71 protein-coding genes, 2 tRNA genes and 11 pseudogenes are annotated in these 88,346 nt (G+C 65.2%); 44 read left to right on the forward strand and 40 right to left on the reverse strand.

Going from position 1 to position 88,346, the window contains the following annotated elements; translation table 11 throughout:
* The 5 genes from OR16_RS24445 to OR16_RS24465 form a co-directional block, all read right to left on the reverse strand.
* The coding region (locus OR16_RS24445) for a hypothetical protein (RefSeq protein WP_006160800.1) at window positions 1-496 on the reverse strand (496 nt) is incomplete at its 3' end.
* Window positions 493-1,131 carry an SCO family protein gene (locus OR16_RS24450; RefSeq protein WP_043420911.1) on the reverse strand — a complete coding sequence of 213 codons (639 nt, stop codon included), beginning with the start codon at window positions 1,129-1,131 and terminating at the stop codon, window positions 493-495. The genes OR16_RS24445 and OR16_RS24450, both read right to left, overlap by 4 nt.
* A gap of 1 nt (window position 1,132) precedes the next feature.
* A complete protein-coding gene (locus tag OR16_RS24455; RefSeq protein WP_006160802.1) occupies window positions 1,133-1,738 on the reverse strand; it encodes a c-type cytochrome in 606 nt (201 codons plus the stop codon).
* Window positions 1,739-1,754: 16 nt separating this feature from the next.
* Window positions 1,755-2,357, reverse strand: coding sequence for a cbb3-type cytochrome c oxidase subunit II (locus tag OR16_RS24460; protein ID WP_006160804.1), 603 nt, complete (start codon window positions 2,355-2,357; stop codon window positions 1,755-1,757).
* 3 nt (window positions 2,358-2,360) lie between these two features.
* Complete coding sequence (locus tag OR16_RS24465; RefSeq protein ID WP_043420928.1) at window positions 2,361-3,962, reverse strand: cbb3-type cytochrome c oxidase subunit I; 1,602 nt, start codon at window positions 3,960-3,962, stop codon at window positions 2,361-2,363.
* 564 nt (window positions 3,963-4,526) lie between these two features.
* On the opposite strand from OR16_RS24465, the gene OR16_RS24470 reads away from it, so the two are divergent.
* Complete coding sequence (locus OR16_RS24470; RefSeq protein ID WP_006160808.1) at window positions 4,527-5,729, forward strand: NnrS family protein; 1,203 nt, start codon at window positions 4,527-4,529, stop codon at window positions 5,727-5,729.
* A gap of 224 nt (window positions 5,730-5,953) precedes the next feature.
* Window positions 5,954-7,384 carry a PLP-dependent aminotransferase family protein gene (locus OR16_RS24475; RefSeq protein WP_006160809.1) on the forward strand — a complete coding sequence of 477 codons (1,431 nt, stop codon included), beginning with the start codon at window positions 5,954-5,956 and terminating at the stop codon, window positions 7,382-7,384.
* 171 nt (window positions 7,385-7,555) lie between these two features.
* Here the strand turns inward: OR16_RS24475 and OR16_RS24480 are convergent, their stop codons facing one another.
* Window positions 7,556-8,080 (reverse strand): RrF2 family transcriptional regulator, encoded by a 525-nt coding sequence (locus tag OR16_RS24480; RefSeq protein ID WP_006160810.1) that lies wholly within the window; start codon window positions 8,078-8,080, stop codon window positions 7,556-7,558.
* 331 nt (window positions 8,081-8,411) lie between these two features.
* On the opposite strand from OR16_RS24480, the gene OR16_RS24485 reads away from it, so the two are divergent.
* Window positions 8,412-9,623, forward strand: a complete 1,212-nt coding sequence (locus OR16_RS24485; RefSeq protein ID WP_006160812.1) for a globin domain-containing protein — start codon at window positions 8,412-8,414, stop codon at window positions 9,621-9,623.
* Window positions 9,624-9,694: 71 nt separating this feature from the next.
* Here the strand turns inward: OR16_RS24485 and OR16_RS24490 are convergent, their stop codons facing one another.
* Together OR16_RS24490 and OR16_RS24495 are read right to left on the reverse strand one after the other, a co-directional pair.
* Window positions 9,695-11,119 carry a heavy metal sensor histidine kinase gene (locus tag OR16_RS24490; protein ID WP_006160813.1) on the reverse strand — a complete coding sequence of 475 codons (1,425 nt, stop codon included), beginning with the start codon at window positions 11,117-11,119 and terminating at the stop codon, window positions 9,695-9,697.
* Window positions 11,116-11,787, reverse strand: a complete 672-nt coding sequence (locus OR16_RS24495; RefSeq protein WP_006160815.1) for a heavy metal response regulator transcription factor — start codon at window positions 11,785-11,787, stop codon at window positions 11,116-11,118. The genes OR16_RS24490 and OR16_RS24495 overlap by 4 nt, the downstream gene beginning before the upstream one ends.
* Window positions 11,788-11,934: 147 nt before the next feature.
* On the opposite strand from OR16_RS24495, the gene OR16_RS24500 reads away from it, so the two are divergent.
* The 4 genes from OR16_RS24500 (at window position 11,935) to OR16_RS24515 (ending at window position 14,642) form a co-directional block, all read left to right on the forward strand.
* Window positions 11,935-12,576 (forward strand): hypothetical protein, encoded by a 642-nt coding sequence (locus tag OR16_RS24500; protein ID WP_006160817.1) that lies wholly within the window; start codon window positions 11,935-11,937, stop codon window positions 12,574-12,576.
* A gap of 63 nt (window positions 12,577-12,639) precedes the next feature.
* Complete coding sequence (locus OR16_RS24505; RefSeq protein WP_006160819.1) at window positions 12,640-13,287, forward strand: cytochrome b/b6 domain-containing protein; 648 nt, start codon at window positions 12,640-12,642, stop codon at window positions 13,285-13,287.
* Window positions 13,288-13,316: 29 nt separating this feature from the next.
* Window positions 13,317-14,069 (forward strand): molybdopterin-dependent oxidoreductase, encoded by a 753-nt coding sequence (locus OR16_RS24510; RefSeq protein ID WP_085961312.1) that lies wholly within the window; start codon window positions 13,317-13,319, stop codon window positions 14,067-14,069.
* 288 nt (window positions 14,070-14,357) lie between these two features.
* Window positions 14,358-14,642, forward strand: coding sequence for a hypothetical protein (locus OR16_RS24515; protein ID WP_006160821.1), 285 nt, complete (start codon window positions 14,358-14,360; stop codon window positions 14,640-14,642).
* A 64-nt stretch (window positions 14,643-14,706) separates the two neighbouring features.
* On the opposite strand, the pseudogene purL reads toward OR16_RS24515, so the two are convergent.
* The 10 genes and pseudogenes from purL to OR16_RS24560 form a co-directional block, all read right to left on the reverse strand.
* A pseudogene (gene purL / locus OR16_RS24520) lies at window positions 14,707-18,733 on the reverse strand (phosphoribosylformylglycinamidine synthase).
* Window positions 18,734-18,978: 245 nt separating this feature from the next.
* The gene (locus OR16_RS24525; RefSeq protein WP_006160826.1) at window positions 18,979-20,898 is read right to left on the reverse strand and encodes an alkyl/aryl-sulfatase; all 1,920 of its coding nucleotides are present in this window, start codon (window positions 20,896-20,898) and stop codon (window positions 18,979-18,981) included.
* Window positions 20,899-21,246: 348 nt separating this feature from the next.
* Window positions 21,247-21,705: a (2Fe-2S)-binding protein gene (locus OR16_RS24530; protein ID WP_006160828.1), complete on the reverse strand. Its 459-nt coding sequence runs from the start codon at window positions 21,703-21,705 to the stop codon at window positions 21,247-21,249.
* A gap of 15 nt (window positions 21,706-21,720) precedes the next feature.
* Window positions 21,721-23,951 (reverse strand): annotated as a pseudogene (locus OR16_RS24535) (molybdopterin cofactor-binding domain-containing protein).
* Entirely contained in the window at window positions 23,948-24,379 is a 432-nt protein-coding gene (locus tag OR16_RS24540; protein ID WP_006160829.1) for a hypothetical protein, read from the reverse strand. Before OR16_RS24540 ends, OR16_RS24535 begins: the two are co-directional and overlap by 4 nt.
* Before the next feature lie 35 nt (window positions 24,380-24,414).
* Window positions 24,415-26,304, reverse strand: a complete 1,890-nt coding sequence (locus OR16_RS24545) for a GMC family oxidoreductase (protein ID WP_043420914.1) — start codon at window positions 26,302-26,304, stop codon at window positions 24,415-24,417.
* Window positions 26,305-26,325: 21 nt separating this feature from the next.
* On the reverse strand, window positions 26,326-27,993 hold the full coding sequence (locus OR16_RS24550) for a hypothetical protein (protein WP_202801101.1): 1,668 nt from the start codon (window positions 27,991-27,993) through the stop codon (window positions 26,326-26,328).
* A gap of 31 nt (window positions 27,994-28,024) precedes the next feature.
* Window positions 28,025-28,933: a hypothetical protein gene (locus OR16_RS44915; protein ID WP_202801102.1), complete on the reverse strand. Its 909-nt coding sequence runs from the start codon at window positions 28,931-28,933 to the stop codon at window positions 28,025-28,027.
* Window positions 28,934-29,155: 222 nt separating this feature from the next.
* Entirely contained in the window at window positions 29,156-31,903 is a 2,748-nt protein-coding gene (locus OR16_RS24555) for a hydantoinase B/oxoprolinase family protein (protein WP_006160832.1), read from the reverse strand.
* Between the two features lie 108 nt (window positions 31,904-32,011).
* Window positions 32,012-32,644 (reverse strand): winged helix DNA-binding protein, encoded by a 633-nt coding sequence (locus tag OR16_RS24560; protein ID WP_006160833.1) that lies wholly within the window; start codon window positions 32,642-32,644, stop codon window positions 32,012-32,014.
* 301 nt (window positions 32,645-32,945) lie between these two features.
* Between OR16_RS24560 and OR16_RS24565 the strand changes: the two are divergent.
* From OR16_RS24565 to pgi, 9 genes and pseudogenes are all read left to right on the forward strand, one after another.
* Window positions 32,946-34,223, forward strand: a pseudogene (locus OR16_RS24565) (amidase family protein).
* A 145-nt stretch (window positions 34,224-34,368) separates the two neighbouring features.
* Window positions 34,369-35,331, forward strand: coding sequence for a TRAP transporter substrate-binding protein (locus tag OR16_RS24570; protein ID WP_043420929.1), 963 nt, complete (start codon window positions 34,369-34,371; stop codon window positions 35,329-35,331).
* Window positions 35,332-35,487: 156 nt separating this feature from the next.
* Window positions 35,488-36,039: a TRAP transporter small permease subunit gene (locus tag OR16_RS24575; protein WP_006160836.1), complete on the forward strand. Its 552-nt coding sequence runs from the start codon at window positions 35,488-35,490 to the stop codon at window positions 36,037-36,039.
* The gene (locus tag OR16_RS24580) at window positions 36,039-37,349 is read left to right on the forward strand and encodes a TRAP transporter large permease (RefSeq protein WP_006160837.1); all 1,311 of its coding nucleotides are present in this window, start codon (window positions 36,039-36,041) and stop codon (window positions 37,347-37,349) included. The genes OR16_RS24575 and OR16_RS24580 overlap by 1 nt, the downstream gene beginning before the upstream one ends.
* 164 nt (window positions 37,350-37,513) lie before the next feature.
* A complete protein-coding gene (locus tag OR16_RS24585; protein ID WP_050983094.1) occupies window positions 37,514-38,035 on the forward strand; it encodes an FAD-dependent oxidoreductase in 522 nt (173 codons plus the stop codon).
* Window positions 38,036-38,037: 2 nt separating this feature from the next.
* Window positions 38,038-39,646: pseudogene (locus OR16_RS24590) on the forward strand (NAD(P)H-hydrate dehydratase).
* Window positions 39,643-40,146 (forward strand): EamA family transporter, encoded by a 504-nt coding sequence (locus OR16_RS46295; RefSeq protein ID WP_237717205.1) that lies wholly within the window; start codon window positions 39,643-39,645, stop codon window positions 40,144-40,146. The pseudogene OR16_RS24590 and the gene OR16_RS46295 overlap by 4 nt, the downstream one beginning before the upstream one ends.
* Before the next feature lie 35 nt (window positions 40,147-40,181).
* Complete coding sequence (locus tag OR16_RS46300; protein WP_237717206.1) at window positions 40,182-40,604, forward strand: DMT family transporter; 423 nt, start codon at window positions 40,182-40,184, stop codon at window positions 40,602-40,604.
* A gap of 237 nt (window positions 40,605-40,841) precedes the next feature.
* The gene (gene pgi / locus OR16_RS24600) at window positions 40,842-42,452 is read left to right on the forward strand and encodes a glucose-6-phosphate isomerase (protein ID WP_006160843.1); all 1,611 of its coding nucleotides are present in this window, start codon (window positions 40,842-40,844) and stop codon (window positions 42,450-42,452) included.
* A gap of 12 nt (window positions 42,453-42,464) precedes the next feature.
* On the opposite strand, the gene OR16_RS24605 is transcribed toward pgi, so the two are convergent.
* Window positions 42,465-43,163: an ABC transporter ATP-binding protein gene (locus OR16_RS24605; protein WP_006160846.1), complete on the reverse strand. Its 699-nt coding sequence runs from the start codon at window positions 43,161-43,163 to the stop codon at window positions 42,465-42,467.
* Between OR16_RS24605 and OR16_RS24610 the strand changes: the two genes are divergently transcribed.
* Window positions 43,162-43,833, forward strand: a complete 672-nt coding sequence (locus OR16_RS24610) for an arylesterase (protein ID WP_006160848.1) — start codon at window positions 43,162-43,164, stop codon at window positions 43,831-43,833. The genes OR16_RS24605 and OR16_RS24610 overlap by 2 nt on opposite strands.
* A gap of 72 nt (window positions 43,834-43,905) precedes the next feature.
* On the opposite strand, the gene OR16_RS24615 is transcribed toward OR16_RS24610, so the two are convergent.
* The 8 genes and pseudogenes from OR16_RS24615 to mnmC form a co-directional block, all read right to left on the reverse strand.
* Window positions 43,906-45,876 (reverse strand): SurA N-terminal domain-containing protein, encoded by a 1,971-nt coding sequence (locus OR16_RS24615; protein ID WP_006160852.1) that lies wholly within the window; start codon window positions 45,874-45,876, stop codon window positions 43,906-43,908.
* 245 nt (window positions 45,877-46,121) lie between these two features.
* A tRNA-Asp gene (locus tag OR16_RS24620) sits at window positions 46,122-46,198 on the reverse strand.
* Window positions 46,199-46,254: 56 nt separating this feature from the next.
* Window positions 46,255-46,330 (reverse strand) — tRNA-Val (locus OR16_RS24625).
* Window positions 46,331-46,602: 272 nt separating this feature from the next.
* Window positions 46,603-48,628, reverse strand: a pseudogene (locus OR16_RS24630) (endopeptidase La).
* Between the two features lie 249 nt (window positions 48,629-48,877).
* The gene (gene clpX / locus OR16_RS24635) at window positions 48,878-50,152 is read right to left on the reverse strand and encodes an ATP-dependent Clp protease ATP-binding subunit ClpX (RefSeq protein WP_006160855.1); all 1,275 of its coding nucleotides are present in this window, start codon (window positions 50,150-50,152) and stop codon (window positions 48,878-48,880) included.
* Window positions 50,153-50,397: 245 nt separating this feature from the next.
* On the reverse strand, window positions 50,398-51,048 hold the full coding sequence (clpP, locus tag OR16_RS24640) for an ATP-dependent Clp endopeptidase proteolytic subunit ClpP (protein ID WP_006160857.1): 651 nt from the start codon (window positions 51,046-51,048) through the stop codon (window positions 50,398-50,400).
* Between the two features lie 73 nt (window positions 51,049-51,121).
* Window positions 51,122-52,434: pseudogene (tig, locus tag OR16_RS24645) on the reverse strand (trigger factor).
* Between the two features lie 225 nt (window positions 52,435-52,659).
* Window positions 52,660-54,593, reverse strand: a pseudogene (gene mnmC / locus OR16_RS24650) (FAD-dependent 5-carboxymethylaminomethyl-2-thiouridine(34) oxidoreductase MnmC).
* Between the two features lie 250 nt (window positions 54,594-54,843).
* On the opposite strand from mnmC, the gene OR16_RS24655 reads away from it, so the two are divergent.
* Both OR16_RS24655 and OR16_RS24660 read left to right on the forward strand, forming a co-directional pair.
* Entirely contained in the window at window positions 54,844-55,701 is an 858-nt protein-coding gene (locus OR16_RS24655) for a 23S rRNA (adenine(2030)-N(6))-methyltransferase RlmJ (protein ID WP_006160860.1), read from the forward strand.
* Window positions 55,702-55,814: 113 nt separating this feature from the next.
* Window positions 55,815-56,420 carry an SOS response-associated peptidase gene (locus tag OR16_RS24660; RefSeq protein ID WP_006160862.1) on the forward strand — a complete coding sequence of 202 codons (606 nt, stop codon included), beginning with the start codon at window positions 55,815-55,817 and terminating at the stop codon, window positions 56,418-56,420.
* A 60-nt stretch (window positions 56,421-56,480) separates the two neighbouring features.
* On the opposite strand, the gene OR16_RS24665 is transcribed toward OR16_RS24660, so the two are convergent.
* Entirely contained in the window at window positions 56,481-56,732 is a 252-nt protein-coding gene (locus OR16_RS24665) for a DUF1488 domain-containing protein (protein WP_043420919.1), read from the reverse strand.
* 270 nt (window positions 56,733-57,002) lie between these two features.
* On the opposite strand from OR16_RS24665, the gene OR16_RS24670 reads away from it, so the two are divergent.
* The 16 genes from OR16_RS24670 to OR16_RS24725 all read left to right on the forward strand — a co-directional run bounded on the left by OR16_RS24670 (window position 57,003) and on the right by OR16_RS24725 (window position 69,663).
* Window positions 57,003-57,314 carry a hypothetical protein gene (locus OR16_RS24670; protein WP_006160866.1) on the forward strand — a complete coding sequence of 104 codons (312 nt, stop codon included), beginning with the start codon at window positions 57,003-57,005 and terminating at the stop codon, window positions 57,312-57,314.
* Window positions 57,315-57,528: 214 nt separating this feature from the next.
* Window positions 57,529-58,032, forward strand: a complete 504-nt coding sequence (locus tag OR16_RS24675) for a sigma-70 family RNA polymerase sigma factor (RefSeq protein WP_006160867.1) — start codon at window positions 57,529-57,531, stop codon at window positions 58,030-58,032.
* 69 nt (window positions 58,033-58,101) lie between these two features.
* The gene (locus OR16_RS46305; protein ID WP_237717207.1) at window positions 58,102-58,479 is read left to right on the forward strand and encodes a DUF4880 domain-containing protein; all 378 of its coding nucleotides are present in this window, start codon (window positions 58,102-58,104) and stop codon (window positions 58,477-58,479) included.
* Complete coding sequence (locus tag OR16_RS24680; protein WP_237717208.1) at window positions 58,437-59,075, forward strand: FecR family protein; 639 nt, start codon at window positions 58,437-58,439, stop codon at window positions 59,073-59,075. Before OR16_RS46305 ends, OR16_RS24680 begins: the two co-directional genes overlap by 43 nt.
* A gap of 158 nt (window positions 59,076-59,233) precedes the next feature.
* On the forward strand, window positions 59,234-61,720 hold the full coding sequence (locus OR16_RS24685) for a TonB-dependent receptor (protein ID WP_043420934.1): 2,487 nt from the start codon (window positions 59,234-59,236) through the stop codon (window positions 61,718-61,720).
* Between the two features lie 73 nt (window positions 61,721-61,793).
* Entirely contained in the window at window positions 61,794-62,957 is a 1,164-nt protein-coding gene (gene dinB, locus OR16_RS24690) for a DNA polymerase IV (protein WP_006160869.1), read from the forward strand.
* A 97-nt stretch (window positions 62,958-63,054) separates the two neighbouring features.
* Entirely contained in the window at window positions 63,055-63,864 is an 810-nt protein-coding gene (locus tag OR16_RS46310; protein WP_237717209.1) for a PAS domain-containing protein, read from the forward strand.
* Complete coding sequence (locus OR16_RS46315; protein ID WP_050983096.1) at window positions 63,759-64,739, forward strand: GGDEF domain-containing protein; 981 nt, start codon at window positions 63,759-63,761, stop codon at window positions 64,737-64,739. Before OR16_RS46310 ends, OR16_RS46315 begins: the two co-directional genes overlap by 106 nt.
* Before the next feature lie 202 nt (window positions 64,740-64,941).
* On the forward strand, window positions 64,942-65,463 hold the full coding sequence (locus tag OR16_RS40000; protein WP_006160870.1) for a hypothetical protein: 522 nt from the start codon (window positions 64,942-64,944) through the stop codon (window positions 65,461-65,463).
* A gap of 192 nt (window positions 65,464-65,655) precedes the next feature.
* On the forward strand, window positions 65,656-66,375 hold the full coding sequence (locus tag OR16_RS24705) for a hypothetical protein (RefSeq protein ID WP_006160871.1): 720 nt from the start codon (window positions 65,656-65,658) through the stop codon (window positions 66,373-66,375).
* The gene (locus OR16_RS24710; protein WP_006160872.1) at window positions 66,347-66,727 is read left to right on the forward strand and encodes a helix-turn-helix domain-containing protein; all 381 of its coding nucleotides are present in this window, start codon (window positions 66,347-66,349) and stop codon (window positions 66,725-66,727) included. Before OR16_RS24705 ends, OR16_RS24710 begins: the two co-directional genes overlap by 29 nt.
* Before the next feature lie 102 nt (window positions 66,728-66,829).
* Entirely contained in the window at window positions 66,830-67,063 is a 234-nt protein-coding gene (locus OR16_RS24715; protein ID WP_006160874.1) for a DUF2188 domain-containing protein, read from the forward strand.
* A 622-nt stretch (window positions 67,064-67,685) separates the two neighbouring features.
* Window positions 67,686-68,021, forward strand: coding sequence for a hypothetical protein (locus tag OR16_RS43665; protein WP_141639910.1), 336 nt, complete (start codon window positions 67,686-67,688; stop codon window positions 68,019-68,021).
* A 364-nt stretch (window positions 68,022-68,385) separates the two neighbouring features.
* On the forward strand, window positions 68,386-68,697 hold the full coding sequence (locus OR16_RS47810) for a hypothetical protein (RefSeq protein ID WP_337459866.1): 312 nt from the start codon (window positions 68,386-68,388) through the stop codon (window positions 68,695-68,697).
* Complete coding sequence (locus tag OR16_RS24720; RefSeq protein WP_006160877.1) at window positions 68,678-69,139, forward strand: carbonic anhydrase family protein; 462 nt, start codon at window positions 68,678-68,680, stop codon at window positions 69,137-69,139. The genes OR16_RS47810 and OR16_RS24720 overlap by 20 nt, the downstream gene beginning before the upstream one ends.
* A gap of 335 nt (window positions 69,140-69,474) precedes the next feature.
* Complete coding sequence (locus OR16_RS24725) at window positions 69,475-69,663, forward strand: hypothetical protein (protein WP_006160878.1); 189 nt, start codon at window positions 69,475-69,477, stop codon at window positions 69,661-69,663.
* 100 nt (window positions 69,664-69,763) lie between these two features.
* Here OR16_RS24725 and OR16_RS24730 read toward each other — a convergent pair whose 3' ends face one another.
* The 5 genes and pseudogenes from OR16_RS24730 to OR16_RS24740 all read right to left on the reverse strand — a co-directional run.
* Window positions 69,764-70,033 carry a hypothetical protein gene (locus tag OR16_RS24730; RefSeq protein WP_006160879.1) on the reverse strand — a complete coding sequence of 90 codons (270 nt, stop codon included), beginning with the start codon at window positions 70,031-70,033 and terminating at the stop codon, window positions 69,764-69,766.
* 613 nt (window positions 70,034-70,646) lie between these two features.
* Window positions 70,647-70,868, reverse strand: coding sequence for a hypothetical protein (locus OR16_RS43670; RefSeq protein WP_081488879.1), 222 nt, complete (start codon window positions 70,866-70,868; stop codon window positions 70,647-70,649).
* A gap of 104 nt (window positions 70,869-70,972) precedes the next feature.
* Window positions 70,973-71,260 carry a hypothetical protein gene (locus tag OR16_RS24735; protein ID WP_006160881.1) on the reverse strand — a complete coding sequence of 96 codons (288 nt, stop codon included), beginning with the start codon at window positions 71,258-71,260 and terminating at the stop codon, window positions 70,973-70,975.
* 58 nt (window positions 71,261-71,318) lie between these two features.
* Window positions 71,319-71,480, reverse strand: a complete 162-nt coding sequence (locus OR16_RS44640) for a hypothetical protein (protein ID WP_085961310.1) — start codon at window positions 71,478-71,480, stop codon at window positions 71,319-71,321.
* Between the two features lie 61 nt (window positions 71,481-71,541).
* Window positions 71,542-72,438, reverse strand: a pseudogene (locus tag OR16_RS24740) (DUF4382 domain-containing protein); the annotation flags it as partial.
* A 324-nt stretch (window positions 72,439-72,762) separates the two neighbouring features.
* Between OR16_RS24740 and OR16_RS24745 the strand changes: the two are divergent.
* The 4 genes from OR16_RS24745 to OR16_RS44160 all read left to right on the forward strand — a co-directional run bounded on the left by OR16_RS24745 (window position 72,763) and on the right by OR16_RS44160 (window position 76,165).
* Window positions 72,763-73,275, forward strand: a complete 513-nt coding sequence (locus OR16_RS24745; protein ID WP_006160883.1) for a hypothetical protein — start codon at window positions 72,763-72,765, stop codon at window positions 73,273-73,275.
* 638 nt (window positions 73,276-73,913) lie between these two features.
* A complete protein-coding gene (locus tag OR16_RS41775) occupies window positions 73,914-74,930 on the forward strand; it encodes an acyltransferase family protein (protein WP_006160884.1) in 1,017 nt (338 codons plus the stop codon).
* Window positions 74,912-75,859, forward strand: coding sequence for an SGNH hydrolase domain-containing protein (locus tag OR16_RS41780; protein WP_006160886.1), 948 nt, complete (start codon window positions 74,912-74,914; stop codon window positions 75,857-75,859). Before OR16_RS41775 ends, OR16_RS41780 begins: the two co-directional genes overlap by 19 nt.
* A gap of 135 nt (window positions 75,860-75,994) precedes the next feature.
* A complete protein-coding gene (locus OR16_RS44160; protein WP_006160887.1) occupies window positions 75,995-76,165 on the forward strand; it encodes a hypothetical protein in 171 nt (56 codons plus the stop codon).
* An 86-nt stretch (window positions 76,166-76,251) separates the two neighbouring features.
* On the opposite strand, the gene OR16_RS24755 is transcribed toward OR16_RS44160, so the two are convergent.
* Window positions 76,252-78,342, reverse strand: coding sequence for a Na/Pi cotransporter family protein (locus tag OR16_RS24755; RefSeq protein ID WP_006160888.1), 2,091 nt, complete (start codon window positions 78,340-78,342; stop codon window positions 76,252-76,254).
* Window positions 78,343-78,760: 418 nt separating this feature from the next.
* Between OR16_RS24755 and OR16_RS48390 the strand changes: the two genes are divergently transcribed.
* Together OR16_RS48390 and OR16_RS48395 are read left to right on the forward strand one after the other, a co-directional pair.
* Window positions 78,761-78,973, forward strand: a complete 213-nt coding sequence (locus OR16_RS48390; protein ID WP_423739683.1) for a hypothetical protein — start codon at window positions 78,761-78,763, stop codon at window positions 78,971-78,973.
* The gene (locus OR16_RS48395) at window positions 78,907-79,179 is read left to right on the forward strand and encodes an SOS response-associated peptidase family protein (RefSeq protein ID WP_423739684.1); all 273 of its coding nucleotides are present in this window, start codon (window positions 78,907-78,909) and stop codon (window positions 79,177-79,179) included. The genes OR16_RS48390 and OR16_RS48395 overlap by 67 nt, the downstream gene beginning before the upstream one ends.
* 1,226 nt (window positions 79,180-80,405) lie before the next feature.
* On the opposite strand, the gene OR16_RS24760 is transcribed toward OR16_RS48395, so the two are convergent.
* On the reverse strand, window positions 80,406-81,443 hold the full coding sequence (locus tag OR16_RS24760) for a LysR family transcriptional regulator (protein WP_006160891.1): 1,038 nt from the start codon (window positions 81,441-81,443) through the stop codon (window positions 80,406-80,408).
* 83 nt (window positions 81,444-81,526) lie between these two features.
* On the opposite strand from OR16_RS24760, the gene OR16_RS24765 reads away from it, so the two are divergent.
* Together OR16_RS24765 and OR16_RS40015 are read left to right on the forward strand one after the other, a co-directional pair.
* Window positions 81,527-82,468: a Bug family tripartite tricarboxylate transporter substrate binding protein gene (locus OR16_RS24765; protein ID WP_006160893.1), complete on the forward strand. Its 942-nt coding sequence runs from the start codon at window positions 81,527-81,529 to the stop codon at window positions 82,466-82,468.
* Window positions 82,426-82,824, forward strand: coding sequence for a cupin domain-containing protein (locus OR16_RS40015; protein ID WP_006160894.1), 399 nt, complete (start codon window positions 82,426-82,428; stop codon window positions 82,822-82,824). Before OR16_RS24765 ends, OR16_RS40015 begins: the two co-directional genes overlap by 43 nt.
* A 67-nt stretch (window positions 82,825-82,891) precedes the next feature.
* Here OR16_RS40015 and OR16_RS24775 read toward each other — a convergent pair whose 3' ends face one another.
* From OR16_RS24775 to OR16_RS46325, 5 genes and pseudogenes are all read right to left on the reverse strand, one after another.
* Window positions 82,892-83,239 carry a hypothetical protein gene (locus tag OR16_RS24775; RefSeq protein WP_006160896.1) on the reverse strand — a complete coding sequence of 116 codons (348 nt, stop codon included), beginning with the start codon at window positions 83,237-83,239 and terminating at the stop codon, window positions 82,892-82,894.
* 249 nt (window positions 83,240-83,488) lie between these two features.
* Window positions 83,489-84,788: pseudogene (locus OR16_RS24780) on the reverse strand (MFS transporter); the annotation flags it as partial.
* 93 nt (window positions 84,789-84,881) lie between these two features.
* Complete coding sequence (locus OR16_RS24785; protein WP_006160898.1) at window positions 84,882-86,216, reverse strand: amidase; 1,335 nt, start codon at window positions 86,214-86,216, stop codon at window positions 84,882-84,884.
* Window positions 86,213-86,680 (reverse strand): DUF2848 family protein, encoded by a 468-nt coding sequence (locus tag OR16_RS46320; RefSeq protein WP_237717211.1) that lies wholly within the window; start codon window positions 86,678-86,680, stop codon window positions 86,213-86,215. The genes OR16_RS24785 and OR16_RS46320 overlap by 4 nt, the downstream gene beginning before the upstream one ends.
* An 18-nt stretch (window positions 86,681-86,698) precedes the next feature.
* Window positions 86,699-87,391: pseudogene (locus OR16_RS46325) on the reverse strand (GntR family transcriptional regulator); the annotation flags it as partial.
* A 398-nt stretch (window positions 87,392-87,789) separates the two neighbouring features.
* Here OR16_RS46325 and OR16_RS24800 point away from each other — a divergent pair.
* A pseudogene (locus tag OR16_RS24800) lies at window positions 87,790-88,346 on the forward strand (IclR family transcriptional regulator); the annotation flags it as partial.

The following is an 88,346-nucleotide window of genomic DNA, read 5'->3' on the forward strand; positions in this document are numbered from 1 at the left end:
AAAGGCGCGCCTCGCTATCGATGAACAGCAGCCCGAAGGTCAAGCCCATCCATGCGTAGTTGCCGCCGAAGAACAGCACCAGGGGCCACGCGCTCACCTTGAAACCGAAATGCGCGGCAACGCCCGCTACCACCACCAGCACGTACTTGGCCACCAGGGTCGGCCATTCCAGCCGGCTGAGGTCCAGCGCGATGGGAAGCATCCATGCGCCGTAGGCCAGCAGGGCGAATGCCAGCAGGCTCAGGGTATAGGGCCGCAACGCCGCCGTGACCCGCGCGCGCCTCGCGTCCGGCAGCAGCCAGGGCAGCGCGCAGCCCGCGCAGAACAGGCCCGGCAGCAGCGCCAGCATCTGCAGCGTCATCGAACCCTCCAGCAAGGCATGCACGCGCGGCACGCACAACGCCACGGCTAGCGCCGCCAGCCCGCCGGCAAGGCCGGCCCGGCGCGCCCGCCAATGGCGGGGCCACGGCTGCTGCACGGTGGCTTGCGGGTTCATGGCAGATGCCTGCGCGCGAAGTCGTAGGCCTGCCGGTAATCGGCAAGCGCGTACACGGCCAGCACCCGGCCATTGGCATCGGTCACGTGCACGCCGCCGTTGTGCGCGAAGCCGCCGAGGCCATCCGAGATAGCGATCACATCCGCGTCGCGCAGCAGCGCCTGCATGGCTGGCTCGGCGACGGGTGCGGCCACCTGCCAGTCAGGCAGCCGTGCATGGTGCTCCCTGGCATAAGCGGCAAGGCTGGCGGTGTCGTCGCGGGCGGGATCGAAGGAGAGAGAGACCAGGCCGATGCGGCCATCCATGCCATCGGCGCGGATGCGGCCCTGCAGTTGCTCGAACTCGGAGCCGAGCGCGCGGCACACGCTCAGGCAACGCGTGTAGATGAAATCCACCAGGTAGAGCTGCGCGCCCTGCTCCCGCCTGGCACCGAACAGCCGCGCGGGCTTGCCCGCTTGATTGCGCATCTCGATGGCCGGCAGCACCAGCGCGCCTTGCGCGATGCGCGCCTCGCGACGCTCGTCCAGCGTCCAGGCGGTAAAGCCCAAGGTGAGATAGCGCAGACCCGCGACAGCCAGCACCAGCACCAGCAACAAGGCCAATGCCGGCCACGCCGGGCGAGCGCGCCACGGCATGCTAGCCACCCGGCGCGCCAAGCGCGGTATCGCCGTCGAACGGTGCGGTCATGGCCGCGGTCTGCGCGCGCGCCGCCTTGACGACATCTTCCGTCATCGCCGGCGAGGTGTTGCCCCACTGGCTGCGCGCATGCGTGAGCACCGCCGCGATCTCAGCATCGCTCAACTGATCGGCGAATGCCGGCATGGCGCCGTTGTAGGCGGTGCCCTTGACCGTCAGCTTGCCGGTGATGCCGCGCAGCACGATGGCGGCAACCTTGGCGTCCTTGCCGTTGACCCATTCCGAGCCGGCCAGCGGCGGGAACACGCCCGGCAAGCCCTGCCCCGTGGCCTGGTGGCAAGCCACGCAGCGCGCCTGGAACACGGCGGCGCCATCCACGCCGCCGCCGGCCTTGCCGCTGCCCTGGAGATCGGCCTCGGTGCGGCGGTCGCCCAGTTCCGACGGCGAGTTGATGGGCGCGGTGGCGATATACCAGCAGCCCCAGGCTACCAGTGCCAGCACCAGCACCAGCACCACCTTGGGCATGGGTGCGCGGTTTTCATGCGGGTCCGCATTCTCACGGGATCGGGCCGCGGCGGCCCGGCGTTTTTCCGATGGGCTGTCCATCTGTGTCTCCGGGGGGCTACGGCGCGGACTTGGCCGCGGGCGGCGCGGGCAGGACGGCGCCGGTGCGATTCAGCGATTGCAGATAGGCGACCAGATCGAGTGCGGTCGCGTTGGCGACCACGATCTTGCCCGGCGGATTGAAGGCCTCGGGCAGATTGACCACCTTGTCGCCGGGATCGGCCTTGTCCTTCAGGTCGAACAGGAACGGATAGCTGGGCATGATGCTGCCGGGCACATAGGCGCGCGGCTGGAACAGGTGGCCGAGGTGCCAGTCGGCACTCGGCTGGCGCACGCCGATATTCATCAGGTCCGGCCCGGTGCGCATGGTGCCGAGCAGGTGCGGGTGGTCGTAGTAGTAATCGCCGGCCACCGATACCCGCCCCCATCCGCGCTTGGCGTCCGGAGCGAAGGAAGCATCGCGCGGCTGCTGCGAATGGCAATAGACGCAACCGTTGGCGATGTAGACTTCGCGCCCGCGCAACTGCGCGGCGGAGTATGGCCTGACGCCTTCGGTGGGCTTCACGTCCTTGAGCAGCAGATAGGGGATCACCACCAGCGCGCTCGTTGCTAGCGCGAGCATGGTCATGCCGCCGGCCAGCAGGGCTTTTTCATTGTTCACGGTTCAGGCTCCCAGTGCCCGCTTGCGGCCTTGGTGGAACAAGGCGGGCCGGTCCCGGTTGGGTCCCAGGCCAAGGATGGCGCAGACAAAATTGGCGACGAAGAAAAGATGGCCGAGGAGCATCATGCCGCCACCGACCGAGCGCACTTTCAGGTACGGGATCGTCACGGCCACGGAATCCATGAAGGGCTTGGCGGCGTCGAGCATGGCGTAACCTTGCAGCGTGCCGCCGATGGTCAGCCCGATGAAATACACGCCGATTCCGGCCACCGCGAACCAGAAGTGCGCGTAAATCAGCCAGCGGTACGGCCATTCGCGGCCGGTCACGCGCGGCACCATGAAATAGATCGCGCCAAAGAAGGCAAAGCTGACGAAGGCGTACAGCCCGAGGTGCGCGTGCGCCACGGTGTAGTGCGTGAAATGGGTCACGCGGTTGACGGCCCGCAGCGCCTCGAACGAGCCCTGCGCCGAACTCAGCGTGTACATCATGCCGCCGAAGGTGACGAAGCGCAGCGTGGGCGAATCGATCAGCCGGTGGAAATGGCCGCGCATGGTCTGGTGCTGGTTGATCGTGAACGCGATCACGGGCACCAGCATCATCATGCTCTGGACGATGGACAAGGTGATCAGCCAGCCCGGCACCGGCCCGCCGATCAGGTGATGGCCGCCAACCTGGCCATAGAAGAACGCCAGGGCCCAGAAGCCCAGCAACGACAAGCCGTAGGAGCGCACCGGCTGGCCGATGATCTTGGGCAGGAAGTAATAGATGGAGGCCAGCGCCAGCGGCGTGTAGAACAAGCCGAGCACGTTGTGGCCGAACCACCAGTTCATGGTGGCCTGCTCCACGCCGAAGTGCAGCCCAGGGATGTTCGCAACCAGGAACAGCACGGGGAACCAGAACAGCGCGCAGCCCATGTACCAGACCGAGACATAGAGGTGATCCACTTTGCGGTTCACCAGCGTGAGCACCAGTGGCATGCCCACCAGCGCGCCGCCGGCCACGAGCAGGATGTCGACCTGCCACGGAATCTCCAGCCACTCCAGCCCGTCGGAGATCCCGGCCGCAATACTGCCGAGGCCCGCGATCAGGCCGGCGTTCCACAGGGCCGCGCCAAGCACCGCGTACTTTGCGCCGGCCAGGCGCGTCTTGAGCAGGCGCGGCAGCAGGAACAGCGCGATGGACAAGCCTGCCATCGGCGCCCAGCCATAGGCGACGGCGTTCAGGTGGATGGTGCGGATGCGGCCGAACGACAGCCACGGCACCGTGGCCAGAAGGTCGGGCTCGTGCAGCTTGATCGAGGCCGTCAGCCCTGCCAGCGACGCCACCACCAGCCACACCATGGCGCAGCAGATGAACAGGAAGACCACGGGCGCCGATGACTCGTCCGCGATATCGCGCGAGGTGTCGTACGTGGCATCGCCTGCGGTCCCGTGCGGCTTGTCCGAGGCAGGGTCTTCCGGCTGTCCCGCCTCCCCGCGGTCGAAGATCACGCTGGCCGCGGCCGGCGAAGTATCGAAGAAGCCCTTCTGCATGCTCCAGATAAAGGCCGCGAGCGCGACCACCGAGAGCAGGAAGGCAGATAGCAGGATGGCGATGGTGCTCATGGGACGTTTCGGTTGCTGCCGCATCAGGCGGGTGGCGACGATTGCCGGGCGCCAGGCTACTAGCTTGGCAAGGCGCTCGACCCTGTGGGTGGTCTCATTGCGGACGTGCAGGCGGCGGCCGGCTGCCAAGGCCTCTCCCTGGGGCCTTCTTCAAGATATGCATCACAACATAGTTCATTTTTTGGGCGGGCGGGCTCGCCTGGGCAAAGACGGCCTTGCCCGGGTGCGTCACGGGCGCCGTCCCGTGCAGAGTAGGTGGTGAATAGTTAAGCCGCTATAGCCACTTTCCAGAATTTTCTGGTGACCACCAGCGGGCGGGCACGCACCGCAGCGGTGCCGCGTTGGTGCAGCCGGGGCCGGGGGCGGCTTAGCGGCAATTTGCCAAGTCGCCGCACCGCGTGTCACCCCGTTGACAAACCCGCTTTTTATGTTGCATTTTAAATGCTTGTTTTATAGAATCGCTCACAGGTTGCTGCGCCGCACGATTCGCGAGATCTGCTGGCAATCGCACCAACAAACACCAACAGCAATCCGCGTTTCATCCAACCCATTGCGAGAGGCATCATGCTGCCCCTGCCACAGACCCAGCCACCGACCAGCACCGGATACCACGGCCACCCCGTGCTTGCGCTCGCGTTCCGGCCTTTCTATCTGCTGGCGGCGGGCTTCGCCGTGGTGGCCATCGGCGTGTGGGCAGCCATCTATCTGGGCTGGTGGCCCCGGTCTGGCGCGCAGCCGGCCATCGGCGGCATGCTGTGGCATGCGCACGAGATGGTGTTTGGCTTTGCCGCCGCGGTTGTGGTCGGCTTCCTGTTCACCGCCGGCAAGAACTGGACAGGCCAGCAGACGCCGCAGGGATGGTTGCTGGGTGGTCTCGCCGCTGTGTGGGTCGCGGCGCGCGTGGCGATGTGGACCGGGCCCGCCCCCGCCGCCGCCGTACTGGACCTCGCCTTCCTGCTGCTGTGCGCCGCCGCCTTCCTGCGCGTGCTGGTACGCGCCGGTGGCGCGCGCAACTACGGCCTGGCCGCCGCCCTGTTCCTGCTGTGGGCGCTGAACGTGGTGTTCCACGTGGCGATGGCGCGAGGCGCCGTGTACGTCGCGCTGCAAAGTGCCGATGCCGGCATCGGCCTGGTCGTCATCTTCATGACCGTGATCGGCGGGCGGGTGATCCCGATGTTCACCGCCAATACCGTGCCCGGCGTACGCATCCGGCGCTCGACGCCGGTGGAGCGCACCGTGGTGGCGCTGACGCTGGCCGCGATGATTGCCTGCACGCTGGCGCCGCGCGGCATGGCAACCGCGGCCGTCGCGTTGCTGGCCGCGCTCGCGCAAGCGCTGCGGCTTGGCGGCTGGGGCTCGCGGCACACGGTGCGCAAGCCATTGATCGCCATCCTCCACCTGGCCTATGCCTGCCTACCGCTGGGCCTGTTGCTGCTGGCGGCGTCCGCCCTGGGCTGGACCGACCGCTCGACGGCGCTGCACGCCCTCACCGTGGGGGCGATCGGCTGCGCCATCCTGGGGATGATCACGCGCACCGCGCTGGGCCACACCGGCCGCAAGCTCGAAGCGGGTGGGATGGAGAACGCTGCCTACGCGTGCATCGGCCTGGCGACAGTCGTCCGCGTAATGGGGCCGCTGCTGCTGCCGCAGTACAAGCCGTTCTGGATCGCCAGCGCGGCGGCGCTCTGGATGGCGGCCTTCGTGCTGTACCTGTTGAAGTACGTGCCCTACCTGACCCGGCCCCGGGCCGACGGGCGGGAAGGTTAAGGCCTCCCGCGATGCCTTCCGGACGAGACCACCCTCCCCACTCTCCCCACCTGCCCGCCTCATCAGCCTTTAGCATCGTGCTGGTGCCGGGCGTCATCGGCCGCGCGTGGCGCCACGCCACGCTGTGGCATGTGATTCCCGCGCCAGTGGAAGCCGGCACGACTGGTACGTAGAATCCAAGCGAAGCCCAGCGCACCAGGTAACCACCAACATAAGATCAAGAGATGGATGTCCATTTGAGCATTCATGGCCGGCAGGGACTGGCCGGCCAACTCTATCGCCAGTTGCGGGCGGGCATCGTCGACGGCCGGCTGGCGCCGGGCGAAAGGCTGCCATCGACCCGCGACCTCGCCACGCAGCTTGGGGTATCGCGCAAGACCACGCTAGACGTGTTCGAGCGGCTGATTGCCGAGGGCTACCTGCGCTCCCGCACGGGCGACGGCACCTTCGTCGCGCACGAGATGACAGGCCTGGCGCCATCGCCGTCGCCGCTCTCCCCCAGCCCCGGCTCCGGCTCGATCTGGGAAGCGCTGCCCGACGCTCTTCCCCACACGCCGCCAGGCGCGACGCTCGCGTTTGACTTCGTGGGCGGCGTCACCGACAAGAGCTTGTTTCCCTTCGATAAATGGCGCAGCTGCGTCAGCCACGCACTACGCGTGCAGGCCCGCGGGCGCGGCAGCTACCGCGATCCGGCCGGCGAGCAGGAGCTGCGGCTTGCGGTATCGCGCTACCTGGCATTCAGCCGCGCCGTGGTGAGCAACTGGCAGGATGTCATCATCACCCAGGGCGCGCAGCAGGCGATCGACCTGATGGGGCGTGTGGTCGTCCGCCCCGGCGACGTCGTGGCGGTGGAGGATCCCGGCTATCCACCCGCGCGCATTGCGTTTTCGGCGCTGGGCGCGCAGGTGGCTCATGTGCCCGTGGACGCGCAGGGGCTGGTGGTGGACGCGCTGCCGGACCATGCGCGCATTGTCTACGTCACGCCATCCCACCAGTTTCCGCTGGGCATGGCAATGAGCCTGGAGCGGCGCGTGGCGCTGCTCGAATGGGCGCAACGCCGCGGCGCGCTGGTGCTGGAGGACGACTATGACGGCGAGTACCGCTTCATGGGCCGCCCGGTGGAGTCGCTCAAGAGCCTGGACAAGACGGGGGTGGTGGCGTACGTCGGCACCTTCTCCAAGACGATCTTCCCCGAACTGCGTGTCGGCTACGTGATCCCCCCGGCCCCGCTCGCCACGGCCGTACGCCGCGCCAAGCAGGTCGGGGACTGGCACAGTTGCACCATGACGCAGACGGCGCTGGCCAAGTTCATGCTCGACGGTTACTTCGCCAAGCACCTGCGGCGCATGCACAAGGAATACGCTGCGCGCCGCGCCAAGCTGCTCGAACACCTGGAAGGCCCGCTGAGCCCGTGGTTCACGCCCCACGCGCCGGCTGCGGGCATCCACATGGTCGCCCACCTGAAACTGCCACAGGACGAGCAGGCGCTGATCGCGCGCGCCACCGCCGTATCGGTTGGCCTGTATGGCATCTCCGGCATGTACGGCGGGCAGCCGCCGGTGCCTGGCATCCTGTTTGGCTATGGCGGCATCAGCGTGGCGGACATCCAGGCTGGCATGGAAAAGCTGGCCGGGGCGCTGACGGCGGCCCGCTAGCGAGACCAGTGAACTGGCGGCCAGGCCCGTGGCTGTCGAGCCGCAGTGCCATGCCGAACTCCCCTGCCGGTCCGCCCGGACAGCCCGCCCCATGCCAGTTGGCTAGATCGCCGGCTGGTCCGGACAGTAACCATTTTTACGCCAATGCAGGCAGCCAGTGCCGGGCGGGCCTTACTGCTCGCCAGCATCCTCGGCTGCCGCCTGGGAGGCCTTGGCCTTGCGCGTCACGTTCTTGATCGGGATGCCGATCAAGGTGGCCGCGCCGCCGTCGCCCAGCGCGCGCGTCAGCGCCGCGGGCTTCTCCACCAGATCTTGCAGGCTATAGGCGTCCAGCACCTCGAAGTAAGCCCGCAATGCCGCGGACAGCACGCCGCGCAAGCCACACACGCGGGTGATGATGCAGTGGTTGTCGTCGCCCTGGAAGCACTCCACCAGGTTGAAATCCGACTCCATGGTCCGGATCACCTCGCCCACATTGATCTCCGCGGCCGGCCGGCCCAGCTCGATGCCGCCGGCGCGGCCGCGCACCGTATGCAGGAAGCCGGCCTGGCCAAGCTTTTGCACGATCTTGATCAGGTGATTCTTGGGAATGCCGAACGCATCCGCGATGCGCTGGATGGTGACCAGTTCACCTGGATGGACCGCGACATAGATCAGGGTCCGCAGACTGTAATCGGTGTAGTCGGTCAGTCTCATGAAAAGTCCGGTTTGCGGCGGTGATGTACGGGGCAGCCAGGCGGGGGCTCCGGCGAGCGTGGCGCCGTGGCGCCGTGGCGGGAGCCGAAGCGCATCGTGGCTTGACGCCGCCGCAGTCTAACATGGACCCTCGATACATCTTTGCGCACTGCCGCAAATTTTATGTTGCATTGCAAATGCATGTTTAATAAAATGGGCACCAAGGCGTCGCCCCCCTTGGCCGCAGCCACACCGCACCAAGATTGCACCCGGGCCGCACGCCGCCACCGCACCTCGCTGCGGAATTCTCTCTCTTTTTTGTTGTATTTTTTGTACATCTTTGGAGGTTGCCGTGCTGTCCGAACAATCGAGACCCCTGATCGACGCGAGCGTCCCCGTGCTGCGCGAACATGGCCTGGCCATTACCCAGACTTTCTATCGCAACATGTTTGTCGATCGGCCCGAGCTGACCAACCTGTTCAACATGGGCAACCAGGCCAACGGTTCGCAGCAGCAGTCGCTCGCCTCCGCCGTGTTCGCCTACGCCGCCAACCATGGCGACAACAGCGCCCTGGCCCCGGTGGTCAGCCGCATCGTCCACAAGCACGCCTCGGTTGGCATCAAGCCCAGCCACTACGCCATCGTCGCCCGCCACCTGCTCGGCGCCATCGGCGAAGTGCTTGGCGATGCCGCCACCCCGGCGCTGGTCGCCGCCTGGGATGAAGCCTACTGGCTACTCGCCGCCGAACTGATCGCCGCGGAAACGCGCCTCTACGAGCGCGCGCAATCCGGCCCCGATCACCGCCAGCCCGTGCGCATCGTCGCGCGCGAAGCACAAAGCGCCGACATCACCGCCTTCACGCTCGAAGCCGTCGGCGGCACCACGCTGGCCGACTTCCTGCCCGGCCAGTACATCTCCGTGGTGGTGGAACTCACCCCCGGCGCCTTCCAGCAACGCCAGTACAGTTTGTCCGACGCCCCCAACGGCAAGACCTGGCGCATCTCGGTCAAGCGCGACCGCGGCAATGGCGGCGATTTGCCCGCCGGCGCGGTCTCGAACTGGCTGCACCAAAACGCCCGCGAAGGCGACGTGCTGCTGGTCAGCCAGCCCTTCGGCGACTTCGCCCCGCGCATCGAGCCCAGCACCCCCATCGTGCTGCTCTCGGCCGGCGTCGGCGTCACGCCCATGATCAGCGCGCTGAACACCGTCGCGCAACGCAACCCCTCACGCAAGGTCGTATTCGGCCACGCTGCGCGCATGGCCTCGCACGTGGCGCACCTGAAGGACGTCAAGCATGCCGCCCGTCAGCTGCCCAAGCTGCGCACGCACTTTTTCCTGGAATCCGAGGAGCCGGCGGAATTCCTGGCGCAACCCGCCCTGCCGGGCCGCATGGATATCGATGTGATTCTGGCCGACGATGACCTTGCGGATGCGGACTTCTACCTGTGCGGGCCGCTGCCGTTCATGCAGGCACAGCGCACGGCGCTGCAGGCGCGTGGCGTGAAGGCGGAACGGGTGCACCGGGAGGTGTTTGGGCCGGATTTGCTGGATACGCTGTTGTAAAGCTAAAAAGGCAACGAAGGAGCGCGCGGCAATCCCGCGCGCACTGCAGGCAGGCGCCAGCCGCCACCAGCTCAGGACGCCCGCCCTTGCTGCCGCGGGAACCGCAACGCAAACCGCACCAGCCCCGGCGTGGGGCAACTGGCCTCCACGCCGCCGCCGTGCAGCACCATGATCGCCTTCACGATGGCCAGGCCGAGGCCATTGGATTCGGTGACCCGGCTGCGCGCGGCGTCGCCCCGGTAGAAGCGGTCGAACAGGCGGTCGAGCTGGCCTTGCGGAATGGCCTCGCCCTGGTTTTCCACCGAGATCACGACGCCGTCGGGCTCTTCGGTGCTGCTGAGCCGCACCACGCTGCCCGGCGCGCCGTAGCGCACGGCATTGACCACGAGGTTGTTGATGGCGCGGCGGCACAGCAGCGGATTGGCCCAGAGCGTGCCGCGCGCCTCCACCTTGAACGTCATCGCCTTCTCATCCGCCGGCCCTTCGAAATACTCTGCGATCTTGCCGAGCTCGTCGGGCAGCGACACCTGCGCACGCTCGATGACCAGCCCGGCGTGGTCGGCCTGCGCCAGGAACAGGATGTTCTCGGCAATATGGCCGAGCCGGTTCAGTTCCTCCAGGTTGGACTCGAGGATGTCCTGGTATTCGTCGGGCCGGCGCGGCTGGCTCAGCGTGACCTGGGTCTGGCCGATCAGCGCGCCCACGGGCGTGCGGATCTCGTGTGCCAGGTCGGCGGAGAACTGCGAGAGCCGCTCGTAGCCGTCGGCCAGCCGGTCCAGCATGGCGTTGAACGCGCCGACGAGGCCGCGCAGCTCGGCGGGGGCATCCCGCTCGTCAAGGCGCACCGCGAGGCTGGCGGGACTGATCTCGGCGGCCCGCGCGGCGATGCTGCCAACCGGCTTGAGCCCGCGCCGGATGGCGAAGAACGCGAGCGCGCTCGCCGCCAGCATGCCGACCAGCGCGGCCAGCACCACGCGGTTGCGGTAGGCGGCGAGCATCTGCACCTCGTTGCTCATCGGATGCGCGGCGATCACCTCGACCACGCTGCCGTCCTCGCTGGAGCGCGCCATCGCGGCCGCCCAATGCACCGGCACGCCGTTGTCCAGCCGGGTGCGCAGGATGCTGGCCGCGGTCGGGCCAGCGCCGTCGCCCGGCACCGAGGCTTCAAGCTTTGCCGGCACCGGCAGATAGTCCGGGTTGACATGGATAAACGGCGGCTCGCCCGGCTTGCGGAAGATCAACACGTCGCGCTCGGCACCGAGCATGGATTCGAACAGCAAAGGTCGGTCCTTGAGCTCGCCGACCGTGTACACATCGCTCGCCAGCCGGCGGAAATGCGCCACGCGCCCGATCAGCTGCAGATCGGCGCGGGCCTCCATCGAAGTCTTGGCGGACTGGTAGAAATATGCGCCCAGCGCCCCGATCACCACGCAGGCAATCGCGGCGAACGATAGCGTGGTGCGCGCCGTGAGCGAGCGCGAGGACCAGGCTTTCATGCGCTCTCGCCGAAGGTGTAGCCGATGCTGCGCACGGTATGGATGAGCTTCTTGTCGAAGGGCAGGTCGATCTTGGCGCGCAGCCGCTTGATGGCCACGTCAACGACGTTGGTGTCGCTGTCGAAGTTCATGTCCCACACCTCGGCGGCAATCAGCGTGCGCGACAGCGCCTCGCCCTGGCGCTTCACCAGCAGGTGCAGCAGCAGGAATTCCTTGTTGGTCAGCACGATCTCCACGCCCTGGCGCGTCACCTTGCGGCGCAGGACATCGAGCTTGAGGTCGGCGAATTCGAACAACTCTGCTTCGCGCACCACACCGCGGCGCAGCAGCGTGCGGATGCGCAGCACCAGTTCGATGAACGAGAACGGCTTGACCAGGTAATCGTCGGCGCCAAGCTCAAGCCCGTGGATGCGGTCGTTGACGTGGTCGCGCGCGGTCAGGAAGATCACCGGCAGGTCGCGCCGCGCGCGCAGCGTGCGCATGATTTCCCAGCCGTCGATGCCGGGCAGCATCACGTCCAGCACCACGAGGTCGTAGGTGTGCTCCAGTGCCATGTGCAATCCGTCCGTGCCGGTGCGCGCGAGATCCACGGCGTAGCCGCTTTCGCGCAGGCCCTTCTTGAGATAATCGCCGGTCTTGGGGTCGTCTTCGATGACGAGGATGCTCATGATGCGCAAAGCCATTCAACGGTATGCTGCCATTCTAGCGGCGGCAGGAGCCCCGATTTATGACATTTTGGTCATCAAAAAGTCATCCGGAAGACCTAGGCACCACCCTAACCTACGTAGCACTTTCCACGCACCAGGAGTCCTAGGATGAAGATCGTTTCGAGCATGTTGACGCGTACCTTGGTTGCCCCGGCCCTGTTTGCCGGCGCCATGTTTGCCGCGGCCCCCGCGGTGCTGGCCCAACCCGCTCCCGCCGCCACCCCCACCGGCGTGCGCGGCACCGTGACCGCCTTCGCCGGCGACACGCTGAAGGTGCGCACGCGCAGCGGACAGGACCTGGACGTGGGCCTGACCAAGGACACGGCGGTGCGCGCGGTGACGCTGGCCAAAGTCGACGAGATCAAGGCCGGCAGCTACATCGGCTCGGCCGCCGTGCCGCAGGCGGACGGCTCGCTCAAGGCGCTCGAGGTGCACGTGTTTCCGCCCAGCATGCGCGGCTCCGGCGAAGGCCACCGCGCATGGGACCTGGGCAAGAACAGCAGCATGACCAATGGCACCGTGGGCAATGTGGTGGTCAGCAACGGCCGCACCATCACCGTGAAGTACCCCGACGGCGAAAAGCGCATCGTGATCCCCAACGATGTGCCCATCGTCAACCTGGAACCCGGCGACCGTTCCTTGCTGGTCCCCGGCGCGCATATTGTGCTGTTTGCGAGCAAAGGCGCCGACGGCGCACTGACCGCGCGCTTTATCTCCGCCGGCAAGCAAGGCGTGGTTCCGCCGATGTAAGACCCGCCCGGGCCGGCTCCATCCGGCCTGGATCCTGGCATCCCGATCCCAAGCCCCCCCGCCATGCGCAAGCTCCCCTCCTCCAGGCCCGCGCGGCGCGCCATCGTCCATCCGCTGGTCGTGCGCGCCACGCACTGGGTCAACGCCTTCGCCATGACCTGCATGGTGATGAGCGGCTGGGCGATCTACAACGCCTCGCCGCTGTTTCCCTTCAAATTCCCGGCATGGGCGACCGTGGGCGGCTGGCTGGGCGGCTCGATCGCATGGCATTTCGCGGCCATGTGGCTGCTGTTCGCCAATGCCCTGGTCTACCTGGCCTATGGCCTGGCCACGCGGCATTTCCGGCGCCACTTCCTGCCGCTGAGCGCGCGCGGCGTCTTGCGTGACGCGTCGCTTGCCATACGGCTGCGCCTGCCGCATCGGCCCGGCGCCTATAACGCGGTGCAGCGGCTGATGTATGTGGGCGTGTTGCTGCTGGGCGTGCTAGTGGTGGCATCCGGGCTGGCTATCTGGAAACCCGTGCAACTGGACTGGCTGGCCACGCTGTTTGGCGGTTTCGACACGGCGCGCCATGTGCATTTCCTTGCCATGGCGGGGATCGTGGGCTTTGTGGTGGTTCACCTGGCGCTCGTCATCCTGGTGCCAGCCACCTTGTTGCCGATGCTGACCGGCCGCGCCGGGCGCGCTGGCCATGGAGAGGTGAAAGCATGAGCACCCCCGACGACGACAAGCGGATCGTCATGGCGGCCGCGGAACCGCTCAGCGCGGCCGATTTCAAGCCCCAGCTGGCGCAGCTCCAGCGCCGCCTGTTCCTGCGCTCCTCGCTGTCGCTGGGCGCCCTGTCCATGCTGGCGGGCTGCACCCTGCAGGATGGGGACGCCGTGGACAAGGCGCTGTGGTCGATGTCGCGCTGGAACGATCGCGTGCAGGCCTGGCTGTTCAACCGCAACCGGCTGGCACCCACTTACGCGCGCAGCCAGGTCACGCAGCCCTTCCCGTTCAACGCCTTCTATCCCGAATACGACGTACCGGAGGTCGACGGTACCGACTACCGCCTCGAAGTCTCCGGGCTGGTCGCCGACAAGCGCGCATGGAGCCTGGCGCAATTGCGCGCGCTGCCGCAGGCGGGGCAGATCACGCGGCATATCTGCATCGAGGGCTGGAGCGCGATCGGCGAATGGCGCGGCGTTGCGCTGCGCACCTTCCTGGAACGCATCGGCGCGGACACCACCGCCCGCTATATCGGATTCAAATGCGCGGACCGCTACTACTCCAGCCTCGACATGGAGACCGCGCTGCATCCGCAGACCATGCTGGCGCTGGATTTTGGCAGCGAGCCGCTGCCCGCCCAGTATGGCTATCCACTCAAGCTGCGGGTGCCGACCAAGCTTGGCTTCAAGAACCCCAAGCATATCGCCGCGCTCTTCGTGACCAACGAGAATCCGGGCGGCTACTGGGAAGACCAGGGGTATAACTGGTTTAGCGGACTGTAGGGCAAGACAGCACTGCCGCCGGCAAGTGACGGACCCTGGGTGATGCACGGTGCGCCGGGCACCAAACACGCTGCCTGGTGTACGCATTGCCGCACCCGCGCAGCGCGCCAAGCATTCCCACCATCGGCGCACATGGGTAATATCAAGGCCATGCGCGCCGCCACCCTGGCCGGGGCGCAGTCTGAATCGCGCAAGCCCGCCTGATCTCCCGCCGCGGGCAGCGGCACGCGAACGAGGGAGACCATGGCTTTAGTGGCTTTAGCGGCTTCATTGGCATCAGTGGCATCAGTGGCTTCAGGCGGCAGCCCCTACCGGCAACTCTGGCACCTCACATCCGAAGGATGGGGCTACTGCGCGCTCGGCACCTTCAGCCACGATGGCCTGCCCCCGGAATGGCGCGCCGTGCTGCCCATGCTGCCGCTGCGCGACCGCTACTCCCCCGTGAAAGCCGCCCGCATGGTGCTGGTCACCATGCAGATCCGCGGCGCGGCGCCGGCATCGGCCAGGCAATCGGATCCGCAGCGGCCGTTGTATTACGTTTATCAGGCTTGGAGTACGCAGCGGGTGGCTTGAGCAGACAAAAAAAAGCCCGCGAAGCGGGCTTTTCCTTTCTACAGCGAGAAGAACGGCAAGCCGTTCAACCCACCCACTTCCGCGCATTGCGGAACATGCGCATCCACGGGCTGCCGCCGTCTTCCACCTGCTTCCAGGCATCCGGCGCCCAGCTCATGGTGGCGGTGCGGAACACGCGCTCCGGGTGCGGCATCAGCACGGTGAAGCGCCCGTCGGTGGTGGTCACCGAGGTAATGCCGTCCGGCGAGCCGTTCGGGTTCAGCGGGTAGGTCTGGGTAGGCGCGCCGTGGTTGTCCACGAAACGCAGCGCCACCTGGGCCTGGCTCTTGTCGCCTTGCTGCGAGAAGTCGGCGAAGCCTTCGCCGTGCGCCACCACGATGGGCAGACGGCTGCCTTCCATGCCGGCGAAGAAGATCGACGGCGAGGATTGCACTTCCACGGTGACGTAGCGCGCTTCGTACTGCTCCGACTGGTTGCGGGTGAACTTGGGCCATGCGCCCGCGCCGGGGATGATCGGGGCGAGGTTGCTCATCATCTGGCAGCCGTTGCACACGCCCAGCGCGAAGGTGTCCTGGCGGTTGAAGAAGGCCGCGAACTGCTCGGCCATCTGCGCGTTGAACAGGATCGTCTTGGCCCAGCCTTCGCCGGCACCCAGCACGTCGCCGTAGCTGAAGCCACCGCAAGCGACAAAGCCGGAGAAGTCGGCCAGGTTGGCGCGGCCGGCGATCAGGTCGCTCATGTGGACGTCGTGCGTGTCGAAGCCCGCGCGATCCATGCTGTACGCCATTTCGATCTGCGAGTTGACGCCCTGCTCGCGCAGGATTGCCACGCGCGGACGCGCGCCGGTGGCCACGAACGGTGCGGCAATGTCTTGCGCCGGATCGAAGGTCAGCACCGGCGTGATGCCCGGGTCCGCCGCGTCGAGCACGCGGTCGTATTCGCTGTCGGCGCAGGCCGGGTTGTCGCGCTGGCGCGCGATGCGCCAGCTGACTTCGCTCCAGGTGCGCTGCAGCTCGCTGCGCGCGGCGCCGAAGACCTTCTTGGCGTCGCGGTAGATCTCGATCTGGCCGGTGGCGTTGGGCTTGCCGACCACGTGGCTGCATGCCGACAAGCCAACTTCGCGCAGCATGGCAAACACGGCGTCGCGCTCTTCCAGGCGGACCTGGATGACCGCGCCGAGCTCTTCCGAGAACAGCGCGCGCAGGGTCTGCTCGTCGCGCCGGCCGGAGATTTGCTGCGCCCAGTTCTTGGCGTCGCCGAAGTCCTGTTCCTGCACCGGGTCCAGCGCCAGCATGTCGACGTTGAGCGACAGGCCGCAATGCCCGGCAAAGGCCATTTCCGCCAGGGCAGCCATGAAGCCGCCGTCGGAACGGTCGTGGTAAGCCAGCAGCTTGCCCTCGCGGTTCAGGCGCTGGATCACGTTGAAGAAGTTCTTCAGGTCTTCGGCGCTGTCCACGTCCGGCGTGGTGTCGCCAACCTGCTGCGTCACCTGGGCCAGGATGCTGCCGCCGAGGCGGTTCTTGCCGCGGCCGAGGTCGATGGCGATCAGCACGCTCTCGCCCGCGTCGGTGCGCAGTTGCGGGGTCAGGGTCCGGTCGGTGTCATCCACGGCGGCGAACGCCGAGATGATCAGCGAGACCGGCGCGACCACTTCCTTGTCGACGCCGCCGTCCTGCCACTTGGTGCGCATCGACAGCGAATCCTTGCCCACCGGGATACTGATGCCGAGGGCCGGGCACAGTTCCATGCCGACCGCGTGCACGGTGTCGTACAGCTTGGCGTCCTCGCCTTCCACGCCGCAGGCGGCCATCCAGTTGGCGGACAGCTTGACCTTGCCCAGGTCCTTGACCGGCGCGGCAGCCAGGTTGGTCAGCGCCTCGCCGATGGCCATGCGGCCCGAGGCGGGCGCGTTGATCACGGCCAGCGGCGTGCGCTCGCCCATGGTCATGGCTTCACCGGCGCGGCCCTTGTAGTCGAGCGTGGTCACGGCCACGTCCGCCACCGGCACCTGCCAGGGGCCGACCATCTGGTCGCGCGCGTTCATGCCGCCGACCGTACGGTCGCCGATGGTGATCAGGAAGGACTTGCTGGCCACGGTCGGGTGGCGCAGCACGTCGCGCACGGCCTTGTCCAGCGCGATGCCGGTCACGTCCACCGGGGGCAGGCTTTGCGCTACATGCTTGACGTCGCGGTGCATGCGCGGCGGCTTGCCCAGCAGCACGTCCATCGGCATGTTCACGGCATAGTGCTCCTTGAGCGCGGCGTCGACATGCGCGTCGACCAGTTGCAGTTGCTGCTCTTCGGTGGCGATGCCCACCACGGCAAACGGCGAGCGCTCGCGCTGGCACATGGTCTGGAACAACGGGAAGGACTCCGGTGCCACCGCCATCACATAGCGCTCCTGCGACTCGTTGCACCAGATCTCGGCCGGGCTCATGCCGGACTCTTCCAGGTGCACCTGGCGCAGGTCAAAGCGCGCGCCGCGGCCCGCGCCGTCCACCAGTTCGGGGAAGGCGTTGGAGATGCCGCCCGCGCCCACGTCGTGGATCGACAGGATGGGGTTGTCGTCGCCGAGCTGCCAGCAGGCGTTGATCACTTCCTGCGCACGCCGCTCCATTTCCGGGTTGCCGCGCTGGACCGAATCGAAATCCAGGTCGGCGGTATTGGTGCCGGTCGCCATCCAGCTGGCGGCGCTGCCGCCCATGCCTATGCGCATGCCCGGGCCGCCCAGCTGGATCAGCAGCGAGCCGGCCGGCAGCGCCTTCTTGTGCGTGTGGCCGGCATCGATGTTGCCGATGCCGCCGGCGATCATGATCGGCTTGTGATAGCCGCGCACGGTGCCGCCGACATTTTGCTCGTAGACGCGGAAGTAGCCACCCAGGATGGCACGGCCGAATTCGTTGTTGAACGCGGCGCCGCCAAGCGGGCCTTCGGTCATGATTTGCAGCGGCGAGGCAATGCGGTCCGGCTTGCCGGTCACGCTCACCTTGTCGTCCGGGTTGCGGTGCGCCACCGGCTGGGCGGCGTCGCGCGCGTTTTCCCAGCCTTCCACGGCGTCGGGCAGCATCAGGTTGGAGACCGTGAAGCCGGTCAGGCCAGCCTTGGGCTTGCCGCCGCGGCCGGTGGCGCCTTCGTCGCGGATTTCACCGCCGGCGCCGGTGGAGGCACCGGGGAACGGCGAGATGGCGGTCGGGTGGTTGTGCGTCTCCACCTTCATCAGCGTGTGGGTCAGCGCCTCGTGGCGGCCGTACTTGTGCTCGGTGCCGCGCGGGAACCAGCGCTCGGCCACGTCGCCTTCCATCACCGCGGAGTTGTCCGAGTACGCCACGATCGACCCTTGCGGGTTGAGCTGGTGCGTATTGCGGATCATGGCGAACAGGGACTTGTCCTGCTGCACGCCGTCGATGGTCCAGGTGGCGTTGAAAATCTTGTGGCGGCAGTGCTCGCTGTTGGCCTGCGCGAACATCATCAGCTCGACGTCGGTCGGGTTGCGCTCCAGCTTGGCGTAGGCGTCGACCAGGTAATCGATCTCGTCTTCCGACAAGGCCAGGCCCATTTCGGTATTGGCTTGCGCCAGCGCGGCGCGGCCACCGGAGATGTCGATAAAGCGCAGCGGCTTGGCCGGCAGTTCCTGGAACAGCCCGGACCACGGCTTCGGTCATGCGATCGAACAGGTGGGCGGCCACCGCGGCACGGGTGCCGGCATCCAGCGTCTTGCGCCCGCGCAGCAGGCCCTTCTTGCAGATCACGGTGATCTCGATGCCGCGCTCGATTCGGTGCACGTGCTCGAAGCCGCAGTTATGCGCGATGTCGGTCGCCTTGCTGGCCCACGGCGAGATGGTGCCGAAGCGCGGGATCACCACAAAGCGATCACCGTCGGTTTGTGCCTCGAAAGGCGCGCCATAGGTCAACAGCGCGGCGATGCGGGCGCTGTCGTCCTGCGACAGCGGCACGTCGGTGTCGACAAAATGCAGGAACTGGCCGTGCACCGATTCGATGTCGGCGTCGATCTGCTTGAGGGCGGTGAGCAGGCGTTGCTGGCGAAAGGCGGAAAGCGCCAATGCACCGGGGAAGCACGAGAAATGCGCCATGGTCTGAGCGGTCGGGAGGGCAGGAGGTAGGGGCTGCTACCGGCCGGCGCCGCTGGTTGGGGCGCCGTGCTGGCGGGAAACCGGGATTATACCTTGTCGAAGGGGGTTTCCCGCGTTGCAGCAGAGGCAGCAAGGCAGACAAAGGCGGCCGCGCCGCGCACAAGCTCACGCGCCATCACGCGCGGCGGGCGGCCCACAGGGAAATAGCGCCTCAAAGATCACTTAATCCGATATCCGGCGACCGCTCAGCGCTCCGGCCAGGGCGCCGCATCCACCACCGGGAAGCTGCCGCTGAACTGGTCCAGCAGGCCCATGAAGCGCGGCAGCAGCGCGACATCGCCGCGCAGCTTGAGCCGGCCATCCGCCATGGCCTCGGCCGCCGTGCCGCGCCGGGTCAGGATGGCGTCCAGTGTGTCGCGGCTGGTCTCGATGACCACGTCCGCCGCGGACAGCGACGCCACCTGCAGGCTGCTCAGCGCGCAATTGGACAGCGTGCTCACCCAATGCTCGCCGCTGTCGGTGAACTGCCAGCCGATCTGGCACGCCAAGCCTTGCGCGCGCTCGCCGTGGATGCGCACCGCCAGCGCGTCGAACAGCAGTTCATTGCCCATCGCACCCATCAGGGCGTTGGCCGGCGGACCCTGCGGATTGACCTGCGGCGGCCCTTCGCGATACTCGCGCGCGGCCAGCAGGTAGGCGTTGCGCCATGTTGCCGACTCGGCCTGGAAGCCCATCTGCTCCAGCGCGCGGGCCGCCAGCTCGCGCGCCTCGGCATGCGCGGGATGCGCGTAGACCGCGTGCTTGAGCACCTCCGCCACCCAGCGGAACTCGCCGCGCTCGTAGTCGGCGCGGGCCTTGGCCATCACCGCGTCGATACCGCCCATGTATTCCAGGTGCTTGCGCGCGGCGGCCACCGGGGGCAACGCATGCAGGTTGGCCGGATGTGCGTCGTACCAGCTCAGGTAGTGCTGCACGATCGCCTTGACGTTGTGCGACACGGTGCCGTAGTAGCCGCGCGTGTGCCAGCGCCTGGCCAGTGACTCCGGCAGTTGCAGCCCTTCGGCGATCTCGCTGGCCTTCAGGCCATGGCTCATCAGCCGCACGGTCTGGTCGTGCAGCACGCGGTACAGGTCGCGCTGCTCGGACAGGAAACGCCGGGCGGGCTCTGCGCCCCAGGTCGGCCAGTGATGCTGGGCCAGCACCACCACGGTACGCGGGCCGTAGCGGTGCAGCGCGCGGTGCAGGTACTTGGACCATGCCAGCGAGTCGCGCACCTTGGCGCCGCGCAACGGGCAAAGATTGTGCAGGTTGTGGGTGGCGTTCTCGGCCAGGTTGAGCGCGCCCTCGGACGGGATGAAGAGGTGCATCTCGGAAGGCGCCTCGGTCTCGGGCGTCAACTGGAACTCGATCTCCAGCCCGTCGATCACGTGGATCTCGTGTTCCGCCTCGATCGACAGCGTTGGCGCGATCAGCGTGGAGCGCCCCATCGGCAGCGTCTTGCCCAGGCCGGCATCCACCTGCGCCGCCGGCCCCTTGGCCAGCGTATGGCCAAACTGGAACTGCGCGCGGCGCGCCATCGCCACGCCGCCGATCACGTTCTCGGCAATGGCATGGTGCATGAAGCCGGAGGGCGCGATCACCTGGACCCGCCCTGCCCGCACGTCGGCCTCGTCCACCAGCCCTGCCACGCCGCCAAAGTGGTCGGCATGGCTGTGACTGTAGATCACGGTGTGCAGCGTGCGGTTGCCGCGATGTTGCCGGTACAGGGCCAGCGCCGCTGCCGCGGTCTCCGGACAGGTCAGCGCGTCCAGCGCGATCACGCCGGTGTCGCCCTCGATGAAGGTGATATTGGCGATGTCGAACCCGCGCACCTGGAAGATGCGCGGCGTCACCTGGAACAGCCCGTGGATGCGGTTCAGGCGCGCCTGCCGCCACAAGCTGGGGTTGACTGTGTCCGGCGCCTCGGCGGCATCGAGGAAGCCGTAGGCCTCCAGGTTCCACACGCCGTGGCCGTTGGCGCGCGCCACCTTGGCATTGGGGATGGTGCCGATGAAGCCGCGCTGCGCGTCCTCCCAGTCCTGCTCGTCGTGCTCCGGCAGCTCGCGCGCCAGCAGCCGATGAAAGTCAGCCGTGGCCGCGTGGGCACAGCTAGCGTTGTCCGTCATGGCGTCTCCTTGGTGACGGCCGCCAGCGTGGCAGCCGCTTCTCGATGCGGGCCATGTCCTTGGTCACCATCCGTCCGATTCTTGTCTCGCCTGTACACCGACAATGTTGATACAGGAGAGAGAGCGCCGCCAGCAACTCAATGTGCAAGGCGGGCGCATCGCGCTTCAGCGCGCCGGGACCGGTCGGTACGGCATGGAGCAGCAGGCCGTGCCGCAATGGATGGGCGAATGCAAGCCGCTTGCGGCGCGCGAAACCTGAACATGAATTCGGATTTCATTCTTGGCCGCGTCGTGCGTTCACGTTATCGGTAAAAACCCTCGCCGTGGCAGCGCTTGCCTCAGGTACGCTCAGGTGCGGAGCTGCCGGGCAGCCCGGTGGATGGCCGCGCGGATCCGCGGGTAGGTGCCGCAGCGGCAGACGATGTGCTCCATCGCCTTGTCGATGTCCGCGTCGCTGGGCGTCGGGGTGCTTTTCAGGAGCGCGCTGGCGGTCATGAGTTGCGCGCTCTGGCAGTAGCCGCACTGCACCACGTCCAGATCGATCCAGGCGGCCTTCAGGGCTTGCGCCTGCGGGCCGCGCAGGCCTTCGATGGTCACGATCCGGATATTGGCCAGCGTGGACACCGGGTTCATGCAGGCGACCTGCGGCGCGCCGTTCAGCTGCACCGTGCAGGCGCGGCAAACGCCGATGCCGCAGCCATACTTGGTGCCGGTCAACCCCAGCTCGCACCGGAGTACCCACAGCAGCGGGGTGTCCGGATCGGACTGCACGGTCACTGTCTTGCCGTTGATGTTCAGGGGCTCCATGTCTTTCTCCCGGGCTCAGGCCAGTTTCAAGGGCAACGCGCGCAGGCGCTGCCCCGTCAGCGCAAACACGGCATTGGCCACCGCCGGCGCAATCGGTGGCGTGCCCGGCTCGCCCACCCCCTGGGGATGCTGCCGGCTTGGCATGATGTAGGTTTCGATCGCCGGGCAGTTGTTCATGAAGATGACGGGAAAATCGCCGAACGTTTTCTGTTGCACCTGGCCGTCGACGATCGTGATCTCCTCGAACAGCGCGGCCGACAGGCCGAAGACGATCGCGCTCTCCATCTGCTGGCGGATCAGGTTCGGGTTCACCGGCATCCCGCAATCGATCGCGCAGACCACCCGGTGCACGCGCACGGCCTTGTCCGGCCCCAGCGATACCTCCGCCACCTGCGCGACGATGCTGCCGTATGCCTGCGGTCGCCCCCAGCGGTTTGCCCCAGCCGGCCTTCGCCGCGGCCATGCGCAAGACGGCCAGATGGCGCGGATGCCTGGCAAGCAGGCTGGCACGGAAGGCAACGGGATCCTTGCCTGCCGCTGCCGCCAGCTCATCGATGAAGCTCTCGGTGAAAAATGCCTGGTGCGAGTGGCCGACCGAGCGCCAGAAGCCCACCGGCACCGGCAGGTCGACAATCACGTGCCCGACGCGCGCATTCGGCCATTCGTAGGGCCCGTCGAACGCGCCTTCGTCGTGGTCTTGTCGATGCCCAGGCCAGGCAGGCCAAGCAAGCGCGCCAGCATGGCCGGCACGATCGCCTGGCTGGCCGACGTGTTGTGCCAGGCCACCAGGTTGCCCGCGCCATCGAGCCCCGCCTTGAAACGCGAGAGGCAGGCCGGCCGGTAGAAGTCGTGCGTGGTGTCCTGGATGCGCGACCAGATCGTCTGCACCGGCCGGCCACCGCCCGCGCGCGCGATCGCGCCGCCTGGGAGATGAAGTCCACCTCCAGCCGCCGCCCGAACGCGCCACCGATCAGCTGCGGCTGCACCTCAACCTTGCCGGCATCGATCCCGAGGACCTTCGCGACCGCCCGGCGCGCCAGGCCAGGCAACTGCGTCGAGACCCAGACCCTGGCCGCGCCGTCGCGCACCTGCACCGTGCAGTTGATCGGCTCCACCGCCCCATGCGCGAGGTAGGGCACGCTGTACTCGGCGCTGACGGGCCTGGCGGCGGACTTCAATGCCGCCTCGACATCGCCGTGCCGGTAATAGGCGTGGCCGTCGGAGGCATCCAGGGCCTGCGCGAGACGACGGCTCACCTGCGCGCTGGACAACGAGGCGGCGGGACCAGGGTTCCACACGATCTTGACCGCATCCAGCGCCTTCATGGCCCGGTACGCGTTGTCGGCGATCACCGCCACCCCGCCGGTGCCGCCGTTGTAGGCATCGACCGCGAACACCTTGACGATGCCCGGCATCGCGGCGGCAACCGCGCCGTCGAAGCTCGCCACCGTGCCGCCCAGCGTCGGGCACATCGTCACGCTGGCGTACAGCAGGCCCTCGGGCAGCACGTCGATGCCGAACCGCGCCGTGCCATCGAGCTTGGACGCGGCCTCGATGCGGTGTATGTCCTTGCCGATCAGCTTGAATTCGGATGGCCTTTTCAGCGCCACCTTTGCCGGCAGCGGGAGCTTCCCGGCCTCGGCCGCCAGTTCGCCGAAGGTGGCTGTCTTCCCGGAGGGATGCAGTACCTGGCCGTCCTGCGCGCGGCACTCGCCGGCTGGCACGCTCCACCGCGCAGCCGCCGCGCCGATCAACATCGCGCGGGCGGATGCGCCGGCCTCGCGCATCGGGTCCCACAGGTCATTGAGGCTCGACGAGCCGCCTGTCACCATCTCGCCGATCTCGCGCATGAGCTTGCGGGTCAGCCAGGCTGCCAGATGCCTGGCCACGCCGTCGTCGTCGTCGCGCAACGGGAGATCCCCGACGACGACTTCCAGGTTGTTGTAGATCTTGTCCACGGGTGCGTGCTCGACTTTCACCTGCGCCCAGCTGGCATCCAGCTCGTCAGCCAGCACCATGGCCAGGCCAGTGTGCACGCCCTGCCCCATCTCGGAGCGGCACATCATGATGGTGACGGTGTTGTCCGCTGCCACCTTGACCCAGCCATTGAGCGCCACCTGCGTGCCGACCGTAGGCAAGGGCTGCGACGTGGTCAGGCGCTGCCGTGGCGGCAGCGCCGACCAGCCGATCAGCAATGCGCCGGCGGCCCCGATGCTGCCAACCAGGAACGTTCTGCGTTTCATCAGAACTCGAGGCAGAAGTCGATCAGGCGATGCCTGTCCCAATACACCTTGCCCAGGTACACGTTCGGCGCGATGCAGCGGATCTCGTCACGGACCCAGTGGGCCACGAGCGAGGTGGCGGAATAATCCAGGACGATGCATTGCTTCTGGTCGAGCCAGCTCTCGCCCTTGTACACCTTTGCCAGGATAGCCTCGAGCCCGAAGATGGAGATGCGGTTCTTGAGCACGCCACGCTTGGCGTCGAAGACCTTTCCCTGCCAGGCAAAGAAGTTGATCATCTTGGCAATGCTCTCGCTGAACACGGTGCCGGGCGCGATGATCGCAGTGCCGGTGGCCTCGCCATCCGGAATTTCGCCGGGCGGGCTGTTGCGGAACAATTCGTCAAGCTGCTCCTGGCTCAGCGCCAGCAATGTGCGTACGTCGTATGCCATGTTTGCACCTCCAGTGTCGGGTGTCTGGCGCCTGCCTATGCCGCCGCCGTGGCTTTGGCTGCCGCGATGGCTTGCGATTTCGCCGCGGCCTTGGCTTCGCCCAGCAGCACATCGGCCGCCTTCTCGGCGATCATGTAGATGGCACTGGCCAGGAAGAAGCCGGGAATCCTCGGGAACACGGAGGCGTCGACAACCCGCAGCCCGTGCGTGCCATGCACGGAAAAATCGCTGCCCAGCACACCGCCCGCCGCGCGCGCGCCGATGGCGCAACTGCACGATGCGTGGTGCCCCCAGGCGTTGTCGCGCACATAGCCGGCCAGCTCATCGTCGCTGCGCAGGCGCGCGCCAGGAAGCTGCTCCTGCGCGATCACGCCCCGGTCGGCCAGCGGCGCTGCCATCTTGCGCACGAAGCGGATGGCATCGATCACCGCGCGCAGATCCTCGTCCGCCCCCGCCCCGCCCTCTTCGAAATAGTGGAAATTGATCAAGGGCGTATCGAGCGGATTCGCGGAGCGCAGCCGCACCGTGCCCGCGCGGTTCCGTGTGTGTGCCTTGAGAATGGCCCAGGTCAGCGCATCGTCGCTCTGCGCGAAAAGCTTCGAGTACCCCGGGAAATAGCCGGTGAAATGCTCGACCAGCGCCATGCAGAACACATCCGGTACGGGCGCGGACCTGCGCGAGCGCCGTGCCACCGCGATCGCCACGCCGTTGGAGGTGTAGACCCCATGCCGGCGGTCGCGCCAGCTGCAATAGGGCGGATCATCCTTCTTGAAGCGGGCGCCATCTAGAATGCGCCACGGCTGCGCCATCCGGCTTACCACCCCCACCTCGTAGCGATCCTGGAGATTGCGCCCTACCCCAGGCAGGTCCACCTTCACGGCAATGCCGTGCGCGCGAAGGTGCTCGGCCGGGCCGATGCCCGACAGCATCAGCAGCTGCGGCGTATTGAACGCGCCGCCCGCCAGGATCACTTCGCGGCGCGCGTGCACTTCATGGCGCACGCCGGGCGCCGTGCTTGGCGAGACATGGGCCTGGTAGAGGCGCTTGCCTTTCAGGTATTCGACGCCGGTTGCCGTGCCGTGGGCGTCCAGCAGCACGCGCGTGGCCAGCGCGTCCATCTCGATATGCAAACATGAAGGCAGGCGGGTTGCCACTTCGAGCACGCGCTCGCGCGCGCCGATGCGCGCATGCCCGCGCGTGGAGAGCGGCGTGTAGCAAACGCCTTCGAAACTACGCCTTCCCCAGATCCTGGCGTTCGGATCGCCCTGCCAGCGCAGAAAGCTCAGCAACGCGTGCAGGCGCCGCGGCACGCTGCGCGCCGCCAGTTCCATGGAGCCGAGGATCAGGCGCGTGAGCGCATTGTCCGCCAGGGCTTCCAGCACAAACGCGCGCTCGGTGCTGAGCCATCCGTCCCAGCCGTGCGCCGTGGGATCGAAGCCAAGGCGGCGCGCGAGCGCCCACAGCGGACGGTGCCGGCATTGCTCCAGCGTCTTGGCGTACCGGCGCATGCGGGCGGCTTTCCACGAGTGGTCGCCGGTCAGCTCGGCAATGCCGTCCCAGTCCGAGTCGTGCGGGTAGAGGAAGATCATCGCGTTGTGCGCGGTGCAGCCGCCCAGTGTCGCCGCCCGGGGATAGAGCACGCCTTCGTTGCCGCATTTCGGGTCCCGCCGCTGCTGCGCGTCGTCGGCGTAGTGGCGCACAAAGAAATTCCAGCTCATCGCCGGATTCTCGGAAGCGCAGGCGTGAAACGCGGGTACCTCGTAATCCTCCGGCATGCAGGCCGCGCCAGGCTCGCACGCGTCGTTGCCGGCCTCGAGCAGGAATACGCGCATGCCCGCCTCCGCCAGCCGCGCGGCGAGCGTGCCGCCGCCCGCGCCGGAGCCGACAATCACGTAGTCCCACCCTGGTTCGCCTGGAGCAGACATATCCCCGCCACGCCGCCTTCGTCAAAACGTCTTGAGAAAGGCAATCAAGGCCCGTTTGTCGTCATCGCTCAATACCGGCTCCTGCCCGAACGATTGCTCGTCGGCGCTCAGGCCGGCCTGGTTGTTGAACTCCGCCGTGCCGAAGTAGTGGCCGCGGTTCACCACAAAATCCGGGCACTTGCTGAGTTCCAGCATCGGCTTGACCAGGTTGGCGTAGGTCTTGCCCAGATCCGCGTCGGTCGCCCCCTCCGGCACGGAGGCCAGGTCCGATCTCAGCTTGACCGCAAGGCCCACCACCTTGGCCGCGTGCTCGGCCTTGGCGCCGACATCGCTGGTCTCCGAGAGCGGCTGGATATTGGCCAGCAGGTTGACCGGCATCCGCTTGGGCGCCGGCCCGATGGTTACGTCGCCGCCGGCCCCTACCAGCCACGGCGCATAGCGATGCATGAAGCCTTGCAACGGCTTGAGCGCGTCCGGCACGAAGCCCTCCGGCACCGTAATCTGGCTGCGCTCGGTGGTGCGGTCGATGGTGCCCGGCACCTTGGCGCCCAGGATGTCGTCATGCACTCGCTTCTCGGGCCAGAGCAGTTGCTCGATGGACGCATCGAAGACCTTGATGCGGCTGGCGACCGACGGGTCCTCGCTGAACGGCCCAAGCGCGTTATTGAGCAGGAACGGCGCCGTCGACCAGACGCTGATCAGCGAGGGCACGCGGGTATAGCCGCGGCCGCCGGCTGGCATCCGGTATTGCCAGCGCTCGCCCGTGAAGGGGTCGTTGAGGGTGACGGTCCCAACCGAGGGCAGCGTCTTGTACGATTCCGACGAGAAGTTGTCCCAGATATTTCCGCGTAACGCATTGGTCGCGAGCGGGCTGCACACGTTGGCTCGCAGCAGCGTGGCGGGAATGCGCGCATCGGATGACAGATAGTTGCCCTGCAGGAAGTCTGGGGCTTTGACAACCTCGCGCATCTGCGCCTTGAACGCATCCGTCTGCGTCCATTTCCAGTACCGCATGAAGCAGGCAAGATAGTTCGGGCCCGCGCAGTTCTGCAGGTTCAGGCTGGCCGGCGGCGGCGGCGCCTTGCTGGAATGGCAGCGCGCGCACGTCTCGGCGAACACGGCCTTGCCCCGCTCGAGCATCTGCATGCCGGCCGGCGTGGAGGTATCCGCCAGGAAGCCAGCGCCGCCCGGCGCATCGCTCAAGTGGTCAGGCGGGGTCGCCTTCAGCAGGAACAGGGCCATGTTGATCGTGCCGGCTTCCGTCGCCATCCAATAGCTCGAGTTCTTCTGCGCCACGGCCAGCTCGATGGGCGAGATCGGCTTGCCGCCAAGGATGGGGTTGAAGTGCAGCAGCCATTCCTCGCTGAACAGGCCGATATTCAGGTACACCCGGTTCAATGCGCCCAGCACGCCGACCGAGTCGGCGCCGTCCTTGAGGACATGCGGTGTCCATACCGTGTCGGGCGGCGTGTAGAACTGTGTCAGCGCACCGGTCTTGACGAAGTCGTTGAGCTGCCGGTTGTTCAGCTCGCCCCCGGCCAGCTTTTCCTCACCGATGCGCCTGGCCACGCCCATGCGCGCCGTCAGGTCGTAGAGCGCGTTCATGGTGCGAGGGTTGTTGATATTGTCGGTCGACACCAGCGAGGTATCCATGGTGCCCGGGCGGAAGGTATGCACGAGCTGGAACATGAAGTTCTGCCGGCCTTCGGGCGTCGACGCGTTATGGATGAACGTCCACCCACATATACTGCGCGCCCACCGTGGAGCTCAGCTCGGGCCATTGCGGATGCGCGGGATCTCCGGGCGGACGGATCGGGCTCGGGCCCACGTGGCAAAAGCCGCAGGCCATGCCAACGCGATAAGGCCGCACCAGATCGGCGCGGTTGTAGTATTTCGGATCGGTGTAATAGCGTTGCGCATCCCACGCCTTCGCGGCTTTCTCGTCAAAAGCGGGGTTGGGGAACAGCCGCAGGCCGATGATGCCGGTGGGGTATCCGTAGTAGGAGCCGACCGGCAGCTTCTCGCCGCTGGAGAACGTGGTGCCCCGCGCGCCGGTCTTGACCCCGGGATAGGCTTGCTCGTTCTCGAAGGGGTCGGCCGGGCAATCCTTGACCCGCTGATCGAGCCACAGGTTGAAGCGTTTCGGGTCCGGCCCGGTGGGCTTTTCAAAACAGGGCTCGTTGAGCAGGCCCAGGTAGCTCCAGCGGGTGTCGCGGGAATAGCCCTGGCTCGGATGCGAACTGATGGACTTGAGCAGGTCGAACGCGCCGAACGTGAAGTTCGTCATGTCGTCCCAGAACCTGTCGTTGCCACCACTCCACACCAGCCACATATTGCGGCCAGCGATTTCTTCCTGGGTCAGCGCAACGCCACGATCCATATCGTGGAAATAGTCTTCTGACGCATGCCGGAACGTCTGCGCGCCACGGCCGGCCTGCTGCGCCTCGTCAAGGACGTGGCCCGGCTCCGATCTTGAACATCCGCCCGCGGCGATCGCGCCAATCAACGCGCCAACCAATGCGATACCAAGTACGATTGATCTGCTGCGTGGCGTCACTGCGGTCCCTCCCTTGCCCCCCCCGGGATGGACCACATGCTGCACGATGGCCTCGCATCCCAGGGTCTTCATAAACCTAGGAATCACCTGAGGATAAGTCAAGGAAATTGCTGCAACGCGAAGTGTCCGGCTATCTCGCCTGGCAGGCCGGTTCCGCCGGAAAAGGCGGCATCGGGAATCAGGATGTGACGAAAGACTGATCTGTTGGAAATGAAAATGCATAACGCTCGCGCAGCACGCGCAGCGCATGCCGGCGAGCCGAAGCGCCTCGCCTCGCCCGGTGCAGCTCGGCCCTTACGCCTTGCCGTAGCCCCCGCCTCCCGGCGTTTCCACCACGAAGACATCGCCCGCTTCCATCTCGCAACGCCCGACATGGCCGAGCGCCTGCTCGCTGCCATCACCCCGCACCACGTAGTTGCGGCCCATGGCGCCAGGCGCCCCGCCAGCCATGCCGAACGGCGCATGCAAGCGATTATTGGACAGGATCGACGCCGTCATGGGTTCCAGGAAGCGCACCTTGCGGATGCCGCCGTTACCGCCATGCCATCGCCCCGCGCCACCCGAGGCGGGCCGGATCTCATAGCTTTCCAGCCGCACCGGGAAACGCCATTCCAGCACCTCCGGGTCGGTCAGGCGCGAGTTGGTCATATTGGTCTGCACCACGTCGCAACCGTCAAAGCCCGGCCCCGCGCCGCTGCCGCCGGAGATGGTCTCGTAGTACTGGTAGCGCGCATTGCCGAAGGTGAAGTTGTTCATGGTGCCCTGGCTGGCCGCCACCACGCCCAGCGCGCCATAGAGCGCGTTGGTGATGCAGGACGACGTCTCCACGTTGCCGGACACCACCGAGGCCGGATAGCGCGGATTCAACATCGAGCCCTCGGGGATGATCACCTTGATCGGCTTCAGGCAGCCTGCGTTGAGCGGGATATCCTCATTCACGAGCGTGCGGAACACGTAGAGCACGGCGGCCATGCAGACCGCGCGCGGCGCGTTGAAATTGTTGGGCAACTGCGCCGAGGTGCCGGTGAAGTCCACCACGGCTTCGCGCCGTGCCTGGTCCACGGTCACCCGCACCTGAATCCGCGCGCCATTGTCCAGCGGGTAGCAGTAAGCCCCGTCCTTGAGCGCGGTGATGACGCGGCGCACCGCTTCCTCGGCGTTGTCCTGCACGTGGCCCATATAGGCCCGCACCACCGGCAGGCCGAACTGCGCCACCATCTTGCGCAACTCTTCCACGCCCTTGGCGTTAGCCGCCACCTGGGCACGCAGGTCGGCCATGTTCTGGTCGATATTGCGGGCCGGGTAGCGCGCGCCCGCCAGCAGTGCGCGCATGCCGGCATCATCGAGCACGCCGGCCTTCACCAGCGGGAAGTTGTCGATCATCACGCCCTCTTCCTCCACCACGGTGGAGTCCGGCGGCATCGATCCCGGCGTGATGCCGCCGATATCGGCGTGGTGGCCACGCGAGCCGACGTAGAAGAGGATTTCCTCGCAGGCTTCGTCGAAGACCGGCGTGATCACCGTAACGTCCGGCAGGTGCGTGCCACCGTTGTACGGGTCGTTGAGCACGTAGACATCGCCATCGGCCATCTGCCCGGCGTTGCGTGCTATCACGGTCTTGATGCTCTCGCCCATCGAGCCCAGGTGGCATGCCGAGGGCGTCCGCCACCAGACAGGCGTGCTGCCCAGCTGCTTGATCGCGTTGGCCATATTGCCGACCGCGATCTCGATAAAGCCTTCGGCCACCTGCTCGGCGCTGCGTCGGTCGCCGGTAGCTTCCGTTACCGCCTGCGCCAGCGCCTCGAACTTGTCCGCTACCGTGCCATGATCCAGCGTGGCATCGGCGCGCGGCCCGAACACCGCCGGGAAGTGCCGCGGCTGGATCTTGCCGAGCATGACGTTGCAGTCGGTCACCGCCAGCGGGCCACCGCGCCGGTAACTCGCCGGCCCCGGGTTGGCGCCCGCCGAATCCGGGCCGACACGGAAGCGGCTGCCGTCAAAATGCAGGATGGAGCCGCCGCCCGCGGCCACCGTATGGATGCTCATCATCGGCGCGCGCATGCGCACGCCCGCCACGCTGGTCTCGAACACGCGCTCGAAATCATTGGGATGGTTGCCGTTGAAGTGCGAGACATCGGTGGAGGTGCCACCCATGTCGAAGCCAATGATGCGCCCGAAGCCCGCGCTACGCGACGAGCGCACCATGCCGACGATGCCGCCAGCCGGGCCGGACAGGATGGCGTCCTTGCCCTGGAAGCGGTGCGCGTCGGTCAGGCCGCCGCTGCTTTGCATGAACTGCAGCCGCACGCCCGGCATCTGCTGCTCCACTTGTTCGACATAGCGGCGCAAGATCGGCGACAGGTAGGCGTCCACCACCGTGGTATCGCCGCGCGACACCAGCTTCATCAGCGGCGACACCTGGTGCGAGACGGAGATCTGCGTAAAACCGGTTTCGCGCGCGACGCGCGCGGCGGCCTGCTCGTGCGCCGCCTGGCGGTAGCCGTGCAGGAACACGATGGCGATGGCGCGGATGCCGCTGTCGAACACGCGCTGCATGTCGGCGCGCAGCGCGTGCGCGTCGAGCGGCATCACCGTGCCGCCCTGGGCATCCAGGCGCTCGCCCACTTCCACCACTTCGCGGTAAAGCAGTTCCGGCAGCACGATATTCAGGTCGAACAGGCGCGGGCGGTTCTGGTATGCGATGCGCAGCGCGTCGCGAAAGCCGCGCGTGATGAACAGCGCCACCGGCTCGCCCTTGCGCTCCAGCAAGGCATTGGTCGCGACCGTGGTGCCCATCTTCACCACTTCCACCTGTGCCGGCGTGACCGGCTCGCCCGGCGCCAGCCCCAGCAGGTGGCGGATGCCGGCCACGGCCGCATCGTTGTACTGCTCCGGGTTCTCGGACAGCAGCTTGTGCGTGACTATCGTGCCATCCGGCTGGAACCCCACCACATCGGTAAAGGTGCCGCCGCGATCGATCCAGAATTGCCAGCGGCGACGGTCCGAGACAACGGCAGCGGAAGATGGCAGCGACAGCGACATAAGGGAACTTCCTTGTAGGGCGTGATGGAAATGTCGGGAAAGCCGCGGGCGGTCATGCGGCAGCGCGGCCGGGGTATAGGCCGGCCGCGCGCGGGATCGTGGCTGCGGCTACAGGGACGTCGCCGAGCGTGCGGCCTGCTCGTACAAGCCAGTCAGCACACGCAGCAGTCGTGCCAGCTCGCCGATCTCCACGTTCTCGGCGCTGCCGGCGGAAAAATTGCTGGTCAGGCATTGCTCGCGGATTTCGCGGTAGCGGGCGCAGGCCTCGGTACCGGCGGGCGTGGTGATGTAGGTGGCTTCCTTGCCGACGCGCTCGCCCTCCACCAGCGCCAGGCCCTGCAGCTTCTTGAGTGCGTAGGTGACCAGGTGGGTGTCTTCGACATTGAGCACGAAACAGATGTCGGCAAGCCGCTTGGGACGCGCGCGGTGGTTGACGTGGTGCAGCACCAGCACGTCCAGGAAGGTCAGGTCGCGTACGCCGGATGCGCCCATGCAGCGCACCACCCAGCGGCTGTATGCGTTGTAGGCCGTGTTCAGGCCGAACTCGAATTCGGAGAGCTCCGGGCTGCGCTCGGACACCAGGTGCGAAGACGAAACGATATTGGGGCCGGACGGGCGCGCCAGCGCGCTGGCTGCGGATCTGGCGGGGCCAGCGGCGCCCTCGGCGTGATCGGCTACTGGCTCGGCTACTGGCTCGGTTGCTGGCTCGGTTGCTGGCTCGGTTGCAGGCTTACGTGCCATGTCTTCAGTCCTTTCATGGGTTGGTGCGGTACGACAAGGATGACTAGGTGTATCCCCGATGGCCCGGCCACCATATTTGGCTTGACAGTTTATTAACAAATTATGAGGATAAACACAAAATAAATCCAAGCAAAACATCGGGGATGTCATCGTGGATTCTGCACGAAAAAAGGGCGGGAAACGCAGGTTGCGCACTATCGCGGGGACGCGGGCGTGCCCCGCCATGGACTGGTTGCGCGGCGCGGGCCCACTGGATAGACTCGACCGGACCCCCTCCTGAGCGCGACTGATCGCGAGCCCCATGCCCACGGATATCCATACATTACAGACAGAACTTCGCGATGGCGCGATCTCCCGCGCCGACGTGATCGCCCAGGCTGCGCAGCACGCGCACCAGCCGGCCGCGGACGCCGTGTTCCTGCACACCACCTTCGACGCCGCCGCACAGGTCGCCAAGGCGGCCGACGCGGCCAGCCGCGCGGGCAAGCCGCTGCATCCGCTGGCTGGCCTGCCGGTCTCGGTCAAGGACCTGTTCAACATCGCCGGCGAAGCCTCGCGCGCCGGCTCGCCAGTGCGCAGCGATGCGCTGGCGGCCACAGCCGATGCGACCGTGGTGCGCCGGTTGCGCGAGAGCGGCGCGGCGCTGGTCGGGCGCACCAACATGACCGAGTTCGCCTTCTCGGGCGTGGGCATCAACCCGCATTTCGGCACGCCGGTGAACCCAGCGGACAAACAGGTCGCGCGCATCCCCGGCGGCTCGTCGTCGGGCGCCGCGGTGTCCGTGGCGCTGGGCCTGGCGGTGGCCGGACTGGGCAGCGACACCGGCGGCTCCATCCGCATCCCCGCCGCCCTGTGCGGACTGACCGGCTTCAAGCCGACCGCCCGGCGCGTGCCGCTGGACGGCGCCTTCCCGCTCTCCTACACCCTGGATACCGCCTGCGCCATGGCTCAAGGCCGCCGCCGGCATCCGCCTGGCCATCCCGCGCCAGGTTTTGCTCGATGACCTCGATGACACGGTGGCGCGCGCGTTCGACCGCGCGCTTGGCCGGCTCTCCGCGGCCGGCGTGCAGATCGAGCACATCGACCTGCCGGAGCTGACCGAGCTGGCCACCATCAACGCCGGCGGCGGCTCCACCACCGCGCAAGCGCATGCCATCCACCGTCACGTGCTGGCTACCCGGCGCGAGCAATACGACCCGCGCGTGGCCTCGCGCATCGATCGCGGCGCCGCCATGAGCGCGGCCGACTACGTAGACCTGATGCGCGCCCGCCTCGACTGGATCGCGCGGGTAGCGGCGCGCATCGAAGGCTTCGACGCCGTGGCCTGCCCCACCGTGCCGATGGTGGCGCCGCCAATGCCCCCCTGGTGGCGGACGACGCGCTGTTCTTCCGCACCAACGCCCTGCTGCTGCGCAATACCTCGGCGTTCAACTTCCTCGATGGCTGCTCCATCTCGCTGCCCTGCCACCAGCCGGACGAGTTGCCGGTGGGCCTGATGCTCTCGCACGGTGCGCTGCGCGACGCGCAGCTGCTGGGCACGGCTATTGCTTTGGAATCCATCATCAAGCCGGCCGCCTGAGGCGCCGGAGCCAGACTGCCGTACCCCGCGCCGCCCCTGAGCCAGGTGGCGCGGGCAGGAAAGCTTCAGAACAAGAACCAAGACATAGGTAGCCGCAACGACCAACCAGGAGAGATCGATGCAAGGGAAGGCCACACTGAAGACCATGCTGCTTGGCGGCGTGCTTGCCACTTCGGCCATGACGATGTCCGCCGCGCGGGCGGACATCAAGTGGGACCTGCCGACCGGCTATCCGGTCAGCAACCTCCACACCGAAAACCTGCAGCAGATGGCCACCGACGTGGAGAAGGCCACCGGCGGCAAGCTCAAGATCGTGATCCACCCCAACGGCTCGCTGCTCAAGGCCAACGAGATCAAGCGCGGCGTGCAGACCGGCCAGGTGCAGATGGGCGAGATCCTGATGTCGCTGCTGGCCAACGAGAACCCTGTGTTCGGTGTGGACGCGGTCCCCTTCCTGGCGACCAGCTACCAGGACTCCTACAAGCTGTGGCAAGCCTCGCGCGCGGTCACCGACAAGGTGCTGGACAAGCAAGGCATGAAGCTGCTGTACGCGGTGGCCTGGCCCCCGCAAGGCATCTACGCCAACAAGCCGATCAACACAGCGGCGGACATGAAAGGCCTGAAGTGGCGCGCGTATAACCCCGCCACCTCCAAGATCGCGGAACTGGTGGGCGCGCAGCCCGTGACCATCCAGGCCGCCGACCTGGCCCAGGCGCTGGCTACCGGCACCGTGAATTCGTTCATGTCCTCGGGCGCCACGGGCGTGGACACCAAGGTGTGGGAGAGCGTGAAGTATTTCTACACCGTCGATGCCTGGCTGCCGAAGAACATGCTGGTGGTCAGCAAGAAGTCCTTCGCCGCGCTGGACAAGCCGACCCAGGATGCCCTGCTCAAGACAGTTGCCGAAGCCGAGAAGCGCGGCTGGCAGATCTCGGAGCAAAAGACGCGCGAATACCTGGCCGTGCTCGGCAAGAACGGCATGACGGTGCAGCCGCCCTCGCCCCAGTTGAAGCAGGACATGCAAAAGCTCGGCCAGGTGATGGTGGAAGAATGGGCCAAGGGCGCCGGCGATGACGGCAAGGCCATCCTGGACGCGTACAAGAAGTAAGCGTCACCGTCATTGCTGTAGTTGGTGCCGTAGTTGGTGCCGTAGCGGGAAACACGCGATCCATTTCTGGCCACGGCGGCGTTGCCCGCCGCCGTGGCCTTGCTTGCGCAGCCTCCCGCGCCTTCTTTTTCACCGCCTCACCCCTCCCCATTCGCCATGGAAGCTCCTTGCGTCAACAAGCGCTGGCTGGACCGGCTGCTTGACCTGTTCGCCGTGCTCGGCGCGCTCTGCATCCTCGGGGTCTGCCTGATCATGATCCTGATGTCCTTCTCGCGCGAGACCACGTTTATCTTCAAGGGCGGCGACGATATCGTTGCGTGGCTGTGCGCCGCCTCCGCCTTCCTCGTACTCGGCCAGACCTTCCAGCACGGCGGCATCGTCCGCGTGGAAATGCTGCTGGAGGCCGTCAAGCCGCGCGTGCGCTGGTGGCTGGAGCTGATCTCGCTGACCATCTGCGTGGTGTTCGCCGCCTACGCGACCTGGGCCTTGTTCAGCTTCGCCTGGCAGAGCTGGGAGATCGGCGATGTGTCGCAGGGCCAGATCGTGGTGCCGCTGTGGATTCCGCAGAGCTTTGCGGTGCTGGGCTGCGCCGGCTTCATGCTGGCGGTGCTGGATGAGCTGTTGCGCGTGGCGCGCAGGCAAAAGCCACGCTACCAGCTGGCGCAGGAAGCCAAGCTGGCCGCCGGCGACTTTGGGGAGACCGTGTGATGAGCACCGTCCTGATTTCCCTGATCCTGCTGGTGGTGATGATTGTCTTCCTGGTCATTGGCGCGTGGATTCCCGTGGCCATCGCCGTCACCTCCTGGGTGGGGCTGGTGGTGTTCGCCGAGCGCGATGCGCTGGTCAACCTGGCCAACGCGTGGTGGTCGTCCAGCGCCTCATACACGCTCGCCTCGCTGCCGCTCTTCGTGTGGATGGGCGAGATACTGTTTCGCACCAAGCTGTCCGAGCAGATGTTCAACGGGCTCTCGCCGTGGCTGAACTGGCTGCCCGGGCGCCTGATGCACGTCAACATCCTGGGCTGCGGCATCTTCGGCTCGGTGTCGGGCTCGTCCGCCGCCACCTGCGCCACCATCGCCAAGTCCGCGCTGCCCGAGCTGACCCGGCGCGGCTACGACGAGCGCGTCACGCTGGGCTCGCTGTCGTGCGCCGGCACGCTCGGCATCCTGATCCCGCCGTCGATCACCATGGTCGTCTATGCGGTCTCGGCCGACGTGTCGATCATCCGCGTGTTCCTGGCCGGCTTCCTGCCCGGCCTGCTGCTGATGCTGCTGTTTTCCGGCTATATCGTGGTGTGGGCACTGTCAAACCCGGACAAGACGCCGAAGGCGGAAGTGTTCAACTGGCGCTCGCGGCTCGCCTCGATCCGCCAGCTGATGCCGTGCATCGTGCTGATCGCCTTTATCACCTGGATCATGATCACCGGCTACTCCACCGCCACGGAAGCGGCTGCCTACGGCGTGGTGGCCTCGCTGGCGCTGGCGTGGGTGGGCGGCTCGCTCACGCGCAAGGCATTCTGGGAAAGCCTGATGTCGGCCACCCGGCTGACCGCCATGATCATGTTCGTGCTGGGCGCCACCTCGTTCCTGTCGGTGACCATGAGCTTTACGGGGATCCCGCGCGCGCTGGCGGAATGGGTGGCCTCGATGCACCTGTCGCCGTGGGCGCTGATCGCTGTGCTGACCGTGATCTATATCCTGCTGGGCACAGCGCTCGATGGCATTTCCATGATCGCGCTGACCACCGCCACGGTGCTGCCGATGGTGCAGGCGGCGGGCTTCGATCTGGTATGGTTCGGGATATTCATCGTGCTGCTGGTGGAGATCGCCGAGGTGACGCCACCCGTGGGATTCAACCTGTTTGTGCTGCAGAGCATGACAGGCAAGGACAGTAACTACATAGCGCGGGTCTCGCTGCCGTTCTTCATGATGATGGTGGTGGCCATCGGCATCGTCACCGTGTGGCCGGAAATCGTCACCTGGCTGCCCGACGTGGTGATGCAGAAAGAGTTGAAGTAAGCACGCTGAAGTCACGCGCTGAAGTCATCTACGGAGTGCCATGCATGTGATTGTCACATGCCGGGCAAGGTGCTGCGCAACCTCTTCGCCAGCACCTCGCCCATCCTGTTCCGGCCCAGCGCCGACCCGGCCATGTGGCGCTGGATTGCGCGCTGGCTGGGCGAATGCACGCTGAAAGCAACGCCAGCGCGCTGCGGCCGCTGCCGGACGGCAAGCTTTCGCTGGATCTGCGCGGCGTCGAGGCCGGCGATGTAGGCGATGCAGGCACTGCGCGCCAGACGCTCACCGCCGATCGCGTGCTGGTCAGCGCCGGCGTGGCCAGCGCCGCGTTGCTGCGCCCGCTGGGCCTGCGCCTTCCGCTCTATCCTGTCAAAGGCTATTCCGCCACCGTGCAGGTCAGCGACGAGCTGCAGGCGCCGCTGGGCGCGCTGATGGACGAATCCTACAAGGTGGCCATCACGCGCATGGGCAACCGCGTGCGGATCGCGGGCACCGCCGAGCTCGGCTCGCGCAAGCTCGACCTGCGCCCCGCGGCCATCAACACCTTGCTCAAGGTGGCGCGCGACTGGTTTCCCGTGATGGCATGCGGCTCCGGGCGCATCGCCGCGGACCTGATCGCAGGCAATCGCCCCGGCATCGACCTGGATGGCCTGACCCCCGACCGCTACGGCTTAGGCCCACGCTAACCATGCAAAGCTTTGCCCCGACTTCTCCCGCGCTGGCCGCTGTGCTGCCAGACCATGCCTGGCTGCCGCTGGACGCGGCGAGCGCCAGCGCTATCCCGCTGTACGACGTGGCGGCCATCCGCCGCATCGAAGCGGCCGCCATGGCCAGCCTGCCCGCCTTCGAACTGATGTCCCGGGCCGGCGCCGCGGCGGCGGCCTGGCTGGCGCACCACGCGCCAGCGGGCCCGCTGCTGCTGCTGGCCGGCCCGGGCAATAACGGCGGCGACGCGCTGGTAGCCGCCACCCGCCTGCACCAGGCCGGGCGCCAGGTCCAGGTGTGGCTGGCGGCCGAACCCGATCGCCTGCCCGCCGACGCCGGGCGTGCCTGGCTGGAGGCGCGCGCGGCCGGCGTGACACTGCATGCCGTGCCGGAGTCCGCCTGCCATGGCACCCTGCCGCCATTTCCGCCGGATACCTGCGCGCTGGTCGACGGCTTGTTCGGCATTGGCCTGAACCGCGCCGCCGATGGCTTCACGGCGCTGTGGATCGCGCACCTTGCCGAGTCCCGGCTGCCGGTGTTCGCGCTCGACATCCCGAGCGGGCTGTTCGCCGATACCGGCGCCGGCGCGCCGGCGGTACGCGCCTTGCGCACCCTCACCTTCATCGGCGCCAAGCCGGGCCTGCTCACGCTCGACGGGCGCGATTGCGCGGGCGAAGTCGACATCGCCCCGCTCGGCCTGTTCTACCCGCCGGCCCAGCCCGCCTGCGCCACGGCCAACGTGCCGGCGTCATTTGCCGCCGCACTGCCCGCGCGGCGCCATGCCACCAACAAGGGCACCTTCGGCTCGCTTGCCGTGATCGGCGGCGGCATCGGCATGACCGGCGCACCGCTGCTTGGCGCGCGTGCCGCGCAGCACCTTGGCGCCGGGCGCGTGCACATCGCTTTCCTGGCGCAGCCCGCGCCGCTGCTCGACCCCGTGCACCCGGAGCTGATGCTGCACCCGATCGCGGAGGTCGAGCTGACCAATATGTCCGCGCTGGTGATCGGCCCGGGCATCGGCACGGGCACGGCGGCGCGCAAGCAGCTGGCGCAGCTCCGCCGCCGAGCCGCCCGCGCTGGTGCTGGATGCCGATGCGCTGAACCTGCTGGCCGCGGACCCCGCGCTTGCCGCCATGCTTGGCGGCGGCCCGCCGGTGCGCGTGATGACGCCGCACCCGCTCGAAGCCGCGCGCCTGTGCGGCATCAGCGTGGCCGAGATCCAGCGCGACCGCCTGGCGGCGGCGCGCTCGCTGGCGGCCCAATGGCAAGCCGTGGTCGTGCTCAAGGGCTCGGGCACGGTGATCGCGTCGCCACCGGATGCGGGCGGCAGCGTGTCGTTATCGATCAACCCGACCGGCAACGCCGGGCTGGCCACCGCTGGCACCGGCGACGTGCTGGCCGGCATGATCGGCGCCCTGCTGGCCCAGGGCATGCCGGCGCTGCAGGCCGCGCAAGCCGCGGTCTGGCTGCATGGCCGTGCCGCCGACCACCTGGTGGCGCAGGGCACCGGCCCCGCGGGCCTGACCGCGAGCGAGCTCTACCTGCCGGTGCGCGACCTGTTCAATGCCCTGCTGCGGGCGCGGCAGGCATGAACAAGGCCACCGATGGCACTGGCCACCCGCAGGCGGCCAGCACCTCGCCGGCCCGGCGCCAGTTGCTCACCGGCGTTGCCCTGCTGGTGCTCGGCCAATGGATCCTCAGCCTGCTGGACGCCAGCAGCAAGACGCTGACCCAGCAGGGCCTGCCGGTGGTCGGCGTAGCCTGGGTACGCTACGTGGGCCACGTGGCCGCCATTTTCCTGCTGTTGGGGCCGGCGCGTTTCCGCCAGCAATGGCGCCCCGTGAAACCGGGCCTGCAATGGTTGCGTGGCGGGATGATGCTGGTTTCGACGCTGGTGTTCTTCAGCGTGCTCAAGCTGATGCCGCTGGCCGAGGCCACGGCGCTCAACTTCTGCGCGCCGTTGTTCGTGGTCGCGCTGTCGCCGTGGCTGCTGGGCGAGCGGCCCAGCGCGCATGCGCGCGTCAGCCGCTGGAGCGGTGTGGCGATCGGCTTTGCCGGCATGCTGGTCGTGGTGCGCCGGGCGGCGAGCTGAGCGGGGCCGGCATCGCGCTGGGCCTGCTGTCCGCCATGGTATTCGCGCTCATGCAGATGCTGACGCGGCGCATCGCCGCGCATGACGCGCCCATGACCACCTTGATCCAGAGCGGCTTTACCGGCGCGGCGCTAACCACCCTGCTGGTGCCCTTCTTCTGGTTCGATGCGGCGCCCACGCCCCTGCAAGCCTTGCTGCTGCTGAGCACCGGCATCACCGGCTCGATTGGGCACTATTTTGTGATTCGCGCGTTTCAATATGCGGATGCTTCATTCCTCAGCCCCTTCCTCTACCTGCAGATCCTGTCGGCGACGGCCATCGGCTACCTGGCGTTCGGCCAGTTACCGGACTGGATCACCGCGCTGGGCGTGGCAGTGATCTGCATGGGCGGCCTGTGCGTGGCGGGAGGGGAATCAGCGCTGCGCGCGGTCGCTCGCCGGCTGGCGCACGCGGGGTGATGTAAGAACAACGCCGATAGCGGGGACGAATGCGCCCGGCGAGGGATCCCCCCATAAGCACTAATGCCGACTTTTGCCGCCAAAACGCCGAGTCGTGCCAGAGGGGCGCGTTATACTTGACGGGATCCCGACGGTCGGACAGGGCCAGCCAGGCTGGCTGCCAGGGAGCATTGATTTCGAGCCGAAAAACCTAGCTTGACACGGTATTTCCGCTGTCCTTCAGAGAATTCCATACGCATGCCCACAGACCTCCACGCCTGGCACTCTCTCCTGCAACACCATGACGCCATTCGCGAAACGCCAATGCGCGAGTGGTTTGCCGCCGGCTCCGCGAAACAACGCGTCGAGCAGTTCTCACTGGAAGCCGCAGGCCTGTATCTCGATTACTCCAAGAACCGCATCACGCCGCAAACGATGGCGTTGCTGATGCAACTGGCGGATGAAGCCGGCGTGCCGAAGCGCCGCGATGCCATGTTTGCCGGCGACCACATCAATGCCACCGAGGACCGCGCGGTCCTGCACATCGCGCTGCGCGCCGGCGCAGGCGCGACGTTCAAGGTGGACGGCAAGCCCGTCATGCCCGCCATCCACGCCGTGCTGGACCGCATGCGCGTGTTCTCGGAGCGCGTGCGCAGCGGCGATTGGACCGGCTTCACCGGCAAGCGCATCACCGACGTCATCAACATCGGCATCGGCGGCTCGGATCTCGGCCCGCGCATGGTGTGCCGCGCGCTCTCGCACCTGGCCAGCAACGGCCCGCGCATGCATTTCGTCTCCAACGTGGACGGCACCGAACTGGCCGAATGCCTGGACCGGCTCGACCCGGAGCAGACCCTGGTGATCGTCTGCTCCAAGACCTTCACCACGCTCGAGACCATGGCCAACGCCTGCAGCGCGCGCCAGTGGTTCCTCGACAAAGGCGTGGCCCTCGCGGTGTCGACCAACGTGGAGGCGGTGCGCGCCTTCGGCATCGACCCGGCGCACATGTTCGAATTCTGGGACTGGATCGGCGGGCGTTTCTCGCTGTGGTCCTCGGTCGGGCTGTCGATTGCGCTGGCGGTGGGCTTCGATGCATTCGAGGACCTGCTGATCGGCGGCCGTGCCATGGATGAGCATTTCCGCAGCGCGCCGCTGGCACAGAACATGCCGGTAGTGCTCGGCATGCTCGGCATCTGGTACCGCAACTTCTTCGGCATGCCGACCAGTTGCATGGCGCCGTATTCCACCTCGCTCGAATTGTTCCCCGCCTTCCTGCAGCAGCTGGAAATGGAGAGCAACGGCAAATCGGTGCAGCTGGACGGCCGCCACGTGCGCGCCCATACCGCGCCAGTGGTCTGGGGCTCCGCCGGCACCAATGGCCAGCACGCCTATTTCCAGCTGATCCACCAGGGCTCGCAGATCGTACCGGTGGATTTCGTGGCGCCGCTGCGCCCGCCGCGCCTGCTGCCCGGTCATCACGCCAAGCTGCTGGCCAATTGCTTTGCGCAAGCTGAGGCGCTGATGCTGGGGCGCACCGCCGAGGCGCTGCGCGCCACCGGCCTCGCCGACGAGATCCGTATCGCCCATATGGTGTTCGAGGGCAACCGCCCGAGCAACACGCTGCTGATGGAAGACATCACGCCGCATACGCTAGGCGCGCTGATCGCGCTGTACGAGCATCGCACCTTCGTGCAAGGCGTGGTCTGGAACATCAACTCGTTCGACCAGTGGGGCGTGGAGCTCGGCAAGATCCTGGCCAAGCCGATCGAGGGCGAGCTGACCGATGCGGCAAAGGCGGCGGCCGGGCGGCACGATGCATCGACCGGCAGCCTGATTGCGCGGGCACGCGCGGTGCTCGGCAGCGCCTGACGCGGCGTTTTACTAAACCGGCGCGGTCATCCACTCGTCGCTGGCAACCCGGCCGGCTTCGATGGTCAGGATGCGCCCGCAGCGAGCCGCCACCGAGCGATCGTGCGTGACCAGCACCAGGGTGGAACCGGCATCGCGGTTCAGCTCGAACATCAACGCGATCACGGCCTCGCCAGTCGCCGTATCCAGGCTGCCGGTGGGCTCGTCGGCAAAGAGGATGTCGGGGCGGGCCACAAACGCCCGCGCCAGCGCCACGCGCTGCTGCTCGCCGCCGGAGAGCGTGCGCGGATAGTGTGAAAGGCGCCCGCTCAGCCCCACGCGGGCCAGCATGTCGGCGGCGCGCTCGCGCACGCCCGCGGTCTCTCCGCGCAACTCCAGTGGCAGCATGACGTTTTCCAGGGCGCTCAGGTGCCCGACCAGCTGGAACGACTGGAACACAAAGCCCACATGGCGCCCGCGCTGCGCGGCCCGCTGGTCTTCATCGAGCTGGAACAGGTCCTGCCCGTTGAGCTTGACGGTGCCCGTGGTGGGCAGGTCCAGGCCGGCCAGCAAGCCCAGCAGGGTTGACTTGCCCGAGCCGGATGCGCCGACAATGGCCAGTGTTTCGCCGGGCGTGACGGAAAACGACACGTCGTGCAAAATCGTCAGCGAACCTGTCGTGTCGGCTACGGTCTTTCCTAATGACTCGACTGCAAGAATGGATGAAGACATGAGCAAGAAGTTCTGGTGCGGTTGGCGAAAGCTGGCGCTGGCGGCGTGCGTGACCACGCTGCTGCCTGCAACGGCGTCGATGGCGCGTGCGGCGGCGCCCGCCATCCTGGTGCTGGGCGACAGCCTGTCCGCGGAGTATGGCCTGGCCCGCGATACAGGCTGGGTCAAGCTGATGGAGACGCGGCTGCGGACGGAGCGTTTCGATTATAGCGTCGTGAATGCCAGCATCAGCGGCGAGACCACGGTGGGCGGCAAGACACGCCTGCCCGACCTGCTGGCAAGGCACCACCCGGCCGTGGTCATCGTGGAGCTGGGCGCCAACGATGCCTTGCGCGGGCTGCCGCTGCAGGCCACCGAGGCCAACCTGCGCGGCATCGTCGCCAGCGCGCAGCAGGCCAAGGCCAGCGTGCTGCTGGTGGGGATGCGGATCCCGCCCAATTACGGGGTGGACTACACCGAGCGGTTCTTCTCGCTCTACCCCAAGGTGGCCGGCGAGTACAAGGTCCCGCTCGTGCCCTTCCTGCTGGAGCAGGTGATTGCCAGGCCAGAGTGGTTCCAGGCGGACCGCATCCATCCCACGGCGCAGGCGCAGGGCACGCTGCTCGATACCGTCTGGCCGCAGCTCAAGCCCTTGCTGAAGGCGCCGGCGGCCAAGATAGCTAACCGCTAATTGTCCGCGGCTTTGCCGTAAAGAGAAAGGCGCCCGAAGGCGCCTTTCTCTTTACGGCTGCGAGCAGCAGTATTACTGCGCGCCAGCGCCGCTGGCCGGACCCGCTTGCGTGGTGGTAGCGGGCTTGAGCAGCTTCACCTTGGCCCGGTCCTTCAGGCTTTCGTAGAAGGCCTCCAGCTGGCTCTGGCCGAGCATCTGGCCCAGTTGCTGCGCCTCGCCCTGGCGTTGCGCGGCATCCGCCTGCGCCGGTTGGCTGACCTTGCCGATGCGATAGATCGCGTAGCCGTCGGCGCCCAGGTCCACGCCGACATACGCGGGCAGCTTGGCGGTATCGGCACGCATCACGGCTTCGACCGCCTTCGGTGCCAGGCCATCGGCCTTGGCGCGCGAGACCGTTACCGGCGCGCCGAAGCCGTCAGCGGCGCCGCTCTTCTTCAGTGCATCGAGACGTTCCGCGCCCGCCTTGGCGGCAAGCTCGGCAGCCTGCTGCGCGATATAGCCTTCACGCACCTTGGCCTGCACGTCTTCGAACTTGCGCACCGTGGCCGGGCGGTAGTCGACGATGCGCGCCGCCACCAGCGTGGTGGGGCCAACCTGCACGGCCTCGGTGTTGCGCTTGTTCTTGACGGAGTCGTCGCTGAACAGCGCCTTGAGCAGCTTCTCGTTATTGAGCGGGTTTTGCGCGCCCAGGGCCGGGTTCGGCTGGCGGGTCACGTTGTCGGCGCTCTGGATCGTCAGCTTGAACTTGTCGGCGGCCGGCTTGAGGCTGTCGGACTGCTCATAGACCGTATTTCCAAACGTGTCGGCCAGCTCGGTGTACTTCTTGGCGGCGAGCTGCTTGCGCAACTCTACTTCCAGTTCGGTGCGGACCTGGTCAAGCGGCTTGGTCTCGGCCGGCTTGATGCCGGTGAGCTTGATGATGTGATAGCCGTAGTCGGTCTCGACCACGTCGCTGATCTGGCCATCCTTGAGCGCGTACATCGCGTCTTCGAACGGCTTGACCAGCGCGCCACGGCCCATGAAGCCGAGGTCGCCGCCCTTCTCCGCCGAACCCGGGTCCTGCGACTGCTTGCGGGCCACGTCGGCAAACGTCTCGGGATGCTTGCGCAGGTCCTCGAGCAGCTTGGTGGCTTTTTCCTTGGCAGCCTGGCGCTCTGCGGCCGGGGCTTCCTTGGGCGAGCCAATCAGGATATGGCTGGCGCGGCGCTGCTTATGGCTGGCGCGGCGCTGCTCGTCGGTACGAAAGCGCGCGATATTGCTGTCGTAATAGGACTTGAGCTCTTCGGGCGTGACCGGCGTCGATGCGGCCAATGCGTCGGCCGATAGCACCAGATATTCGACCTTGGCTTGCTCGGGCACCGAGAACGTTGCCTTGTGGCTTTCGTAGTACGCCTTCAGCGCGGCGTCATCCGGATTGACCTTGGCGATGAAATCGGCCGGCTTGATCTGCAGCGCCTGCACGTCGCGCTGCTGGTCGCGAATGGCGATCAGGCGGTCCAGCAAGGACTTCGGCACGAAGGCGGTAGCGCCAACGGAATTACCAAGCTGCTGCGTGGCCAGGTCGAAACGCATGCGCGCATCGAACTGCTCGGGCGTCATGCCTTGCTGGGCCAGCAGGCCGACATAGGCCTTGTCGTCGATCGTGCCGTCTTTCTTCTTCGGCAACTGGGCGATGGCGGGAATGCTGCTGATCGTCTCGAGCAGGCGTTCGTTGGAAACGGTCAGGTGTTTCTTGGCCACCTCATCCGCCACCACGCGCTGCAGGATCAGCTGGTCGAGCACCTGCTGACGTGCCTGCGCGCCCTCGAACTGGCGCGGGTCGTAGTTCGTGCCAAGCATCTGGCGCATGCGCTCGCTCTGGTCACGCACCACGTTATCCACTTCTTGCGCCGTGATGGCGCGGCCGTCGACCTTGGCAAGGTCGTGCGAGCTGTCCATGAAACGCGAGTAGCTCTCCACGCCGAAGAACACGAACGACGGGAAGACAAGCACCAGCAGCAGCAAAAGCATCAAGCGCCGGTTGTTGCGTACGAAATCAAGCATGCTGACTCAGGAAAAGGGTTGTACGAACGGCAAACTCCGGGATTCTATCAGGAGCGGCAGGCTTCACGCGATTTGCTGCCCTGCGGCGCAATTGGCGAGCTATATCTGCCCTTGCCAGGCGGGTGGTCCGGGGCACTGCAAACCGGAGCCGGTTCGATCAAAAACGGAGAGCGGAATTGGTAAAGCAATGAGAAACGCAAAAAGCAAAACGGGCCACTAAGGGCCCGTTTTGCTGACTGCTTGTTTGGCGGAGTGGACGGGACTCGAACCCGCGACCCCCGGCGTGACAGGCCGGTATTCTAACCAACTGAACTACCACTCCTGAATGGTTGCTACAGGATGCATCGGTGTGTCGGGCTTGTCTTGCGGCAGGAGCGATGGTGGGTGCTGAGGGGCTCGAACCCCCGACCTACGCCTTGTAAGGGCGCCGCTCTACCAACTGAGCTAAGCACCCGCTCGTACCGCAGCCGCACTGCATGCTGCAAGCATCGCCGCGCACATATCAGAGTAATTACTGCTGTTTGCGTTGCGAGGGCGCAAGTGTAATACAGCCCCTGGCGTTTTGCCAAGTATTCTTCGCGGGCATTTTTACAGACCGGGAAATGCACCTGCAAGCTGCGCAAAGTGATGCGGAACAGCAAGGCGGAATAGAAAAACGCCGCGGGGGACCCCCGCGGCGTTTTTCATGCGCTGCCAGGAAACTACGGCAGCATCAGCGAGACATCATCAGTGATGAATCATCTCGACCTTGGCAGCGCCCTTGTCCGCCACATCGGCAGGCTTGGCCACTTCTTCAGGCAGAGGCTCGGGCTTGCGCTCGAGCGCGAGTTCCAGGACCTTGTCGATCCAGCGCACCGGGATGATCTCGATGGCGTTCTTGACGTTGTCCGGAATCTCCGCAAGATCCTTCACGTTCTCTTCCGGGATCAGCACCAGCTTGATACCGCCGCGATGCGCTGCGAGCAGTTTCTCCTTGAGGCCGCCGATCGGCAGGACTTCGCCGCGCAGCGTGATCTCGCCGGTCATGGCCACATCGGCCCGCACCGGAATGCCCGTGAGCACCGACACCAGCGCCGTGGTCATCGCACCGCCTGCCGAAGGGCCATCCTTGGGGGTGGCGCCTTCAGGCACGTGGATGTGGATGTCGCGCTTCTCGAACATCTCGTCCGTAATGCCCAGACGACGTGCCCGCGAGCGCACCACCGAACGTGCCGCCTCGACCGATTCCTTCATCACGTCGCCCAGCGAACCGGTGCGGGTGATGTTGCCCTTGCCCGGCATGATCGCGGCTTCGATGGTCAGCAGATCGCCGCCCACTTCCGTCCACGCCAGACCGGTCACCTGGCCTACCTGGTTTTCCTTGCCGGCCAGGCCGAAGTCGTACTTGCGCACGCCAAGGAATTTGTCCAGGTTCTCCGACGCCACCTTGACCGTGCCCGTTTCCTTCTTGAGCAGCAGCAGCTTGACCACCTTGCGGGCGATCTTGGACACCTCACGCTCGAGCGAGCGGACGCCCGCCTCACGCGTGTAGTAGCGAATGATGTCGCGCAGGGCGTCTTCGTTCACTTCCATCTCGCCGGCCTTCAGACCATTGTTCTTGATCTGCTTGGGCAGCAGGTAGCGCTGGGCGATGTTGACCTTCTCTTCCTCGGTGTAACCCGACAGGCGGATCACTTCCATCCGGTCCAGCAACGGCGGCGGAATGTTGAGCGAATTGGAGGTCGCCACGAACATCACATCGGACAGGTCGAAATCGACCTCGATGTAATGGTCCTGGAACGTGTGGTTCTGTTCCGGGTCCAGCACCTCGAGCAATGCCGACGACGGATCGCCGCGGAAATCCATGCCCATCTTGTCGATCTCGTCGAGCAGGAAGAGCGGATTGCGATCCGCCGACATCGGTGACATCAGCTTGAGCTTCTTGAATTCGGCGTCGGCCTTCTTCTTGGCTTCCTTCGGCATGCGCGCAGCCTTGATGCGCTTGTCGAGTTCTTCCAGGTCGGCGCCCTCTTCGCCTTCGCCCAGTTCCTTCTGGATGGCCTTGACCTGCTCGTTGAGGTAGTACTCGCGCTGGCTCTTCTCCATCTGGCGCTTGACGCGGCCACGGATGCGCTTTTCCACCTGCAGGATGTCGATCTCGCCCTCGAGCTGCGACAGCAGGCTCTCCAGGCGTTCCGTGACATTGACCATCTCCAGGATCTTCTGCTTCTGCTCGAGCTTGATCGGCAGATGCGCGGCGATGGTGTCGGCCAGGCGGCCCGGCTCGTCGATGCCCGACAGCGAAGTCAGGATCTCGGGCGGGATCTTCTTGTTCAGCTTCACGTACTGGTCGAACTGCGACACGATGGCGCGACGCAGCGCCTCCGTCTCGGCGGTCTCGACCGGGCCGGCGGCACGGGCACGGCTTCGCACATGAAGTGCGATTCGTCTTCGCTCACTTCGCGGATATTCGCGCGCTGCGTGCCTTCCACCAGCACCTTGACGGTGCCGTCGGGCAGCTTGAGCATTTGCAGGATGTTGGCGATGCAGCCCACCTCATAGAGGTCATCGGCGGTCGGCTCATCCTTGGCCGCCGTTTCTGGGCCACAAGCATGATGCTTTTGCCCGCCTCCATCGCAGTTTCTAGCGCCTTGATGGACTTCGGACGTCCCACGAACAGTGGGATCACCATGTGCGGAAACACTACCACGTCGCGCAGCGGCAACAGTGGCAAGCGAATCGGCTCAGCCGGGAGGAGTTGTGTTCCGGACATCATTTTCCCCAGTCAGTCATTTAGGCGTAAATTGGGTCTCATGAATCGATTGCAAGACATCCTTTGCACGCGATTCGATGCTAGTTGCAAAATGCTGCTCCCCGCACTTGCTAGACCCGTCCAAACAGCATACCCCCGTTTCCTCCCCTTCGTTTTACGAAAATGAAGAAAAAAAGCCGCTCGCTTTTCGCGAACGGCCTCTCAGGACTCGCTGCCGGCCTGGCATCTACATAGGCGCCGGCGTTCGCGTCAGTTCGAACCCGCCACCTTAGGCTGTTCCTCGTACATCAGCAGCGGCGGAGCGTCCCCGGTAATGGTGTTCTCATCGATCACCACCTTTTGCACGCCCTTGTAGTTTGGCAGGTCGTACATCACATCCATCAGCGACTGTTCGAGTATCGAACGCAGGCCACGCGCCCCGGTCTTGCGGCGGATTGCCTTGCGGGCAATCGCGGAGAGCGCGGCCGGGCGGATTTCCAGCTCAACGCCTTCCATCGCCAGCAGCTTCTGGTACTGCTTGATCAGCGCGTTCTTCGGCTCGACCAGGATCTGCATGAGCGCGGCTTCGTCCAGCTTTGCCAGCGTGGCCACTACCGGGAGGCGGCCGATCAGTTCCGGGATCAACCCGAACTTGATCAGGTCTTCCGGCTCGACCTGCGGCAGCACTTCGCTGGCCTCGCGCTCTTCCTTGCTCTGCACCTGCGCGGCAAAACCGATACCGGTCTTGTCCGAACGCTGCATGATGACCTTTTCGAGGCCGTCGAACGCACCGCCGCAGATAAACAGGATGTTGGTAGTATCCACCTGCAGGAAGTCCTGGTTCGGGTGCTTGCGCCCGCCTTGCGGGGGCACCGAAGCCATGGTGCCTTCGACCAGCTTCAGCAGGGCCTGCTGCACGCCCTCACCGGAGACATCGCGGGTGATGGACGGGTTGTCGGATTTGCGCGAGATCTTGTCGATCTCATCAATGTAGACGATGCCGCGCTGTGCCTTTTCCACCTCGTAGTTGCAGTTCTGCAGCAACTTCTGGATGATGTTTTCCACGTCCTCGCCGACATAGCCGGCTTCGGTCAGCGTGGTGGCATCGGCGATCACGAACGGCACATTGAGCAGGCGCGCCAGCGTTTGCGCCAGCAGCGTCTTGCCCGAACCCGTGGGGCCGATCAGCAGGATGTTGCTCTTGGACAACTCGACGTCGTCCTTCTTGCCGAGGTGCTTCAGGCGCTTGTAGTGGTTGTACACCGCTACGGCCAGGATCTTCTTGGCCTGCTCCTGCCCGATCACGTACTGATCCAGGCTTTCGCGGATCTCGTGCGGGGTGGGAAGATCGGACTTGGCCGAGGCGCCGGCATCCTTGTCGGATGCAGCGGCCTCGTCGCGGATGATCTCGTTGCACAGGTCGATGCATTCGTCGCAAATGAACACCGACGGGCCCGCGATGAGCTTCTTTACCTCGTGCTGGCTCTTGCCGCAGAACGAGCAGTAAAGGAGCTTCTCGCTGGATGAACCTTTTTTATCCGCCATAGGAATCAGTCACATTAGCAGTGTGCGTGCCGCAGTGCCGGAGCGCTGCGGGGATACGCTTCAAACGCATCATACGCCAAAAAAATGGCGCGGCGGGTAGACCCCCACGCTGTGGGGCAAAAGCAAAAAACGAGGCACAAGGCCTCGTTTCTGTATAGCCTTCTTCGTTGCGGCCGGGCGGCGATACCCGGAGTATCGCCACCCGGCCCCGGCCCGGCCCGCCTTGCGGCAGCCGGGCCGGTCTGTCAGGCACGGCGGGTGAGCACCTTGTCGATCAGGCCGTAGTCCACTGCCTGGTCGCCGCTCATGAAGTTGTCGCGATCGGTATCGCGGGCAATCTTCTCGACCGGCTGGCCGGTGACTTCCGACAGGATCGTGTTGAGCCGCTCGCGCAGGTACAGGATCTCGCGGGCCTGGATCTCGATGTCCGAGGCCTGGCCGCGCGCGCCGCCCAGCGGCTGGTGGATCATGATGCGCGAGTTGGGCAGCGCCGAACGCTTGCCCTTGGCGCCAGCCGACAGCAGGAATGCACCCATGCTGGCTGCCATGCCCATGCACAGCGTGGCCACGTCCGGCTTGACGAATTGCATGGTGTCGTAGATGGCGAGGCCAGCCGACACCGAGCCACCCGGCGAGTTGATGTAGAGCGAGATGTCCTTGTCGGGATTCTCGCTTTCCAGGAACAGCAACTGGGCGACCACCAGGTTAGCGGTCTGGTCGTTGACTTCGCCGACCATGAAAATCAAACGCTCCTTCAACAGGCGCGAATAGATGTCATAGGCGCGCTCGCCCCGACCGGACTGCTCAACCACCATCGGCACCAGCCCCAGTCCCTGCGTTTCCAGGGCGGAGGCCTGCGTGGTGGCCAGACGGTCAAGCAAATCATTGCGGGTCATGCAAGTTCTCCTGGAGTTCGGTAAGAGACAAGGCTGCGGCCGGCGCGCCATGCGCTCCGGCCACGGGCCAGGCTCAAGCCTGCTGAGGCTGGTTGTTGCCTTCGGCAGTCAGTTCCTCGAAGGACACCGTCTTGTCGGTGACCTTGGCCTTGTCGCACACGAAATTTACCACGTTGTTTTCCAGCACGTAGGCTTCCATCTCGGCCAGGCGCTGTTGGTCGCCGTAGTACCAGCGCATGACTTCCTTCGGGTCTTCGTAGCTCTTGGCGAAGTCTTCGATCTCGGCCTTGATCTGGTCTGCCTTGGCGTCCAGGCCGTGGGCCTTGACGATCTCGGCCAGGATCAGGCCCAGCTTGACGCGGCGCTCGGCTTGCTGCGTGAACATTTCGGCCGGGATGGGCATGTCCTTGGCGTTCGGCATGCCACGTTGTTCCAGGTCGCGGCGAGCCATTTCCACCAGGCGCTCCTGGTCTTGCTCGATCAGGGCCTTCGGCACTTCCAGCTCGCTCGCCTTGAGCAGCGCGTCCATGACCTGGTCCTTCAGCATGGCGTGCGTGCGGCGCTTGACTTCGCGCTCCAGGTTTTCGCGGATGTCGGCGCGCATCTTCTCGACGCTGCCATCGGCGATGCCCAGCGACTTGGCGAACTCGTCGTTCACTTCCGGCAGGTGCGCCCACTCGATCTTCTTGAGCGTGATGGTGAACTCGGCAGTCTTGCCGGCCACGTCCTTGCCGTGATAGTCCTCGGGGAACGCCAGCGGGAAGGTCTTGCTTTCGCCAACCTTCAGGCCCTGGGCAGCTTGCTCGAACTCGGGCAGCATGCGGCCTTCGCCCAGCACGAAGCCGAAATCGTCAGCCTTGCCACCGGGGAATTCCACGCCGTCGATCTTGCCGACGAAGTCCAGGGTCACGCGGTCGCCGTTCTGGGCGGCCACTTCTGCGCCGCCGTCGCCGTGCTCGCCGGCTTCGCCACGGGTGTGGTAGTGCACGCGCTGCTTGCGCAGGATGTCGATGGTCTTGTCGACTTCGGCATCGGTGATTTCGGTCTTGGTGCGGGTCACTTCGGCGCCAGCCAGGTCACCCAGCTTGACTTCCGGATAGACCTCGAAGGTCGCGTCGAAGGCCACTTCGTCTTCGCTCACGCCGTCGGTCTTGACTTCGAACTTGGGCTGGCCGGCAACCTTGACGTCTTGTTCTTTGGTGATGTCGAAGAACTTGCGGGCAGCCTTGTCGAAGCGCACTTCGAACTCGACTTGCTGGCCGTATTGCTTCTCGACCATCTTCATCGGTACCTTGCCGGGACGGAAACCGGACATCTTCACCGTCTTCGACAGGCGAACCAGACGGTTCGGTCCAGTTTGCCAAGGTTTTCAATGACATTCGACATGGTCGTTGATCCAATCCAGAGTGTTGTTGTGTTCGTAAGCGCACCCCGCTCGCGTGCCCGAGAAGACACAGGCAAAGCGACGGCAAATGCCGATACCCGGCACGCGAACCGCATCGCACGCTGCGGATACGCGCAAAAAATCGCGTTTCCAGAGCATCCGGGCGCAGGTCCGCGCAAACGGAAAACGGGCATTATCGCACGGTTTTCATTCGGTTCCGGCAGTTTTTACCCGGGAACCGGCTCGGCGGGCACATCGCCGCTTGCCACGGTCCCCTGGCGCAAGGCGCGTACCAGCAGCCGCGCCGGATCGATGGCCTCGGCCAGATCGAGCTCAAGCGGCAAAGGCTCCCCTTCGATCTGGCAGGCCAGCAATTCCGCCCCCAATGCGGCCCATGTGAGGCCGCGCGAGCCATATGCAAGTGCCGCGTAGAGTCCTGGCAGCCGAGGGATATCCCTTAGGCGCGCCCCGCTGAGCGCTGCGGCGTCCCGCGCCGCCTGAACCTCGTCGGGCACGCGGCCGATCAGCGGCAGGCGGTTGTGCGAGACGCTGCGCACGCCAACGTACCCTTTGAGCGTTGCCGGATCCAGGCCGGCGGCCGAGCCCGCAAGCGCCGGCAGCAACGCGCCAAGCCGGGCCAGGTTCTCGGCATGCACCGCCGGGCGCGCGTCCAGCGCGCCGGAATCCTGCGGATCCGGCTCGTAGCTGGAGCCGACGCGCGCGGTGCCGTCGGCGGCGCGCGGCAGCAGGTAGCCGGTGCCGGTGACCACGCAATCGGGCCATTCGCCAAGCCGCGCCAGCGCTGCCGGCTCCAGCGTGGTGAGCTGGCCGCGCACCCGGTCGATCGTCATATGGCGCGGCGCGAGCAAGCGCAGCGCTTCGTATGCGTTGGCCACCACTACCACCGGCGCCGCGGCCATCACCGTACCCGCCGCGTCCAGCGCTTGCCAGCCATCCGCGACACGGGCCAGCCGCGCGACCCGGCTGCCGTAGCGGGCCGTCACCGCCGCCCCGGCCCGCGCCAGCTGCGCGCGGCAGATCTCGGGCGGTGGCGCCCAGCCGCCCTGCCCGAACCACAGCCCGCCGTGGGGCACCGGCGCGCCATGCCGGGCCGCGGCTTCCTCGGCGCTCATCCAGCGCGCGAACGCCTCGGGAAAGCCCAGGGCGGCGAGGGCCGCCTGCTGGATCCGGGCGTCCTGCGCGCCGGCGCCGGTCTGCAGCACGCCGCAGCCTGCCAGCCAGGCGCATGCCCGCCGCCGCTGGCCGCGGCGCGATGGGCTGAGGTCAGTTGCGCCGGGCCGTCATGGGCATCGAACAAGGTCACGCGCCAGCCGCGCGCGGCCAGCCGCTCCGTGACCGCGCAGCCGGCCAGGCCGGCACCGACGACGATCGCGTGCCGCTCGGGCCACGCGGCGGCGGGCGGCGGCGGCTGCCGCCGCGTGCCGCGCATGACAGGGAAGCGCGCCACGGTCATCGGTGGCTCGCTGCCGAATCCTGGCACTGAGCTGACCGCGAAGCCGGCCGCCTGCAAACCCCGCTGGAAGACGCTATCCGCCACGTGCGTGGCCAGCGTGGCCTCCGGACGGGCCAGCCGGGCCAGCCGCTTCATCAATTGCGGCTGCCACATATCGGGATTGCGCGCAGGCGAAAAACCGTCCAGGTAAAACGCATCCGCGCCCAGCACCAGCCGCGGCAGCACGGCGTCGATATCACCGAACGCCAGCGTCAGCGCAACCGCCCCGCCCTCGAATTCCAGCCGGTGCAGGCCGGGCAATGCCAGTGGCCACGCGGCCCTCAGTTCGGCGGCCAGCGGCGCGAACTCCGCCAACGCGTCAAGGCTGGCGTGCACTGCGGCAAGCCCCTCGCTGGTAAACGGATGCGTCTCCACCGACACAAAATGCAGCCGCCGGCAACGCCGGGGATCGTCCCGCCATGCCTGCCAGGTGGCCAGGAAATTCAGCCCCAGGCCGAAACCGGCCTCCAGGATCACGAACTGGTCGCGCCCGCCCCAGGCCTGCGGCAAGCCAGTGCCGGCCAGGAAGACGTGGCGCGCCCTCTGCAAACCCGCCGCGCCATCGCGGTAGACCTCGTCGTAGCGCGGCGAGTATGGCGAGCCTGAGGCGGAAAAAACGGGCTCGGCGAGATCTAGGGCGCGGGACATTGACAAGGGGGACAAGAGCACTGAGGTCGGGGAAATCAGGAATGCGGCGGGGACGCGTCGGACGCGAAATGCATCGGAGCTGGAGGATGGCAAAGGCGCCGGCAAGCGCCCGCCAGGCGAGTCCTCCGGCATGCCGCCGGCCCGCCCCAAAGCCTGGCGATGGTAGCATAGCGCCCTGTGCCGCCGGCCCATCCAGGCCGGCACCCGCACGCCTCGCCCGCACGCCTCGCACGCCCTTTCCCGCCTCGCCATGCTCAGCTATCGTCACGCCTTCCACGCCGGCAACCACGCCGACGTTCTCAAACACGCCATCGTGGTCCAGTTGCTGGAGCAGTTGAGCCAGAAAGACAAGCCCTTCTGGTATATCGACACGCACGCCGGCGCCGGGCTGTACGCGCTCGATCATGCCTACGCGCAGAAAAAGGGCGAGTTCGAGACCGGCATCGCCCGCCTTTGGCAGGCCGCCGCCGCCAAGCGCCCCATGCCGACCCTGGTCGAGGATTACCTGGAACAGGTACGCACGCTAAACCCCGATGGCAACCTGAAACACTACCCCGGCTCGCCCTGGCTCGCCTGGCAGATGCTGCGCGACGCCGACCGCCTGCGCCTGTTCGAGATGCACAGCACGGAGATCCAGGTGCTGCGCGACAACTTCCGCGGCGCCGGCCGCCGCGTCATGCTGTATGACGGTGACGGCTTTACCGGCATCAATGCCATCCTGCCGCCACCGCCGCGCCGCGCGCTGGTGCTGATCGATCCGTCGTACGAAGACAAGCAGGACTACGGCCGTGTGGTGCGCAGCCTGCAGGATTGCCTGCAGCGCTTTGCCACCGGCATGTACGCCATCTGGTATCCCGAGGTACAGCGCCGCGAGTCCGTGCAGTTGCCGGTGCAGCTGAAAAAGCTGCCGCTCAAGAGCTGGCTGCACGTCAGCCTGCGCGTCAAGCACCCGGTAGCCGGCGGGCTGGGCCTGCACGGCAGCGGCATGTTCATCGTCAACCCGCCATGGCGCCTGAAGGAAACCCTGGAGGCGGCCATGCCCGCCCTGGTGACGATGCTGCGCCAGGATGACGGCGCCGGGTTCACGCTGGAAGCGCAGGAAAGCTGATCTTCTTCGCGCCGGCGGCCCGCTGGCGAGAAAGAAGCACTTTGGCCCTGCGGCGGCCATCCTCCATACTGGTGATTCGCATTGGCATGCGGCACCGTCATGGAGACCCGCTCATGTGCATCAACTACGCGCCCGCGCAGGCTGCCCTGCTCCGCGACGTATTTGGCGTTACCTGCCCGGTGCAGGAGTGGCCGCCGCAGACGTGGCCCGACTATGCGGCGCCGCTGCTTGTCTCGGACCATGAGCGCCAACGGCGATGCCTGGTCGGCACGTTCGGGATGGTCCCCAGAAAACGCATTCCGCCGGGCGTGGCCAAGTTCGACACCACCAACGCGCGCTCGGAATCGGTAGGCGAAAAACGCACGTTCTCCCCGGCCTGGAAAAGCGGCCAGCTCTGCCTGGTACCCGCCACGTGCTTCTACGAGCCCGGCTATGAAACCGGCAAGGCGTTGCGCTGGCGCATCTGGCTGAAAGATGACGCCCCGATGGCGATAGCCGGGCTCTGGCGCGCGTGGCCAGGCGAGCACCCCTTGATGAGCCGGTTCCATGCGCCAGGCAAGGAAAAAAGGATGATCGTGATCGTGCCGCCGAACGAGTGGGACGATTGGCTGAACTGCCGGGATACGGAACTGGCGCGCAGCTTCCTGCGCCCTTATGCCGCAGACAAGATGGCAGCGGAGCCCGCACCGCTGCCGCCTCGCGCGGCGGAGGCGTCGTGACAGGCGAGCGCCCGCGCGATCGGAACCACCAAGGAAGGAAGCACCGTCAGGAGATGGTGGTCAGGAGATGGTGTACCGGTTCTGCCGGCTACGGGAATAGAGCTCGCGCGCGAGCTCAAGGATGTGGTCGCGGTGGCGGTCGAATGCCTCCAGCACGGCGGGCTCGTCCGGGCGCAACTCGGGGCTGAGGCTGGAGAGTACCGCGCGGTCGACCTCGAAGGAGATCTCACGCGAACTGTCGTAGCCCCAAAAACACACGCAATGCCTGGATGGGTCGTAACTCCGGCTGGGATTAGGAAAATTAAGTGCCATATCCCTATCCTAGTCCGATTCGCCCCCCTCCGTACGGTATAGAAGACGGGGCTGCCGTATTTGTGCCGGACTCAGCAATTACTCCCTTAAAAAAGACTGGAAAGAACCGCTTCCTCCTGTCGCTCCACCCACGATGTGGCCGCTTTGCACTGCCCGGACATGACGCGACATATGCGTTGGGAAGACCAGATCTAAGCATCTTCTACTTCGTCCGCGAACAGCCAGACCGTACGATTCCTGCAACGCAAGGTCCGCGCGCTGCGCGAGCGGTTGCACGCCACGCAGAGCGAGCTGGACCGCTACCGCGACATGCATGCCGCCGCCATGGAGGCGTTGCGCCAGGCCGAGGTGACGCCGGCCGAAGACACCGGGCGGCTACGCGCCGAAGGCGAAGCCCTGCAGATGCGGCACCGTGCCTACAAGCTGCTGGTCGAGCATTACGCCCGGGCCGGCACGCCCATCGACCTGGCCGTCTTCGCCAGGCAGCGCCGCCAGGTCCTCCAGCACATCCTGTTCCAGCAACGCCGCGGGGTGGCCGTGGCGCAGATCAGGGTCGACGATATCGCCTTCCTGCTCCGCTAATCCCATCGCCGGAGGGGAAAGAGAATCCGACGCCCATTGCGACAATCGCGAGCCAGCCGGATCCGCTTACACCGGCTGCGCTTTCAAAGGCCCGCGCAATGCGCGGGCTTTCTTTTTTGTGCCGGCGGGCGGGCTCAATGTAGCCATTGACGAACATTGCCCGCGCAAATGATAATACGTCGCATTTACAACCAACCGCAGCCGCGCGCACGCCATGCCGTCACATCCTTCGCGCGCATTCGGCTTGTTCGCCTACTACGAGGAACTGGTCGGCACCTGGACCCGCAAGCTGAGCAATCGGCATGCCGCCGAGGACCTGACCCAGGACGCGCTGCTCAAACTGCTGGAAAGCAAGGGCAGCCCGCCCGAGCATCCCCGCGCCTACCTGCACCAGACTGCCCGTCACCTCGCCATCGACACTTACCGGCGCGAAGGCGGCCGGGAGACGCTCCCGCTTGACAGCATCGACTCGCATCCCGCAAGCTCCGGCGACCCCGAAGCTGCGCTCCATGCTGTCCAGCTGGCCGCCGCGCTCGAGCAAGCGCTGGCCGAGCTGCCGCTCAAATGCCGTCAGGTTTTTGTCTGGCAACGCCTCGAAGGCCTCTCGCAGCAAGACATCGCCGAGCGCCTTCGGGTATCGAAGAACATGGTCGAGAAAACCATGATCCGCACGATGCGCCATCTGCGCGACCGGCTCGGCCCGCAAGCACCCCATTGAGTACCGCGCCTTGATCCAGGCACCTGCCCCCTCCCCTTTGCCCACCACCCGCCTTGGGGCCACGCTCCCATGACGACGCCGGATGCACCCCGCGAAACCGCGGCGCGCTGGTTTGCGCGCGCCTGCGATGGCTCGCTCAGCGAGCAGGACCGCGTCGAGATGGCGGCATGGCTCGACGCCAGCCCCGTGCACCGGGCCGAATACACGGCGCTGGAGCGCATCTGGCAAGCAGCAGGCGCGCTCGACCCGGAGCGCCTGCGCGCCCTGGCGCAAGCCCCTGCACCGGTCGCCGCCCGAGGCTCGCGACCCGCCATGCGCGCCACAATGATGGCCGGCATCTGCGCGGTGGCCGTCGGCGCCGCATGGTTCGCCGCGAGCAGGCAGCGCCCGGCCCGGCAGCCTATATGGCCAGCTTCAGCACAGCCCCCGGCGAGCGGCAGCGCGTGACGCTGCCCGATGGCTCCGTCGTCGAGCTCAATACGCGCACACGGCTATCGGTACGCTTTGAACCGGGCCTGCGCGCCGTGACGCTAGCCGACGGCGAGGCCATGTTCGAGGTCGCCCACGCCAACGAGCGGCCCTTCGTGGTTGATGCCGGCAGTGGCACCGTCACGGTCACCGGCACCCGCTTCGACGTGCGCCGCGACGGCGCCGAGGTCGCGGTCGCGGTCGAATCGGGGTCGGTGGGCGTGCAAGGCCGCAGCGCAGCGCCGTCTGCCGCGCACCTGTCGGCCGGCCTCGGCACGCGCATCGCCGGCGATGGCCGGGTCGCGCCCGCGGCAGCCGTCGATCTCGGTGCCGCCATGGCCTGGCGCGAAGGCAAGCTGCTGTTCAAGGACCAGCCGCTGTCGCTGGTGGCCGCCGAGGTTTCGCGATATCGGCGCAGCCCGGTCAGGATCAGCGACGCCGGCACCGGCGCGCTGCGCCTGAGCAGCGTGTTCCGTGCCGATGATACCGACGCCCTGCTCGCCGCCCTGCCACGGTTCCTGCCAGTGGGTGTGCGCACCCTTGCCGACGGCAGCACGGAAATATTCTCGCGCTAGATTCAGGTTTTTGCTCCGCGTTTCGTCTTCTCCCCGAGCGTGCCCGCCCCCTGCGGGCAGGTATCCCGTATCCCTTTACGCCGATCCGGCTTATCCGAGAAGACCCCGACGTGACCCAGCAAGATCCGAAGAAGCAGCAACCGCACCAAACGCGCGCCATGCCCCCGCTGATAGCCACCTTGGCCGCCACGCTGATCGGGGCCGTCGCCGCGCCGGCGGCAGCCCAGCCGTCGCGGCAAGCGCCGGCGACCATCGACATCCGTGCCCAGCCGCTGGCCAACGCGCTCACGCAACTCGGCCGGCAAACGTCGCTCCAGTTGTTCTTCACGCCTGCATTGGTGGCCGGCAAGCAAGCCCCCGCCGTCCATGGCAGCATGCCCGCCGAAGCCGCGCTCGATACGCTGCTCAAGGGCAGCGGCATCCGCTACCAGCGCAATGGCAGCGGCATCGTGCTACAGCCTGCGGGCCAGACCGATGCCGCCGCGCAGATCGCCGCCACGGCAGCATTGGCAGCAACGGCAGCGACGGCAGCGACGGCCGCGCCTGCCCAGGAGCCGGCCAGGATGCTCGAAGCCGTGGAGGTCACCGCTTCGCGAACCTCTAGCGACCTGATGCGCCCCACCCGGCAGGTCACGGTCATCGACCGCGCGGAGATCGATGCGCTCAAGGCCGGGTCCGACAGCGTCGCCACCCTGCTCTCCAAGGTCATTCCCGGCATGTCCGACTCCAGCCATACCGTGACCGATTTCGGCCAGACCCTGCGGGGCCGCGGCATGCTGGTCCTCGTCGACGGCATGCCGTTAAACACCAACCGGGACTCGGCGCGCAACCTCGCCAACGTGGACCCGGCATTGATCGAGCGCATCGAAGTCCTGCGCGGCAGCAGCGCCATCTACGGCGGCGGGGCCACCGGGGGCATCGTCTCCATCAACACGCGCCCGGCCGGCGGCCCGCCGCTGTCGGAAACCATGTTTTCACTCACCTCGCCGCTCTCCCGGCTGCGCGCGGACGGCTTGTCCGGCCAGCTGCAGCAACATGTTTCCGGCAGCGAGGGGATGGTCGACTATGCCTTTGACGTCGGCGCCCGCCGCATCGGCAGCGCCTACGATGCGCGCGGCCAGCGCGTCGCCCCGGAGCCCAGCCAGGGCGACCTGTTCCAGTCCGACAACTACAACATCGGCGGCAAGCTTGGCCTGCGCCTGGCGCCCGAGCAGCGCGTGCAGCTCGCCGTCAGCCATTTCAACGCCAGGCAGGATACTGGCTACGCCTCCGACCCATCGGTAGCCCGCCTGCCCCCGGGCAGCGTGCCCGCGCGCGCTATCAGCGGCCTGCAGCTCGCCGACCAGAACCAGATCCGCAACACACTGCTCAATCTTGAGTACGAGCACAAGAACCTGGCCGGCAGCGCCGTCTCCGCGCAGCTTTACTACCGCGACTACTTCACGCGCTTCACACCCTTCGACGCACGCGCCGTCGCCACGCGTGGCGGCAATGTCGACCAGTCCATGCAGAACTCCGGCGTGTTCGGCAGCCGGCTTACCATCAAGACGCCGCTGGACACCGCCAGGCGCACCCGTCTTGTGTGGGGCCTGGACTTCGAGCAGGAACGCAGCGACATGCCGATCGACATCTTCGATCCCAAGGCCTATGACGCCAGCGGCGGCCGCGTCTTCAACAAGACCGGCACGCTTACCTACATGCCGCAGATCACCACGCGCAGCCTGGGCGGCTTTGGCCAGCTGCAGCACAAGTTCAACGAGCAGTGGTCGGCCGAGGGCGGCCTGCGCTACCAGTACGCCAATGCCCGCTTCAACGACTTCGTGCCGCTGTCGCAATCGCGCGTGGCGCAGCCGGCCACCGTCAAGGGTGGCTCGGTCGACTACACCGCGCTGCTGGGCAACGCCGGCGTCGTCTACAAGCCGGTCAAGGGGCACGAGGTCTATGCCGCGTTCAGCCAGGGCTTCAACTTGCCCGACATCGGCCTGCAGGTACGCAACGCGCGCGCCGGCTTCGACATCGGCTCCTCCGACCTGCAGCCGGTCAAGACCAACAACTACGAGCTCGGCTGGCGCGGCGCCTTCGGCAACACCTTGACCTCGCTGGCGGTGTTCTACACCACCTCCGACCTGGGCGATGTGCAGAGCTTCAACAACGGCCTGATCCTGACCCGCACCGCCGAGCGTATCTATGGCGTGGAAGCCAGCGCCGACTACCTATCCGACAACGAGCAATGGGGCACTGGCGGCACCTTCACCTGGATGCGCGGCCGGGAAACCCCGCAAGGCAGCCCGAGCCAGCAGATGAGCGGCTACCGGATCCCGCCCCTCAAGCTGACCGGCTACGTGCAATACCGGCCCGCGCCCGCCTGGGGCCACCGCCTGCAAGCCACCTTCTTCGCCGGCCATGACTACCGGCTCAACGGTGTCGACAGCTTTGGCCGGCGCGACGTGGCCAGTTACACCACGCTGGACCTCATCAGCCACTACCGGGTCGGCAAGAAGGACACCATCACGGTGGGTATCCAGAACCTGCTGAACCGCTACTACTACCCGCTTTACAGCCAGTTGCTGCGCAACAGCAACAACACCTCCCACCTGCCTGCGGCGGGCATCGCCATGACGGCCACCTACGTGCATCGCTGGTAAAGCGACCGGGGCACAGCGATACTGTCGGCAGAATTCGATATACTGTATATGCATACAGTAACCCACTGACGCCATGTCATCCGCACCCCGTCGCATCGCCCACCTGGATATGGACGCGTTCTACGCGTCTGTCGAGCTATTGCGGTATCCGGAACTGCGCGGCATGCCGGTGGTGATCGGCGGTGGACGAAATGCGGTGCCGGAAATACTTCCCGACGGCAGCCGGCGCTTTGCCCGCCTGCGCGACTATGCCGGGCGCGGCGTCGTCACCACCTCCACCTACGAAGCGCGGGCGCTGGGGGTGTTCTCCGCCATGGGCATGATGAAGGCCGCGCAGCTCGCCCCCGACGCCATCCTGCTGCCCACGGATTTCGACTCGTACCGGCACTACTCCCGCCTGTTCAAGGCCGCCGTCGCGACCTTCACCGGCGAGATCGAAGACCGGGGCATCGACGAAATCTATATCGACCTGAGCGACGTGCCAGGCGAGCCTGCCGATATCGGCACCCGCATCAAGCAAGCGGTGCGCGAAGCAACGGGGCTCAGCTGCTCCATCTGCATCGCCCCCAACAAGCTCCTCGCCAAGATCGGCTCCGAGCTCGACAAACCCAACGGGCTCACCCTGCTGGCAGCCAGCGACGTGCCGCTGCGCATCTGGCCGCTGCCCGTGCGCAAGGTCAACGGGATCGGCCCCAAAGCCACCGAGAAACTCGCGACCCTTGGCATCGCCACGGTGGGCGACCTCGCCGGCGCGGACCTCGGCATGCTGCAGACGCATTTCGGCCGCAGCTACTCCGCCTGGCTAGCCGAGATCGCGCAAGGCCATGACGAACGCCCGGTCGTCACCAGCTCGGAGCCCAAGTCCATGAGCCGGGAAACCACCTTCGAGCGCGACCTGCACCCCAAGCAAGACCGCCAGACCCTCTCCGAAGTCTTCACCGGCCTGTGCCAGCGCTTGGCGGAAGACCTGCATCGCAAGGGCTACGTGGGCCGCACCATCGGCGTCAAGCTGCGCTACGACGACTTTCACACCGTCACGCGCGACCTGAGCATGCCAGCCCCGACCGCGGACGCCACGCAACTGCGGCGCGCCGCCACCGAATGCGTCAAGCGCGTTCCGCTGGACCGCAAGATCCGCTTGTTGGGCGTACGGGTCAGCGCCCTGACCCCGGCGGGCGAATGGGAGCCGGCAGCGCTGCCGGTACAGGGGGAGTTGCCTTTCGCCGACAACGCGTAGCAGACCCCGCCGCGAACCAATCCGTCTGATAGTATTGGCACAGCCACGCGCATCTTGCAGCACCAGTGCGCAATCAACACCTTCGGGCTAACGTCAATTGTCATCTGACCTGGATATGCGGGCCTCCACTGAAGCTGAAACCAGACATGATCGCATCGACACCTCGAGGTCGCAGAACCTTACAGTTGCATTACAGCAGGAGCGGTTTGACGCGCTGACTCGCCTCGCGCGCCACCTCTTCAAGGTCCCGGTCGCCATGGTGATGCTGCATGACACGCAGCATGGCACGCATCCCGGCGACGCACCGATCCATATCGACGGCCTGCGCATGTGCATTCATGCGGCGTGCCCCTTGACCACAGCGAGCGGCAGCCAGCTTGGCGCCTTCCGCCTGTACGATGTCGTATCGCGCCAACTGGACCAGGCGGAGCGGGCCCTCCTGCAAGATTTTGCCGACATGGCGGTCGCCATCATCGAGCGCGATCAGGCCCAGGCCAGACTGGACGATGACGCCAACCGGCAGCAGGAGAGCGAGAAGCGGCTCGAACTGGCCATCGCGGGAAGCGGCACGGGCGTCTGGGACCGGGATATCCAGGCGGGCAAGATCCACTACTCGGCTGGCTGGAAAGCCATCATCGGCTATGAAGAATCCGAGATCACCAACCGGATCGAAGATAGCTATACCCGAGTCCATCCCGACGACCTAGCCTACGTCCAGGCCACCATACAAGCCCACTTCAACCAGGAAACGGAAAGCTACGCCGTGGATCACCGGATTCGCTGCAAGGACGGCCGCTACAAATGGATATCCAGCCGCGGCAAGGTAGTCAGCCGCGGCAGCAACGGCGAGCCGCTGCGCATGATCTCCAGGCCCTGTCCGAAGAACTGCAGCAAACCGTCGACCTGATCACCAGCCTGACCAACGAAGTCCCCGGCCTGGTATTCCAGCAGCGCCTGCTGCCAACGGGGGAATCCTTCCTCCCCTACGCCAGCGCCGGCATCGCCGATATCTACGAACTCACGCCGCAACAGGTAGCCGCCAGCACTGCCCCCATCCACGCCGTCATCCACCCCGACGACCTGGAAGCCTACCGCGCCTCGCTCCACGCATCCGCCACCTGCCTGACGCCTTGGCACCTCGAGTACCGTGTCGAGCTGCCCGGGCAAGGGCTGCGCTGGCGGCAAGGTGACGCACGCCCCCGGCGGCTCGACGACGGCAGCACGCTGTGGCACGGGTTTATCACCGACGTGACCGAGCGCAAGCGCATCGAGGGGGAACTGCAGGAATTTGCCACCATCGATTTCCTGACGCAGCTACCCAACCGCCGTCACTTCGTCGCGCGGATCGAACAGGAGCTCGCCCGGATCCAGCGCACCGGCAGCCGCCCTGCCGCGGTCCTGACTTTTGACCTCGACCACTTCAAATCCATCAACGACACCTGGGGCCACGCCATGGGCGACCACGCCCTGCGGTATTTCGCTACGCTGTTGCGCAATGCGCTGCAGAAGCACGATTTCGCCGGCCGCATCGGCGGCGAAGAGTTTGCCGTGGTGCTCCCCGATGCAAGCCTTGATACGGCGGCACGATTTGCCAGGTGCGTACAGCATCAGATCGCGGAAACCGCACTACTTGACGGCAACCACGTCATCGCACTGACCGTGAGCGTCGGCATTGCCCTCATGCATGCCACCGATGCCAGCGCGGATCTATCTCTCTTGCGCAGTGACGGGGCGCTCTACCGCGCCAAGGAACGCGGCCGTAACCGGATCGAGTGTTACTGAGCCAGGCCAGGCCGGCGACTAGCGTAGCCATACCCCACTGCAAAAAGCACACACCGGCAAAATCCCCGGCCACCCGGCCAGCCTCTCCCCCCAATAATCAAGACCTGAAACCTATTTCCGCCCCAAACATTACCAATTAGTCATTTAAATTGCAGTACCAATAGAAAATTTACCTTAAGGTAATGCGCGGGTTTAATGGGTCATGGATATTCAAGATACGCGTGAACAGCGCCTAGCCCAAATCATGGCCGAACAATTCGGCGGCTCCATCGCACGCCTGTCCGACCGACTCGACCGCGACCCCTCATACTTCTCCCGCATATTTTCGGACACCGGCAAAGCCGGGAAAAAACGCATCGGCGAACATCTCGCACGCGATATCGAAGCCAAGCTCGGCCTGCCGCGCCTGTGGCTGGACGGCGACGCGCAAGACGCAGCCGCGCCCCTGAAAGAAGACCCCCTGCCGCCCGAGTTAGCTGCACGATTCGCGCGGCTGATCAATGGCTTGCGCAACGAAGACATCGACCGGGTGCTCGCAGCCATCGAATTGATCACGCAAGTCGAAACCGTTCGCTCGGTGCGCAAATACGCAAAAAACACGAAAGCCGCCCGCGTGCTGAAGACCGGCGGCAGAAACCCGGCACTCAAGCAAGCCGGCCACGCCGTTCACGAAGGCGGCGCACAGACGCCTGCCAAGGCGCGCAAGAAGGCGTCGGCAAGCTGAGATGAGCGAGGCGGTCTCCATACCGCCTCGCCCGCCACGCTCGGCATGATCCCCTTGGTCAACCCGAGTTACCCATTGAGCTTGCTTTTGTAGTTACCCATGGGTAATCTTGGTATCGGCTTCGCTGAAGTTGCGGGGTACCCGCACGGGCACACCAGGCCGTAAGCGAACGAACACGACCAAGGAAACTTCATGCTCATAGGACTCTGCGGCCGCCCAGGCTCCGGTCAGGACCTCATCACGAACTACCTGGCTTCCGGGCGCCACGCCTTCCACATCGCCACCTTCGACGCCCCGCTCCGGCACATGATCCAAGCCTGCACGGGCATCAATGAGGCCCACTTCGGGCCGGCGAAACTCAACAATGTCATACCCGCACTCGGCAAGTCGCCCGCCCAGTTGCTGCAAACGCTGCGTGAATCCTGGAACCGTGCCCCGATGGATCCGGATGTGTTGGTCAGGTACCTGGCCGAGGCGCTGGACCGGCTGGACGGCCGCGATGTGTTGATCCCCGATGTCGCCACGCAAGCAGAGGCTGAATTCATACAGGCGCACGGTGGACGGTTGATCCGGGTGGTTTCGCGAAGCGGGCCAGGGGCGGACCGGTTGATCAAGCGGGCATGGATCGATCTGGAGTTGGAGGTGGGCGAGCACCCGGATTGGCTGTATTTGTGGGCGAAGAAGCTCTGGTGGGTTGACGGGTTGCGACACAGCCTAATGACCAAGGTTCGGCGCATCCGGCGCGACGGCAACCAGCAAACAAGATTTGCACAATTGTTAGCAGCAATGGCTAACATGAAGGTGCACACGATCGAGTTCGCCAGCCAAGCGGCCCAGCCGCCCAAGCCATGCCTGGGAACGTCCATCGAGGAGGTGCCTTTCAATGATCAATATCCAGTTCATCGAACGTGACGGCCGCCCCGAATTCGCGGTAGTGCCCATCGAGGTGTGGGAGCGGATCAAGCATCGGGTCGAGGACCCGGACGATGTCGCGCGGCCAGACCGCGCCAAGGCCCAAGACAACGCCTTTCGGATCCCCGCCGCCATCCTGGACGCCGAACTCGCCGGGGATAATCCGGTCAAGGCCTGGCGGGAATATCGCCGCATGACCCAGGACGCGCTGGCGACTGCGGCAGGCCTTAGCAAGCCCTACCTTAGCCAGATAGAGAACCGCAAACGCGAAGGCAGCCCAGAGGTTTTCCAGAGCCTGGCGGCGGCGCTGCGCGTCCCACTCGACGTATTGGTCGGACAGCAGGAAAAATAGCGCGACACGCTATCTCCAGGCGGAGTATCTGGCACTTTCCACTATTCCGCGGTCAAAGCATCCCCCGAAAACAGCAGCAGAGCACTGCTCAGAGAGAGAACCATGGATTCGATACCGCAGCGCAACGTACACGTCGTCCCTCATGGCGACGGGTGGGACATCATCCACGAGGGGGCGAAGGGCGAAAGAGCACATTTCCTCACTCAGGAGGAAGCGGTGGAAGCCGCGACGGTGATTGCACAGCGCGAGAAGGTGGAACTCCTGGTGCACGGTCAGGATGGCCAGATCCGTACGCGGAATAGCTACGGGCGCGACCCCAGGAGCGTGAAGGGTTGATCGTGCCCAGATGGCTGGCGTCCGGGATAAGCCGGACGCCACTGCGCATGCTGCGCCAACGCGCGCAGACGCAAGCTGCACCGCCACTGGCATTGCGGGCTTGGGGCCGTGAGCAGGTAAGGCGCATTAGTCGACGAGACCTGCGCGGCCAGCGCCGAGGACCCGACGCTCCAACCTACCGCATGGGGTAGCCACTAGCGTAACGGGCTTCTGGCGTTGTGCGGCATCGCCCGGCCTCGTGGGCTACCCACGCATCATGCCTCCTTCACCCTTGCGGCGGAACAAAGGCACCGCGATCTACCCATTCGGGGGATGCGCGCAGGACCGGCCGCTGCCAAAGTAGCATCGAAGGTGCACTGCGAAGTCACCCGCTATCACTTGAAGCCCCAGCACTCCCCTGCTTGGGGCTTTTTTTCTCGGGGCGCGCCGGCGCTACGGCGCTAGCTCCTTCCTCGCCGTATATCCCACCCCGTAAGGCGCTCAGCCCCCTCTACGGCGGGGTACTGAAACTGGTGCGACGCACCACAATCAATAGCGGCGACAGATTGCCTCCCTTTGCCTTGCCTCGAAACAGTAGGCGATCACGCCCGCCCCCCCCCTTTTTCACCCACCGGGATGCAGCATGAGAATTACTCCGATTCTTGCCCTAATGTTGGTGCCGGGCGCAGTCCATGCCCAACTCACGGCATACAAAGCTTCCGGCTCTGCTGGCTACGGCGGTTATGGCGCAGCCTCGCAGCAGCATGGCAGCACGGCCTACGGCTCAGCACAAGGTCAGAGCAATTCGCTCTCCGGAGTAAACGGCGCCATTGCGCAGCGCTATAGCAATGCGACTTCAGGGCATCAGCGAGACGATATGACCGCAGCGGAGACCGCGGGAGCTTCGCGGGACTACGGCGGCGGTGGCGGCAAGACATCGTTGAATCCGTCGACAGGCCGCTCGCAGCCGGGTAAATGAATTGGAGCGGCGCAGCCGTGCTGGGAACGCCGTCTATCAACTGGCGCTCGGCCAATGTGTCGGTACCAAGTTTAGCGATCTCATCCCGCAGCGCTCGTTCTCCGAGGGCCCGCTGTGCCTGGTGCCGACCTGACAGCTAATTGGGCGATGCACTGGCGGACCGCCCTCCATGGGACCAAAGTCCAATAGCCTGGAAGCCTCGCTGCATATACCATGTGCTCAAAGCCATTCCACAAGCTGCGGAGCAGGTGGCTTGGCGGTCTGCTGCCGCCTGTCGGCGGGCTGGCGCGAACAGGGTCCCATGCACGACAGCTCCGTGATACCGACAGCAATGGTCGTTTTTCGGTTGCCTACGGAGCATGACATGCACAAGAGCACTGACTGTTGTCCACCGGAGTCCTCCGACAGCGTTGGACGACGTACCGTACTGAAGACTGCGCTCGGCGTCGCAGCCGTTGGGCTGATGGGAAGCATGGGCGGCGTTGAATCGGCTTACGCGGCGGCGCTATCGAAGGCTGAGCGAGACAAGTTAACGCCGGACCAGATTATCGAGAACCTTAAGCAAGGCAATAGACGCTTCCGTTTAGGGAAGATGCTGCCCCACGATTATCTGGCGCAAAAAAAGAGGGACTGCCGGCGGGCAGTATCCGGCGGCGGTGATCTTGAGCTGCATTGACTCCCGGGCTCCGGCCGAGATCATCCTTGATACGAGAATTGGCGATACTTTTAACGCGCGCATCGCGGGCAACATCGCCAATGAGGATCTCATCGGAAGCCTGGAGTTCGCTTGCGCGGCAGCCGGCGCCAAAGTGATATTGGTGATGGGGCACACAGCCTGCGGGGCAATCAAGGGCGCGATTGATCAGGTTGAACTGGGACACCTGACTGGTCTCCTTGCCAAGATCAAGCCGGCTGTGGATGAAACGCAGTACTCTGGCGACAGAAGCAGCAAGAATGATGAGTTTGTCGATGCGGTGGCAAGAACCAATGTTCGACGCGCGATCGACGCAATCCGAAACGGGAGTAGCGTGCTGGCCCCGATGGAGAAAGATGGAAAATTAAAGATTGTTGGCGCGATGTACCACTTGAACGGCGGGGCTGTCGAATTCCTCACCTGAAATGCTGCCTGATACCCCCCGATACACCCGGGCCGTGAATTCGCACCCTACGCCGCGTCGCGCTCGGCCTGCGCCAGCCGGATCTGCGGCAGCACAATGCCTTCCAGCCCCGGCACACCATGTCCCGGCCCCCAGATCTGTTCGTTCACTGCCGCCAGGAAAAACGGTGTGCCGCGATTCTGCAGGATCGGCCTGACGGCAGGTCGATCGCCGGCAGCACAGCTGTCGTGACTGACGTCAGCAAACTGTCATAAAGCGGGTCTAAGGTTAACGTTCGCCCCCACTGCATTTCCAATGCAACCGGGATTTCTTGGAGTCACTTACCGGAGGCACATATGGCTGTCAGTCTCAGGTGCTGGTCCGAAGACGGCGAGGAAGTTATCGACGTGCCGCAGTTTCAGATAATCACGGCGTTCGCACCGCATACGACATCGCCACCACCGAAGAAGGCAGTAGACATCAAAGAAGAATCCATCAAATGGACGATGCCAGACGACCCAGATCGCTTTGGCGATTTCGCGTAACAAGTACGCCGAAGTGCCCAAAGCAAAAAGCCCGCGAGGCGCGAACCTGGCGGGCTCAGAAAAAACGAAAAGGCTCGCTCGCGCGGACCGCGCCGCGAGGCTACTCGCCGGATTCCTCAAACATCACTGCCTGCTGCGCCGCGGCGTATCCCAGGATCGTCACGCCTTCGCTATCGAGCCGTGCGGGCTGCGCCGGCAGTTCCACAGCCGGCGTATCTGGATACATCTCCGCTAGAATCTCATCGGCGTCTTCTCGGGATTCGAACGGCCCGAAATGAATAACTCGCGGCCCGGTGATTACAGCGAACAACCACGCATCCACTGTATCTAGCGAATAGATCACCGCTAGTGAGTGCGCATGCCGGTACATAGTTTCCTCCAGATCTTGTCATGTTCTCCAACACAACTATCGATGCTGGCGAGCCCCCACCACACTGGGCGGGACTGCGACGTCTGCATGAGATCATTTTAGGAAACTAGCCGGGAGCGGCAAGTACCGTCAAGTGCACGACCGATGTGGCGTGCCCGGCTCCGGCGTGATCACCCATCCCGCCGCTGTGACAGATGTTGACAATCTGCGCCCACTCGCCCTGCTAGCCTTGAATATCGCATCGCGGCCTTCCGCTTGGCACGGTGCGGCTTCCAATCCCCGCCGGGTATTACCACCCCTGGCGGGCTTTTTTTTGTGGCCATCCACGCACGGCGGGAATGGCCTACACTGGTTGCATAGTCACCCGATAGGAGGCTGCCATGGTTGCCTCGCTAGTTGTCCTGCTCATCGGATTAGCGCTCTGCGCGATCGTTGTCTGGGTGCTCCGCGAACATGACCCGTCCCTGCTCTCGACACAACAGCGTGCTGTCCAGACTTGGTTTGACCACCTGATTCATCGGCACTGAGGATCGCATCGCCAAATCCTCGCAGCCCGCCGCCCGGCGGGCTTTTTGTTGTCCGCCCCTGGCACTCGACGGCCACCGCCCGAAATTCAATATTGATCATGTCGCCCGTCGTGATCCCCACCGTAGTTCCGCTGATCGCCGTGATCGTGATCGTGATCGTGATCGCCGTGGTCCCTATCGTGATCCCGGTGGGGTTCTCCGCCGTAGTACCCGCCACCGCCGCCGCGATGCTCATCACCATAGGGCGCTACAACACAGCCGCTCAGCAGCACGACAGAAGCGGCAAGCATCACAGAAATGGGTTTCATAGGTCTCTCCTGATTGACCTTGGACTCCATTCAGAATACGCACTGCGTTCGCGCACGGTGATGTGCGCTGGATGGCCGCGGCAGCGCTCAATTAATCCAATCGATCAATGCTTGCCATGCACGTGGGCGTTCCCATGGGCGCTCCCGTGGGAGGTCCGGGTACGCGTTTCGCTCCGATCTTCCGCACGCGCGCGTCCCTTGTCGCGGTCTGCTGCGTCCGGACCATTGGAGTTGCGCAGGCCGCTGCCGCTGATGTGGCTGTCCGAACGGCCGCCAAAATCGCCTCGGGCCCCACCGCCCATGCCACCGCCGCCTCGCTGAGCGAAGGCGGCCATCGAGCCCGTCGCCAGGAGCGCAGCCGCGATCAAGGATAGTACGCGGGTCTTGTTCATCAGATTCTCCTCAGTCCTGCAAACACACTGTTCACGTAGCCTGCTGCCGTTCCATTGCTCAGCAACGCCCCTTCTTGGCCTGACCCGGCGGGCAAAAGCCCGGCCCCGGGCCTGGATCGACAACCACCGCGGCAGGTGCCTGAACCGCGACACCAGGCGTATAGACTGTGCAGCCGGTCGCAAGCGTGCCGGCCAGCACTACGCCGAGAATGAATTTCATTTCTTCTTCTCCCCTGTCTCAATTGGGCACCGGCGGTACCGGCGCCCTTGCTTGCTTCACTTCAGAATGCGAAATTCTGGACCACGTCACCCACGGCCACATTGACCTGCTGCGTGCTGACCGTCCCACTGGAGCTCGTGGCCTGGATGCTGTACTTGCCTGCCGCAGTAAGGTCCGCTGTCAGCAGGATTGGCAGCGTAGTCTGGTAGGTCCCCACCACAGGGGCGCCGGCCGGCAACGCAGCCTGGGTCGGGAACAAGCTGTAGGCGCCTGTATCGCTTGCAGCGGCTGTCGCTGCGATTTCGAAGGTGCCGCCGCCCGTTGACTGAAGTGCGCGGATGGTCGCTAGTGCGCTGGCCGGAGTGACCGTTCCGGAAACGGTGCGGAACACCGAACTCGGCAGGGTGATCGGCAAGGCTGCGGTCGAAACGGCAGTGCTGCCGCTCGCTACCACGGGCACGCCGCGCACGATGCCGGTGCCGCGCCCATTCGCGGAGGTCGGCACAATCACCACGTCCACATTGCCGGCTGTGCTGCTTTGCTCGATCGGCGAGAGCTTGAAGTTGCCGTTGGCATCGGCGACAGTCGCCTTGACCACAACGCCGTTGCGCTCGGCATAGACCTGGGCGCCGGGTGCTCCGGCCAGTACGCCCGTGACCGCGCCGCTCACCACGCTCGGCAGCGCGCTCACCACGGGCTTCAGGGAAAAGGTGCCATTACCGCGTGCAACAACAGACTTACAGGCATCGAAGTCCAGCACCAGGTCGGTCAGGGTGTTGGCCGCCACGGTGAAGGGACGATTGATCTTGATGCCGGACTGTACGGCACTGGGCGTGTCCAGTGCCTGCTCGGCGCCCCCCGTGGGCACGACCGAATTGGCAAGCGAACCGGCGCTGTTGGGTACGAGAACGAGGCGGATCTGTTGGTAAGTGCCCGCAGGCAACGGGGCTTGCCCGAGTTTCCCTGGAGTTCTTAATCATAGCTATTCTCAACCGAGTGTCTGGGCAACTGGAGCATAGATCCCTTTGAATGTCGTACGCTGTAAGTTTTTGTAATGAGTGCCGCGGATTTACCACATTCCGCTTCATTCGCGCCCCCAATCGCGGGTGTCGGATACAGCGCACGCGCGCACATCGCCGCATTGCCGATGGCGCCTGCTCGCTGGTCGTCAGCCAGGAGAGGACATTCGATTAACGCCAGTCCCTTCGGCGAATTCGATTCCTGCGTTACCCTGCAGTCTTGCCAGAGTGCATCAGCGTCCCGAACCCGCTGGGAGAAGACCATGCGATGGAGACTGTTTGCGGTGCCATATGGCGCGCTTCTCGTCCCGATGATTGCACTTGCGCAGGAGAAGCATATCGTTGCATTCGACGCACCAACCAGCGGCAACAAGTACACGCAGCAGTACATCCTCGAAGTTGGTGACGTGCCTGAGCACAAGCTGCGGCTGTTCGAGTTAGTGCGCAGCTATGGCGGTAAAGATCAGACTATTGAGGGCGTTGTCCTCAAAGAGGCCGTTATCCGTGGCACCAGCGACCTGACCGACTTGAATGGGCTCGGCCGCAGCTATGTCGAATACAGGATGGAGAACGGCGACAAGATTTTTGCACGCGGATTCTTCCTCTCGCACAAGCTGTCAAGCGGCGACCGCCTGAAGAACCTCACAGAGTTGGATATCACGGGTGGCAGTGGTAAGTTCCGCGGCATTCGCGGCATCGTGCGCGCCGAGACAATTTCGGACAACAAGGCCTTCAACCAGAACCGGACCGAGTTCGAATACTGGTTCGAGAAGTAGCTGCATGGTTAGGCCAGCCGGTCTATACCGTCACCACTCCCTGGCTTGCCCACTCGGCAACAGATTGGCATTGAGTTCCGTCGATTTCAGGAGAAGCACTCAAGAATCGGTTTCGGCCCAGGCTCGCCCGCGCTGCGCCGCACCGGGAAGAATCGGCGCCAACAGACCGTCTACGAAGTCATGTCGCCGGATCGGCCAGGGTAACGAGAATTGGGAATGCGCTGCCCTGCTGCCCAGAGGAACCCGCAAATCCAGCGGGGAGGAGACTGGCCACATTTCGTGCTGCGCTACGCCTGTTTTCCGGCACCTGACGCTGGCCGTGACCTCGACTGTCATCGAGAGGGACGCGTCCGCCCGGAAACAAGATCGGGCCGACGGGGCGTCATTGAGGCACCGAGGCTACCATCGGCGTTCCCACCATCGGTTTTGGCCGTAGAGATCGAGGGTCAGCATCCAGGTGCCGGAATTCATCGTGGTGGGGTCCCAGGGCAAGAGAAAGCCGCTCATGGCGGCCGTGAATTCGTGCAACTGAGGGGGCTGCTGCTGGTGCCCAACAGATCATGCAGGGGCTTGTATCCGGAGGCGGGCTGGTTCTGCCGTAGAATCTCGGCTCAAAACCAGAAACCAACGCCAGAAAAATGCGCATCGAAGCCAGTACGCCAGCCCCCGTACTAAGCACCCCACAGAACCATAAGGACTACCGCGCCGACATTGACGGGCTTCGCGCCATCGCCGCTTGCTCGATCGTGCTGTTTCACGCGTTCCCGCAAGCGCTTCGCGGGGGATTCGTCGGCGTGGATGTGTTCTTTGTGATTTCCGGCTACCTGATCGGAAAGATCATCCTTTCCGGCGTTGCCACCAATACCCTGAGCTTTGCAGACTTCTACGCACGCCGGATCAAGCGCATTTTCCCGGCGCTCCTGATTGTGCTGGCAGCCTGCTACGCCTTCGGCTGGGTGACCCTTCTGCCTGGCGACTATAAAGAGCTAGGCAAACATGTCGCGTCGGGCGCTGGGTTCGTGTCGAATTTCGCTCTATGGACCGAAGCCGGATACTTCGACGCTGCGGCCGAGACGAAACCCCTCCTACATCTCTGGTCCCTCGGGATCGAAGAGCAGTTCTACATTTTCTGGCCGCTGCTGCTCTGGCTGTGCGGGAGGTTTCGCATCAATGCGCTGATCCCGATTGCGGCGGTCTGCATTGCCTCGTTTGCATTGAACGTGCTCACGATCCACAGCCATCCCACCGCCGCGTTCTACTCACCGCTCAGCCGGATCTGGGAGTTGCTGATCGGCACCTTGCTAGCCTACCAGCACTTGAACAACCGCTCGATCCTCCCTGGTCGATCAGCCATCAAATCGGTCCTCGGCGCGCTCTTGATCATTGTTCCGATAGCGTCCCTACCGCAAAGTGTGGCATTCCCTGGCTGGTGGGCACTCCTACCCACGGTCGGCACCTACCTGATGATTGATGCCGGGTCGCAGGCATGGTTGAGCCGTCGAGTCCTGGCGACCAAGGTATTTGTATGGTTTGGCGCAATCAGCTTCCCCCTGTACCTCGGCATTGGCCGCTTCTATCGTTCGCGCGCATCGTCGAGCACGGCACGCCGCCGATGGCAACACGCGGCGCCGCAGTCATGGCCAGCGTCGCTCTAGCTTGGGTGACATACCGCCTAGTGGAGCGCCCCATCCGCTTAGGCAAGAACAGCCGACTCAAAGTGGCAAGCCTGTGCACATTGGCAATGTCAGCCGGCGGCGTTGGCTACCTCTCATATGCGCTTGATGGCCTACCGTCGAGATTCCCGCCCGAGGTCCAGAGCATCGCGGACTTCAAGTACGACTACAAAGGCGACGCCAGGGTCAACAAATGCTGGCTGGGCGAAGTCAGCACACCCGATGGCTTTAGCGAAGAGTGCGCGAATGTGCCGCCAGGCAATTCGTCAATTCTTGTTTGGGGCGATTCGCACGCAGCTCGGCTGTACCCGGGCCTGCAGAAAGCTCTCGGAGATACGCATGCGATCTCGCAGTTCACACGCGACTCGTGCCCTCCAATACTAGGTTTCGGCTATCCCGTATGCCAGAAGAGCAACGAGTACGTCATGGCCGAGATTCGACGACTTCGCCCGAGAACCGTCGTGATGTTTGGCGTGTGGGGCCACTATCAGAAGGACTGGAGTATTCCCTCTCCCGCAAAGCAGGGCCTTCTGGCGTCGATCGAGCAGCTCAAGGCCGCTGGCATCAAGGAGATCGTTGTTCTTGGGCCGGCCCCAGAGTGGAGTGACAATCTACCAAAGCTGGTCTACCAGGGCTGGAAGGATAGCTACCCTGTCCACAAGATCCCTGCACGCCTCACTACCGGGCACGATCCAGTTCCAGTCGCGATAGATAAGCAGCTAGAGACACTGTTCAGCGATACTTCGGTCCGCTATGTCTCGATAATGCAAGTCCTGTGCACCAAGGATGGCTGTCTCACACACGTCCCGAATAGGCCAGAAGAGCTGTTCACTTGGGACTATGGACACTTGACCACCTATGGGGCGACGTTTGTGGCTCGCCACCTGTCCGAGGTTGGCGTGCTGCCTTGACCTCTGTAACGACAGCTACCCCTGAAATCATCGAGAAACCGCCATGCCGTGCGCGGCGGCACTCCGGATTTCTATGGCGACCGGTTCCTCACCCGGCAATTCATAATTGGGCGGCCGTGGAGGAACTTGTGCCGGATGTTCACCTGGACTTACTTCTGTCCATGGGACACGCCGGTATTCCTGACCCACCTGACTGCACCCGGCGTCAACAAGATTTTCACGTCAGCAAACTGGGCGGAAGCGCAGGACAAGCATCAACGCGTCGCGGAAAAGGCCAAGCGTGTGTTGCCGCGCGTGGCGAAGTGAGCGCCATGACACGCAAGGTCCCCACCGAAGCCGTGCGTGCGCCCGTGACCTTTTTGCTCAAAACACCACCGGTCGTGTCCACTCAATCATCGGTTTTTAAATGCGAAAACGACAACCAAGAGCGCAACAAGCGCTGCGAGCCATTTCAAGCTGGCGACCAGCTTGCCGAGCTTCTCCACCAGCACGCTGACGGCATCTGCCTCGGTAGGGTTTATCTGCTCTTGTAGCACTAGGCCATCGTGCGCACTCTCGCTCTGTTCGAGCCCGCGCAAGCTGACTTTCGTGAGATCTAGCGAGAGATGAACAACGTATCCATCAGCGATTTCCGGCGACTCCATGGCGTTGTCACTTTTACCCGGTCTGAGGCATACACATGACTCCCCGGAAAAATCAGCCACAGCCTGCTCCTCAGATATGTAAACGCCCCTCAGGCATAGCCCAACCTTGACAGCAGTAAGGCGTCCGTCCGCAACACCCTCGGACAGCGCCTGCAAGCTGCTTTCTGGCACGAGGCACGACGCCCACCACTGCTCCGGTTCCTGCATCTCATGGTCCGAGCGGTTATAGCCGAGCCTTGCGGCGCCAAGTGGGACGTCGGAGAGGGCAATGCCGAGTTCCTCTTGCCATTCGCGAAGGCCTTTCCCGTCTGCGGTGCTTACTTCCCGGGCTGCAAAAGAAATCTGAACCGTACGCGTACTACTCTCGGATTCGCCAATAATGGACAGGCGACAGTCGTCGAAAGACGCGGTCCCGTGGATGTAGGTAGAAAGCGTTGACTGCGCGTCTCCCCCTGCAGACTCTAGTTGTTGGACGACCTGGAGATCCTGCAAGGTGAGCCACAGTGACTTTGCCGGGTAATACGCCTGCGTCTTGCCATCAGCGCTAAGGAGTTCGAGCGTGTGGCCACGGTGCTCCCTTATTTCGAGTCCATCTCGTTGTTCACCATGGGTCGCGTACTCTCTCTCAGGAAAGCGAAGATGGTCGTTCTCCCCAAGCGGCCCAGGATCGAGAGGCGTCAGGTGGGTTTTAGTCGCGCCATATAGGCTATCCAGAATATCGTCACGCTGACGGACCTCGGCGATGCGCTTCCGGCCGCGTTCAATGGGTGCGGCACGGGTGCCCGGCAGCATCTGGCCAAGGACATCCGTCAAGCGATGTGCCTCGCGCGCCATGTTGCCGAACGGAATCTGCCTCGCGACTGGATCGTGGCGGAACGGCCGCGACGGGTCGGCAGCCTCCACTAGCGGTGGCAATAGCCGAGTCAGCAGGCTTGCGAAGGGAGAAAGCAACGGCAGGAACAGGCCGGCGAGAACCAGATTGAACAGCGTGTGAAAATCGGCAACCACACGCGCATTGTCCGGTTCGATCGTGACCATGAAGCTACCAAACGGCCGAAGCACTGCGAGCGCCACCACGACACCGACTGCCCGCGTAAGCAGATTGCCAACCGCCAATCGCTTCGACACCAGATCGTTCGGTGCAGTCGCTTGCAGCACGGGATTGATCGCGGTGCCTAGGTTCGCACCCAATACCAGCGCAAAAGCCGTGTTGGGCGGAACCACGTTCTGCGCGCAAAGCGCCGTGACGAGCAGGACGATCGCGACGTTCGAATTTGCGGCCCAAGTCAAGCCGGCCGCTAACAGAACATCGACCAGCGGCACAGTGGAGGCGGCGCCCAGCAGCATGCGAAGATTGGGGGCATCCTCGTAATCCGTCATCAACTCGAGCAACTGGTGCAACGCCAGCAACATCAAGCCCAAGCCTATAAGCATGCGACCCAGATCGTGTGCGCGCGCGTTCGATGCCTTGCGGAACATCAGCACGCCAACGAGGATCAAGGCCGGCGAGACGGTCGCGACCTCAAACGACAGCACCTGCACGAGCAATGTCGCGCCGATGTTTGCGCCGAGCATGACGGCAAGGGCCGGGACAAGCCCGACGAGCCCTTCGGCAGCGAAGCCGGCAGTAATGAGTCCGGTCGCCGTGCTGCTCTGCAGCACCGCCGTCACACCCATTCCGCCGAAGAAGGCGCGGAGTCGTCCGCGCAGCGTACCCCCCAGGATTGATCGAAGACCGGCACCGAATGCGCGCTGTATGCCGGTTTGAAACATCTGGGTGCCCAACAGCAGCAGCGCAACAAAGCCAGCAAGATCGATCAGCGTGTACGAAAATGTCATGATTCTGAACCCTCGACGCCAAACAGTTGCCCATGTGACTCTTACTGCTGGCCCGCCGCGGTTCCGCGGCAAGACGTCGCCGCGCCCAGCCACCGGCCGCACAGATCGGATAGCGGGACAGCTGGACCTATCGGATTCCCTTGCGCATGCTGGCACTGTACCAGTGCGCAAGCAAGGTTCCCAGCGGCCCAAAAGGTGGGGGGGGCGCTGCTCATTCCTTCTCGGCCTGAAGCTGCGACGCACGTGCCACCCTGAGGGAGGCCAGGGAGAAGGAGTATTCTGGGACCGCCGAAGAGCGGATACTCTTGCCGAGACGACCGGGAGGACTGACCGTGTGCAATAACCACGCCCCGATCCAACGCCAGCTGCTGCGCCGGGCGTAAAGAAATTCGAGACAACCAATGCGCGATCGGAGACGATTCGCGAGAAGCGATCATTTGCGGGTGCCTGGACGAACGGTCTGCTCTGTCTCGTGCCGGCCGCTAGTTTCTACGAAGCCAACTATGAGGACGGCGCCAAGTCGGTCCGCTGGCGAATCTGGTTAAAGGATGAGCCCGATTCGCGATTGCGGGGCTATGGCGAACCTGGCCGCGCGAAGCCGGTGCCGAAACGTTCAGCTTCACTATGCTGACCGTAAATTCCGACAAGCACTCGCTGATGAATCGCTTTCATGCGCCGAGCAAAGAGAACCGGATGATTGTGATTGTGCCGCGGTCGGAATGGGATGACTGGCTGACTTGCCGGAATCCGGAGCTGGCGCGCAGCTTCATGCGCCCCTACCCCGCAGCGCGGATGGATGCAGAGCCAGCGCCGCTGAGATTAAAAGAGAAAGTATGACGCTGCCCGCATCCGGCAGGGCCATTTCGCTCCGCGATGAGGCAGGTGCGTACTAAGCTCCCTGCCTCGGAGGACCCAGCTGCAGCCAACTGGGAAAGCGGGCATCGAATTCCTGCGGAGAAATATCGCTCAGATGCGAACATACCTCGTTCGGCAGCGCAATGCTGAGTTCCGTATGCCAGAGAACCAGCCCGGCAATCCGAACGACACGGACGCGCTCCTCTCTCGGAACGGGATAGGGGGAGACATGAGCGGGAACTGCCACCAATCGAACACGCCGGCGCAACTCATAACTCAACCACCCCGACGAGTCGCGTCCGACTAACCGCATGGTCGCGACATGCCGATGCAACCAGATTGCTCGCAAGACCAGAAGAATTAGAAACAGCACCGATACCCGTAACATGATGTCGCTCCGCTGTGATGCGGCTACTCCCCTTAAAACTCGACTGCCAGCCAACGTGGCAAGTGTGACCAATAGGGATCTTTTTGTATATAGGGCTTACTACTTGCAACATTCCTCCATCTCACAGGCCTGCCGAGACCGCCTCCCACACTAGGTAAGCCAGTGCCGGCACCAGCAACCAGACCGCAATCATCAAGTAGTACCGCGCACCGTGATGAGGCGGGTTGGCATGGAAGTGGTGGATCAAGGGTTTTCATAGGGGCCCCCGGCACGGTTGCAAAGCACAAAGACCTCTTTTCGAGGATAGGTCTGCCTTCAGCGAGTTACAACGCAAAGCGTATGCCATGCACCAGCCATGGTTGCGCCACTGGCGCCCTCCTGAGTTAATCTTCCCCACGGCCAGCGATTTTTTACAATGTGGGATGGCACACGAAGACGCAGCAGCGCCGGCAGCAGCAACCCGCGGCACAGGATGTTCGAGATGTGCGGGGGCACAGAACGCGCGAGAGGTCTGCGGAACGCGATGCTGCCGAGCGTAGTTTGGGGGATGGTGTTCAAGGAGGCGCCTCAAGACGGAAACTTGCACACCCTACGGCTACGGCTCGAATGCCCCCGTTCGACCCGTTGCTGTCTCTCGACCGACGGAAATGGAAGACAGCAATGCAGCAGTAGTGGCGGTCGCACGGAATGCCGCTGGACCGCACCGCCCGTTTGCCACAACGAGGGTCTGCACCGGCCCGCCCACACCCTCGCGGCGGCGCGCCTCACGCCCGGTATGCCGAGTTGGAGCGCCGCCGGCCTGATGAACTCGAGCCGGTGATCACGCACGTCGGTTGGGGGTCGTACGGGGAGGTGTTGATGCCGCCGCTGGAATGGGGACGCCATCAGCTTTCACAAGCTTCGTCGGCCTGAACGGTGAGGCAATCTCGCGCGCAGCCTCGCGCACGTGCTGGACGAACAACTCGGCGACGGGGCTCACCGTCCGGTTCTTCAGTGTCACGACCGCGACACAACGCGCCGCCACGCCGAGATCGACCGGCAATGCCTTCAGCGCCCACTGCCTGGCGTTATAGCGAAGCACCGATTCCGGCAACACCGTGACGAAGCGCCCGGTGGCGAGCAATTGGTTGCGCATGAGAATCGAGCTGCCGACAACAGCTTCGCGCGGCACGTCGAGGCCGTGAGCCTTGAACGCCTCTTCGATCAACTCTCGAATCATCTGGTTTGACGCGAAGAGCCACGGCTCGTTCACCATTTGCGCGAGCGAGACCTTCCGGCGGGTCGCCCACGGGCTTTTTGCGCCCACCACGACGCGATGCGGATCGTCGAAGAGGATTTCGCAGTCCAGGTCGTCCTCCTCGAATGCGCGCGGAACCCTAGCGAGCGCGACGTCCACGGTGCGCTCGCGCAACTCCCGGAAGTCCATGCGCTCGACGCTCGCCTGTGCGACACGGACGACGATCGCCGGATAGCGCAGGGAAAGCTTGTCTATCGCCGCTGGAAGGAGCCCTGCGGCCATCGTGTCCCCGGCCGCGACTCGTACGTCACCCGCGGTCGGACGGGCCAGGAACTCGATCTCCTTGAGCCCCTGGTGCAGCTCGTCGAACACCACGTGCCCGCGCCTGAGCAGCACCTGCGCGTAGATCGTCGGCGTGACGCCCCGCGGACCGCGGTCGAGCAGGCGCACGCACAGCACGCTTTCGAGGTTCGCGATGGACTCCGATATGGCGGGCTGGGTCATGGCGAGATGGGTTGCCGCCTTCGCCATGCTTCCCCAGTGCGCCACGACCGAAAGGATGTGGAGGTCCCGCAGCTTCAAACGCCGACCGATGCGTTGATCCCAGTCCGGTGTAGCCATCGGAGTTCCCTATATCGCTATCTCGATAAACCGAGTTCCCTTTATACCGTCCGATCGCTATCGTCGACAACATGAAACGGATCGTGATCGCCATCGCCCTGGCCCTTCTCGGATGCACGTGTGCTGCGGCCTACCCGGACAAGCCGATCCGAATCCTCGTCGGTCTGCCGAGTGGCAGCCTGCCGGACACCATCGCGCGGGTGCTCGGAGCCCGGCTGTCAGCCGCGCTGGGCGTACCCGTCCTCGTCGAGAACATCACGGGTGCGGCCGGGAACATCGCCTCCGAACGGCTCGCCAAGGCGGTGCCCGATGGCTACACGCTTGGCGTGCTGAGCCAGACTCAGATCGTGGTCAACCCGAGCCTGTACGCACTTCCGTTCGATCCGCAGAAGGCCTTCGCACCGATATCGCAGCTGACGCTGTCGGCGAACGTTCTCGTCGTGAACAGCGGCGTCCCCGCGAAGACCGTGAGCGACCTCGTTGCGCTTGCGAAGGCCCAGCCCGGGATGCTGACCTTCGCTTCCGGCGGCATCGGCAGCGGCACGCATCTCGCCGGCGAGTTGTTCCAGTTGGCGGCGGGCATCGACATGCGCCATGTGCCTTACAAGGGCGTGTCGGCGGCCATTCCGGACCTGCTGGCCGGACGCGTTTCCCTCATGTTCAGTCCGATCCAGAGCGTCCTTCCGTGGGTCCGCGATGGGCGGCTGCGCGCCCTCGCCGTCACTTCGCTCAAGCGTGCATCGGTGCTTCCGGAGCTTCCCACCGTTGCCGAGTCGGGCTTTCCCGGCTTCGAGGTCACCTTGTGGAGCGGATTGGTCGCGCCCGCGGGCACGCCATCCGAAGCGATTCGCATTCTTCACGCACAAACGGTCAAGGCGCTCGCAGCGCCGGAGGTCCGCGACAGGCTGGCTGTCCTCGGCATCGAAGAGATGGGCAACTCGCCCCAGGAATTCGCCGCGGCGATCAAGACGGAGACTCCCAAATGGGCGAAGGTCATCGGCGCCGCCGGCATCAAGGCCAACTAGCCGTCATCTGCATCGACGACCTCTCCGCCCTCGCATTCCACGACCGGCGGGCCGGCTGTGCCAAGGCCGTCCTGCACCAGGATGCGGCGGTCCAGATCAGCGTGTTCCGCGTCCGCCCGGGCAGCGGCGTGCCCTTGCACAGGCACTCTCTCGTGAGTGACTTCTTCATGGGTGTGAAAGGCGAAGTGGAGCTTCGGTGGGATGGCGGACACTTCACGCTGAAGCCGAACGCATTCATCGACATGCCGCCCGGCGTGTGGCACGAGGTCTGGAATCGGGGCGAGCAGGAAGGGTTCTTCCTGCTCGTGCACGCGCCGTTCGAGAATTTCGACTTCGAGGAGCAGACGGTCGTCTGATCCTTTCTCGCAGCCGCCGCGCGCCGTAAAGCGGCGTGCTCTTCTCGCCTGTTACGGTACGCGTCGTCTAAGAAGCGGAAGCGCGGGCACTGCCGCGCGGAACCTTCAGGTCGGCGAGCCGGATTGATCGGAACGGCTTGCTGTCGATCTCTCTCTTGCCAATGAGCTCGAGCCGGTAGATCTCCCACCGCTTGCCCCGCTTCTGGCGGCTGACTTCTCGCTGGTAACGGTCGAGCACGTCGCCGACCGTATGCGTCTTGCTGCCTTGACCATCGGCCAGGGAGCGCAACTCCGCTTCCCGCTGTACGGCCCAGGCCTGGGCCGCTGCCTTGGTATCGAAAGACCGGCTTTCGCGCTGACCTTTGACGAACACCGATGCCTCCCATCCTGCTGCCTTCTTCCTCAGACTTGCCATTGCCCAAACTCCTTAGGGCCCCGACGCCAGAGCAAACGCGCTCATCCCGATATTGTGGTGTGCTTGGTACTTGGCATTGTACCTACGGGGTATGGGGACAGAACAAGCTGACGTAGTGCGGACGTAATTTAGACGTAGTGAGGGATAGTTTCGTGAGTTTTTGTGCAGCTTTCCCGACACGGAAGCCAGGACGTGCAAAAGCCTAGAAACCCTTGTGGGGCTTAGGTTTGCGGTGTGCTTCGGGGTGGATTGTTTGATGAATGCGAGCACGAGGACGGTGGCGCTGGCTTCCAGCGCGGCGACAAAGTACAGGCCGGACGAGAGCTGGCCGGTGCTGGTTTTGAACCAGCCGATCATGTAGGGCGCCACAAAGCCGGCGAGGTTGCCGATGGAGTTGATGAGGGCGATGCCGCCGGCGGCAGCGGTGCCGGCGAGAAAGGCCGAGGGCAGCGACCAGAAGACCGGGAACGCGGCGAGGATGCCGACGGAGGCGATGGTGAGCCGCGACCATGGCGAGCACCGCGCTGTGCAGCCACATGCCGGTGAGCACAAGGCCGGCGGCGGCCATCAGGGTGGCTAGCGCGCAGTGCAGGCGGCGTTCGCCGGTGCGGTCGGAGTGGATGCCGTTCCAGACCATGGCGAGCGTGCCGGCGATGAAGGGGATGGCGGAGACCAGGCCGATCTGCAGGTTGCCTTTGACGCCTAGCTCTTTGATGATGGATGGCGACCAGAAGGCGATGGTGGCGTTGCCGCTGACCACGCAGAAGTAGATGGCGGCGCAGATCCAGACGCGCGAGTTGGTGAAGGCGGCGCGCAGGGAGGAGTGCTTGGCGGGGTCGCGGTTTTCGGCTTCGATCTCGCGGGTGACGAGATCGCGTTCGCCGGGGGTGAGCCATTTGGCGCCGATGGGCTTTTCCGGCAGGAACATCAGCACGGCGATGCCGGCGAGCACGGAGGGGATGCCTTCGATGACGAACAGCCATTGCCAGTTGGCGAGGCCGTCGACGCCTTCCATGCTGCTCATGATGAAGCCTGCCAGCGGGCCGCCGATGACGCCGGCGATGGCGAAGGAGGTCATGAACAGGCCATTGATGCGGGCGCGGCGCTGGGCGGGGAACCAGTAGGTGAGGTAGAGCACGACGCCGGGGAAGAAGCCGGCTTCGAACACACCGAGCAGGAATCGCAGGGCGTAGAACTGCATGGGGGTCTTGACGAAGATCATCGCCATGGAGGCGAAGCCCCACAGGATGGTGATGCGGGCGAGCGTGCGGCGCGCGCCGATCTTTTCCAGCAAGAGGTTGCTGGGCACTTCGAACAGGAAGTAGCCGATGAAGAAGATGCCGGCGCCGAACCCGTACACGGCTTCACTGAATTGCAGGTCTTGCAGCATCTGCAGCTTGGCAAAGCCGACATTGACGCGGTCGATCCAGGCGAGCACGAACAGGAAGACGAGGAAGGGAATCAGCCGTACCGCGATCTTGCGGTAGGCCTCGTTGCGCTCTGCCGGGGTGTGGGCCGGGCTTTCCAGGGCGCCAGGGGCGCCGGTCATCACGGAAGACATCGGTGGTACTCCTTGGGTGTTGATTGACGGGGCCGCGCTGCTTGGTCGCGGCCCTCGGTCTTTGCTGCTAGCTACTACGCGTTACCGCAGCGCGGCCTCAATGGCGCCGGCTACCTGCAGCACGCGCGCGTCGCGCCCGTTCAGGCCGCCAACGCTCAGTCCGATGCCCTGCTCCGCCGCGGGCATCGGCAGCGATACGGCGCAGCCGTCGAGGAAGTTAAGCACACTCGGGTTGCGCAGCACGAGGCCGTTGGCGGCGAAGAAGGCTTCGTCGCTTTGCAGGGCATCGAGCCGTGGCGGGCGCACGGCTACCGTGGGCATCAGCCAGGCGTCGGCTTCGCGCAGCAGGTCGGCGGCGCGAGCCTGCATGGCACGGCGCTCGGCCAGCAGTTCGATGTAGTCGGCGGCGCCGAGTTGCTCGCCGCGGCGGATGCGCATGGCGACGCGCTGGTCGTAGTCTTCGCCGCGCTCGGCCAGCAACTGCTGGTGCCAGTGCCATGCTTCGGCGGCCGTCAGGCCGCCGCCAGCGTTGATCTGCGGCAGGCGCTTGAGCTCGGGGAATTCGAACGTGACGATCCGCGCACCAAGCCGGGAGAGCGTGGCCAGCGTGGCGTCGAAGGCTTGTGCGACTTCGGCGTCGAGGCCGTCGCACACGAAATCGCGAGTCACGAGCAGACGCAACCCGGCCAGCGGCGCGGGGCGGCTGTCCAGCGTTTCGCCGCTGACGATGGCGTCAAACGCGGCGCAGCAGGCAACCGAGCGTGCCAGCGGGCCGGCCGAGTCGAGCGAGGTTGACAGTGGCACGGCGCCGGCCAGCGGCACCCGGCTTGCGGTGGGCTTGAAGCCGGTCAGGCCGCAGAACGCGCTGGGGATGCGGATCGATCCGCCGGTATCGGTGCCGAGCGCCGCGACTGCCATATCGAGCGCCACACTGACCGCGCCACCCGACGTGGAGCCGCCCGCGATACGGGCTTCGTCGAAGGGCGCGCGCGGCGTGCCGTAGTGCGGGTTCAGGCCGAGCCCGGAGAACGCGAACTCGCTCATATTGGTGCGCCCGATCAGCACGGCGCCGGCGGCGCGCAGGCGCGCCACCACGGGCGCGTCGGCGTTGGCGGGGGCGCCGCCAAGCGCTTTCGAGCCAGCTCGGGTCACCTGCCCCCTTACGTCGAACAGGTCCTTGATGGAAACCGGCAGCCCGGCCAGCGGCGACGCCACCAGCCCTGCGGCGCGCGCGTGGTCGGCGGCGCTGGCCGCGGCCAGCGCGCCGGCGCCGTCGACTTCCAGGAAGGCCGTGCCACCGGCATTACGGTGGCCGTCGATGCGCGCCAGTGCCTGCTCGGTCAGCGCAACGCTGGTGGTGCGCCCGGCGGCCAGGTCGGCGGCGAGCGCGGCAATGGTTGGCAGCGTGGTGCTCATGGTGCTACCGCCAGGCATGCCACGCGATAAGCATGGCGCAACGTGCGCTTGAGCACCGGATCGTGGAGTTCGACTTCGAAGGCTTCGCCGCTGCCCAGTTCGCCAATCACAGCCTGTGTGCCGCAGAACATGGCGGTGCCCACCGGCAGCTTGTCTTCTCCGGTGAGACGCTGGATCAGGTCGCGCGGGTCCAGCAGGCGCGTTACCTGCCCCTCCTGGTAGAGCTCGCGCTGGCCATCGCGGGTGCGCCAGCAGCGCATCTGCAACTGGTCCCAGTGCGCGGCCACATCGTCGAAGCGCCAGACTGCGGTGCCCAGGGGCTTGGCGCACATCTGCTTGGAGACGGTGACGTCATAGGCTTCGACCTTGCGGTCGGTGTGGTCGGAGCCCACGCCGATGTACATCGCGTCCTTGCCCGCCAGCAGCACGAACTCGATTTCGCCGGAGGAGTCTGCGCGCGGCACTTCGAGCAACGCGTCCGTGGTCAGCAGCGAGTTCTTCCGGAATTCGTCAATGTGTTCGCGGATGGCCTCGCGCACCGCCGGCACGTCGCGCCGCTCCAGGGCATCGATGATCACCAGGTGCTCTTGGTAGACGTTCTCCAGGTGCTGTGGGTCGGACAACGAGAGGAACCAGAAGCGCGCCTGCTTCTCGTGCAGGTTGCGCAGCAGGTCGGCCAGCACGCGATTGCGCGAGGCGGCCGACATGGCGGTATGGAATTTGAGGTCGAGCGTGGCGAGGCCGGTGATGTCGCGCCGCGCGATCAGGTCAGGCGAGCGGGCGACGATCTCGCGCATGGCCTTGAGATCGCTCTCGTGGGCGCGCTCGCAGGCCAGCGTGGCACACAGCACTTCGTTGGTGGCGCGCACTTCGATCATGTCGAGCACTTCGTTGAGCGACAGCGGCGAGACCAGCACGCCCTTGCGCGGCAGGATCGACACCAGCCCTTCCACTTCCAGCCGGTGCAGCGCCTGGTGCACGGGGGTGCGGCCAATGCCGAGCAAGGCAGCAACCTGGGCTTCGTTGAGCGGCTCGCCTGGACGGAACTCGCAGGAAATGATGCGCCGCTTGATCTCGGCATAGGCCTGCTCGCGCAGCGCGGCGCCGGTGGCGGCGCGCGAGGCTGGCTCAGGGGGCTGGTCGGCGCTGCCGACCAGCCGGATCGGGTTCGGCATGGTGATTCCGCAATATTGAAGTTGTTGTGATACTAGTCTGATATTTCACTGATCGTCAACAAATCGGACGTGCGGGTAAACACTGAATGGTGAATGAACCGGCTGCATTGCGCAGTCGCGCATGCGCTGCATTTCTCCCCCGCCCGCAACCGGGCGAGCTCCTGGAAGCCTTATAAAACAAGGTATTGAATCGATACGAGGAAGTGCGCGCTCAGAAATCAGAGCGCCGACCGCATCGCCGCCATTCCCAAAGACAGACGACTCGAATATCATGAACGGGAACCAAACGAATCGATAATCGATTCAGTCGTATATTGGTGCAATATGCATTCATCGTGGTGCAGGCCTTCCCAGCGATGGTGCCCGTCACCGGTACGAGGACTCGGCGGAACGCGAACATGAACCGGCAAGACCATCAGGAAAACGGCGCCGAAGCGCCGAGCATCGACTCGGAAAGCGACGAAAAAACCACTCGCCATGACCCGCTTTTCAATCAGTCGCTGGAGAAGGGGCTGGAAGTGCTGCGGGCTTTCAGCGCAGTCCACCGCACCCTCACGCTGGCCGAACTGGCGGGGCTGACCGGCATGACCAAGAGCTCCGCGCAACGCACCGTGCATACGCTGGAAACGCTGGGCGTATGTGGCCAAGCACCCGCAGACGCGGCGCTTCCGGCTGACCCCCAAGGTGATGGAGATCGGCTACAACTACCTGTCCGCCGACGCGCTGATCCAGGTCGCCAGCCCTTACCTGTCGCAGCTCGCCAATGCCAGCGGCGAGTCCGCCAACCTGACCGAGCCAGTGGGGCTGGAGATGGTCTACGTGGCGCAGTTGATGACGTCGAAGTACATCCCGGTGCTGACGCCCGTCGGCATGCGCATCCCGATGTACTGCACCAGCAGCGGCCGCGCGTACCTGAGCACGTTACCGGACGAACAGGTGATGGCCATGCTGGAGG

Origin of the sequence: Cupriavidus basilensis OR16 (genome assembly GCF_000243095.1) — a bacterium.
Lineage (GTDB): Bacteria > Pseudomonadota > Gammaproteobacteria > Burkholderiales > Burkholderiaceae > Cupriavidus > Cupriavidus basilensis_D.

What these genes read in the sequence shown, in the direction of transcription:
- OR16_RS24450 (WP_043420911.1), bottom strand. Translation starts at nt 1,131, where the DNA reads ATGCCGTGGCGCGCTCGCCCGGCGTGGCCGGCATTGGCCTTGTTGCTG.
- OR16_RS24455 (WP_006160802.1), bottom strand. Translation starts at nt 1,738, where the DNA reads ATGGACAGCCCATCGGAAAAACGCCGGGCCGCCGCGGCCCGATCCCGT.
- OR16_RS24465 (WP_043420928.1), bottom strand. Translation starts at nt 3,962, where the DNA reads ATGAGCACCATCGCCATCCTGCTATCTGCCTTCCTGCTCTCGGTGGTC.
- OR16_RS24470 (WP_006160808.1), top strand. Translation starts at nt 4,527, where the DNA reads ATGCTGCCCCTGCCACAGACCCAGCCACCGACCAGCACCGGATACCAC.
- OR16_RS24475 (WP_006160809.1), top strand. Translation starts at nt 5,954, where the DNA reads ATGGATGTCCATTTGAGCATTCATGGCCGGCAGGGACTGGCCGGCCAA.
- OR16_RS24480 (WP_006160810.1), bottom strand. Translation starts at nt 8,080, where the DNA reads ATGAGACTGACCGACTACACCGATTACAGTCTGCGGACCCTGATCTAT.
- OR16_RS24490 (WP_006160813.1), bottom strand. Translation starts at nt 11,119, where the DNA reads ATGAAAGCCTGGTCCTCGCGCTCGCTCACGGCGCGCACCACGCTATCG.
- OR16_RS24495 (WP_006160815.1), bottom strand. Translation starts at nt 11,787, where the DNA reads ATGAGCATCCTCGTCATCGAAGACGACCCCAAGACCGGCGATTATCTC.
- OR16_RS24500 (WP_006160817.1), top strand. Translation starts at nt 11,935, where the DNA reads ATGAAGATCGTTTCGAGCATGTTGACGCGTACCTTGGTTGCCCCGGCC.
- OR16_RS24505 (WP_006160819.1), top strand. Translation starts at nt 12,640, where the DNA reads ATGCGCAAGCTCCCCTCCTCCAGGCCCGCGCGGCGCGCCATCGTCCAT.
- OR16_RS24510 (WP_085961312.1), top strand. Translation starts at nt 13,317, where the DNA reads ATGGCGGCCGCGGAACCGCTCAGCGCGGCCGATTTCAAGCCCCAGCTG.
- OR16_RS24525 (WP_006160826.1), bottom strand. Translation starts at nt 20,898, where the DNA reads ATGACGGACAACGCTAGCTGTGCCCACGCGGCCACGGCTGACTTTCAT.
- OR16_RS24530 (WP_006160828.1), bottom strand. Translation starts at nt 21,705, where the DNA reads ATGGAGCCCCTGAACATCAACGGCAAGACAGTGACCGTGCAGTCCGAT.
- OR16_RS24540 (WP_006160829.1), bottom strand. Translation starts at nt 24,379, where the DNA reads ATGGCATACGACGTACGCACATTGCTGGCGCTGAGCCAGGAGCAGCTT.
- OR16_RS24545 (WP_043420914.1), bottom strand. Translation starts at nt 26,304, where the DNA reads ATGTCTGCTCCAGGCGAACCAGGGTGGGACTACGTGATTGTCGGCTCC.
- OR16_RS24550 (WP_202801101.1), bottom strand. Translation starts at nt 27,993, where the DNA reads ATGTTCCAGCTCGTGCATACCTTCCGCCCGGGCACCATGGATACCTCG.
- OR16_RS44915 (WP_202801102.1), bottom strand. Translation starts at nt 28,933, where the DNA reads ATGAAGACCCTGGGATGCGAGGCCATCGTGCAGCATGTGGTCCATCCC.
- OR16_RS24555 (WP_006160832.1), bottom strand. Translation starts at nt 31,903, where the DNA reads ATGTCGCTGTCGCTGCCATCTTCCGCTGCCGTTGTCTCGGACCGTCGC.
- OR16_RS24560 (WP_006160833.1), bottom strand. Translation starts at nt 32,644, where the DNA reads ATGGCACGTAAGCCTGCAACCGAGCCAGCAACCGAGCCAGCAACCGAG.
- OR16_RS24570 (WP_043420929.1), top strand. Translation starts at nt 34,369, where the DNA reads ATGCTGCTTGGCGGCGTGCTTGCCACTTCGGCCATGACGATGTCCGCC.
- OR16_RS24575 (WP_006160836.1), top strand. Translation starts at nt 35,488, where the DNA reads ATGGAAGCTCCTTGCGTCAACAAGCGCTGGCTGGACCGGCTGCTTGAC.
- OR16_RS24580 (WP_006160837.1), top strand. Translation starts at nt 36,039, where the DNA reads ATGAGCACCGTCCTGATTTCCCTGATCCTGCTGGTGGTGATGATTGTC.
- OR16_RS24585 (WP_050983094.1), top strand. Translation starts at nt 37,514, where the DNA reads ATGCACGCTGAAAGCAACGCCAGCGCGCTGCGGCCGCTGCCGGACGGC.
- OR16_RS46295 (WP_237717205.1), top strand. Translation starts at nt 39,643, where the DNA reads ATGAACAAGGCCACCGATGGCACTGGCCACCCGCAGGCGGCCAGCACC.
- OR16_RS46300 (WP_237717206.1), top strand. Translation starts at nt 40,182, where the DNA reads ATGGTATTCGCGCTCATGCAGATGCTGACGCGGCGCATCGCCGCGCAT.
- pgi (WP_006160843.1), top strand. Translation starts at nt 40,842, where the DNA reads ATGCCCACAGACCTCCACGCCTGGCACTCTCTCCTGCAACACCATGAC.
- OR16_RS24610 (WP_006160848.1), top strand. Translation starts at nt 43,162, where the DNA reads ATGAGCAAGAAGTTCTGGTGCGGTTGGCGAAAGCTGGCGCTGGCGGCG.
- OR16_RS24605 (WP_006160846.1), bottom strand. Translation starts at nt 43,163, where the DNA reads ATGTCTTCATCCATTCTTGCAGTCGAGTCATTAGGAAAGACCGTAGCC.
- OR16_RS24615 (WP_006160852.1), bottom strand. Translation starts at nt 45,876, where the DNA reads ATGCTTGATTTCGTACGCAACAACCGGCGCTTGATGCTTTTGCTGCTG.
- clpX (WP_006160855.1), bottom strand. Translation starts at nt 50,152, where the DNA reads ATGGCGGATAAAAAAGGTTCATCCAGCGAGAAGCTCCTTTACTGCTCG.
- clpP (WP_006160857.1), bottom strand. Translation starts at nt 51,048, where the DNA reads ATGACCCGCAATGATTTGCTTGACCGTCTGGCCACCACGCAGGCCTCC.
- OR16_RS24655 (WP_006160860.1), top strand. Translation starts at nt 54,844, where the DNA reads ATGCTCAGCTATCGTCACGCCTTCCACGCCGGCAACCACGCCGACGTT.
- OR16_RS24660 (WP_006160862.1), top strand. Translation starts at nt 55,815, where the DNA reads ATGTGCATCAACTACGCGCCCGCGCAGGCTGCCCTGCTCCGCGACGTA.
- OR16_RS24665 (WP_043420919.1), bottom strand. Translation starts at nt 56,732, where the DNA reads ATGGCACTTAATTTTCCTAATCCCAGCCGGAGTTACGACCCATCCAGG.
- OR16_RS24675 (WP_006160867.1), top strand. Translation starts at nt 57,529, where the DNA reads ATGCCGTCACATCCTTCGCGCGCATTCGGCTTGTTCGCCTACTACGAG.
- OR16_RS46305 (WP_237717207.1), top strand. Translation starts at nt 58,102, where the DNA reads ATGACGACGCCGGATGCACCCCGCGAAACCGCGGCGCGCTGGTTTGCG.
- OR16_RS24680 (WP_237717208.1), top strand. Translation starts at nt 58,437, where the DNA reads ATGGCCAGCTTCAGCACAGCCCCCGGCGAGCGGCAGCGCGTGACGCTG.
- OR16_RS24685 (WP_043420934.1), top strand. Translation starts at nt 59,234, where the DNA reads ATGCCCCCGCTGATAGCCACCTTGGCCGCCACGCTGATCGGGGCCGTC.
- dinB (WP_006160869.1), top strand. Translation starts at nt 61,794, where the DNA reads ATGTCATCCGCACCCCGTCGCATCGCCCACCTGGATATGGACGCGTTC.
- OR16_RS46315 (WP_050983096.1), top strand. Translation starts at nt 63,759, where the DNA reads ATGGATATCCAGCCGCGGCAAGGTAGTCAGCCGCGGCAGCAACGGCGA.
- OR16_RS40000 (WP_006160870.1), top strand. Translation starts at nt 64,942, where the DNA reads ATGGATATTCAAGATACGCGTGAACAGCGCCTAGCCCAAATCATGGCC.
- OR16_RS24705 (WP_006160871.1), top strand. Translation starts at nt 65,656, where the DNA reads ATGCTCATAGGACTCTGCGGCCGCCCAGGCTCCGGTCAGGACCTCATC.
- OR16_RS24710 (WP_006160872.1), top strand. Translation starts at nt 66,347, where the DNA reads ATGATCAATATCCAGTTCATCGAACGTGACGGCCGCCCCGAATTCGCG.
- OR16_RS24715 (WP_006160874.1), top strand. Translation starts at nt 66,830, where the DNA reads ATGGATTCGATACCGCAGCGCAACGTACACGTCGTCCCTCATGGCGAC.
- OR16_RS43665 (WP_141639910.1), top strand. Translation starts at nt 67,686, where the DNA reads ATGAGAATTACTCCGATTCTTGCCCTAATGTTGGTGCCGGGCGCAGTC.
- OR16_RS47810 (WP_337459866.1), top strand. Translation starts at nt 68,386, where the DNA reads ATGCACAAGAGCACTGACTGTTGTCCACCGGAGTCCTCCGACAGCGTT.
- OR16_RS24725 (WP_006160878.1), top strand. Translation starts at nt 69,475, where the DNA reads ATGGCTGTCAGTCTCAGGTGCTGGTCCGAAGACGGCGAGGAAGTTATC.
- OR16_RS24730 (WP_006160879.1), bottom strand. Translation starts at nt 70,033, where the DNA reads ATGTACCGGCATGCGCACTCACTAGCGGTGATCTATTCGCTAGATACA.
- OR16_RS43670 (WP_081488879.1), bottom strand. Translation starts at nt 70,868, where the DNA reads ATGAAACCCATTTCTGTGATGCTTGCCGCTTCTGTCGTGCTGCTGAGC.
- OR16_RS24735 (WP_006160881.1), bottom strand. Translation starts at nt 71,260, where the DNA reads ATGAACAAGACCCGCGTACTATCCTTGATCGCGGCTGCGCTCCTGGCG.
- OR16_RS44640 (WP_085961310.1), bottom strand. Translation starts at nt 71,480, where the DNA reads ATGAAATTCATTCTCGGCGTAGTGCTGGCCGGCACGCTTGCGACCGGC.
- OR16_RS24745 (WP_006160883.1), top strand. Translation starts at nt 72,763, where the DNA reads ATGCGATGGAGACTGTTTGCGGTGCCATATGGCGCGCTTCTCGTCCCG.
- OR16_RS41775 (WP_006160884.1), top strand. Translation starts at nt 73,914, where the DNA reads ATGCGCATCGAAGCCAGTACGCCAGCCCCCGTACTAAGCACCCCACAG.
- OR16_RS41780 (WP_006160886.1), top strand. Translation starts at nt 74,912, where the DNA reads ATGGCCAGCGTCGCTCTAGCTTGGGTGACATACCGCCTAGTGGAGCGC.
- OR16_RS44160 (WP_006160887.1), top strand. Translation starts at nt 75,995, where the DNA reads ATGTTCACCTGGACTTACTTCTGTCCATGGGACACGCCGGTATTCCTG.
- OR16_RS24755 (WP_006160888.1), bottom strand. Translation starts at nt 78,342, where the DNA reads ATGACATTTTCGTACACGCTGATCGATCTTGCTGGCTTTGTTGCGCTG.
- OR16_RS24760 (WP_006160891.1), bottom strand. Translation starts at nt 81,443, where the DNA reads ATGGCTACACCGGACTGGGATCAACGCATCGGTCGGCGTTTGAAGCTG.
- OR16_RS40015 (WP_006160894.1), top strand. Translation starts at nt 82,426, where the DNA reads ATGGGCGAAGGTCATCGGCGCCGCCGGCATCAAGGCCAACTAGCCGTC.
- OR16_RS24775 (WP_006160896.1), bottom strand. Translation starts at nt 83,239, where the DNA reads ATGGCAAGTCTGAGGAAGAAGGCAGCAGGATGGGAGGCATCGGTGTTC.
- OR16_RS24785 (WP_006160898.1), bottom strand. Translation starts at nt 86,216, where the DNA reads ATGAGCACCACGCTGCCAACCATTGCCGCGCTCGCCGCCGACCTGGCC.